The organism is Anabaena sp. WA102 (genome assembly GCF_001277295.1).
Lineage (GTDB): Bacteria > Cyanobacteriota > Cyanobacteriia > Cyanobacteriales > Nostocaceae > Dolichospermum > Dolichospermum heterosporum.
The window spans coordinates 2,938,615-3,045,000 of record NZ_CP011456.1 but is presented as its reverse complement, the minus strand read 5'-3'; the positions used below and the strand labels follow the sequence as shown (position 1 = coordinate 3,045,000).

The 106,386-nt window shown below is 39.5% G+C and carries 87 protein-coding genes, 3 rRNA genes and 3 pseudogenes (1 of these 93 only partly in view); 52 read left to right on the top strand and 41 right to left on the bottom strand.

The window, feature by feature from the left end; all coding sequences use genetic code 11:
- Nucleotides 1-23: 23 nt before the first annotated feature.
- The 4 genes and pseudogenes from folB to AA650_RS26510 all read right to left on the bottom strand — a co-directional run.
- Complete coding sequence (gene folB, locus AA650_RS13125; RefSeq protein ID WP_053541287.1) at nt 24-392, bottom strand: dihydroneopterin aldolase; 369 nt, start codon at nt 390-392, stop codon at nt 24-26.
- A gap of 153 nt (nt 393-545) precedes the next feature.
- On the bottom strand, nt 546-1,370 hold the full coding sequence (gene larE / locus AA650_RS13120; protein ID WP_053539354.1) for an ATP-dependent sacrificial sulfur transferase LarE: 825 nt from the start codon (nt 1,368-1,370) through the stop codon (nt 546-548).
- Between the two features lie 356 nt (nt 1,371-1,726).
- Nucleotides 1,727-2,944, bottom strand: a complete 1,218-nt coding sequence (gene chrA / locus AA650_RS13115; RefSeq protein WP_053539353.1) for a chromate efflux transporter — start codon at nt 2,942-2,944, stop codon at nt 1,727-1,729.
- Between the two features lie 301 nt (nt 2,945-3,245).
- Nucleotides 3,246-3,743, bottom strand: a pseudogene (locus AA650_RS26510) (ISAs1 family transposase); the annotation flags it as partial.
- 255 nt (nt 3,744-3,998) lie between these two features.
- On the opposite strand from AA650_RS26510, the pseudogene iscB reads away from it, so the two are divergent.
- Nucleotides 3,999-4,500: pseudogene (iscB, locus tag AA650_RS27915) on the top strand (RNA-guided endonuclease IscB); the annotation flags it as partial.
- A 394-nt stretch (nt 4,501-4,894) separates the two neighbouring features.
- Here the strand turns inward: iscB and AA650_RS13100 are convergent.
- Both AA650_RS13100 and crtR read right to left on the bottom strand, forming a co-directional pair.
- Nucleotides 4,895-5,764, bottom strand: coding sequence for a fructosamine kinase family protein (locus AA650_RS13100; RefSeq protein ID WP_199924244.1), 870 nt, complete (start codon nt 5,762-5,764; stop codon nt 4,895-4,897).
- 45 nt (nt 5,765-5,809) lie between these two features.
- Nucleotides 5,810-6,691: a beta-carotene hydroxylase gene (crtR, locus tag AA650_RS13095; protein ID WP_053539351.1), complete on the bottom strand. Its 882-nt coding sequence runs from the start codon at nt 6,689-6,691 to the stop codon at nt 5,810-5,812.
- A 425-nt stretch (nt 6,692-7,116) separates the two neighbouring features.
- On the opposite strand from crtR, the gene pyk reads away from it, so the two are divergent.
- Nucleotides 7,117-8,886: a pyruvate kinase gene (pyk, locus tag AA650_RS13090; RefSeq protein ID WP_053539350.1), complete on the top strand. Its 1,770-nt coding sequence runs from the start codon at nt 7,117-7,119 to the stop codon at nt 8,884-8,886.
- A 147-nt stretch (nt 8,887-9,033) separates the two neighbouring features.
- Here the strand turns inward: pyk and AA650_RS13085 are convergent, their stop codons facing one another.
- Nucleotides 9,034-9,357: a type II toxin-antitoxin system PemK/MazF family toxin gene (locus tag AA650_RS13085; protein ID WP_234413180.1), complete on the bottom strand. Its 324-nt coding sequence runs from the start codon at nt 9,355-9,357 to the stop codon at nt 9,034-9,036.
- Nucleotides 9,351-9,611, bottom strand: coding sequence for an AbrB/MazE/SpoVT family DNA-binding domain-containing protein (locus AA650_RS13080; protein ID WP_053539348.1), 261 nt, complete (start codon nt 9,609-9,611; stop codon nt 9,351-9,353). The genes AA650_RS13085 and AA650_RS13080 overlap by 7 nt, the downstream gene beginning before the upstream one ends.
- A 155-nt stretch (nt 9,612-9,766) precedes the next feature.
- Here AA650_RS13080 and AA650_RS13075 point away from each other — a divergent pair, with 155 nt between their 5' ends.
- From AA650_RS13075 to AA650_RS13065, 3 genes are all read left to right on the top strand, one after another.
- Entirely contained in the window at nt 9,767-10,018 is a 252-nt protein-coding gene (locus tag AA650_RS13075) for a UPF0175 family protein (RefSeq protein WP_053539347.1), read from the top strand.
- 5 nt (nt 10,019-10,023) lie between these two features.
- Complete coding sequence (locus AA650_RS13070; RefSeq protein WP_053539346.1) at nt 10,024-10,509, top strand: DUF3368 domain-containing protein; 486 nt, start codon at nt 10,024-10,026, stop codon at nt 10,507-10,509.
- A 100-nt stretch (nt 10,510-10,609) separates the two neighbouring features.
- A complete protein-coding gene (locus tag AA650_RS13065) occupies nt 10,610-12,277 on the top strand; it encodes an HNH endonuclease (protein WP_081424219.1) in 1,668 nt (555 codons plus the stop codon).
- A 115-nt stretch (nt 12,278-12,392) separates the two neighbouring features.
- Here the strand turns inward: AA650_RS13065 and AA650_RS13060 are convergent, their stop codons facing one another.
- Entirely contained in the window at nt 12,393-13,112 is a 720-nt protein-coding gene (locus AA650_RS13060) for an alpha/beta hydrolase (protein WP_234413179.1), read from the bottom strand.
- Between the two features lie 283 nt (nt 13,113-13,395).
- On the opposite strand from AA650_RS13060, the gene AA650_RS26490 reads away from it, so the two are divergent.
- Nucleotides 13,396-14,088 (top strand): DUF3800 domain-containing protein, encoded by a 693-nt coding sequence (locus tag AA650_RS26490; RefSeq protein ID WP_072033569.1) that lies wholly within the window; start codon nt 13,396-13,398, stop codon nt 14,086-14,088.
- A 638-nt stretch (nt 14,089-14,726) separates the two neighbouring features.
- Here the strand turns inward: AA650_RS26490 and AA650_RS13050 are convergent.
- The 6 genes from AA650_RS13050 to AA650_RS13025 all read right to left on the bottom strand — a co-directional run bounded on the left by AA650_RS13050 (nt 14,727) and on the right by AA650_RS13025 (nt 21,485).
- Nucleotides 14,727-15,803 carry a glucose-1-phosphate thymidylyltransferase gene (locus tag AA650_RS13050; RefSeq protein WP_053539344.1) on the bottom strand — a complete coding sequence of 359 codons (1,077 nt, stop codon included), beginning with the start codon at nt 15,801-15,803 and terminating at the stop codon, nt 14,727-14,729.
- Complete coding sequence (gene rfbD, locus AA650_RS13045; protein WP_053539343.1) at nt 15,800-16,687, bottom strand: dTDP-4-dehydrorhamnose reductase; 888 nt, start codon at nt 16,685-16,687, stop codon at nt 15,800-15,802. Before rfbD ends, AA650_RS13050 begins: the two co-directional genes overlap by 4 nt.
- On the bottom strand, nt 16,680-17,225 hold the full coding sequence (gene rfbC, locus AA650_RS13040; protein ID WP_053539342.1) for a dTDP-4-dehydrorhamnose 3,5-epimerase: 546 nt from the start codon (nt 17,223-17,225) through the stop codon (nt 16,680-16,682). The genes rfbD and rfbC overlap by 8 nt, the downstream gene beginning before the upstream one ends.
- A 466-nt stretch (nt 17,226-17,691) precedes the next feature.
- Nucleotides 17,692-18,345 carry a pentapeptide repeat-containing protein gene (locus AA650_RS13035; RefSeq protein WP_053539341.1) on the bottom strand — a complete coding sequence of 218 codons (654 nt, stop codon included), beginning with the start codon at nt 18,343-18,345 and terminating at the stop codon, nt 17,692-17,694.
- Entirely contained in the window at nt 18,342-19,742 is a 1,401-nt protein-coding gene (locus AA650_RS13030; protein ID WP_053539340.1) for a DICT sensory domain-containing protein, read from the bottom strand. The genes AA650_RS13035 and AA650_RS13030 overlap by 4 nt, the downstream gene beginning before the upstream one ends.
- A gap of 168 nt (nt 19,743-19,910) precedes the next feature.
- On the bottom strand, nt 19,911-21,485 hold the full coding sequence (locus AA650_RS13025; protein ID WP_053539339.1) for a photosystem II high light acclimation radical SAM protein: 1,575 nt from the start codon (nt 21,483-21,485) through the stop codon (nt 19,911-19,913).
- A 16-nt stretch (nt 21,486-21,501) separates the two neighbouring features.
- Here AA650_RS13025 and AA650_RS13020 point away from each other — a divergent pair, with 16 nt between their 5' ends.
- On the top strand, nt 21,502-21,711 hold the full coding sequence (locus AA650_RS13020) for a hypothetical protein (RefSeq protein ID WP_053539338.1): 210 nt from the start codon (nt 21,502-21,504) through the stop codon (nt 21,709-21,711).
- Between the two features lie 353 nt (nt 21,712-22,064).
- Nucleotides 22,065-22,460 (top strand): DUF1830 domain-containing protein, encoded by a 396-nt coding sequence (locus AA650_RS13015; RefSeq protein ID WP_053539337.1) that lies wholly within the window; start codon nt 22,065-22,067, stop codon nt 22,458-22,460.
- 235 nt (nt 22,461-22,695) lie between these two features.
- Here the strand turns inward: AA650_RS13015 and AA650_RS13010 are convergent, their stop codons facing one another.
- The gene (locus tag AA650_RS13010; protein ID WP_053539336.1) at nt 22,696-23,106 is read right to left on the bottom strand and encodes an AbrB family transcriptional regulator; all 411 of its coding nucleotides are present in this window, start codon (nt 23,104-23,106) and stop codon (nt 22,696-22,698) included.
- A 409-nt stretch (nt 23,107-23,515) separates the two neighbouring features.
- Between AA650_RS13010 and AA650_RS13005 the strand changes: the two genes are divergently transcribed.
- The 4 genes from AA650_RS13005 to pyrR all read left to right on the top strand — a co-directional run bounded on the left by AA650_RS13005 (nt 23,516) and on the right by pyrR (nt 26,045).
- Complete coding sequence (locus AA650_RS13005) at nt 23,516-23,959, top strand: Rrf2 family transcriptional regulator (protein WP_039200160.1); 444 nt, start codon at nt 23,516-23,518, stop codon at nt 23,957-23,959.
- 150 nt (nt 23,960-24,109) lie between these two features.
- The gene (gene cbiB, locus AA650_RS13000; RefSeq protein WP_053539335.1) at nt 24,110-25,060 is read left to right on the top strand and encodes an adenosylcobinamide-phosphate synthase CbiB; all 951 of its coding nucleotides are present in this window, start codon (nt 24,110-24,112) and stop codon (nt 25,058-25,060) included.
- On the top strand, nt 25,027-25,524 hold the full coding sequence (locus AA650_RS12995; RefSeq protein ID WP_053539334.1) for a hypothetical protein: 498 nt from the start codon (nt 25,027-25,029) through the stop codon (nt 25,522-25,524). The genes cbiB and AA650_RS12995 overlap by 34 nt, the downstream gene beginning before the upstream one ends.
- Entirely contained in the window at nt 25,509-26,045 is a 537-nt protein-coding gene (gene pyrR / locus AA650_RS12990) for a bifunctional pyr operon transcriptional regulator/uracil phosphoribosyltransferase PyrR (RefSeq protein WP_039200174.1), read from the top strand. Before AA650_RS12995 ends, pyrR begins: the two co-directional genes overlap by 16 nt.
- A gap of 169 nt (nt 26,046-26,214) precedes the next feature.
- On the opposite strand, the gene AA650_RS12985 is transcribed toward pyrR, so the two are convergent.
- The 4 genes from AA650_RS12985 to pilM all read right to left on the bottom strand — a co-directional run bounded on the left by AA650_RS12985 (nt 26,215) and on the right by pilM (nt 31,603).
- A complete protein-coding gene (locus tag AA650_RS12985) occupies nt 26,215-28,473 on the bottom strand; it encodes a type IV pilus secretin family protein (protein WP_053539333.1) in 2,259 nt (752 codons plus the stop codon).
- 460 nt (nt 28,474-28,933) lie between these two features.
- A complete protein-coding gene (locus AA650_RS12980) occupies nt 28,934-29,695 on the bottom strand; it encodes a pilus assembly protein PilO (RefSeq protein WP_053539332.1) in 762 nt (253 codons plus the stop codon).
- Nucleotides 29,692-30,492 carry a PilN domain-containing protein gene (locus tag AA650_RS12975; RefSeq protein WP_039201367.1) on the bottom strand — a complete coding sequence of 267 codons (801 nt, stop codon included), beginning with the start codon at nt 30,490-30,492 and terminating at the stop codon, nt 29,692-29,694. Before AA650_RS12975 ends, AA650_RS12980 begins: the two co-directional genes overlap by 4 nt.
- Nucleotides 30,493-30,496: 4 nt before the next feature.
- Entirely contained in the window at nt 30,497-31,603 is a 1,107-nt protein-coding gene (gene pilM, locus AA650_RS12970; protein ID WP_053539331.1) for a type IV pilus assembly protein PilM, read from the bottom strand.
- Nucleotides 31,604-31,794: 191 nt separating this feature from the next.
- Between pilM and AA650_RS26480 the strand changes: the two genes are divergently transcribed.
- Nucleotides 31,795-32,016 carry a hypothetical protein gene (locus AA650_RS26480; RefSeq protein WP_199924243.1) on the top strand — a complete coding sequence of 74 codons (222 nt, stop codon included), beginning with the start codon at nt 31,795-31,797 and terminating at the stop codon, nt 32,014-32,016.
- Between the two features lie 55 nt (nt 32,017-32,071).
- Nucleotides 32,072-33,370 carry an ABC transporter substrate-binding protein gene (locus AA650_RS12965; protein WP_039201368.1) on the top strand — a complete coding sequence of 433 codons (1,299 nt, stop codon included), beginning with the start codon at nt 32,072-32,074 and terminating at the stop codon, nt 33,368-33,370.
- A gap of 225 nt (nt 33,371-33,595) precedes the next feature.
- On the opposite strand, the gene AA650_RS12960 is transcribed toward AA650_RS12965, so the two are convergent.
- The 3 genes from AA650_RS12960 to AA650_RS12950 all read right to left on the bottom strand — a co-directional run bounded on the left by AA650_RS12960 (nt 33,596) and on the right by AA650_RS12950 (nt 35,828).
- Nucleotides 33,596-34,897 (bottom strand): bifunctional folylpolyglutamate synthase/dihydrofolate synthase, encoded by a 1,302-nt coding sequence (locus AA650_RS12960; RefSeq protein WP_053539330.1) that lies wholly within the window; start codon nt 34,895-34,897, stop codon nt 33,596-33,598.
- Between the two features lie 71 nt (nt 34,898-34,968).
- Nucleotides 34,969-35,094 carry a photosystem II protein Y gene (locus AA650_RS12955; RefSeq protein WP_053539329.1) on the bottom strand — a complete coding sequence of 42 codons (126 nt, stop codon included), beginning with the start codon at nt 35,092-35,094 and terminating at the stop codon, nt 34,969-34,971.
- A 230-nt stretch (nt 35,095-35,324) separates the two neighbouring features.
- Nucleotides 35,325-35,828, bottom strand: coding sequence for a gamma carbonic anhydrase family protein (locus AA650_RS12950; RefSeq protein ID WP_053539328.1), 504 nt, complete (start codon nt 35,826-35,828; stop codon nt 35,325-35,327).
- A gap of 239 nt (nt 35,829-36,067) precedes the next feature.
- Between AA650_RS12950 and AA650_RS12945 the strand changes: the two genes are divergently transcribed.
- The 5 genes from AA650_RS12945 to map all read left to right on the top strand — a co-directional run bounded on the left by AA650_RS12945 (nt 36,068) and on the right by map (nt 42,056).
- A complete protein-coding gene (locus AA650_RS12945) occupies nt 36,068-36,583 on the top strand; it encodes a TIGR02652 family protein (RefSeq protein WP_027403906.1) in 516 nt (171 codons plus the stop codon).
- A 129-nt stretch (nt 36,584-36,712) separates the two neighbouring features.
- Complete coding sequence (locus AA650_RS12940) at nt 36,713-37,141, top strand: VOC family protein (RefSeq protein WP_053539327.1); 429 nt, start codon at nt 36,713-36,715, stop codon at nt 37,139-37,141.
- Between the two features lie 400 nt (nt 37,142-37,541).
- Complete coding sequence (locus tag AA650_RS12935) at nt 37,542-40,373, top strand: M16 family metallopeptidase (protein WP_053539326.1); 2,832 nt, start codon at nt 37,542-37,544, stop codon at nt 40,371-40,373.
- 257 nt (nt 40,374-40,630) lie between these two features.
- Nucleotides 40,631-41,110 (top strand): cupredoxin domain-containing protein, encoded by a 480-nt coding sequence (locus AA650_RS12930; protein WP_027403903.1) that lies wholly within the window; start codon nt 40,631-40,633, stop codon nt 41,108-41,110.
- 118 nt (nt 41,111-41,228) lie between these two features.
- Entirely contained in the window at nt 41,229-42,056 is an 828-nt protein-coding gene (gene map / locus AA650_RS12925) for a type I methionyl aminopeptidase (RefSeq protein WP_053539325.1), read from the top strand.
- Nucleotides 42,057-42,100: 44 nt separating this feature from the next.
- On the opposite strand, the gene AA650_RS12920 is transcribed toward map, so the two are convergent.
- Together AA650_RS12920 and cax are read right to left on the bottom strand one after the other, a co-directional pair.
- Complete coding sequence (locus AA650_RS12920; protein WP_233455390.1) at nt 42,101-42,658, bottom strand: peptidoglycan-binding protein; 558 nt, start codon at nt 42,656-42,658, stop codon at nt 42,101-42,103.
- A gap of 824 nt (nt 42,659-43,482) precedes the next feature.
- Nucleotides 43,483-44,574 carry a calcium/proton exchanger gene (gene cax / locus AA650_RS12915; RefSeq protein WP_053539324.1) on the bottom strand — a complete coding sequence of 364 codons (1,092 nt, stop codon included), beginning with the start codon at nt 44,572-44,574 and terminating at the stop codon, nt 43,483-43,485.
- 447 nt (nt 44,575-45,021) lie between these two features.
- Between cax and AA650_RS12910 the strand changes: the two genes are divergently transcribed.
- Nucleotides 45,022-47,673: a DUF3536 domain-containing protein gene (locus AA650_RS12910; protein ID WP_053539323.1), complete on the top strand. Its 2,652-nt coding sequence runs from the start codon at nt 45,022-45,024 to the stop codon at nt 47,671-47,673.
- 286 nt (nt 47,674-47,959) lie between these two features.
- Here AA650_RS12910 and AA650_RS12905 read toward each other — a convergent pair whose 3' ends face one another.
- Nucleotides 47,960-48,760 carry a DUF1868 domain-containing protein gene (locus AA650_RS12905; protein ID WP_199924242.1) on the bottom strand — a complete coding sequence of 267 codons (801 nt, stop codon included), beginning with the start codon at nt 48,758-48,760 and terminating at the stop codon, nt 47,960-47,962.
- A gap of 86 nt (nt 48,761-48,846) precedes the next feature.
- Between AA650_RS12905 and holA the strand changes: the two genes are divergently transcribed.
- The 5 genes from holA (at nt 48,847) to rrf (ending at nt 55,773) form a co-directional block, all read left to right on the top strand.
- Nucleotides 48,847-49,833, top strand: coding sequence for a DNA polymerase III subunit delta (holA, locus tag AA650_RS12900; protein ID WP_053539321.1), 987 nt, complete (start codon nt 48,847-48,849; stop codon nt 49,831-49,833).
- 173 nt (nt 49,834-50,006) lie between these two features.
- Nucleotides 50,007-50,360: a DUF4168 domain-containing protein gene (locus tag AA650_RS12895; protein WP_335337381.1), complete on the top strand. Its 354-nt coding sequence runs from the start codon at nt 50,007-50,009 to the stop codon at nt 50,358-50,360.
- 587 nt (nt 50,361-50,947) lie between these two features.
- Nucleotides 50,948-52,434 (top strand): 16S ribosomal RNA (locus tag AA650_RS12890).
- A gap of 272 nt (nt 52,435-52,706) precedes the next feature.
- Nucleotides 52,707-55,532: ribosomal RNA gene (locus AA650_RS12885) — 23S ribosomal RNA — on the top strand.
- Nucleotides 55,533-55,655: 123 nt separating this feature from the next.
- Nucleotides 55,656-55,773, top strand: a 5S ribosomal RNA gene (gene rrf / locus AA650_RS12880).
- The 16S, 23S and 5S rRNA genes sit together here, the layout of an rRNA operon.
- 635 nt (nt 55,774-56,408) lie before the next feature.
- Here the strand turns inward: rrf and AA650_RS12875 are convergent.
- A complete protein-coding gene (locus AA650_RS12875) occupies nt 56,409-56,876 on the bottom strand; it encodes a cadmium resistance transporter (RefSeq protein WP_325064629.1) in 468 nt (155 codons plus the stop codon).
- A gap of 195 nt (nt 56,877-57,071) precedes the next feature.
- Entirely contained in the window at nt 57,072-58,979 is a 1,908-nt protein-coding gene (shc, locus tag AA650_RS12870; RefSeq protein ID WP_053539320.1) for a squalene--hopene cyclase, read from the bottom strand.
- Nucleotides 58,980-59,132: 153 nt separating this feature from the next.
- On the opposite strand from shc, the gene AA650_RS12865 reads away from it, so the two are divergent.
- Both AA650_RS12865 and AA650_RS12860 read left to right on the top strand, forming a co-directional pair.
- Nucleotides 59,133-60,302 (top strand): glycosyltransferase, encoded by a 1,170-nt coding sequence (locus tag AA650_RS12865; RefSeq protein WP_053539319.1) that lies wholly within the window; start codon nt 59,133-59,135, stop codon nt 60,300-60,302.
- Between the two features lie 1,177 nt (nt 60,303-61,479).
- A complete protein-coding gene (locus AA650_RS12860) occupies nt 61,480-65,013 on the top strand; it encodes a DUF4114 domain-containing protein (RefSeq protein ID WP_053539318.1) in 3,534 nt (1,177 codons plus the stop codon).
- Nucleotides 65,014-65,105: 92 nt separating this feature from the next.
- On the opposite strand, the gene AA650_RS12855 is transcribed toward AA650_RS12860, so the two are convergent.
- Nucleotides 65,106-65,783, bottom strand: a complete 678-nt coding sequence (locus tag AA650_RS12855) for a 5'-methylthioadenosine/S-adenosylhomocysteine nucleosidase family protein (protein ID WP_053539317.1) — start codon at nt 65,781-65,783, stop codon at nt 65,106-65,108.
- A gap of 81 nt (nt 65,784-65,864) precedes the next feature.
- Here AA650_RS12855 and AA650_RS12850 point away from each other — a divergent pair, with 81 nt between their 5' ends.
- From AA650_RS12850 to AA650_RS12795, 12 genes are all read left to right on the top strand, one after another.
- Entirely contained in the window at nt 65,865-66,281 is a 417-nt protein-coding gene (locus AA650_RS12850; RefSeq protein WP_053541284.1) for a XisH family protein, read from the top strand.
- On the top strand, nt 66,269-66,595 hold the full coding sequence (locus tag AA650_RS12845) for a XisI protein (protein WP_053539316.1): 327 nt from the start codon (nt 66,269-66,271) through the stop codon (nt 66,593-66,595). The genes AA650_RS12850 and AA650_RS12845 overlap by 13 nt, the downstream gene beginning before the upstream one ends.
- A gap of 151 nt (nt 66,596-66,746) precedes the next feature.
- On the top strand, nt 66,747-69,533 hold the full coding sequence (locus AA650_RS12840; RefSeq protein WP_053539315.1) for an efflux RND transporter permease subunit: 2,787 nt from the start codon (nt 66,747-66,749) through the stop codon (nt 69,531-69,533).
- Nucleotides 69,534-69,884: 351 nt separating this feature from the next.
- Nucleotides 69,885-70,271, top strand: a complete 387-nt coding sequence (locus AA650_RS12835; RefSeq protein ID WP_027403890.1) for a DUF2267 domain-containing protein — start codon at nt 69,885-69,887, stop codon at nt 70,269-70,271.
- 137 nt (nt 70,272-70,408) lie between these two features.
- Complete coding sequence (gene ureE / locus AA650_RS12830; RefSeq protein WP_053539314.1) at nt 70,409-70,849, top strand: urease accessory protein UreE; 441 nt, start codon at nt 70,409-70,411, stop codon at nt 70,847-70,849.
- A complete protein-coding gene (locus AA650_RS12825) occupies nt 70,827-71,513 on the top strand; it encodes an urease accessory protein UreF (protein WP_053539313.1) in 687 nt (228 codons plus the stop codon). Before ureE ends, AA650_RS12825 begins: the two co-directional genes overlap by 23 nt.
- A gap of 5 nt (nt 71,514-71,518) precedes the next feature.
- Nucleotides 71,519-72,115, top strand: a complete 597-nt coding sequence (gene ureG, locus AA650_RS12820) for an urease accessory protein UreG (RefSeq protein WP_053539312.1) — start codon at nt 71,519-71,521, stop codon at nt 72,113-72,115.
- A gap of 230 nt (nt 72,116-72,345) precedes the next feature.
- Entirely contained in the window at nt 72,346-72,810 is a 465-nt protein-coding gene (locus tag AA650_RS12815; protein ID WP_199924241.1) for a hypothetical protein, read from the top strand.
- 31 nt (nt 72,811-72,841) lie between these two features.
- Complete coding sequence (locus AA650_RS12810; protein ID WP_053541283.1) at nt 72,842-73,261, top strand: thioredoxin family protein; 420 nt, start codon at nt 72,842-72,844, stop codon at nt 73,259-73,261.
- Between the two features lie 469 nt (nt 73,262-73,730).
- A complete protein-coding gene (locus AA650_RS12805) occupies nt 73,731-74,276 on the top strand; it encodes a hypothetical protein (RefSeq protein ID WP_053539311.1) in 546 nt (181 codons plus the stop codon).
- 631 nt (nt 74,277-74,907) lie between these two features.
- Nucleotides 74,908-75,114, top strand: a complete 207-nt coding sequence (locus AA650_RS12800) for a hypothetical protein (protein WP_053539310.1) — start codon at nt 74,908-74,910, stop codon at nt 75,112-75,114.
- A gap of 104 nt (nt 75,115-75,218) precedes the next feature.
- Complete coding sequence (locus AA650_RS12795) at nt 75,219-76,868, top strand: MBL fold metallo-hydrolase (protein WP_199924240.1); 1,650 nt, start codon at nt 75,219-75,221, stop codon at nt 76,866-76,868.
- Nucleotides 76,869-77,006: 138 nt separating this feature from the next.
- Here AA650_RS12795 and AA650_RS12790 read toward each other — a convergent pair whose 3' ends face one another.
- The 6 genes and pseudogenes from AA650_RS12790 to AA650_RS12765 all read right to left on the bottom strand — a co-directional run.
- Nucleotides 77,007-77,318 (bottom strand): DUF6679 family protein, encoded by a 312-nt coding sequence (locus AA650_RS12790; protein ID WP_027403878.1) that lies wholly within the window; start codon nt 77,316-77,318, stop codon nt 77,007-77,009.
- Between the two features lie 748 nt (nt 77,319-78,066).
- On the bottom strand, nt 78,067-78,855 hold the full coding sequence (locus AA650_RS12785; RefSeq protein WP_053539308.1) for a Nif3-like dinuclear metal center hexameric protein: 789 nt from the start codon (nt 78,853-78,855) through the stop codon (nt 78,067-78,069).
- A 36-nt stretch (nt 78,856-78,891) separates the two neighbouring features.
- Nucleotides 78,892-79,968, bottom strand: coding sequence for an ACR3 family arsenite efflux transporter (arsB, locus tag AA650_RS12780; RefSeq protein WP_053539307.1), 1,077 nt, complete (start codon nt 79,966-79,968; stop codon nt 78,892-78,894).
- Between the two features lie 226 nt (nt 79,969-80,194).
- Nucleotides 80,195-81,457 (bottom strand): organoarsenical effux MFS transporter ArsJ, encoded by a 1,263-nt coding sequence (arsJ, locus tag AA650_RS12775; protein WP_053539306.1) that lies wholly within the window; start codon nt 81,455-81,457, stop codon nt 80,195-80,197.
- Between the two features lie 111 nt (nt 81,458-81,568).
- The gene (locus tag AA650_RS12770; protein ID WP_053541282.1) at nt 81,569-82,585 is read right to left on the bottom strand and encodes an ArsJ-associated glyceraldehyde-3-phosphate dehydrogenase; all 1,017 of its coding nucleotides are present in this window, start codon (nt 82,583-82,585) and stop codon (nt 81,569-81,571) included.
- An 816-nt stretch (nt 82,586-83,401) separates the two neighbouring features.
- Nucleotides 83,402-84,088 (bottom strand): annotated as a pseudogene (locus tag AA650_RS12765) (phosphate ABC transporter substrate-binding protein PstS family protein); the annotation flags it as partial.
- Between the two features lie 269 nt (nt 84,089-84,357).
- Between AA650_RS12765 and AA650_RS12760 the strand changes: the two are divergent.
- Complete coding sequence (locus AA650_RS12760; protein WP_081424365.1) at nt 84,358-85,791, top strand: slr1306 family protein; 1,434 nt, start codon at nt 84,358-84,360, stop codon at nt 85,789-85,791.
- 1,130 nt (nt 85,792-86,921) lie between these two features.
- On the opposite strand, the gene AA650_RS12755 is transcribed toward AA650_RS12760, so the two are convergent.
- Nucleotides 86,922-87,554: a Uma2 family endonuclease gene (locus AA650_RS12755; RefSeq protein WP_027403870.1), complete on the bottom strand. Its 633-nt coding sequence runs from the start codon at nt 87,552-87,554 to the stop codon at nt 86,922-86,924.
- Nucleotides 87,555-87,688: 134 nt separating this feature from the next.
- Here AA650_RS12755 and AA650_RS12750 point away from each other — a divergent pair, with 134 nt between their 5' ends.
- The 11 genes from AA650_RS12750 (at nt 87,689) to AA650_RS12700 (ending at nt 100,066) form a co-directional block, all read left to right on the top strand.
- The gene (locus tag AA650_RS12750) at nt 87,689-89,074 is read left to right on the top strand and encodes a serine/threonine-protein kinase (protein ID WP_234413178.1); all 1,386 of its coding nucleotides are present in this window, start codon (nt 87,689-87,691) and stop codon (nt 89,072-89,074) included.
- A 662-nt stretch (nt 89,075-89,736) separates the two neighbouring features.
- On the top strand, nt 89,737-89,964 hold the full coding sequence (locus tag AA650_RS12745; protein ID WP_027403866.1) for a hypothetical protein: 228 nt from the start codon (nt 89,737-89,739) through the stop codon (nt 89,962-89,964).
- Nucleotides 89,939-90,223, top strand: a complete 285-nt coding sequence (locus AA650_RS12740) for a type II toxin-antitoxin system RelE family toxin (RefSeq protein ID WP_053539305.1) — start codon at nt 89,939-89,941, stop codon at nt 90,221-90,223. Before AA650_RS12745 ends, AA650_RS12740 begins: the two co-directional genes overlap by 26 nt.
- 677 nt (nt 90,224-90,900) lie before the next feature.
- A complete protein-coding gene (purT, locus tag AA650_RS12735) occupies nt 90,901-92,070 on the top strand; it encodes a formate-dependent phosphoribosylglycinamide formyltransferase (protein WP_053539304.1) in 1,170 nt (389 codons plus the stop codon).
- Between the two features lie 160 nt (nt 92,071-92,230).
- The gene (locus AA650_RS12730) at nt 92,231-92,527 is read left to right on the top strand and encodes a hypothetical protein (RefSeq protein ID WP_027403863.1); all 297 of its coding nucleotides are present in this window, start codon (nt 92,231-92,233) and stop codon (nt 92,525-92,527) included.
- Between the two features lie 93 nt (nt 92,528-92,620).
- Nucleotides 92,621-93,370, top strand: a complete 750-nt coding sequence (locus AA650_RS12725; RefSeq protein WP_053539303.1) for a M50 family metallopeptidase — start codon at nt 92,621-92,623, stop codon at nt 93,368-93,370.
- A 227-nt stretch (nt 93,371-93,597) separates the two neighbouring features.
- Nucleotides 93,598-94,572: a DUF362 domain-containing protein gene (locus AA650_RS12720; protein WP_053539302.1), complete on the top strand. Its 975-nt coding sequence runs from the start codon at nt 93,598-93,600 to the stop codon at nt 94,570-94,572.
- 416 nt (nt 94,573-94,988) lie between these two features.
- Complete coding sequence (locus tag AA650_RS12715) at nt 94,989-96,041, top strand: permease (protein WP_053539301.1); 1,053 nt, start codon at nt 94,989-94,991, stop codon at nt 96,039-96,041.
- Between the two features lie 183 nt (nt 96,042-96,224).
- Complete coding sequence (locus AA650_RS12710) at nt 96,225-96,989, top strand: TIGR03943 family putative permease subunit (RefSeq protein ID WP_053539300.1); 765 nt, start codon at nt 96,225-96,227, stop codon at nt 96,987-96,989.
- A gap of 48 nt (nt 96,990-97,037) precedes the next feature.
- Nucleotides 97,038-98,537, top strand: a complete 1,500-nt coding sequence (locus tag AA650_RS12705) for an Ig-like domain-containing protein (protein WP_053539299.1) — start codon at nt 97,038-97,040, stop codon at nt 98,535-98,537.
- Nucleotides 98,538-98,644: 107 nt separating this feature from the next.
- On the top strand, nt 98,645-100,066 hold the full coding sequence (locus AA650_RS12700) for a hypothetical protein (protein ID WP_199924239.1): 1,422 nt from the start codon (nt 98,645-98,647) through the stop codon (nt 100,064-100,066).
- A gap of 224 nt (nt 100,067-100,290) precedes the next feature.
- Here AA650_RS12700 and AA650_RS12695 read toward each other — a convergent pair whose 3' ends face one another.
- Complete coding sequence (locus tag AA650_RS12695) at nt 100,291-100,503, bottom strand: hypothetical protein (protein ID WP_053539297.1); 213 nt, start codon at nt 100,501-100,503, stop codon at nt 100,291-100,293.
- Between the two features lie 249 nt (nt 100,504-100,752).
- Between AA650_RS12695 and AA650_RS27910 the strand changes: the two genes are divergently transcribed.
- Complete coding sequence (locus tag AA650_RS27910; RefSeq protein ID WP_199924238.1) at nt 100,753-100,890, top strand: hypothetical protein; 138 nt, start codon at nt 100,753-100,755, stop codon at nt 100,888-100,890.
- Here AA650_RS27910 and AA650_RS12690 read toward each other — a convergent pair.
- From AA650_RS12690 to AA650_RS12680, 4 genes are all read right to left on the bottom strand, one after another.
- Entirely contained in the window at nt 100,887-104,309 is a 3,423-nt protein-coding gene (locus AA650_RS12690) for a serine protease (RefSeq protein ID WP_053539296.1), read from the bottom strand. The two genes, AA650_RS27910 and AA650_RS12690, sit on opposite strands and share 4 nt — an antisense overlap.
- Nucleotides 104,310-104,843: 534 nt before the next feature.
- Entirely contained in the window at nt 104,844-104,972 is a 129-nt protein-coding gene (locus AA650_RS29115; protein WP_257720871.1) for a hypothetical protein, read from the bottom strand.
- A gap of 112 nt (nt 104,973-105,084) precedes the next feature.
- On the bottom strand, nt 105,085-105,621 hold the full coding sequence (locus tag AA650_RS12685) for a COP23 domain-containing protein (RefSeq protein ID WP_081424217.1): 537 nt from the start codon (nt 105,619-105,621) through the stop codon (nt 105,085-105,087).
- Nucleotides 105,622-105,738: 117 nt separating this feature from the next.
- Nucleotides 105,739-106,386: the 3' portion of a S1C family serine protease gene (locus tag AA650_RS12680; protein ID WP_053539294.1), read on the bottom strand. 78 nt of this gene lie beyond the right edge of the window; the window shows 648 of its 726 coding nt (coding positions 79-726); the start codon falls outside the window, past its right edge; the stop codon is at nt 105,739-105,741.

Sequence of the window (106,386 nt, the reverse complement as noted above, 5' to 3'; positions counted from 1 at the left end):
ATTATAAATTTTGTGATTTCCTTCTATAGATTGGATTTACTTCTAGTCAATTCAATGCGAATATTACCATCAAAATCAGGAATTGGTGCAGCAGGTTTAATGAGAATAACTTGTACTTGGGTGGTTAGACTACTTTCTTGAAGAATAGCATTAGCGATCGCACCTGCCAACCTTTCTAATAAATCAAATTTAGATGTTTTTAGCAAGTTCTGGACTAAACTAATAATATTACGATAATCTACAGTATCTTTAATAGCATCAGTCTCCGCAGCTTGAGCAAGATCGACCCATAATTTCAAATCCACCTCAAACCATTGTCCTAATACCTTTTCCTCCGGTAAATACCCAACATAGCTATAACCGCGAATCCCTGTTAAATGAATACAGTCCATAAAACCCTGATTATAAATCATAAACTGACTATTTTAGATTTTAAATTGAATAGCCTACACAAAAATAAAATCGATAGAATTTAACCAAGATGTAAAAAACCGAATATTAAAAACAAACCCTGCCCATCTAGACAAGGTTCTGTTTTAGATTTATTATTTTTGTAAAGCAACTGGTGGTAAAACCTGATTTAATTTACCACTACGATAACCTTCTAAATCCAAAGTTATATAAATAAATCCCCAGTTTTGAAATACAGATACTAGACTTGGTAAATCTGTCATTGTCACAAAATCTTTAATTTTATCTGGTGATAATTCGATTTTAGCTGTATCACCCTCGGAACGGACTCGTAAATTTTGCCACCCTAGAGTTCGTAAATAAATTTCGGCTCTACCTACCCGCTGTAATTTGGCTATGGTAATTTCTTCACCGTAGGGAAAGCGCGAACTTAAACAAGGTTGAGCGGGTTTATCCCACCAAGGTAAACCTAGTTTTTGGGAAATTTGCCTCACTTCGGCTTTAGTCACACCAATTTCTGCTAAAGGCGATCGCGCACCCCTTTCTTTTGCAGCTTGAATTCCGGGACGATAATCATGTAAATCATCGGCATTTACACCATCTACTACATAAGGATAACCCAACTCTAAGGCCAAGGGTTTGAGGGTGTCGTGTAATTCACTTTTGCAAAAATAACAACGATTGACTGGATTAGATGTGTAATTGGGATTGTCCATTTCCTGTGTTTGGACAACTTTATGAGAAATTCCGATGGTTGCGGCTTGAATTTTCGCGTCTTCTAATTCTTCTGGTAATAGAGAAGGAGAAACCGCAGTTACAGCCAATGCGCGATCGCCTAACACATCATAAGCAATCTTAGCCACCAATGTACTGTCAACTCCTCCCGAATAGGCTATTAAAGCCTGATCCATTTCTATAAATAACTCTTTTAACTGCTCTAGTTTTTCTGTCCAACTCATTCTACTAAAACCCCATAACGCCTAATCACTTCTATTTTAGTCATCGATTATTGACTTCATCATTTTCGGTTCTTCCGTACCTGTTATGCCAGATATGAGTTTATTTACCCCATAACCCATATAAATAAAGGGTTTCATGGTTTTTAATACCAAATTTGTAGTTATTCACTCCCCCCCCCTCTAAAATTATCGAAACCCTTGATCTCTCGTTAAAGATAGGGGGGGAGTGTGAACAGTTACCAGAAATTTCTCCCATGAAAATACCATTTTTACCAAAACGCCGTACATTTTTCAACCGATTTGCTCAATATTCATTGCTGGGATTGTTTGCTCTATCTACACCCATAACAGGTATTTTATTTGATATAACCTAAAGCCATAGCACCATAACCAATTAAACTACTACCTAAAACTAGCCAAGCAGCATTGATGCGGTAGCGAGTAATCAAAACTGTGGAGATGAGTGCGATCGCTATCCCCAAAATATCTACATAGGGTGGTTTTGCTATTTTTAAAGTAGCTATTCCCAGTTGCAAGGCAGCTACTACCATCAGTGCTACAGCACTGGCATTCACAGCATCTAAAAATGATCTTGTCCAAGCAGAATTGCGTAAACGGGGAATAACCGGATTTAAGGCAGCAACGAAGAGAAAAGATGGTAGGAAAATGCCAATGGTAGCTACTATCGCACCAGGTACACCAGCTAAGACATAACCGATAAAGGTGGCCGTAGACAGCACTGGACCAGGGGTAAATTGACCAATAGCGATCGCATCTAGTAACTGCTGTTGTGTTAACCAGCCATATTCTTGAACTAATCCCCCTTGCAAAAATGCAATTAACACATAGCCACCACCAAACAAAACACTACCAACTTTCAGAAAAAACCAACCTAATTGCCATAAAGGAATAGATGTACCTGCCATAGCACTAATTGTAGATGTTGTCTGTAAAGTTGCGCCTGTAGTTAAGACAGCAATCAATAAGTTAGGTTTATTTCCTGGTGGTTTGTCTTGATTTCTAGGATGTAACCAAATCATACCTAGTAATCCCCCAAACAATAAGGCAATTACTTCATTCACTTGCCGAATTAATATCAATAGTCCTACAGCTATAGCAATAATCAGTAATTGATGGTTTTTAACCGCTTTTTTTGCTAACCCCCAGAGGGCATTGACAATAACCGCTAAAACAGCAGGTTTGATACCATAAAGTAAAGGTGCAATTTGAGGTAGACTACCATAATTAACATAAATCCAGGCAAATATACCTGTTATTAAAACCGCAGGTAATATAAAACAAACACCTGAGACAATCAACCCTGCCCATCCTGCATAAATATATCCCACATGAATTGCCATTTCAGTGGAATTGGGACCAGGAATCAAATTGGTTGCACCTAATAAATCGAGAAAATGGTCTTGTGTCAACCACCGACGACGCTTCACCACTTCATCTTCAATCATGGCAATATGGGCAACTGGTCCACCAAAGCCAATAACACCTAGTTTAAAAAAGAGTGTAGCTATTTCACCCAACCGACTAAATAATAAGTTGTACTGCCTAACTTGCATAATCTATACTCCGCAAGGGGGTCAGGGGAAACGCATCTAAATTATCTTGATAAAATACTATATTAGTGCATCAATATGGAAAAATATGTCATTTCATTCAAAATCTGATAAATTCCTTTATTAGTATCCTAAAAATTTAATAAATTTAGAGTAATTATTTATTTTTGATGATGGATTTATTTTGTTAAGTTCTATATATTAATAGCTATATTTTTTGACATCAAAAATCTAGATTCTATTGTAGAATCAACAGAAAAATAAATTGTTTATATTTATGTTTGTCTATATTTTATGATTTTTATCAGATACATTCTAAAATCTTTTCTAAATATTCATCATCCCATCCTGCACAAAAACGCTTACTTTTAGTTCCTAGTTTTTGGCTTTTTTCTTTTCCTAAAAGATTAACTGCTATATGACGGAGAACTGCAAAGTTTTGTGGTGCGTTATCCTTTCTTATCCGACAATCATCTTCTCTAAAAGCTACATCCAAAACCCAATGTAATGAGTTTTCTATACCCCAATGACTGTGGACTGATTGTCCTAATAATTCGGCATTATTCGTCAAGCTACTAATATAATAACGGGTTTTAAATTGAGTTTTTCCATTGAGTTGTCGTATATATTCTACCATTCCTACACTTTGAAGATTTAGCCATTTATTGTCTGGATCTATTCTTTATTTTATGTCTGATAGCATGAGATAATGACGGATTTCTTCTCCTCCATGCTCGTCTTCTTTTGTGCTGAATTCACTATATTTGAATCCCTCAAATCCTTTGTTTATAGCCTCTTTGAATGCTCTCAACTCTTGTGTCTTCTAAATCTTTAAAGTGATCTGCGATTGTGATTTTTGGTGGTAACTTCATTTCTAGATTTTCTCTCCTTGTTTTCAACGTTCCATATGGCTAAGCTCTAGAACTTCAAAGTTAAACAGGCTTAAGGGTTAAACCAGTGCTTTTAAGATAGTTACCGGCCTCTAACATTGTTGTTCGCGCCAGCGTGCCGGAGGCATCTAGCTAACATTACCCGCAAGGAGGGACTTTATGTCTTTATGTCCAAAGTATTTGTTTTAGATACCAACTTCATCCCATTAAATCCAATTCATTCTGCACAAGCCAGACAACTATTAAGAAACAAAAAAGCAGCAATATTTAGACAGTTTCCGTTCACAATTATTCTCAAAAAATCCTGTCCTGACTCCCCAGTATCGTCCCTAAGACTAAAGATTGATCCTGGGGCAAAATTCACGGGAATGGCATTAATTAATGATTCAACTGGCGAAGTTGTATTTGCCGCTGAATTAAAACATTTCTGGCTTTGCAATTAGAGATGCTTTAACTTCTAGAAGTCAATTAAGACGTTCTAGACGTGCCAGAAAAACTCGTTACAGACAACCAAGGTTCTTGAATAGAACCCATCCAGAAGGATGGTTAGCACCGAGCTTACAAAGTCGAGTTGAAAATATTGAAACTTGGGTTGAAAGATTGCATAAACTCGCACCAATTAGGGCAATTAGTCAAGAATTAGTCAGGTTTGATATGATTATGCTCCAATGATCCGGTTTGCGCCCAGCATAAACCAGATAATGAGCAAGAGGAGCGTTTTTTACATGGTGCTGCTTGTCATGGGTGTTTACTGATTGCGGAAACATCTTGCGAACGGCGTAATGAATTTCTTGACAGGGCATTGGTAGTTGCTACTGTTGAAGGAACAGGAGCAGAATTCTTTGAGGATAAAGGAGGATGAAGAGTTTTCTTAACCTCAGTCGTCCAGCCCTGGTTAATTTAGCAACGGCTTTGGTGGCGATCGCTCTTCTACTTCCTAACAGCTAATTTAGCAATTTCAGAAAGTGGAGAAAATGGACTACAAAAGTTTTTCTCGGAGCGACACAAAGTAATACGAAAATTGCCAATCACTCAAAATCATCCCCATCAAATTAATAATAGTTCAGACCTTTAAAATTTTCTCAATCATCCGATTAGCTTGGGAACTATAACTACCACCAAACAAATTAAAATGATTTAAAACATGATACAGATTATATAATGTTTTTCTGGTTTCATATCCTGTATGTAAAGGATATATCTCCTCATAACCTTGATAAAAAGTTGGCGGAAAACCTCCAAATAATTCTGTCATAGCGACATCAACTTCTCTATCACCAAAATAAGTTGCAGGATCAAATATTACTGGTTCACCCTCAACCGTAAAACCTGCATTTCCTCCCCATAAATCCCCATGTACTAAAGCCGGTTGAAGTTGATAATTTGCTAATAATTCGGGAATAGCTGCTAATAGTTTTTCTGCTAATGGAAAACTACCGCCGCGTTTTTTTGCTAACTTAAATTGATAACCTAAACGGTGCTGAATATAAAATTCAATCCAAGAGTTAGAAAAATTGTTAATTTGCGGTGTAGAACCAATAGTATTATTAATATCCCAGCCAAAACCTTGATTACTGGTAGTTTTGTGCATTGCTGCCAATTTGCGTCCCATTTCTTGCCAAGACTTATGGTTACCAGTGGTCATCTCTAGCCATTCCAAGACAATATAGCTAGAATTGCCTGTAGTTCCCCAACAGATTGGACCAGGAACGCGGATAGTTCCTGTGGTGGACATTTGCTGTAAACCAAGCATCTCTGCTGCAAACATTGAGACTTGAGAAGCTTGATTTAGTTTAACAAAGTAAGTCAATTGGCGATCGCTAATAGCAAAACCCTGATTAATACACCCACCACTAATGGATAAATGCTGCTGACTAACAAATTTTTCGCCAGTAACTTGGCTAATATGGGTATCAATTTCCGTCCAAATCATAAAACCTGTAGGGGCGGGGTCTCCCCGCCCTCAATATTACTAAATTCAGTGATGAAGATGAATACCTATGAAGATATCATAGACAAATTCCAAAAAGTCCTGCTTCTGCAATAACCCGGAAGTTTGCGGACTGCCTTTTTCGTCTAATAATGGCTTCATCAAATAATAAGCTGGCTGGTAATTATACCAAGGAATCGAAGGCCAAAGATGATGAATTAAGTGGTAATTCTGCCCCAAAATTAGGATATTGAGAACCTTGCCAGGATAGACGCGGGCGTTTTTCCAGCGATTTCTCTCAACAAAAGGACGGTGAGGTAAATAATCAAAAAATAACCCCAAAGTTATTCCTACCAAGAAAGCGGGAATAAACCAAAAGTTAAGAATATAGCCCAAAAAATGATATTGGACAGAAATATAAACAATAGTAATGATAATTAGGCGACTAATAAACCATTCTAGTAGTTCATAATTACGCCATAACCGTCTTTGAAAGAAAAATACTTCATGGTACAAAAATCTCACCGCAATTAAGAACAGGGGACCACCTGTAGAAACATAATGATCTGGATCATCTTGGGGATGATTAACATTACCATGATGCTGTAAATGTACTCGTGTAAATACTGGAAAAGCAAAGGCTAGAATCAAGGCACTACAATGGCCTAACATAGCGTTAACAATTCGATTGCGATGGGCAGATTGGTGACAAGCATCATGAATCACCGTTCCTGAACAATGTAGCGCTAGAGTATTGACACTAAAACACAACCAATGCGGCCATTCCCAAAGCCAATACCCAAAGTTAGACAAAACTAACATCATCACCACAACTAAAAACATTAATAGCGTGGGATTAAAATCACCAGGAGGTGATAAAAGTTCTTTGGGGGGAATTGTCAGTGGCTTTTGTGCCTCCGACGTGATCATTCTTAACTCCTTTCATAATCAATCTTTACGGATCATACTATTAATCTTAGTGAAGAGTAAAGTTATGTAAAGCAAGATTTATCCAGAGTTGTGGTTAAGAATGTGTAAATAAGGCTATGATTCTTGGCTAAAGCAGTGCTTTGAGACAAAAAACTTTCTGAGGAGAAAGTGGCCGATCAGATTAGTGTACGATATCAAAACTATACCATGATTAGCTCTCTAACTGCTTATAACATTGATATAGTAGTGACCCAAAAGAGAGAGTCTGTTTAATTCATAACCATTTGCAAAAAGATGGCGATCAATGGAAAAATGATTTGCTGATACAGTCAGGTTTTCATGATCCAAAATCTCAGATCTTAAATGGTATGAGAAAAGATGACGATAAATTCCCAGGTAGATCCCCAAAATTTTGAACCCAGCCCATGACGCAATTAAGAGATTCTCAGCGCCGAACTAAAATTGTTGCTACTATCGGACCTGCTACCAGCAGTCCAGAAATGCTGAAAGGGATTATTGAAGCGGGTGCAACAACACTACGGCTCAACTTTTCCCACGGAACTCATGCTGACCATCAGCGCAGTATTCGATTAATTCGGCAAACCGCTTTTGAACTGAATAGACCGGTAGCAATTCTGCAAGATTTACAGGGTCCGAAAATTCGCTTGGGGCGGTTTGAAACTGGTTCGATAATTTTAGCAAAAGGCGATCGCTTCACATTGACAAATCGCCTCATAGAAGGAACACAGGAAATAAGCTGTGTTACCTACGATTACTTAGCCGAAGAAGTCCCCGTCGGTTCAAGTATCCTCCTCGATGATGGCAAAGTCGAAATGGTAGTGGAGGAAATTAACCGCGAAAAAGGCGATTTACATTGTCGGGTAACAGTTCCAGGTAAACTTTCCAACAACAAAGGTGTTAACTTTCCGGGAGTTTACTTATCCATCAAAGCCATGACCGACAAAGACCGCGAGGATCTGATGTTTGGTTTAGACCAGGGAGTTGATTGGGTAGCCCTTTCCTTTGTCCGCAACCCCCAGGACATTATCGAAATTAAAGAACTAATTTCCAGCACCGGCAAGAATGTCCCTGTAGTTGCCAAAATCGAAAAACACGAGGCCATTGAACAAATGGAAGCAGTTTTGTCTTTATGTGATGGGGTGATGGTTGCCAGAGGTGACTTAGGGGTGGAACTACCGGCGGAAGACGTACCCGTGCTACAAAAACGGCTCATTGCCACAGCAAACCGCCTGGGAATTCCCATTATTACCGCTACCCAAATGCTAGATAGCATGGTCAGCAACCCCCGTCCTACCCGTGCAGAAGTATCCGATGTTGCCAACGCCATTTTAGACGGCACAGATGCGGTCATGCTGTCCAATGAAACCGCCGTTGGTAGTTTTCCCATAGAAGCTGTAGCCACTATGGCCAGAATAGCCGAACGGATTGAACAAGAGGAAACCCTGAACACCAATTCCCGTCTATCACGAGATAAAAGGCGTTCTATTCCCAATGCGATTAGCCAAGCTGTTGGTCAAATTGCTGAGAATTTGGGCGCAGCGGCAATTATGACTTTGACACAAACCGGGGCTACAGCCCGCAACGTTTCTAAGTTTCGCCCGAAAACGCCAATTTTAGCCATTACACCTCATGTTAATGTAGCCCGACAGTTACAGATGGTCTGGGGAGTTAGACCGCTGTTGGTGTTAGAACTACCTTCTACAGGTCAGACATTCCAAGCCGCTATTAATGTCGCCCAGGAAAAAAACCTCCTCACTGAAGGTGATTTAGTGGTCATGACCGCTGGTACGCTTCAGGGGGTTTCTGGGTCAACGGACTTGATTAAGGTAGAAATAGTCACTGCTGTACTAGGTCAAGGCATTGGACTGGGACAAGGTTCTGTGAGTGGTCGCGCTAGGGTAGTTCATAATGCCATGGATGCCAGTAACTTTAACCCTGGAGATATTTTGGTAGCATCCCGCACTGGTGTTGATTTTGTGGAAGCAATTCGCAAAGCCGGGGGGATTATTACTGAAGAGGAAAGTCTCACCAGTCACGCCGCAGTTATTGGTTTACGTCTCGGTGTACCAGTAATTGTAGGCGTAAATGATGCGACACAAGTAATTAAGGATGGTGCAATTTTGACTTTGGATATACAGCGGGGTTTAATTTACTCTGGTGTGGTAGGAACTTAAACAATTAAAAATTCAAAAAAAATAATTTTGGATTTTTAATTTTTGGGTTTTGAAAACAAGCTACGGTGCAGACTTCTGAGATGGTGTAAAGGGGTTTTTTCACGCAGAGACGCAAAAGGCGCAAAAGGCGTTTTCTGCGTCTTGATTTTATTCAGCGAAAATTTCCGCTAAGATATCCAAAACGGCTTTTTGTTCTTCTGTGGTAATTTGACCTAGAAGTTTGATTAGTCGAGTTTTATCTACTGTGCGAATTTGGTCAAGTACAATTTGCCCTTCTTTTCCTTGAAATTGACAGGTCACTCTTGTGGGGTATGGTTGCCCTTTTGTTGTCATTGGTGCAACTATTACGGTAGAAATATGATGGTTGATTTCGTTGGGTGAGATTATTAAGCAAGGGCGTGTTTTTTTAATTTCACTGCTAATGGTAGGATCAAGATTAACTAGGAAGACATCAAATCTGTTGACTACCATTGCCATTCATCTTTATCCCATTCTGTTGTGTTGATATCATCTAATAAGATATCATCGCCTTTTTCTGCCATTTCTATAAATGCTTTTTCCCAACCTTTTCTGACTTGTTCAACTGGGCGAATAATGAGATGATTTCCTTGAACTTCTATTTCTACTTCTGAGTTAATTCCACTTTGTTCTAATAGGGTTTTGGGGATGCGTAACCCTTGAGAGTTACCGATTTTGACTATTCGGGTTTTGATAGCTGTACCCATTTTGTGTGATTGGGGGTAGGGTGGTGTTTACATTGTAATTACAATGATAAAAATAGTCAAGTAGAGGAAGATATGTTGATTTAGTTTTATTAAGACGAGATATGTAAACAGGTTTTTGAATATAATGAAGTAATGAATAACAAATATTGTTATATATGAGTAAATTTGCGAGTTCGATTAATTTACAATTATCACCTGATTCTTTAAGTCAGGGTGAGTCGGGTATTCGTCAGGAATTAGCTTTACAGTTATACGCACAGAATATTTTTACTTTTGGTCAAGCACGACGTTTGGCTAATTTATCTGTTTGGGAATTTCAGCAGCTTTTAGGAGAAAGGAAAATTGAACGACATTATAATGAAGTTGATTTATTGGAAGATGTAAAGAGTATTCAAGAAGGTTTTTAATAATTGTGACTGTTATTTGTAACGCTACACCTCTAATTAACTTTGCTGCTATCAATCGTCTAGATATTTTGAAGGAGGTGTTTGGACAAGTTATAATTCCCCAAGCTGTTTATGATGAAACAACAGTTTCAGGATTTCTGTGGTCACAATTTATTTTACAAGCTGTTGTTTCTGGATGGCTACAAGTTCGCACTGTCTCAAATATAGACCCTATTATTTCCCCAGAACTAGATGATGGAGAACGAGAAGCTATTGCTTTAGCTCTTGAAACTGGTGTACATAAAATTTTGTTAGATGAACGGGACGCTCGTAAAGTAGCTCAAAGTATAGGATTACGATTAATTGGTACTCTTGGTATTCTTTTATTAGCTAAGGAGAAACATATTATTTCTGAAATCAAACCGTTACTTGATGGGATGATTGATGTGGCTCAATATTGGGTAAATCAGAATCTGTATGAACAAGTTTTAAGGCAAGCAGGAGAGCTATGACAATGCAATTAAAATAATCATTACTAATCTTTTAGTATTGTTAGGAGTTGCTTCAAGTGCAAGACATTAAGTAAAGTTAATTTCATGTGAGGAAAAGAATATGAATTTATGCTATCTGTGTGGCAGAGAAATGTTTGACAAAAAATATTATCTTGAAAATGAAGAGAAATTTACAGAAAACCCTGCTTTAAAACATGATGAACATATTATCCAAAATTCTTTAGCAGGTAAATTAAAATCTAATAATATACTTTGTGAGACTTGTGGTAGTAAGTTAAATGAAAGTGTTGATAAAAATTTTGGAGATTTATTTGCACTAATAATTACAGAACAATTGCGAAAAAAGAATATTCATAAAGAGAGAAGAAATAACAGTCCTACATTAGAAGGTTATTGTTTTGATAAAGAAAAGCAAAAAATAATTAAAGTTCATATAAAAGATTTTAAAGCTAGTCCAATCAAGCCTTTTCCAAAATTTGATGAGGAAAATAAAATCATAAAAATTTATGGTAATTTATCTAGTGTAAAATCTTATAAAGATAAAGTTATTAGTGACCTAAAAAATCAAGGAAAAGATATTAATTCATATAAAATACAATGCATAACAGATATATCCTCAGATAATGATTTTTTTTATTTGCCTTTTCCTGAAGGTAATGATAATTTTAATGAAATATTGGCGTTGCTGAATCATGGGATGATTTCATCCAATTTAGAACGGATTTTCGATGGTTTAAACCGCCAATCCATCCTGTATTTATGCAACTCCGAAATATTCCGTAAAGGTTTAAATAAAATAGCCACTGGATTTGCATATGATCACGGAGTTAAAAGATCAGATTTGGTCAGAACACTTGACATAACAGAAGGAAATGAAAAAATAATTGATTCAGACAATATAATTCCATTTTTTTCTCAAGGGATGTTTGATATTTTTCTAGATTTACATAGATCTGAATTAGAAAATTATTATCCTACCCATACTCTGATTCTATTTACACAGAAATACACTAATAATAAAAAATCACTTTACTGCTATATAGACCTGTTTAGTACATTTCAATATTATGTTATTCTAAATGATAATTATGAAGGTGAAGATATATATGAGGTATATTACCAAACTGTACTGAAGCAGGAAATAACTAAGATAGATATTAGGAAAGTAAGACCAAAACATTTGAATATTATAATTGAAGATTTTGGTATAGATAGGAGTAAATACCAAGGTTCTTCAGTCAATGATTTGTATGATTTTATTGAAGAAGAATATAAAAAGCTAAATCCCGAATATCAAATAAACCTGTATGATGAGTTAGAAAATATTGCTAATAAGTTAATTATCTCATATTCAGTTTCTCAAGAAATTCAGTTACCCATGCCTAATTTACCGCAAGAAAAAGTAATTCAGAGTTTTCGGAACTTTCAAGATTTAGATGTTATATCTTTTTTATCAGAAATAAAGCATTTTTTAGATAAAGATAATTACATATTTAGAAGATGTTTTTATAAAAGTGATGAAAATGATGAAGTAGAAATTCTATCTACACCAGATGAAATGATTGTAACCTTAAATTTACAAAAAAGTCATGCACTGGCTCAAGAGTATGGTAATATGAAGTTTCAACAATTACAAAATTTTGCTAATTCAATACCAAAAGAAGATATTTTACACACTCTACTCTTAAAGATGCTTTACCATCAGCCAATCAGTAAAGTAATTGAAAAAAATCCTGATCAAGTAGATATAGATGTTGATAATTTCTAGGTTAGGTTAAATAATAAAAATCAACATAATTAAGTTGTATTTGAGTTTAGATAAGTTGATTATTGCAAGATTTAATTCTAATTAAAGATAGTGTTAATTATAATTATTTTTACTCTTATTTGGGAGTAATACACCTCTGTAAAAGTTTGTTTGTCTCTCCAAGTAAATTATAACTAATAATACGTGCTGTTATTGCCCCATCTAAATTATCATAAAAATATGAAGAATGGGCATCTTCAGCAGCAATAACCATTGCCATATCTGATTGACCGATGTTTCTTAATGTTAGTTCAGTTCCATTTGCATCTTGCCAAACATACTGGTCACAAAATAGTAAATCAGAACTTATTTCATTTTCTATAGCAGCTTTTAAAGGATAAGCAATTAAATCAGATGAATGGATAATATTTACCCATCTGAGTTTATAACTATTACCAGAATTTTTACTACTAGATTTATCTATAATAGAATTAACAATAGAAAAATCAATATCTAGCATCTCTTTGAGAAATAACAAAGGAGAACCTAACGTAGTAATGCTGACTAAATCTAGTTTGTGTAGTTTATCTCGAAACTGTAAAACGGAGTCATCATGAGAAATAACATCTGAAAAAAGAATATCCCAAAGAATCAAACTACCTAGAGAATGAGCAATAAAATGAATTTGAGTTTCTTTAGGGTGATCTTGGATAAATTGGTTAAATTCCTCAAAAATACGTTTACGAATAAGTTGACCACGTTTAGGATTTTGATAAATTAAGAAATCTCCTAGAAAATTACTAATTAATTCCTTTCTTCTTGACCTATAGCTAATGAATATTATCAAATAATTCAAGATTTTTATGTATGGCTAACTGAGAGACAACATAATATTCATCAACAAGACTTAGAAAATCTTAAAAATATGCAAAAAGACCTCTAATATACAAGATTGGGTTGAGTAACAAAACCTTACATAATTAAGTTTTTGAGCAATTTCCCTAATCTTCTTCTCACGACACCAAAACTAGATTGAGATGCTATAATATAGATAGCAGTCAAGAGGTCTGACTTTTTCGGATCGCGGTAGCAAGGTCTACCCTTGACTGATTTTTATTGTCTAAGGATACATAACAGCCATGTACTTGCTGTATGCAGATGAGTCAGGTACTACCCATGACCAAAACCAGCAATATTTTGTACTGGCTGGATTTTGTATATTTGAACGTCAAGGCTATTGGATTTCTGATCAGCTTGATAAAATTGCTGCTAGATTTGACCCCGCAGATCCTTTATCAGTTGAATTACACGGTAGTCCAATGCTAAGTGGTAGAGGAAAGTGGAGAAGCTATTCTAAAAGTGATAGAGAGAAAGCTATTGAAGATATTTTGCAGGTTTTTTTACAGTCACACCCAAGTAACAGATTATTTGCAAGTGTTATTAAAAAGACTTTAGTATCTCCAAAAGACCCTGTTGAAGTTGCATTTGAACAACTTGCTAGTAGATTTGATAGATATTTGATAAGGCTTCATAAACATGATAATACACAGAGAGGTATTATCATTTTTGATAAATCTACGTATGAAACAACCATTCAATCTTTAGCAACTGATTTTAGAACTATTGGCTACAGTTGGGGTGTAATCAGAAATTTTTCTGAAGTACCATTATTTTTAGACTCAAAAGCTTCGAGATTAATTCAACTTGCTGATATAATTGCTTACGCCATTTTTAGGAATTTTGAAAAGGGAGATAGTAGATTTTTTTCTATCATTCAGCAAAGGTTTGATTCTGAAGGTGGTATAGTTCATGGATTACATATCCTGCAATAAATTTCAAGAAATTGATATGCAAATCCCTGTAATTGAGTAATTAAAGTAGATGCACAATTACAAAAGAAGGGAACAGGGAACACTTCGACAAGCTCAGTGCATCGCAGAGAACACTTCGACCCTTCGACAGGCTCAGGGCATCGCAAGCTCAGTGCATCGCAGGGAACAGGGAGCAAATAAGAAACACTCATTTGCACAAGTTTAAAGCTCAGTCAAAAAAAGGATGTTTTTAAAAGATGCGTAGCACGAAAAAAACAGCACTTCGACACCGCTCAGTGACCGTGTCATTATTTCAATCTCATGTTTTTAAACATGAGTTTTTCCTGCGATGCACTGAGCTTGTCGAAGTGTTGCCCGTTCCCTAGCTAATGAGTGAAGCAATAAAACAAGATTGTGAAAAGGTTGACTTTGATGAATGGTAGATACTTACTCGATCTCAAACTCTCATTCCTCTGTGTTCTCTGTGTTCTCTGTGGTTCGTTTTTAGTAACTTGTGCGTAAGTCCTAAAGATAAAAAGAAATAATCATGACAGAACATATTGAAATAAAAGCCAGTTGTAGCAAGGTATTTATAGTATTGCTAAAACCAGCCTTTTTATTGAATATTGGTACAGTGTCTAGAAGAATACCTCTTGCCTTCAAGTCAGTTCAATTTGCGAATCATCACCAATTAAAAAGCGTAATGCTTTAGGACGACGGGGGGCAATACTTAATTGGGCGCGTTGTCCAATTAGGCTATCAATAATTCGTTGTTGAATTCCAGTGATTTTAGCACCTTCTAATACTACGCTGTGTTCTAAATCTGTTTCTATCAGTGTTGAATTATCGGCAATACTACTATAAGGACCGATAAAACAGTTTTCTAAATAACAGTTATTACCAATGATCACAGGTCCGCGAATTGTACAGTTGGTAATTTTAGATCCAACGCCAATTTCCACTCTTCCAGTAATCTGGGTTGTAGAGTCAATATCACTCAGAATTGATTTTGTTAAATAGGTATCAAGAATGAGACGGTTAGCTTCTAATAAATCATCTTTTTTACCTGTATCTAACCACCAACCGTCAAGATTACAGGCTAAAACTTCTTTTTCTTGATCTATTAAACATTGAATTGCATCAGTAATTTCTAATTCTCCTCTAGCTGAAGGTTTAATCAGAGAAATTGCCTCATGGATAACTGGTGAAAAGAAATAAACCCCTACCAATGCTAAGTTTGAAGGCGGAATTTTCGGCTTTTCAATTAATTGTAATACTCTGCCTTTTTCATCTACCTTTGCCACACCAAAAGCGCTAGGATTTGTGACTTCCCGTAACAGAATTAAAGCATCTGGTTGTTGTTGAGTAAATTTATCTAAAAATGAACTCAAATCACCTTGTTGAATTAGGTTATCACCTAAATACATGGCAAAGGGTGAATCTTTTAAAAAAGGACGGGCAACCTGGACAGCTTGTGCTAATCCTGCCGGTTTTTCTTGTAAAATATAGGTAATATTAACGCCGAACTTTTCACCATTTCCGGTTTTACTCTTGACTTCTTCCCCGGTTTCTGGGCTGATAATAATACCAATATCAGTAATCCCTGATGTAGCCATTTCTTCAATGCCATACCATAAAATTGGTTTGTTGGCAACGGGTACAAGTTGTTTTGCTCCTGTATAAGTTAATGGGCGTAAACGAGTACCTTTTCCACCGGATAAAATTAGGGCTTTCATAGAGATTTTTCTTGTAATTCTTTTAACATTAATCTGAGTCCTTGTCGCCAATGAGGAGAATAAGTTCCCAAGACTTTGGATATTTTCTCACAAGCTAAGACAGAATAAGCAGGACGTTTTGCTGGTGTAGGATATTCGGGAGTGGTAATGGGGATAATATTTTTGATGGTGAGGGGGAAACCGAGTTTTTCTGCTTCTTCAAAGATAGCTATGGCGAAGTCATACCAACTGGCTACACCACTATTTGTATAGTGATAAATTCCCGCAGTTTCTAATGTTAATTGGGGGATAATTTGGGTAATTGCTAAGGCTATATTTCGCGCCCATGTAGGACTACCAATTTGATCGGCAACTACTCTAACTTCCGGTCTTTCAATACCTAGTCGTAACATGGTTTTAACGAAGTTGCTTTTTCCATAAGTTCCATAAACCCAGGCTGTACGGAGAATTATATGTTGAGGGCAAATATTTTGAATTGCTATTTCTCCGGCTAATTTTGTTTGTCCATATACGCTCAATGGATTGGTAATCTTGTTTTCTTGATAGGGATAATTACTGTTACCATCAAATACGTAATCTGTGGAAATATGAATTAAAAAATTTCCTAATTTTTGACTTTCTTCAGCAATAACTTGGGGGGCTATAGTATTAATTATGTGAGCGATTTCTGGTTCACTTTCGGCTTTGTCTACTGCGGTGTAAGCAGCAGCGTTGATAATTATTTCGGGTTGGGTTTCTCTGATAATTTGGCGTAAGTTTTCAGGTTGAGTTAAGTCTATTTGCGGACGCGCAACTGTTATAACTTTGTAGTTGGATGAAAGGGTATGTTGTAGTTCTGTTCCAACTTGTCCGTTACTACCTATTAATAATATTGATTTATTCATAAACTTCGGCGTTTTTGAAAGTTCGAGCGTTGCTATCTTTAGCTGATAAAATTGGGGGTGTTTTTAAAGGCCAATCTATAGCTAAATCTGGATCATTCCAAAGTATAGCGCGATCGCCTGCTGGTGTATAATAATCTGTAGCTTTATACAAAACTTCGGCAGTTTCTGAAAGCACGAGAAACCCGTGAGCAAATCCTGCTGGTATCCACAATTGGCGTTTGTTTTCGGCGCTGAGTTCGTAACCTACCCATTGTCCAAAGGTGGGGGAGTTTTTTCTCATGTCTACTGCGACATCAAAGATTTTACCAACAATGGCGCGAACTAATTTACCTTGAGGTTGGATGATTTGGTAATGTAAGCCTCGTAGCACATTGTATTCAGATTTTGAGTGATTATCCTGGACAAAGTTGGCTGTAATTCCCAGTTTCTCTGTGAATGTTTTCTGATTATAGGATTCTAAGAAAAAGCCCCGTGAGTCTTGGAAAACTTGGGGCTCGAGGAGAAGGATATCAGGAATAGAGGTGGAGATAATATTCATTGAACTGTTAAATCTCGGAAATAACACTCATAACAATATCATTATTTCAGTTAATCCCTGATCCGAGAACCCAGAGGAACTATAAGTAATTGGACAAAGATATTTACAGTCATTGCGAGCGAAGGGAAGCAATCACAACCCTTGGAATTGCTTCATTTCACTTCGTTCCATATGGCTAACGCCAAGCTTCGCTTACGTAATGACATTACGTAATTAATTCTGTCTCACTACTTATAGGGTTTGCTGAATAATTTGTCTGTGAAGGCAGGGAACAGGGAACAGTTTCAACGATCTGGATATCCTCAATTTTCCAAATCCGACAAAGAAAAATGGGCGTTGCTGGTTAAGAGTATGATTTTGTTATGCCTACGGCACGCTGCGCGAACACGCAGAGGCGCTCCAGTCGCAGAGAGTAAGAGTTTGAAATCATTGATTTTTCAATTTCATTCCCTAATTCAGCAACGCCTTAATTTCGTCTTGCGGCGGTACTAGCTTCCAAAACTGTTCCCCGCAAACACACCCGATCTAAATTTGCCCCATTTAACTTCACTGCATCTAATTCAGCACAGAGTAAATTAGCTCCGGTCAAATCAGCCCCTGCTAAATTTGCTGCTCTTAAATCTGCTTCTTCAAGATTCGCTTCAATTAGTACAGCACCTTGCAAATCTGCACCGCTTAAATCTGCACCTTTGAGATTAGCTCCCGTTAAATTTGCACCTCGTAAATCTGCACATCGCAAGTCAACACTCTGCAAATTTACACCATGCAAATTAGCACCACTTAAAAAAGCACCCGCTAAAGAGGCATCGTTGAGGATTGCTCCCATCAAGTTACTACCCCGTAAGTTGCTACCACGTAAATCCGCACTTGTCAAGTTAGCCTGCATCAAGTTTGCACCCATTAAGTTAGCCCGCAAGTCGGTTTCTTGCAGATTAGCCCCCATTAAATTTGCACCTTCAAAATGACCACCCTCTAATTTAGAACCAGTGAAGTCAGTCCCCACCAGTTTAGCCCCTGTTAAATTTATCTTCCTTAAATCTAGGTGAGATAGATCCTCATCTTCTAAATTTACACCGGGGAGTTGTTTGTTTTGCCCTAATCTAATGGTTTCTATATTCATTTGCTGTACACTGAAATCTGCTCACTACTTTTGCTGTCGGCATCCCAACGGGAGTCAAGTAACCATAAACCGCTGCTGACCTTGGGTGTCATTATCGGTAAATCAAGCCCCTGTTGTAAACCCATCACTAATAAACCTAATGTATCTACAAGTTTAGGATCAAAGCGGGTAGATTGTTGTTTTCGACACTGATCTAGGGCTTGAGTAAATATCTCTGCTTCTCCTTTGCTGGAGTATTTATACTGATTGACTTGTAGCTGAAATTCTGCTATCAATGACAAAATTCGTGATTCTAAAGGAATATCATCACCAGCTAAACCGGCAGGTTCGCCTGTACCATTCCACCATTCGCTTTGGTGAGTGATAATTTGGGCGATCGCTCGTAGTCGTGGCATGATTCGTAATGCTTGCGCTCCTGGGACGAGGGGACAAGCCAGAGGACAACTAGGAGATTGTTCTTGATAAGCTGTTGTTATATGAGTGGGACTAATCAGGCTTTCGGCTTTTTGCAGTTGGTCTAAGCGATGCAAGAGAGCAGCTAGGCGTAATCTTTTAATTTGCCATGCGGGTAAATCTAATAATTGCCCCATTGTTTCAACAACAGATGCTACTTCTGATGCGGCTACAGGGTTACGGCTATCTGCTAGATCAATCAACTGTGCCATCCGCAAAAATGCCTGAATTTCGTTAGATACCAAGTTACGATCTAGAAATTTTTGGTGGGATGCGGTGAGCACAGGTAAGTTACCTTGTCCGGTTTTGAGGTAATCAACAACACGAGAGACAACGGTAGCTACTTCTTCCCCCGGACATATAGCTGGGTGAATTGCTTGTTTATATTGACTCAGTTTGAGCGCTAGTTCGGGATGATAGTCTTGAATGTGAGCGATCGCTAACTCTGCGGTTTCCTCCACCAATTCCGGTTCAAATGTCCATAAACCATAGAATTTACGCTCTAAATCGCAAGTTGGCAACCCATCTTTCCCATAGTCAGCTTCAGATAACTCTTGACAAATTACCATAGCCGTGTAATCGGGAGCTAGAATAATCAAGTGCCACTCCTGCGCCACAGGATCATCAGCAGCTAGTCCCACCAAATCAATGTTAGGTAATTGACCGGTCGGATGTTCAGCAAAACCAGAATCAGCCGTTGCCATAATGACAATTTCCCGGCTGTGTTTTGCGATATCTGCGTATCTTTGAGCCTCTTCCAGATACCATTTACCCTGCTGGAAAGCCGTAATCACAAAAGGATCATTATCTTTCGTTAAAATATGATCTTCCAAAGCATGACAGAGAGACACTAAGGTATTTTTATAGTACACGCCAAAATGAATAGGTCTAGCACTATGGCGGTGAGATGCTTCTAACTGTTGGAGAATTGAACCTTGTAACATGGAATTAATTGGGGATTTCCGATAATACGGCTTATAAGCCGCGTCTACACAGGCAAAACCCACCTGTGTGGGTTTTATTTCAAACCCTTAATTTTTAATTAGTCCGCGCAGGCGGACTTTGTTTGTGTAGCCGTGATTTCTAATCACCCGGGCTAATCGCCAGGAGTTTTAAGATACGCTTGCCAACTGTTTCTCTGGTTTTTCTATCGGTGCAGAAAGTGCATCTTCCAAATCAGCACAACCCAATTTGGCTTCTAAAATATTCATCACTTCTCGTCCGAAGTCATTGGGATTTTGTCGCCAAGCTTGTAAGCAAACCTCACCAAAGAAAGAACCTAATGGTTCAGGATTCCAGAGGAGTTTTTTGGCTGTCCAAGGCATTAAACTCATAGGATCATAACCAGGCTTGAGAATACCCTCTTTAAAGGCATATTCTTCTAAATGGGTATGGGGTTGGAGTCCAATGAAGAAAATAGCAGGTTCAACTTTATCAGCCCCAAAAATCCGTTCTAGTTCGCGGTGATAGGCAATAGTTTGACGAATAGTTTCGGGACGTTCATCAATCACATTAAAGGAGTAGTTAACAGAAACTACATCATTGAAACCGGCGGATTTTAAATCACGACAATTTTGTAAAACAGTCCGCAAATTATAACCCATTCGCATTTTGCGAACCAGTTCTTGAGAACCGCTGGTAATCCCGATTTCAAAATAATTCATGCCTGTTTTTACCATTAACTCACACAATTGGGGTGTTAAGTTGTCGGCTCTGATGTATGCTGCCCAATGGATATCCGACATTCCCGAATCAACGATTTTCTGGAGAAGTTCTACAGCATCATCAATGAATTTCCGGGCGGGGATAAATTGAGCATCTGTAAACCAAAAGTTGCGAATACCCCGGTTATATAATTCTCGAATTTCTGCTACAACTTCATCACTAGGGTTAATGCGGACTTGTTTACCTTCAACTACTGTATAAACACAGTAACAGCAATTATGGGGACAACCGCGTTTGGTTTGGACACCAATATAAAAGTCCTGTTCTTGCAGGTAATAATTAAATTCCGGCCAAATAGTTTCGATGTAATCGTAATTACAAACTGTTTTTTCTAGGGGTGTGGGTTGTTCATGAATTAGCCGTTGACGCGGTTTATTTTCTCCCACTACATAACAGCGTTCATCCTGAAAATCTTCACCCTTGAGTAGTTTTGTGAGTAGGGTTTCTCCTTCACCGACGGAAATAATTGTTCCGGGCGGTAAGCTTTTACCCAACTGTTCATAAAATACGCTAACTGCACCACCACCTAAGACTACACGGGCTTGAGATTGATATTTTTGGGCGCGTTTTAAACCCCGTTTAACTAGTCCCAAATTGCGCCATAATTCTACATAATAAGCAATAAAAATTCTCAACCCGCCCAAAGCACCACGCAATTTTATAAACGGGTTTTTTGCGTAGTAGAATTCAAAGGCGTTTTGGAGAGGATTGCCGCCCCGTCCACCCACTGGGGCGTAAATTTGAATATCTCGCCAGGAAAAGACTAGTAGGGTGGGTTGAAACTCATCAATACATCGGTCTAGGGCGGAAGTATAATCTAGGGGGGGGATTGTGCCTAAGTCAAAAATCCGCTGTTCGGCATGGGGAAATAATTTGTGGACATGATCGGAAAGATAGACAACCCCAATAGGAAAGATAGGGTTACAGGGAAGGCGAACGTAGAGGATTTTAGTTGCGTTCATACGTGGTTTAACTGTAATGCTTGCCGTAGTTGAGAAAAAGACTAGAGGAATTGTGAATTTGCTGCTGACTGGACTAGCATTATCTTTGACATTTCAGTTGTTTTGTGCTATGCAAAAACTTTTGCCGTTAGTGATCAAAGTGAATGTGAAAACTGCACTGCATAAAATTTGCTTGTTATATATAGATGGGATTTATGAACGAAATTTTCATATACATTTACCATAACATCGAGTTTATGAATTTAGCGATGATTTTTCGTGGTAACTCCGAAGATAGATGCAAGAAATAATTCAACTTACCAGGGATGATAAATCTTGGCGTAAAGGGGGGAAATTCTTGGCTGTAAAGGATTTACAGAGATTCTAGCGGATATGACAATGGAGATTCTCGTTTATCGTCTTTTTTGTTAAGTAAATACAGATTTATTTACAAAAATTTTATAATCTCTATATATCTTTAGATAGAAATAATGCAGAAACTCGCAGTTGGTAGTGGCGGTTACAGTAACCGGGGATCATCGGGTGTTAGCTTTACTGATGTAATGTAAAATTGTGGAGCAAATAAGCTCTTCAGCAGTTATGGCTCAGATATTAGATCCTCTACCACCGGAGCATTCGGGGAAAATTCTCTGCTGCTACGTCAATGCCACGAGTAAAATCCAGGTGGCGCGTATCTCCAATATTCCTAACTGGTACTTTGAAAGGGTTGTCTTCCCTGGACAAAGGCTGGTGTTTGAAGTGCCTCCAGAAGGACAAATGGAAGTTCATACTGGGATGATGGCAAGTGCGATTATATCAGATACAATTCCGTGCGATCGCCTGATCATCCATGAACCTAGCTATGATGAGAGACAAGACAACTTATCTCCAGAGATAAATTCTAGTAGTAGTAATCCGATTAAGTCGGAAATTAATAAAAAAATTGTAGATACGACAAAATCTTTACAACCGGTTAAATTGGCATCTATTGATTAAAAACACAATGTTGCTCAATATTGGGGTTGCTGAATTCAGCAGCCTTTTTTATGTGGGGTTGGCTGATAGCGTGACATTAGCCATCCAAGTTTTTTGCAAGGCATAGGAATCAGGATTTATCACTATTACCTGTTGCCTGTTCTGCCAATTTTGGTAATCAGTCAGTTATTCAGCAGTCAGGGTTAAAACGCAACCACTGACAACTGACAACCTACAACTAACTAATGAATATTCATTAAGCTGTAGCTTCTACTTCGGCATCTTCTGTGGATTCCAAATCTACTTGCCGCAGTCGAATATGCTTTTTCCCTAAAGTAATGACAAACTCATCCCCAGGCTGAAGATTCATCTGTTTTGTGTAAGCTGCACCGATTAATAAATTGCCATTTTGTTGGACACTAATTCTATAGCTGGCACTGCGTCCACCACGTCCATTAGCACTAGGTGAACTATCCAACTGAATACCCTCCGCATCAATTAGGGCATTCAAGAATTTCATCATATTGACGCGCTCTATACCATTTTTGGTAATGGTATAGTAGCCACACTGTTTAGCTTTGTCGTCTTTGCTGATGGCTTCTAGCTCTTTAACTTTTTTGAGCAGTTCTTCGCCGACGAGGGGTTCAATTTTTTTCTGTTTAGGCATCAACTTAGGTCGAAAATGAATTTTTGAAGTTGTCAAGTGGATTTTATTTTAGCCGACATTGAACTAATAGGAACATAATCCTTTAATTTTGGGATCAGCCTAGCCAAGTATATTACACTCATAGCCAAAATTGTTGCACTATTATCAATTTTGTTAAAAAATTATAGGAAATATAATTACGATGATGTTGATAGCTACTATAGATATAGCAATAGTCAAGAAGATATCAATTTATTGATGTAGGCAGGGAAGGGGGAACAGGAGAAAATAGCTCTTAGATGTGTAATGAATTTTTTCAAGCATCAAATGGGAGTCTTATGTAGTATTGTTATTTGATTTGCCAAATTATCAAATCAGGTAGGGACGAGGAAAGAGAGATTGGGAAAATAAAATTCATGATAACTGCTATATGAAACTAACGACAAGAGGACACTATAGTGTGAAAGCATTGCTAGATTTGAGTTTACGTCCAAAATATGGACCTGAATCTGTCAGAGCGATCGCCAAACGTCAAAATATTCCTGCTCCCTACCTAGAAAAACTACTCATCGAAATGCGTCGAGCAGGATTAGTTACATCAATTCGTGGTAGCGATGGTGGATACAAACTAGCCAAAAAACCGGCACTTATATCTATCGGTCAAATTTTAGAAGCAGTTGGTGAAAATATTACTAACTTACCCTTAAATAATCCCACACCTACTCAAACAGCAGATTGGGTAACATCCAGCCTCTGGAACAGACTCAACCAAAAGCTAAAAGAAGCCTTGTACAATATTACCCTCGCAGACCTTTATTATGATGCCCGTAGTTGGCAAGCATCTCAAGGAGAAGAAACCAATTTTGTAGTTTAGTAGGGGCTGTCCAGAGTCAGCAATGACAGCGATTTCCAATCATATAAGGTACATCTTAGCCCCCTCATCGCTTGCGGGGAGGGGGTTGGGGGAGGGGTTCTTGTTCCGGGTTTGATGACAATTTGCTGTAGGAGTTAGGAAAAAGAATAAATGACATCTGCTGTTTTGGTTTTCGCTGCCTTATTAGATTACTTAATAGGAGATCCTTGGGGTTGGCCTCATCCCGTGCGAGTCATGGGATGGGTAATTTCTCGCTTGAGTAAACTCGCCCTCCAATATTGTCAAAATCCTCTTTCTCAACGTCTCGCCGGCATTTTCTTAGGGATAATTGTGATAATTGGTAGTGGTTTGGTGGGTTGGATAATAGTTCAAGCTGCCAAATGGGTACATCCATTTTTAGGAATTGCCGTAGAAAGTATTCTTATAGCTAGTTGTTTTGCTTTCAAAAGTTTACGAAATGCAGCAATGGAAGTTCTGCAACCTTTAAAAAATGGAGAATTAGAACCAGCGCGACAGGTTTTAAGTAATTACGTCGGCAGAGATACAGCCAATCTTTCCACAGCAGAAATTCTCAGAGCAGTTTTGGAAACCGTCACCGAAAATGCTACCGATGGCGTAATGGCTCCTCTTTTTTATACTATTATTGGTGCGTTCATTCCTGTTATTGGCGCTGTCCCTTTCGCTTTAGCATATAAAGCTAGTAGCACTTTAGATTCAATGGTCGGTTACAAGGAAGCACCTTATACTTATCTTGGTTGGTTTAGTGCGCGGTGGGAAGACGGTTTAACTTGGTTGCCTTGTCGGTTAACAGTGATAACCTTATCATTATTATCCTTGCAACCTGTAAAAGTTTGGCGAATTTGTCGCCGGGATGCCATCAAAGATCCCAGTCCCAATTCTGGTTGGAGTGAATGCGCTTATGCTGCGGTTTTAGGTGTGCAAATGGGAGGCATAAATTGGTATCGTGGAATAGCTAAAGAGAAACCACTTTTAGGAGATCCTATTTATCCCATTACGCCAGATTCTATTGATCAAGCTTTACAACTAACCCGATATGCGTTTTTACTATGGTTAGGACTAGCAATATTTTTAATACCTTAGTTATCTCCTTATCTCGTTCCCAGTCTCTGACTGGGAATGCTATCACAGAGGCTCTGCCTCTACTATTATTGAAGGCAGAGCCTTCTAGCATTCATTCCCATACAGAGTATGGGAACGAGAAAGCTCTGCCTCTGCTGTTATTGAAGGCAGAGTCTTCTGGAATTCATTCCCATACAGAGTATGGGAACGAGAAACGAGAAATCACCAATTTATCTCGTTCCCAGTCTCTGACTGGGAATGCTATCACAGAGGCTCTGCCTCTACTATTATTGAAGGCAGAGCCTTCTAGTATTCATTCCCACACAGAGTATGGGAACGAGAAAGCTCTGCCTCTGCTGTTATTGAAGGCAGAGCCTTCTGGAATTCATTCCCATACAGAGTATGGGAACGAGAAACGAGAAATCACCAATTACCAATTACCTATCACCTATCACCAATTACCAATCTTATGTCTACTAAAGTAGTTGAAATTCTCTCATCAGAAGAACTGCGTCGGACATTAACTCGAATGGCTTCTCAGATTATAGAAAGAACACGAGATTTATCTCAGTTGTTACTTCTGGGTATTCACACTAGAGGAGTACCATTAGCTTATTCATTAGCTCGTCAAATAGAAATTCTCGAAGATGTCAACGTTTCTGTAGGCTCTTTAGATATTACATTTTATCGTGATGATCTTGATAAAATCGGCTTGAGAACTCCAGAAAAAACCGATATTCCCTTTGATTTGACAGGTAAAACCGTGGTACTTGTAGATGATGTCATTTTTAAAGGCAGAACTATTCGGGCTGCTTTAAATGCCGTAAATGAATATGGTAGACCAGAAGTAATTCGCCTAGCCGTATTAGTAGATAGAGGTCATCGGGAGTTACCAATTCATCCAGATTTTGTTGGTAAAAAGTTACCCACAGCGAAGGAAGAAATTGTCAAAGTTTATCTGCAAGATAGTGATGGACGAGACGCTGTGGAGTTAATTAGTAATTGAAATTAACTTTTTTAGACAATTAAATATAAGATGGGCAGGCTAGAAGCCCACCCCACAATTAATATTTTAATCTTGTGGGGTGGGCATCCTGCCTGCCCTAGTCAACAGGGATACCTTATTTACTCTTCTCCCATAAATCGGGTATTTGGAAACAATCACCAAGAACTAACTAGCGAGGCTGAACCTTCAACCCCCGACGTTCTAAGATTTGCCGTACCTGGGGACTGGGTGTGTAATTATAACCGTAAGCAGAACGCTCTGAGTCATCCATAATTTGAGGTGTAAGTAAGACAATTACCTCTCTGCGCTCATTAGTTCTATTGGACTTTCTAAACAGCGAACCTAGTAGAGGAATATCACCTAAGATAGGCAGTTTAGAAATAGTTGTCCGGTCTGAATCTTGAATAATACCTGAAAGAATCAGTGTTTGACCGTCTCGCAAGCGAAGTTGACCAGATGCCAGACTTCTTGAAGCTAACAGGGTAATATCACCATCAGGACTACTTGTTGTCCCAGCCAGAGAAGACACAGTAGGGGCAACAGACAAAGAAACAAAACCATTATCATCTATTCTTTCTACTTTCACTGTCAAGGTTAGCCCTGCGTTCTTGATGATAGGTTCTCTTAGTAGATTAGTTATTTTAATTCCCCCGTATACTTCTGACGTTAAAGCGACTGTTGCGTTCTGTCCCTCTTGAACAATTAGGGTGGGGTCTGTCAAAATCTTGGCATTGCCACTTGTAACTTGTGCTGTCAAACTAGCCAGAAACTTTTTAGGGAACTGGTATAATTTTGGTAGTTCGTATGTCGGAGGGGTTTGATCTGTAACGCTACCGGATACTGTAGGGGTAGAAGTTGCACCTGCTGTAGGATTACCTGTACTGGAATCTCTTTTGTCCAGAAAAATGTTAGCACTGCTAAGTGGATTAGTTGTAATAGGTGTTTCGGTAACACTACTTGCTACTTCACTGCCTGTAGCTGGTCGAGAACCACCAAAATTGAAAGTTGCTGCACCACCATCACTGGTAAAGTAGCTATTACCAAGACCAAAAGAAAAACTAGAGTTAGAGTCTTGAATACCTAAAAGGTTGACATCAATAATTTTGACGTTCACTACCACTTGGCGACGACGGACATCAAGCTGTACTAATTGAGATACTGCCATTTCCACCATCTTAGGATTACCAATCAATGTCACAGAATTGGTGCGCTCATCTCCTGAAGCTTGTAATCCTCTCAATAAAGGTGTTGAATCTTGATAAGTAATCCGTTGAGTTTCGACTTTTGTTTCTGTGGTTGTTTGAGTTTGGGTAATGGGAGCTACTCCAGTCCCAACAGTTACAGCATTGACACTCGTAACCAATCTTTCTCGGCTGACGGCACTTTCTGCACCCAAAGCCACCAAGAAGTTTAAAGCAACTCCCACTGTTACCTGATTTAGTCGTAAACTCCGCATGACAGTATCACGGGTGGAGTTAGGTAATTTAGTCCCGACAAAAATTGTCCGTCCCGTGCGGTTAGCTTCTAAAGCACTCAACCGCAGTACATAGTTAAAGACATCTTGCACAGGTTCGTTTTCTATATCCAGAGAAATTGTTTGAGAAGTCTTTGTTGCATCCGCACCCTGTGTTTTTTCTGCTTCACCACCGATATAAACTACGTTTAAATTAGCAGCCCGCGCTAACAGTGATAAAACTTCTCTCACAGGTGCATCACGTAATACTAAGCGGGGAACTCGTTCTTGAGTACCTAAATCAATCACTGTGGGTGATGTATCAATATTCGATTGAGTAATATCTCCTACTGGTGGGGCGACGGCTCTGGGTAAGAAAGGAGGCGCTTGGTTATAAGGTTGATTTGGTCCTGCGGATTGGGCAATTTTACCGTCAATGGTGACTTGGGGATTAGGGACTAGGACATCTGGAGGTTTACCTGGTTCATCGGGTTTAGATTCAGGTGTGGTAGCTGGGGCTGCTGATACTTTTTCTATGGGCTTAGTGGCGGTTGATGCTGTTGAATTTGTGGTGGTGGTAAAGCCAAGGGTAAGATTATTATCCTTTCGCATGACGGGCTGATTGCTGGGTGCATCATCAACACCTGTGACTATTACCCGAATGCTATTAGCATCTAATTGTTTAACTTCAATAATCTTGATTCCCGGTGCGGGGTTTTCTTGACGGAAGTTATCACCTTTGGGTAGACGCAGTTGGGCATTAATTACATCTGCAATTAAGGATTTATCTTTTTTAGTTGTAAATACTTGGGGACGATTGCCGGCAGCAGTTTTTAAAATGACGCTGATTCCGCCCTCAATGGGATTGAGTTTGACATCAGTAATTTGTGTTAATTGTGCCAGGACTGGTTGGGCGGCTAAGAGTACACAAGCCGCTGCACTTGATACGAAAACACTATTATGAAACTGTTTCACAGTTCATTCCTCACATAAAATAAAAGTCTAAATTGTCACGTATAGCAGGGAACAGAGAATAGAGAACAGGGAACAGGGAACAGGGAACAGGGAACAGGGAACAGGGAACAGGGAATAGGGAACAGGGAACAGGGAACAGGGAACAGGGAGAATATTTCATTTTGCCTCTTGCCTCTTGCCTCTTGCCTTTTGCCTCTTGCCTCTTGCCTTTTGCCTCTTGCCTCTTGCCTTTTGCCTCTTGCCTCTTGCCTCTTGCCTCTTGCCTCTTGCCTCTTGCCTTTGCCTCTTGCCTTTGCCTTTGCCTCTTGCCTCTTGCCTCTTGCCTGTTGCCTCTTGCCTGTTGCCTCTTGCCTTTTGCCTCTTGCCTGTTGCCTCTTGCCTTTTGCCTTTTGCCTCTTGCCTCTTGCCTCTTGCCTCTTGCCTCTTGCCTCTTGCCTCTTGCCTCTTACCTCAAATTTGATTATTTTTTCGGTGTTGCTGCTGTTTTAGCGGCTAAATCGGTTATTTCTTCGGGAGTTAGTGGCATTAAAGCTTCTAGGGCAAAAGTTGTTGTTAGTTTACCGATACCAATTTGCACGGGGTTATCTTTATCCTCTGACATTTCTGGTGTAGATAATCTAGAGTCATAGTTTTTAACTAACAATAAAGGCTGTAATCGCTCAATGTTTCGTATGATTGATTGAGTTTGTTCAAAATCCCCTTCCATGTCCACAGTGATAATACTGTGTTTGAGTTTATTGTTAACTTCTACCCCAAAACTGCCATCTTCTACGAGAACAGGTTTTTCAGAGGTCGGGACAAATCTTTTTAGTTTGGCTCTAATGGCATTACCAAAAGCTTTACTATTACTGGAATCTATTAACCGACTGGTATCTAATAATAGAGTATCCAAACTTTTTTCATCTGCAAATAAAGCTAGAATTTGTTGTTGTTGTTGTTTGGCTTCGACTAAATCGGCTTCTATTTTACCAATTTGTTGAGCTTGGGTTTTCTTTTGATTAACTTCTGTTTGTAGTTGATCTTGTTTGGTTTGCAGTTGTTGATAGGTATCCCAAACGGGAAGGGCAATGTTAAATAGCATATAACCTGCACCAGCTACACCTAAGAAGCCGACTAAACCACCAATAATAGTTGGTGTTAAGGTGACACCAAAAACAACAGGACCAGAATTTTGAATCTCTGTACCTTGATTGGGGAAATTTAAATCATCACTGAATGTCATTGGGCAATGACTCCTACTTTTTTGATATTACGAAGTCTATCTACTAGTCCGACTGTACCTTTTTTCTCTAATTCTTGAATTAAATCAGATGCTGGCACATTACTTAAACCTGTTTTAATAGTGTATTTAACTACTTGAATGGGTTTAATTTTTAGATCAGATTTATCAGTTTTTGGGGGAAGAAATCCTGTTATGGCTGGTGCATCTATTAATTCTGCTGTGATGATTCTGGTTTCTTCTTTATTGAAAAATTTAGATTGTCCTATACTTAGGGCAAAATCGTTAACTAAGGGATAGGAAATGGCAAAACCAGAAATTTCTAAGAATCCAGCGGTGTTGGTGTTGTTGGGGGTGGTAGCAGCTACGGCATCTTTACCAGGGAGAGGGGGGGCAATTTGCTTAATGGTTTCGATTTGCACTTTGTTAGGAATGCGATCGCGCAAATCCTGTAACATTGCTGACCAAGGACGTATTTGATCAAACACTGTTACTAAGGCTTTATTTTGGGTACGAATGCCGGCTGATTCTGCTTTAATTTTGCTAATGTTGGCTATTTTACTATCTAAGCTCTTACCTTCCTCCTCTAACTTGGCGATTTCTTGGGTGACTTCAGCGGTTTTCCCTTCCAGGATGGATAAACCAATAAATATTAAAGCTGGGAATACTAAACCTACTCCCACTCCTATATAAACTGGGATTAAATTCCCTAGTTGAATAGGTGACTTCTCAACTTTCGTTGCTATTTGCTTTTGATATTCTGGGCGATCTTTAAGAAAGTTAATATCTAAACTGTACATTTTATTACACCCCTCGCATTCCTAAACCCAGGATAATACCCAACCCAGGACGTTTAATTAAAGGATATTTTTCAGCATCTACCTCCAAGGACAAAGAAGTAATTGGATCTATTTGGGTAGTTGGTAAACTCAATCTTTGAGTAAAAAACTCGTCAATTTGTGGTAATCCTCCCCCAGGACCTGCTAAAAGAATCTGTGCGACTTCTAGATTTTCACTTTGATTGAGGTAAAAATCAATGGAACGGCGCAGTTCATCGGCTAATTCTCCCAAAATTCTCAACATAGAAACCATTCCAGGATTACTACCTGTTACCCCAGTATTGACTGAATCTGCTGAGGTTGTGGGAATAGTCATGCTCTCTAATATATCCATATCCCGTGATGTGGGTAGGTTCACGGCTCTTGACAGTGCTGCTTGTAGTTGATAAGTTCCTATTGGCACTGTTCGAGAAAATTGTGGCACACCATTGATAATGATGGCAATTTCTGTACTGTCAAATTCAATATCAACTAATACGGCTGCTTCTTCTGGACCAAATAGCCGCAGTTGATCACGGATGGTGCGAATGAGGGCAAAGCTGTTAATTTCTAAGATATCAACGGTTAATCCTGCCTGTTCAAAGGTATTCAAATAGGTTTGAGTGACATTTTTACGAGTCGCCACTAATAATACTTGTACTTTCTCGATGCCGTCTTCGTCTATAAAGTACCCAAGTTTTTGATAATCAACATCAGCTTCTTGGCGGTCATAGGGCAAATATAAGCAGGCTTCATGGTTAAGTACCATTTCTCGCAATTCTTGGTCATCTAATTCCGAGGGGACGGGAATTAAGCGAACGATCGCATCTCTTCCTGGAATACAAGTAGCCACCCGTGTAGCTTTGATTTTGCTTTGGGCGATCGCTTGCTGAATAATTTCGGACATTCCCGGAGAATCAGTAATTTGACCATCAGTAAATATACCCTCTGGCACTGGTACTGTTGTCAAAGATTCAATTTTTAAGTTTTGGCGTTGTTTGCGTAGTTGGACTACGTTCACCCGTTCCGGTGCTAGTTCAATCCCAATACCTCTATTGGATTTACCAAAGAAACTAGTAAAGGCTTTAACCACTGTTTTACCCGTTAGATTACTAAAGAAAAATATTAAGGTTAAGTAGGTTGGCGTTGAAAATTGTCGTTATGGCAAGGCAACAGGCAAGAGGCAACAGGCAAGAGTGAAGAGGGTTTGGGCGATTTTACGTTTATTTACACAGTTTGGTTTTATTGTGTTCACCTACTTAGTTGTCAGTTGTTAGTTGTTAGTTGTCAGTTGTCAGACAAAAATTTTTACCCATTACCCATTACCCATTACCCATTACCCATTACCCATTACCCATTACCCATTACCCATTACCCATTACCCATTACCCATTACCCATTACCCATTACCCATTACCCATTACCCATTACCCATTACCCATTACCCATTACCCATTACCCATTACCCATTACCCATTACCCGTTACCATAATTGATATATCCTAAGTTCTCTATCCTCTTTTTACCCAGATTAATTCTAAAAATACTACCACCTACTACGATGATTCGATTGCAAAAATTTAAACAACTGTTTTGTTTAGCATTACTAGGCTTATTTACTAGCTGGATTGTTAGTTGTAGCACAAGCAATGTTAATAATAATCCCAAACCTGCGGCTGCTGGGGTTGCCACCATTGAGTTTTGGACAATGCAACTCCAACCGCAATTTACCGACTATTTCCAAGGTCTGATTAAGACATTTGAATCACAAAACCCAAGTATCAAAGTTAAATGGGTAGACATACCTTGGTCAGCGATGGAGAACAAGATTCTAACAGCAGTCTCAGCAAAAACGCCACCAGATGTTGTTAACCTTAATCCTGACTTTGCTTCCCAATTAGCAGGTAAAAATGCTTGGTTAGATTTAGATGCTAAAGTTCCTAGTCAAGTCCGTTCTACCTATTTACCAAATATCTGGCAAGCAAGTAGCCTCAATGGTAAGAGTTTTGGGATTCCTTGGTATCTCACCACGCGACTAACTATTTATAACACCGATTTGTTAAAACAAGGGGGTATGACAAAACCTCCTGCCACTTATGCAGAATTAGGGCAAGCAGCACAACAAATTAAGGATAAAACTGGTAAGTATGCAATATTCGCTACTTTTGTCCCCCAGGACTCTGGTGAGGTGCTGGAATCTTTGGTACAAATGGGTGTCACCCTTGTTAATGCTGAAGGTAAAGCCGGTTTTAATACCCCGCAAGGAAAAGCTGCTTTTCAATATTGGGTAGATTTGTATAAAAAAGGTTTGTTGCCCAAGGAGTCTTTAACTCAAGGACATCGTCATGCTATAGATTTATACCAGTCTGGAGAAACAGCTTTTTTAGCATCTGGTCCTGAATTTCTGAAAACTATTGCCAATAATGCTCCCAAGGTTGCCCAAGCTTCGGCAATTGCGCCACAAATTACGGGTGATACGGGTAAGAAAAATGTCGCCGTGATGAATATAGTTATTCCTCGTGATAGTAAATATCCTGATCAGGCTGTTAAGTTTGCTTTATTTGTTACAAATGATGAAAACCAATTAGCCTTTGCTAAAGCTGCTAATGTTCTACCTTCTACAGTTAAGGCATTGTCTGATACTTATTTCCAGGAAGTTCCTGCTAATGCTACATCGGCGGAAAAGGGGCGGGTGATTAGTGCGGCACAATTAAAACAAGCGGAGGTATTAACCCCCAAACTCAAAGATTCTAAACTTTTGCAAAAATCAATTTACGAAAATTTACAAGCGGCAATGTTAGGACAAAAAACAGTAGATAAAGCTGTGGAAGATGCCGCCCAGCAGTGGGATAATCGGTAATTGATTATGGGGGATTAGGTATACTAAACACGGTTCAGACATGGACTTTTACAAAATTACGAAAAACCTCAAGTCGTCTCATTCCTAGTCAGAGACTAGGAACGAGATGTGGTAGGGATTTGAGCTTAAGTTGACACATATCAGCTTTTGCCTTACCCCTACTACACATCTGGGTTCTTTGTCATTTGGCAAAAGTTTAAATCTCACCCGTGTTTAGTATATTTGTCACAAATCGGGATTTTCAGGATGATTTATTTTGTCTGATAGCGCGCTATCAGACAAAGATGCTAAAAAATGACCAATTAAATACAAAGAACCACATAAAACAACTTGATTATCTGTAGCACTAAAAGCAGTCTCTAAAGCTGAAAATACATCTTGATATATATGACAAAATTTCAAATCTGGACAAATTGATGTTGCCAACTTAGTTAATGCTGTTAAATCTGCTGAATTGCTATCAGGTACTGGAACTAAATATAATTTATCTCCTGCTTTGAGAAGTTCCTGAAAAATCTCACCATGATCTTTAGTTGCCAGCATTCCCATTACCCAAGTTATATTTTTGATATTGAGAGTATCTACATAATCACGTAAAACTGTGGCTGAGGCTGGGTTGTGTGCGCCGTCAATGAGGAGTTTATGGCTTTTCCATGTTGTCCATTGCATTCTCCCTGGCCACTTGGTTTTAGCCATACCATTAATCATAGCTTTCTCAGAAATTTGCCAATTTTGTGTTTGCAATATTTCCAAAGCAGCTAAAGCTAAAGCTGAGTTATGTAATTGAATTTTTCCCTGTAATGGTAAGGGATATTTGATTGTTTCTGGACTTGATATTTTTTGATATTCTGCCCAGTTTTGATTAATTTGATCAGATGGTTGTGGGGTAAAAATTGGGCATTCTAACTCTAGAATCCGCGATTTTACAACATTTTCCGCAGCTTCTGGCAATGAACCCACCACCACAGGACATCCCGGTTTAATAATTCCGGCTTTTTCTCTGGCAATATGGGCTACAGTTGGTCCAAGTTGTTGCCAATGTTCTCGACTAATAGAAGTAATGACTGTAACCAAAGGATTATTGCAGACATTAGTAGCATCTAAACGCCCCCCTAATCCTACTTCTATCACGGCAATATCAACTTTTTGCTGGGCAAAATATAACCAAGCCGCAGCGGTAATGACTTCAAATTGAGTAGGTGATTCTTCTTCTGGATTAATGGCTGCTTGAACTTGTAGTATTAATTCACACAGGTTATTACTATCAATTGGATATTCATTAATACAGATTCTTTCTGTCCAATCTATTAAATGGGGAGATGTGTAGCGTCCGGTTTTATAACCAGCCTCAGTAAGTACCGCAGACAGGTAAGCACAAACAGAACCTTTACCGTTAGTTCCAGCTACATGAATAATTGGCACTTGGTGATGGGGATTTCCCAAGGTTGCCAGTAAGTTGACAATCCGAGACAATCCCAAATTCACACCAAAATGCTGAAAGGGTTGAAGCAGGGAATCTACGTTCATGAGAATCGGTAATTGGTAATTAATTGGTAATTGGTAATTTCTTCCCTGTTCCCTGTTCCCTGTTCCCTAAATTACGCTTCTTTGCTCAAAAAGTTTTGTATTTGTCTGATAGCAGCAGCACCGATATTGAAAGCAGCCCAACCAGCAGCGATCGCTACAGGTGCTAAAACAATTAATACACGATTATCAAGGTCCATATCTAGAATCCCTCTGTAAATTAAAAAATCTTAAGTTTTGTCAACAGTTCTCAACTTTTATTTTTATCTAAATTGGGGAATTTTTCCCAGATTCTATGTAAAGTTTGATTAAAAGTCAGGGAAAAGGGAACAGGGAATAGGGAATAGGGAATAGGGAAAAGGGAACAGGGAACAGGGAACAGGGAATAGGGAAGAAAAGAAGAGTTTTATTACCAATTACCAATTACCAATTACCCATTAGCAGCGTGAAGAAGGGCTAATTGGTGGTATTTTTCGGCGTGTTCGATGAGTTCGGTGATTTCAGTGTCTGTGAGTTGACGGACTACTTTACCGGGAATACCCATGACTAGAGAACCGGGGGGTACATTTTTGGTGACTACTGCACCTGCGCCGATAATGCTACCTGTGCCGACTCTTACGCCATTTAAGACTATTGCCCCAATACCAATTAAACAACCACGCTCAATGTGAGCAGAATGTACCACAGCGCGATGACCGACAGTGACATGATCTTCTAAGATTGTGGGGACACCGGGATCACCATGAAGAATTGCCCCGTCTTGAATATTTGTACATTCGCCAATTTCAATGCGTTCTACATCACCTCTCACCACAGATCCATACCAAATGCTGGCTTTGGCTGCTATGGTGACAGAACCAATAATGATGGCATTTGCTGCCACAAAAGCAGCTTGAGAAAATTCTGGAGATTTCCAGACGGAAGAGATAGACACGATAGAATATGGATATGGTACCCAGGAACACTGGAGAAACTCCAACCTTTAGAACTGGTTGCGAAACCAGAATATCACGACATTAACCTTCTATCGTTAGGCGGTTGTGAAACTTCTTCTCAAGCACTATCTTCATTTTATGTAGCATTGAGCAAGTTATCTAAAGTGGTGGAACAGGAGTGTAAAGTTAAACCTACCGGTGCTGGCAAAAAACACAATATTATGTTTATACGCACTTCATGATAAATCCAGGCTTTCAGTACCCGATATTTGGCCCTGAAATACAGTGTCCTCACTGTCGCCAAACGATTTCGGCATTGACATTGACGGATACTTATTTATGTCCTCGTCATGGCGCATTTGAAGCTGAACCCAAAACTGGGGAGTTAGTTCATTTACAGTCTGGTCGTCATTGGCGCAGATGGGATGGAGAATGGTATCGTCAACATACTCATCCTGATGGGATTCGCTTTGAAATTCATGAAGCTTTGGACAAGCTTTATACTCAAGGTTATCGAGCTACGAGGATTATTGTTGCTAACCGTTATCAGGAGTTGATGAGTGGCTATTTAGAACGGAGTACACCTTGGCGTTCTGGACAAGGGGAAGTTGCTACGGGGGCGCGATTATATGGCTTACCTGTAGAGTTTAGCCCCGATTCCGCTGCTGAACCTTGCTGGGAAGTAATTAACTTTGATTTGGATAAAGAACCTGGTGTGCCGGTGCGTTACCCATATTTTCGGTTGTTTGAGTAGGTAATAAGGCAAGAGGTAAGAGAGAAGAAAGTCTAAATAAATATCTTACTGTTCCCTGTTCCCTGTTCCCTGTTCCCCAATTTGGGTTTTAGATTGTAGATTAATCCAAAATCTAAAATCCAAAATTCTATGCACCATGCTTCTATTAGAACGGCAAATATCCATTTAGCGATCGCTTTTTATGAGCAGCTAGGGTTTAAGGTGGGCGATCGCTTCACTACCGGTTATACTCTAGCTTGCTGGATGGAAGGTTTAGGGACTCGAATTGAACTCATCCAAATTCCCCAACCCAAACCAGCCCCAGATGCTTTTAATGATGAGCATTATGTAGGCTATTATCATCTGGCGTTTGATGTGACACAGATTACATCAGATTTACCAACTTGGTTGGAAAGTTTAAGAATACGGTTAGCAACAATAGAATATTTACCACCCCTGAAAATTCTTTTAGAACCTACACAGCAGCAAATTGGCGATAACATTTTAGAAGTTGCGTTTATCGCTGATTTTGACGGGTTGCCTCTGGAATTTTTGCGGTTTTTGCATAAATCAACTTGAAAAGGGAACAGGGAACAGGTAATTGGTAATTGGTGAAAACTATTCTTCTTCCTCCTGATAACGCAGCGTGGCGTTAGCCATACTCCTGAATGGGCGCAAGCCCTGCGCCCCTACCTCTTGATAGCGCAGCGTGGCGTTAGCCATACTCTTGATAGCGCAGCGTGGCGTTAGCCATACTCCTGACTCCTTCCATGAGGTACAGAAACATTTGCCCAATTTTCTCAGTCAATCAATATATGTAACTTAAATTACATATATAGGACTCCTATTTGATTTTTGAACAGAACTCGGTACATACTGAAATCCTTCTTCCCTGTTCCCTGTTCCCTGTTCCCTGTTCCCTAACTCAACGGAAAATTCAGGAATCAAACCGGATTCCTATAGCTATTCGCCAAAGAGTATGTCTTTTTTCTCTATCGCACAACGACATCGCTTTTCCTTATTTATCTTGGGTATCTGGGTAATAGCAGCTTTTATCTTCCATCAAGATGCTGCTTTTAGCGGAGACAAGGCGGATTTTTCTCCCCGTCTCCACAACTTCGACTCAGAAAAATCTCATAAAACACTAGTCGCTAAGGAAACACCAAATCTCGCTATTACAGCAAATGTTCGGAAAACAGTCCTTGATAATGGGTTAACTGTTCTCACTAAAGAGGTTCATAATGCTCCTGTAGTCACAGTGCAGGTATGGTACAAGTTTGGCTCAGGACAAGAAGCATCTGGGGTAAATGGTATTGCCCACCAACTAGAGCATCTTATGTTTAAAGGTACTAGCAATCGTCCCATTCAATTTGGGCGGTTATTTACTGCTTTAGGCAGTGATTCTAATGCTTTTACCAGTTATGACCAAACTGCATATTACAACACGGCAGAACGGGATAAACTCACCGCTCTGTTGACATTAGAAGCTGATAGGATGAAAAACTCACTAATAGATCCTCAACAGTTAGCTAGTGAGAAGCGAGTAGTTATTTCTGAATTACAAGGTTATGAAAATAGCCCAGCATATAGGCTGAATCGCGCTGTGATGATGTCGGTTTTCCCAGATCATCCCTATAGATTACCCATTGGTGGAACTAAGGCGGATGTGGAAAAATTCACAGTTGCTCAAGTGCGGGAATATTACCAAAAATTCTATAGTCCTGACAATGCTGTTTTGGTAATTGCGGGAGATTTTGACACCTCACAAACTTTGAAAAAGGTAGAAACTGTTTTTGGTAAAATCCCTAAACGTCAATATTCACCCCATAAGCTCATAATTCCATCCCCAGCCGCTACTCCTACACCTGTGATTAAGTTACAAGAACCGGGGGGAAATCCATTACTACAAATAATTTACCCACTTCCTCGAATTAATCAACCAGATATCCCCGCACTGGAAGTCATGGATTATATTTTGACTGCGGGTAAAAATTCTTACTTGTATCAGGAGTTAGTTGAATCAGGTTTAGCTCATGATGTTTCGGCAAATGTCGCTAGTTTACGCGCGGGTGGTTGGTATGAAATATTAGTGACATCTGTGGGAACTCAGAATTTAACTAAACTTGATGCGGCGGTAATCAAGGCTCTGGATAAACTTGTTAAAATCAGTGTGACAAAGGAACAAGTAGAACGAGCAAAAACCCAATTAACGGCTTCAGTAATTTTAAATAACCGTGATATTACCAATCAAGCTATGCAGTTGGGTAATGATCAAATCACGACCGATAATTACCAGTATACCGAAAATCACTTAGTAAATATTCGTAAGGTTCAAGTTTCTGATGTGATTAATGTCATCAATAAATACTTGCAACCAGAAGCACGGAAAGTGGGATTTTTTGAACCGACTAAACAAGTAGCAACAATTCAAAGTTCATCTTATTCAACACCAACACAAGAGAATTTTGGTACTGATATAGCTGTAGTTCCTGCGGAGGTTCAGCAGTATTTACCACCTTTAGACATATTAACCAAAGCTGAGAAAAGACAAATACCCCAGCAATTACAATTTGCTAATGGGTTACGCATACTACTGTTACCAGATAAAACTACGCCGACAGTTACTTTAAGCGGCAATATTAAAGCGGGAACAGAATTTGAGTCCGACAATCAGGGAGGATTAGCTTCTTTAGTGGCAGTAAATCTGATGAATGGCACTAAAAATCAAGATATGCGGACTATTGCCAAAGGATTAGAGGCAAAGGGCGCAAATTTGAATTTTGAAGCTTATCGTGAAGGTGTGCAGATTAAAGGTAGTAGTTTAGCGGTGGATTTACCTATTTTGCTGGGGACTTTGACGGATGTAATTAGAAATAGTACATTTCCTGAAAAAGAGTTTGTTCTTGCGCGTCAACAAGCTTTAACTTCCTTAGATTCAGATTTAGATGATGCCGATAAGGTTGCAAATCGGACCTTTGTGCAGTCCATTTATCCGAAAAAACATCCATTACATACCTTTCCGACTGCGGAGAGTATTAGCAAAATTCAACGTCGAGATGTGATAGCTTTTAAAGCGCAACATTATCGTCCTGATACTACAGTTTTAGCAATTGTCGGTGATTTTGATGTTAACAAAGTGCGATCGCTCATTCAAGCAAAATTAGGAGATTGGCAAGTTCAAGGCAAACCACCAACGGTAAAATATCCCAATGTAGGGATGCCGAAAAATATGATTAACGTTAATCCTGTTGTTCCTGGTAAACCCCAAGCGATAACTTACATGGGTTATACTGGCATTAATCGTCAAGATAAACGATTTTATGCAGCGATGATCTTGAATCAAATTCTCGGAGGGGATACATTATCGAGTAGACTAGGGGTAGAAGTGCGCGATCGCCAAGGTTTAACCTACGGAATTTATAGCAATTTCATCACAGGTAAAAATGTTGGTACATTTCTCATTGAAATGCAAACCAGTCCAGAAGACGCACCCAAAGCAATTTCCAGTACCCGCAACCTCCTCAAACAAGTTCATCAACAAGGTGTTACCCCTATTGAAGTAGAAACAGCCAAACGCAATTTAATCAGCAATTATAATATTTCCTTAGCCAATCCCGAACAATTAAGCCAAAAAATGGTAATGAATGAAGTTTACGGCTTAAATCAGGAAGAATTGCGATCATATATCAGCAAAATAGAGCAAGTCAGCCTCAATCAAGTCAATCAAGCTGCTCGTGAATTACTTCATCCTGATAAAATTGTAGTTGTCACAGCAGGTCCACCAATTCTTGCCCATAAAAAGATTAAATAAATCTGGTTCTACCGTTCCCCTTATGATTAAATATCCCTTTTATATGTACAAAACCATTACTGTATATGTGTTTTGCCTAAATTAAGAGCGATAGCGAAGCGCTCCGTAGGAATCGCTTATTTTTGAAGATATTAAACCCTCAAATCCAGTTAGAGCAAGGGTTTCAATGATTTTTTCGTAGAATATCATAAAGGGAGCGGTAGAGCCATAAATCTTAATGATAAGAATAGATGTGATTTGCAAATATCCATTTAGTCATGAGTAACTTCTTAATTCAGGTCTACTACAATCTACCTCGAATCATCTGTATATTTTCCCTGCTAATCAGTCTGGTAATCATGGGTGTATCTCCAGCAACAGCAGAAAACCTATCTAATAATTTACTAAAACAACCAGCTATAGAAATTACAGTTAACTTGGGTAATTCTAGTAATGAATTAAAATTTGAGCCAAATCACTTAGAATTGATCTCAGGTAAACGTTACAATCTCAAATTAAGTAATCCTAGCTCACAAAAACACTATTTTACAGCCAAAGACTTTGCCGATGCAATTTGGACGCAAAAAGTCGAAGCCGGAAATGTAGAAATTAAAGGTAATATTCACGAATTAGAACTTAAACCCGGCGCAGAGGCAGAATGGGTATTTGTACCTATGAAACCAGGTAAATACACTTTACGATGTACTATTGCTGGACACACAGAAGCAGGCATGAAAGGAGAAATTATCATTAAGTAAGTGATAATCTATCCCTAGAGACGCAAAATAAGTTAACTTAAAATATAGATATTTTTGGCAATAAATCTCAACAACTTCAAACCCAATCGGTAAAGCGCCGCTAACTCCTAAACTTCATATGAATATTTTCACCAACCTACTTTCGCAACCAGCACAGCCAAAACCTGAAAAACAACAACGCCGAGGGATTGAAATTAAATCAGCCCGTGAAATCGAAATTATGCGGCAATCGGCGAAGATTGTGGCAACTGTTCTTAAAGAAATTTCTGAGTTAGTGCAACCAGGAATGACAACGGCTGATTTAGATGCTTATGCGGAAAAACGCATCCGCGAAATGGATGCAACTCCTAGCTTTAAAGGATATCATGGGTTTCCCGCTTCCATCTGCTCTAGCATTAATCATGAAGTTGTCCATGGAATTCCTAGCCATAAAAAGGTAATTCGGGCAGGTGATGTATTAAAAGTTGATACAGGTGCTTATTATCAAGGTTTTCATGGTGATTCCTGTATTACTATCGCTGTGGGTAGTGTGACGAGTGAAGCCGCAAGACTGATTAAAATAGCCGAGGAATCTCTATATAAAGGGATTGAACAAGTAAAAGCTGGTGTCCATTTAACGGAGATTGCCGGTGCAATTGAAGATCATGTCAAAGCCAATGGATTTACAGTGGTGGAACAATTTACTGGTCATGGTGTGGGTAGAAATTTACACGAAGAACCAGCGGTTTTTAACTATCGGACTCGTGAGATACCAAATGTGAAATTGCGTTCAGGAATGACTTTAGCAATTGAACCAATTTTAAATGCTGGTTCTAAGAATACCCGAATTTTAGCTGATAGATGGACTGCGGTAACAGTTGATAATGCTTTATCTGCTCAATTTGAGCATACTGTATTAGTTACAGATAGTGGGTATGAAATTTTGACTGATAGAACTCATCTTTAACTATGATTCTTGTGATTTAGATGATTTATATGACCAATTACCAATTACATTGTTAATTCCCACCAAGTTTTTTGACCAACGACACCATCTGTTGATAGACGGCGACGATTTTGAAAAGCTCTGACAGCAGTTTCGGTGACTGGTCCAAAAACTCCATCAATAGGTATTCCATAACCGTTGGCAATTAAAAGTTTTTGTAAAGCTCTCACAGATATACCTGAACTACCAAAACTAATAACCGGCATGGGTTGGTTCTGGGTTCTGGGATATCTTGTGGATACCGGAATACCTCTTTTTTTTGTGATGGGGATATTGCCAGCATCAGCTATTTTAAAAGAACTGAGGGGCATCTGTTTTTGGGTTATTTGCTCAAAGATTTTGTGCCTTCGGAATGAGAGGATTGAAAGATGATTTGGGGAAGTTATACCGATTTGAGTAAATTCTGGCGGTGTAATTTGATGGTAAACAGCTAATTTATTGGATTGATCATTTGTTAAACCCATACCATTCTCTCTGGGAAAGATTTTCTGTGAGAGAAAATGGGGTACATTTAGTGGTTTTGGATTCAATACACCCATCATCAGCAGTCCGATTTCAGTCATTTTATTTTATCGCTGTGCTTATTTATAAAGTAGTAAATAGCAAAAGAAAAGTAGAGGCAATGTAGAATGGTACTGAGTTATTTAGAAAATTAAATATATACTCAAAACGGCTTGATTGTTTGATTCTAAAGGTAGGGGTAAAGCAAGAGCTTCATTGGTGTCAACTTAGGCTACAGATGGCTTATTTGTTGGCTTCAACACCCACTCAGAAATGATAGCGTAGCGTGGCGTAAGCCATATTTCCGGGCTAATAGCGAAAGTAAACTAAAGTTTACTCAAAAATTTCCGGGTTATTTAGTCATCTTCAGATGACTTCTGCTATTAGACTGGGAATTCATTCCCAGGCGGGCTTTACCCCTACACATCTGGGTTCTTTGTCATTTGGCAAAAGTTTAAATCTCACCCGTGTTTAGTATAATACCTGTATACAGGTATCCGAGCAAAATTAATTGAATATCTGGGGAATAAATGGGAACAAATAAAAATCCCTATTCCCCACTCTCTTTTTTGTAAAGATTCTCACAATAAATCTAGTACACTGCGGCTTAAATAACCCAGCCATTCTCACTCGCTAAAAAGCTTATGACCTATTGCTTTTGATTTTTAACTTCCGCCTGGCGGTACTAGCGGTTAATATCGGAAGAATGATCTGATTTGAGACTATAATTATTATGAATTTTATTCATCTATCTTAAGGGAGTTAAAATTATCAAAAAAATATTTAGGTCTTGGTAAAGGATAAAAAATCCCAATTGATTAGATTGGGAATATCAAATCTTGAATAAATTTGTTGGGGTATTTGTCAGCACGGTGGCATGGTGTAATTAACCCATCCCATTAGTAACTGGATGGAAGTAGAAGGCAAAACCCAAGACAGTATAAGCTGCTAGAAGTAATGTTCCTTCTAACCAATTAGATTTACCATCGGAACTAATGCTATTAGCAATTAAAACTGATACAGCAACAGCTACTAATTCAAAGGGGTTAAAATCTAAATCCATTGGTTGTCCAACTATCCAACCGGCAATTACTAAGACTGGGGCAACAAACAGGGCAATTTGCATACTTGAACCTACAGCGACAGACATAGCCAGATCCATTTTATTTTTCATGGCTACGGTGACTGCGGTGGCGTGTTCAGCAGCGTTACCGATAATGGGAACTAAAATTACCCCGGTAAATAGTGCGCTTAGACCTAGTTTAGATGTAGCGACTTCTAAGGAATCAACTAGCAATTCTGACTCCCAGGCAACTAACAGGGTACAAACTAAAAGCACACCACTCCATAACCAGACATTTGGTTTTTCATGGGTAACTTCGTCTTCTTCTATTTCTGCTATACCAACTTCATACAAATAAGCATGAGTTTTCATCGAAAATAGTAGTGTTAAGCCGTAAACCAAAATTAGGACAATGGCTACAGCTAGGGAGAGATTCTGCACGGTTGCTTCGCTAATACCTATGGAGGTATAGTTCATTGCTGTTGGTAGCAAAATAGCAATTACTGCCAAGTTCATGGAGGAAGCATTTACTCGCGCTACAACTGATTCAAATGTTTGCTCTTTGTAGCGAATTCCCCCTAGTAGCATGGATAAGCCCATGACTAAGAGTAAGTTACTGATAATTGAACCTGTGATACTGGCTTTAACGACATCTATTAAACCCGCGTTCAGGGCAACTAAGGCGATAATCAATTCTGTGGCATTGCCAAAAGTCGCGTTTAAAAATCCGCCTATTCCTGGACCGACGACTACGGTGATTTCTTCGGTAGCTGTACCCATCCAAGCTGCTAGGGGGAGAATCGCTAATGCTGCGGTGATGAAAACTATTAAGTCTCCCCATTCTAAAAAGTGGGCTGCTAGAGATATGGGTATAAACAGCAGCAGAATGCTGAAAATAATGTTCTTGATTGACATTTTTACCTTGAGTTTAGGGGATTTTTACACAATGTCTAAAATATCATGTGCATTTGAATACCTATCATATCTGTACATTAGTCATTAGTCATTAGTCATTGGTCATTGGTTAAGTAGGTGAACACAATAAAACCAAACTGTGTAAAGAAACGTAAAATCGCTGAAAACTTCTTTACTTTTGCCTCTTGCCTTGCTATAACGACAATTTTCAACGCCAACCTACTTATTGGTCATTGAGCAAATTCTTCCTCCTGAACTCCTGATAGCGCAGCGTGGCGTTAGCCATACTCCTGAATGGGCGCAGGCCCTGCGCCCCTACCTCATGGTAGCGTAGCGTGGCGTTAGCCATACTTCTGAACTTCTATTCCTCACAGTGACAACAATTGTAAAAAGGTATATATAGTAAGAATATTCTTCAAAATTACACATTTATTTGGATAAAGATATATGACTTTGGCAGCGGAAATACCAAGTAGTTATGACTCAATATTACCATTAGATCAAGAGGCTAAATCCAGTCCTGAACATGATCCCCTGAAAACTGCTCAGGGTGTTTATGTGACGGTTCATGGGCATTTTTATCAACCTCCTAGAGAAAATCCCTATCTTGATGCGATTGAACGTCAACCTAGTGCTAGTCCTTTTCATGACTGGAATGAGCGGATTCATTGGGAATGCTATCGTCCTAATGCTTTTGCTAGGGTCTTCAATGACCGAGGCGAGGTTGTGAAGATTGTGAATAATTATGAATACATGAGTTTTAATATCGGTCCTACGCTGATGTCGTGGTTAGAACGCCACGACATGGAGGTTTATCAGCGGATTTTGGAGGCTGATGCTAAAAGCTGCGATCGCCTCAATGGTCATGGCAATGCGATCGCTCAAGTTTATAATCATATTATCCTGCCTCTAGCCAATGAACGGGATAAACATACACAAATTCGCTGGGGTAAGGAAGATTTCCGTTCTCGCTTTGGTCGTGAACCTGAAGGAATGTGGTTGGCGGAAACAGCCGTAGATTATGCCACTTTAGAAGCCTTGGTAGCGGAAGGCATTAAATTTATCATTTTAGCCCCTTCTCAAGCCCAGCGTTGTCGTCTAATCCCCACAGGAGATGATTCTGGTAGTCAATGGCATGAGGTGGGGGGTAATCAGATTGATCCTACTCGTCCTTATCGCTGTTATTTAGATAGTGACGAGTCTGCAAAAACATCAACTGCCTATATTGATATATTTTTCTACGATGGTCCAATTTCGCGGGATATGGGTTTTAGTGATGTTGTCTACAATTCCCATCATTTTGCAGGACGGATTGGGGCGGCTATTCGCGGGGATCATCGTCAGTCCCAATTGATTTCTGTAGCTACAGATGGGGAAACTTTTGGACATCATAAAAAGGGAACAGAGAAGACTTTAGCCTATGCCTTTATTGGTGAGTTTCCCCGTCATGGTTGGACTGTCACCAATTTTGCCCACTATCTAAGTTTAAATCCTCCCTCTTGGGAAGTAAAATTAAAGTCGGTGACGGCTTGGAGTTGCGCTCACGGTGTGGACAGATGGCAGGATGATTGTGGTTGTGGTGGTGAAGGGGGTGTGTGGCATCAAAAATGGCGACGACCCTTACGTAATGCGTTAAATTGGCTGCGAGATCAGTTAATTGATGTCTATGAGGAATATGGTAATCCCTTATTTCGTGATCCTTGGCAAGCGAGGGACGAATATATTTATGTCATGGGCGATCGCACTCCCGCTAATATTCACCGGTTTCTATCTCACCATCAAACTCGCAAACTCCAAGCGGCTGAACAGGTAGAAGCTTTACGCTTGTTGGAAATGCAGCGTCACTCTTTGCTAATGTTCACCAGTTGCGGCTGGTTTTTTGAGGAAATTTCTCGCCCAGAGGGAACACAGATTTTGCGTTATGCCTCTCGCGCTTTAGAATTAGCAGGAGATGTGGCAGGTGTACAATTAGAAAAAGGCTTTCTTAAACGTTTGGGTTTAGCTCCTAGTAATGTAGAAGAGTTTAAACATGGGGCGGAGATATATCGTCAGTTAGTGCTAACTGCCCAAATTGATTTTAAACAAGTTGCTTCCCATTACGCTATTACTTCCCTTTTTAATCATCACAAAAATACTCTCCCTCAACAACAAACAGATAAACATCACCATATTCCTCATCAGCGTGTTTATTGCTATAATGCCCATGAGCTAGATTATCATAAGCAAAGCTTGGGACCATTAACTATGGCAGTGGGGCATTTGCAGCTAGTGTCAGATATTACTTGGGAAAGTGAAAATTTAGTATTTGCGGTTTTGCATTTGGGTGGTTGGGATTTTCATTGCTGTATTCAGCAGTTTGCAGGACGACGTAACTATAGTCAAATCAAGGAAAAGCTGTTTACGTCCCTACAACAGGCTAGTATCGCTCATGTGATTTTGGTGATGACTCAATTATTTGGGGACGATACCTTTAGTTTACAGACTTTATTTGCGGAAGAACGTCACCGGATTATGCGGTTGTTGAGTCAGGATACACTGGCACGATTAGACCAGTTATATACTCAGGCATATCGTGATAATTACGGTGTGATTATGGCTTTTCATCGGGATGAGTTGGAAGTACCACGAGAATTACAGGTAGCGGCGGAAATTGCTTTGGGGTATCGTTGTCTGACAACGTTGAAATCTCTAGAACAAGATATTACTGAATTGCAATTAAGCTGGAATTTGATTGGAGAGTTGGAAGCGATCGCTACTGAAGCTGAACATCTGCGTTGTCAATTGAATATTCCCGATGGTAATCAAATTTTAGAGCAATTAATAGTCCGGTTATTGTGGCAATTATTATATACTGCCAATAGCAAGATAGATGCAGATATTCAGCGGTTAGAACGATTAATTGATGTTGGTTATAAATTACATCTTGGCATTAATTTAAACCATTCCCAAGAACTCTATTGGAGTTGTTTACACAGTCAAATATTGCCACGAATTACCAGTCTTGATAGTGAAGCAGAAACTATGCAATGTCGTCAATTACTGAAACTAGGACAAAAATTAGCTGTTGATGTCAGTCCTTATTTAGATAAATTGCCATAAACTTGTCCTGTGGGCATTGCCAACACTATAGAACGCAAAAGATAAATTCTCTGATCTTTTTAACCCACCTTTGCCAAAAAGAAACTCTATGCGGTTAAAACCGCACGAGTCGCTTATATCTCAGCGGCTTTAGCCACTGAGCTTTACGCTTACCGGATATTCCTGTAAACTTTGACTATTAGCCATGAAATATGGCTAACGCCACGCTACGCTATCATTTCTGGGTGGGTGTGGAAGCCAAACAAATAAGCCATCTGTAGCTTAAGTTGACACCATTCAGCTTTTGCTAAACCCCCATTGACTTAAAATTTACACTTGGCCAGTCTGGTTGACGATAATAATGGGTCATATTATCAAATTTTCGTAATTCCACCTGATCAATGAGAAAATCTGGCGTATCTAACGGCAATGATTGATTAAACTCACAAAACATGGTAGTCAGGTTTACCCTGTTTAATTCTGGGGGAATTTCGCCAAAGTAACCCAATGTCACATGGGCTGTAAAATGATAATGCTGCTCAATACCCAAACCCATTAATGTGCGATTTTGATAAATTATCCGCCGAAATTGAATAATTTCCTCATAGGAACGTTTATCTTTTGGTACTAAACACATACCCACAGCCCTGGGCATGACAATCAATCCTAACATTTGCCAAGATATAGGTGATCCCTTTGTCATCAATTTTTGATATTCTTGAAACCTCTCAGCTAATTGAGAATTCAAATCTTCAGCAAATTGAGGGTTTTTTGCACAAGCATGATGAAAAGCGCTGTCCCAAATTAAATCTGCCACCGTCACATGAAAACTAGCAGGAGGAACAGGTACAATCAAATCACTAGCAATGGGTAACTTTAATAATTGCTGTTGATAGGCTTGTATTTTGCTGTAAAAAGCAGCGTTATTTGCGTCTTCTTGTGCTGGTGGGGTAATCAGCGTATAGCCTGGAAAGGGTGTAGCCTCTCTGACTCCAGCATGAACTCGAAATTTAGAAGATTCCTGAATATGCTGAATCTGGGTTTTGTAAGCTTCTGGTAGCGTCATGCGTGCTACCCGATTTAAATAAGTTTGGTAGTTGTCGTCCAATCTTGATCACCTTGCGCTCTTTTGATAGATTGTAGGGAGATTTACTCAATTTGACCAAATTAATTTTTAATTTTAATTAAATTACCATGCCAATATATGTTTACTGGGGCGAAGATGATTTTGCGATGGAAAAAGCCGTAGTCACTTTGCGCGATCGCATTCTTGATCCCCTGTGGACTAGTTTTAACTATACCTCATTTCCTCCAGATCAACCCGATCCTATCATCCAAGCTTTAAATCAAGCAATGACACCGCCATTCGGTGCTGGTGGGCGTTTCGTATGGCTCATCAACACCACTCTGGGGCAAAATTGTCCAGACCACATCCTCGCAGAATTACAACGCACTCTTAAGGTCATCCCTCCAGACTCTACCTTACTATTAACCAGTCGCAACAAACCAGATGAACGACTGAAAAGCACAAAACTCCTCAAACAATTTGCAACAATTTCCGAATTTTCCCTCATTCCCCCTTGGAAAACCGAACTTTTAGTCCAATCAGTTCAACAAGTCGCTCAAACCATCGGTCTAAAAATCAGTCCCCTAGTAGCCGAACTATTAGCCGAATCCGTAGGCAATGATACCCGTCTTCTCTACAATGAACTCGAAAAATTACGTCTTTATACAGAAGGTAGTGGCAAACCTTTAGATGTGAATACAGTATCGGAATTAGTCAGAAATACTACTCAAAACACCTTACAACTAGCAACAGCCATCAGAACTGGAGACACCCCAAAAGCCTTAGGCATCTTAGGTGATCTCAGCAATGCAGCCGAACCGGGTTTACGGATAGTTGCCACACTCATTGGTCAATTTCGCACCTGGTTATTAGTAAAAATGATGATGGACAGTGGTGAACGCAACCCCCAAGCGATCGCTCAAGGTGCTGAAATCTCTAACCCCAAACGCATCTACTTCCTACAGCAAGAAGTCAAATCCCTCCCCCTACAGCAACTCATCTCTGCCTTACCACTGCTATTAGAATTAGAAGTCAGCCTCAAGCAAGGTGCATCCGAAACCTCAACACTACAAACTAAAGTCATCGAACTTTGTCAAATATGCCGCCGCACTTAATATCCACATCGAAATATTCAATTTCAATCTTGACTGGAACTTCTAATTCAGAAAATAATTCAAACATATTATGTTATTCCCTATTTTCCCTCTGTGTCACCTGTTGTATGCTCAAAACTTATAGTCTTTATTTAACCAAACGGTTGCAGAGAACCCCCTATCAATCCTTGATCTTGGCAACTATTACCAGTACAAGCCTGATTTCTGGGACTTTTGGTCTCAATTCCAAAGTAACTGCTCAAACTTTAAACCTTAACAGTACAGAAGTAACTAATTACGCAAAAGCTGTATTAGGCATGGAGCCAGCCCGTCAGCAGGCCTTTAAAGAAATTAAAAACCTGATCGGTAGCAAAGACATTCCCCAAGTAATCTGTAATGATTCCAAAAGTTTCATTACACTACCAAACAAAGCCAAAGATATTGCCGTAAATTATTGCAACCATTCTCAAAAGATAGTTGAGGATAGTGGTCTCACCATCGAGCAATTTAACAAAATTACCGTAGAAATCCAAAAAACAGTAATTTAAAACGACAGCTTTATAATACATTACTGCGCTTACAAAAGGATTCCCCCTCAAAAACTTCCCAATAAATAACCTTAAATTACAAGAGGCAAGAGTAAAGAAGTTTTCAGCGATTTTACGTTTCTTTACACAGTTTGGTTTTATTGTGTTCACCTACTTAGGGCTTGCTGATAGCGCAGCGTGGCGTTAGCCATACTTATGTCCCTCACAGATAACTTTTCCAGCAACCCCTACTTACTTACTATATTTCTCTAACCTGCATCAAGCAGAAAATATCACTCTTGTTTTTTCGCCATATCCATAACATTATTGCCGATCCGATAAATCAAAAATACCCTAAATCCCTAATTGCATAGGGCTTTCAGCTATTTCCGACCCACCCCCTAAAAAATATTTCTCAAACCCCTTGACAGAAAAAGGAAGGATTGCTATATTAGATAAGTGCCGAGAGAAAGAAACAACTCCCGGACAACTGAACCGAGAAAAAATAATACTTTGAAAGAATAGATTAAACCAATCCTCGTCGTAAAGATAATTGAAAGAGGATTCGAGATTTTAACTAATTTCGGAGCCAACAAACTCGAAAAAACAAAATGGAGAGTTTGATCCTGGCTCAGGATGAACGCTGGCGGTATGCTTAACACATGCAAGTCGAACGGTCTTTTAGGAGATAGTGGCGGACGGGTGAGTAACGCGTAAGAATCTACCTTCAGGTTGGGGACAACCACTGGAAACGGTGGCTAATACCCAATGTGCCGAGAGGTGAAAGGCTTGCTGCCTGAAGAAGAGCTTGCGTCTGATTAGCTAGTTGGTGGGGTAAGAGCCTACCAAGGCGACGATCAGTAGCTGGTCTGAGAGGATGATCAGCCACACTGGGACTGAGACACGGCCCAGACTCCTACGGGAGGCAGCAGTGGGGAATTTTCCGCAATGGGCGAAAGCCTGACGGAGCAATACCGCGTGAGGGAGGAAGGCTCTTGGGTTGTAAACCTCTTTTCTCAGGGAAGAACAGAATGACGGTACCTGAGGAATAAGCATCGGCTAACTCCGTGCCAGCAGCCGCGGTAATACGGAGGATGCAAGCGTTATCCGGAATGATTGGGCGTAAAGGGTCCGCAGGTGGCATTGTAAGTCTGCTGTTAAAGAGTTTGGCTCAACCAAATAAAAGCAGTGGAAACTACAAAGCTAGAGTGTGGTCGGGGCAGAGGGAATTCCTGGTGTAGCGGTGAAATGCGTAGATATCAGGAAGAACACCGGTGGCGAAGGCGCTCTGCTAGGCCAAGACTGACACTGAGGGACGAAAGCTAGGGGAGCGAATGGGATTAGATACCCCAGTAGTCCTAGCCGTAAACGATGGATACTAGGCGTAGCTCGTATCGACCCGAGCTGTGCCGTAGCTAACGCGTTAAGTATCCCGCCTGGGGAGTACGCAGGCAACTGTGAAACTCAAAGGAATTGACGGGGGCCCGCACAAGCGGTGGAGTATGTGGTTTAATTCGATGCAACGCGAAGAACCTTACCAAGGCTTGACATGTCACGAATTCCGTTGAAAGATGGAAGTGCCTTCGGGAGCGTGAACACAGGTGGTGCATGGCTGTCGTCAGCTCGTGTCGTGAGATGTTGGGTTAAGTCCCGCAACGAGCGCAACCCTCGTTTTTAGTTGCCAGCATTAAGTTGGGCACTCTAGAGAGACTGCCGGTGACAAACCGGAGGAAGGTGGGGATGACGTCAAGTCAGCATGCCCCTTACGTCTTGGGCTACACACGTACTACAATGCTACGGACAAAGGGCAGCTACACAGCGATGTGATGCGAATCTCATAAACCGTAGCTCAGTTCAGATCGAAGGCTGCAACTCGCCTTCGTGAAGGAGGAATCGCTAGTAATTGCAGGTCAGCATACTGCAGTGAATTCGTTCCCGGGCCTTGTACACACCGCCCGTCACACCATGGAAGTTGGTCACGCCCGAAGTCGTTACCCCAACCGCAAGGAGGGGGATGCCTAAGGTAGGACTGATGACTGGGGTGAAGTCGTAACAAGGTAGCCGTACCGGAAGGTGTGGCTGGATCACCTCCTTTTAGGGAGACCTAATCCATTTAGAACTTGAAAGCAATGCAAGTTGTGAATAGAAACTAAATTGGTCTAACCTAGGTCGGTCGAGATTGGTAGATATCTTTCAAAGTATTATTCGGCTTAGTTCAAAAATTGAATCAAAGTCAGCACCTAACAACTATGGTTAGACTGCTGGGTTAAATTCCAGCCAGAACCTTGAAAACTGCATAAGAGAAAGAGAAAAAGCAGGCAGACACAGACATTGAGATGGATGTGAAAGCAAACAAGCAGAAAATGTGGTCAAGCTAATAAGGGCTAATGGTGGATACCTAGGCACACAGAGGCGAAGAAGGACGTGGTTACCGACGAAATGTTCCGGGGAGTTGGAAGCAAACTAAGAGCCGGAAATATCCGAATGGGGCAACCCTATGTACTACCTGTTGAATATATAGACAGGAAAGAGCCAACCCAGCGAACTGAAACATCTTAGTAGCTGGAGGAAGAGAAATCAAACTAGAGATTCCCTAAGTAGTGGTGAGCGAAAGGGGAAGAGCCTAAACCAAGGGATTTATCCTTTGGGGTCGTGGGACAGCGATATCGAATCTAGAGACTAGACGAAACAGCTAAATACTGTACCAGAGGGGGTGAAAGTCCCGTAGTTGAAAGTCAAAGGATAGTAGCTGAATCCCGAGTAGCATGGAGCACGAGGAATTCCATGTGAATCAGCGAGGACCACCTCGTAAGGCTAAATACTACTGTGTGACCGATAGTGAACAAGTACCGCGAGGGAAAGGTGAAAAGAACCCCGGAAGGGGAGTGAAATAGAACATGAAACCATAAGCTTACAAGCAGTGGGAGTCCGATTTAACGGATGACCGCGTGCCTGTTGAAGAATGAGCCGGCGACTTATAGGCACTGGTAGGTTAAAGCGAGAATGCTGGAGCCAAAGGGAAACCGAGTCTGAAGAGGGCGTGATATCAGTGTTTATAGACCCGAACCCTGGTGATCTAACCATGTCCAGGATGAAGCTTGGGTAACACCAAGTGGAGGTCCGAACCGACCGATGTTGAAAAATCGGCGGATGAGGTGTGGTTAGGGGTGAAATACCAATCGAACCAGGAGCTAGCTGGTTCTCCCCGAAATGTGTTGAGGCGCAGCGGTTGTGATTAAATCTGGGGGGTAAAGCACTGTTTCGGTGCGGGCTGGGAGACCGGTACCAAATCGAGACAAACTCAGAATACCCAGAGAACACACAGCCAGTGAGACAGTGGGGGATAAGCTTCATTGTCAAGAGGGAAACAGCCCAGACCACCAGCTAAGGTCCCCAAATCATCACTAAGTGATAAAGGAGGTGAGATTGCCTAGACAACTAGGAGGTTTGCCTAGAAGCAGCCACCCTTGAAAGAGTGCGTAATAGCTCACTAGTCAAGCGATCTTGCGCCGAAAATGAACGGGGCTAAGTGATGTACCGAAGCTGTGGGATTACTAATCATAATCGGTAGGGGAGCGTTCCGTCGTAGGTAGAAGCAGTAGCGGCGAGCAGCTGTGGACGAAACGGAAGTGAGAATGTCGGCTTGAGTAGCGCAAATGTATGTGAGAATCATACACCCCGAAACCCTAAGGGTTCCAGAGCCAGGTTCGTCCACTCTGGGTTAGTCGGGACCTAAGGCGAGGCCGAACGGCGTAGTCGATGGACAAAGTGTCAATAGTCACTTACTGTTCTGTGGGAGCATAGACAGGGACGCATGAAAGATAGCCATACCCTGATTGGTTTGGGAGGGGTTTACGAACTCCGAGTGGTGAAGGAAAGTGCCAAGAAAAGCTGTGTATGTGATGAAGATAGAACACCCGTACCCGAAACCGACACAGGTAGGGAGGTTGAGAATACCAAGGGGCGCGAGATAACTCTCTCTAAGGAACTCGGCAAAATGGCCCCGTAACTTCGGAAGAAGGGGTGCCCACCTAAGAAGTGGGTCGCAGTGAAGAGATCCAAGCGACTGTTTACCAAAAACACAGGTCTCCGCCAACTCGCAAGAGGACGTATGGGGGCTGACGCCTGCCCAGTGCCGGAAGGTTAAGGAAGCTGGTCAGCGAAAGTGAAGCTGGCGACCGAAGCCCCGGTGAACGGCGGCCGTAACTATAACGGTCCTAAGGTAGCGAAATTCCTTGTCGGGTAAGTTCCGACCCGCACGAAAGGCGTAACGATTTGGATGGTGTCTCAGAGAGAGACTCGGCGAAATAGGAATGTCTGTGAAGATACGGACTGCCTGCACCTGGACAGAAAGACCCTATGAAGCTTTACTGTAGCCTGGAATTGTGTTCGGGCTTCGCTTGCGCAGGATAGGTGGGAAGCGGTGAGTTATTCCTTTTGGGGAATAAGGAGCTAACGGTGAGATACCACTCTGGCGAAGCTAGAATTCTAACCCACGACCGTAAGCCGGTCGGGGAACAGTTTCAGGTGGGCAGTTTGACTGGGGCGGTCGCCTCCTAAAAGGTAACGGAGGCGCGCAAAGGTTCCCTCAGCACGCTTGGAAACCGTGCGAAGAGTGTAAAGGCAGAAGGGAGCTTGACTGCAAGACCGACAAGTCGAGCAGGTACGAAAGTAGGCCTTAGTGATCCGACGGCGCAGAGTGGAATGGCCGTCGCTCAACGGATAAAAGTTACTCTAGGGATAACAGGCTGATCTCCCCCAAGAGTCCACATCGACGGGGAGGTTTGGCACCTCGATGTCGGCTCATCGCAACCTGGGGCGGAAGTACGTCCCAAGGGTTGGGCTGTTCGCCCATTAAAGCGGTACGTGAGCTGGGTTCAGAACGTCGTGAGACAGTTCGGTCCATATCCGGTGCAGGCGCAAGAGTATTGAGAGGAGTCCTCCTTAGTACGAGAGGACCGGGAGGAACGCACCGCTGGTGTACCAGTTATTGTACCAACAGTAAACGCTGGGTAGCCAAGTGCGGAGAGGATAACCGCTGAAAGCATCTAAGTGGGAAGCCCACCTCAAGATGAGTACTCTCACTACAAAAAGTAGGTAAGGTCACGGGCAGAACACCCGTTAATAGGCTCTAAGTGGAAGTACAGTAATGTATGAAGCTGAGGGGTACTAATAGACCGAGGGCTTGACCTCTATTCAATTTGTTATTGTGATTTCTCTTTCTCAAATGCAGTCTTCAGGGTTATGAACACCCTCAGTTAGAATCTAAAATTATTCTTTAATTCTAAATTCTCAATTCTCAATTCTAAATTCTTTCCTGGTGTCTATGGCGCGGTGGAACCACACTGATCCCTTCCCGAACTCAGAGGTGAAACGCTGCTGCGGCGACGATAGTTTGGGGGTAGCCCCACGTGAAAATAGCTCGATGCCAGGTTTAATACTTACAATAAGCCCTCTCATTACATAATGAGAGGGTTTGTTTTTAGCTAGACATGATATAGTTACTACAACTGTCGGCGTTGCTGATTAAGAGTATGATTTTATTTCACGCAGAGGCGCAGAGTCGCAGAGAGTAAGAGTTTCATTTTTTTGATTTTTCAATTTCATACCTCAATTCAGCAACGCCCAACTGTCATTATAGTTTTTTATGGCACAAGTTTTTCCTTCACTAGAACAAATTCATCAATTACGCGCGAAACCTACTGATGGTGATTTGCATTTACTTAACTTTTTATCGGAAAATTTAGATAATAATTAGGACTTATGCACTGTACAAATTGATCATCTCTAGACAAAAACAACTAATTATTAGTCAAGCAAAACAACAAAAAATAAAAGGTGCAGCGGGTGCAGGAAAAACTTGCATTAAAGCTATTTCCAAAAATTAGTTATAGTAAAAGTACCGCGTTCATAAATAATAAATAATAAATAACCCTAAACCAATTAACACAAAGGGGACAATAGCCTGACGATAAATATTTAAAATATAACCAATAGTAGTTTAACGACTCAATAAATAAGCAATACCACCGTAAACCCCAACCATGCCAAAAAATATCACGAGAATAATTAAATTACTAAGTTAGCAAAATTTTCTCCTGCAAATAGAGGTATATAAATACTGATATTATCACTACCATTTGCAACCGTAACTGCTGCAACTTTACAAGTATTTGGATGTAGAATATTCGATAACCAAGAAAATACAGATTGAGGATGTAATGGCTTGACGAAATCACTATTAACAGTCTGAATTTCCGTATTTGTCTCTTCTCTATTTAGTAATTGTTTGATAATTATTGGTAATATTCCTAATAATCCAATTAATTCTCTCTTGATAAATAAACCACCAAAAAAACCTGGTAAACTGAGGAGAATAATAACAGCGAAGCCCAGATATTGACCGATAAAAATATGTCTACGGCGGAAATTTTGATCTATTTGCGAAAAAAATAGGAGCAAAATAATAATGTCATCAATATTAGTGACTGTAAAAGCAATGATGCTTTGAGTAAAAGTAGTAATTAGACTATTCATTGCCAATATTTATGTAAAAGTTCAGAGTTTAAAAAGCTGCTACACAAACAAAGTTCACATTTCGACAAGCTCACTGTAACACTTGTCGAACTGCTCAGTGACCACCTGCATAGGCTAACAAAGAATTAAGGGCTGAAACCCATGAAGGTGGTTTTTGTCTGTGTACAGGATGAACCTAGCCTTTTCAAATATCCTCTAACGAATTGCTTGATATCTTCCCAAAGCCATTAAAGGAAAATACTGTTGATAAAGGTGATACTTCAAATAAAAATGACAAGGAAAGCCCGTGCCGGTAAAGTAAATTTCATCCCAAGTACCATCGGATTTTTGCGTTTCTAGCAGGTAATTAATCCCCTTTTCAATACTATCAAGAGCTAATTTTCCCGTAGCTTCACCTGCTGCTATTAACCCAATTAAAGCCCATGCAGTTTGGGATGCTGTACTGTCACCTTTTCCTTTTAAACTAGGATCATTGTAACTAAAACAAGTTTCTCCCCAACCACCATCAGAATTTTGTACTTTTACTAACCAAGCTGCACCTTGATTTATATCTCTAGCATATTTCAAAGGATTAATTAAAGCCAAAGCTGATAAAACGCCGCTAGTTCCATAAATGTAATTTACACCCCAACGTCCAAACCAACAACCTTCTATTTCTTGTTCTTTCAAAAGATAATCTAAAGACTTTTCTAAATTATCTGGTTGAATTGATAAATTACAAGCCCCCAACATTTCCAATACTCTAGCAGTGACATCAGCCGTATTTGGATCAATCATCGCTTTCAAATCACCATAGGGGACAGAATTGAGCCATTCTTGATCATTATTAAGATCAAAAGCCGCCCAACCACCTGGTTTACATTGCATCGTCGCAATCCAATTTAAAGCCCTATCAATAGCTTGTTTTTTTAGTTCCTCATTTGGCAATTTTGCTTGATGTAAAGCCATGACAACCACAGCCGAATCATCCACATCTGGGTAAAAACGATTTTCAAATTCAAACGCCCAAGCACCGGGTTTTCCCTGCTTGTTTTTGACATTCCAATCACCATAATCGAGAATTTGTTTCTCTATTAACCATTCTCCAGCTTTAACAATAGCCGGATCATTTGGGGCAAAACCTGAATCAATCAAAGCCCGAATCGCCCAAGCTGTATCCCATACAGGAGAAACACAAGGTTGGACACAGTAACTATTTTCTGTTTCAATGGCGAAATTATCAACTGCTTTTAAACCCCGTTCGATAACCGGATCATTAGCATCATAATCTAAACACTTTAAAGCTAACAGAGAATTTAACATTGCGGGAATAATCCCCCCCCAATCACCTGTAACTTCTTGACGTTCTAAAATCCATTTTTCTGCGGCTTTAATTCCTTCATTTCTAAAAGGAACAAAGTTAATACTTTCTGCTAATTTAAAGCCATCATCAAGGATATTAAAAATATCTGACCAATCACCATTTTTTGGTAATTGCCAAACCACATTCTCTATACATTCAGCATATAATTCATCTAAATTAATTGGCTGATCAATGTTAAAAATTGGTTTTCGATCAAAGACAATTAATAATGGCACAGTGCTAGAACGCGCCCAACTCGAAAGTTCATAAATATTGAAGAAAAAATTATCGGGTAGCAACATTACCCAAGGTGGTAAAGAAGGCAGTCCGCGCCAATTATAACAGCCAATTAAAGCTAGATGTAACTTTGTAAAAATCCGAGTTTTGCTAATACCACCTTTAGCTAAAATTAGAGATTTCGCTTTCAGCAATGCGGTATCTGTAGCGGGTACACCTAACAATCTTAAAGCCATATAGGCTTCTACAGTTGTGTTTAAATCTCCACCATCACCATAAAACAATTCCCAACCTCCATGTTCTCGTTGTTGAGAACGGAGATAATTTTCAACTTTATGTAAAGGTCTGGTTTTCTCAGTTCCCCAAATCTTATGTAATAAAACAGCTTCCGAAGTGATGGTAACATTAGACTCTAACTCAGCCCACCAATAACCATCGGGATTTTGAATAGAAAGTAGATGTTTTTGACTTGCGGCTATCGCATCAACAACTTGCTTGACTTTTATTCTATCTTGTGTTTGCATCAAATACCTACCTCAGCACCAAACAATATTTAAATAACATAACCGAATTACGAGAAAATTCTTCCGCAAAATCAGCAAACATTGTATTCTATCCAAGTCAGTAAAAGAATTAAATTTGTCTTTTAAATTTTAAATTGGAGTACAGCAACAGTTATGGCAACAATTATATTCAGTTTGACCCTTCTATCCTTAGTCATTTGGATATTTTTACTCTTATTTTGGGGGCAGTTTTGGCGAGTTAATCACCAATTAGAAGCAAATAAAGATAAAGATATTGATAACAACATCTTACCGACCGTGTGCGTAATAATTCCTGCCCGTAATGAAGCCGATGTCATTCCTGTTAGCTTGCGATCGCTCCTCCTGCAAGACTATCCTGGTAAATTCACCATCTTCCTAGTAGACGATCAAAGTAGCGACGGTACAGCCAACTTTGCCCAAGGAGTAGCCCACGCCCTCGACAAAACCCCACAATTGCAGATTATATCCAGCCCCCCATTACCTCCGGGTTGGACAGGCAAATTATGGGCAATGGAACAAGGTGTACAAACAGCCAGCCAATTAAAACCAGACTATTTTTTACTTACAGACGCAGATATAGAACATCATCCCAGTAACCTCCGCCGCCTAGTTGCCAAAGCCGAAGCACAGAAATTAGACCTCGTATCCATCATGGTACGATTACGCTGTCAAAGCTTTTGGGAACAACTATTAATACCCGCATTCGTCTTCTTCTTCCAAAAACTCTATCCCTTTTCCTGGGTAAATAACCCCAAAAAGGCGATCGCCGCCGCCGCCGGAGGTTGTATTCTCATTCAGAAAGAAGCCCTCAATCGAATTGGTGGATTACAAGTTATTCGTCAAGCCCTAATTGATGACTGTTCCCTAGCCAAAGCCGTCAAATCAACCAAGGGAAAAATCTGGTTAGGACTCAGCACTCTCACCCGTAGCTTACGCCCCTACGATTCCCTCAAAACAATTTGGGATATGGTCGCCAGAAGTGCTTATACACAACTGAATTATTCCCCCTTTCTCCTCCTAGGTAGCCTCTTAGGAATGATCTTAGTTTATATAGTCCCCCCAATAGGAATTATTTTAGGACTGGTATTCGGGAATTGGATAATTACCCTCACCTCTGTCATCGGATACCTGCTAATGACTTTTGCTTACTTCCCAATTACTCGCTTTTACAAATGCTCCCCCGCTTTTGCCTTTAGCCTACCCATAATTGCCTTTATGTATACTTGTATGACACTAGATTCAGCATTACAACATTGGCAAGGTCTTGGAGGCGCATGGAAAGGTAGAGTATATGCCAAATAACAAAATAGGAGAAGCAAAAGCAGCAAAGACAGAAATTTCCCTCTTCTTTTGACTTCTGACTTGGCGTAAGCCATAAGTAGTGGGACAGAATTAATTACACAATGTCATTGCGTAAGCGTTGCGTGGCGTTAGCCATATGGAACGAAGTGAAATGAAGCAATCGCAAGGATTGTGATTGCTTCGCTTCGCTCGCAATGACTGTAAATATTTTTGTCCAATTACTTACTTCTGACTCCTGATCCCTAATCAAGCCAGAGTTTACCCCGTTGACAACCAGTAGCAGACATTTTTCCTAAAAATCCCCATTTTTACCCATTAAACACCAGCCCCAGCATTAACCACACATTAGGATTACTGGTAAAGACAGTAGATCAAAAGTAGTCAGAATATTTAAAACAAGTCCGGATTGGACATTAACAATTAGGGATTAAGTTATAGGAATCTGGACTTGAGAACAGGGAAGAGAAATTTTTCCCATTGATATCAAGTATCATAACCGCAGACTAAAACAGATTGTCATGTTTACAGCCAATGATAAAAGCCCAACTCAGGAATTTGCGTGTTATTGACCTCAACTTCACAGAAACTTCACAACTAATAACACAATATCTAGGCTATACTGTTTTCGGACAATCAAAGTAAACTTTCTCATTAGTGAAAAGCTAAGAGTCCTTAAATCAAATCAGGTATAAACTTCAGCATCTTCCCGCGTCTGGGTGTCGTCGGCAAAAACCCCAATTCTTAAATAGACCTGGATTTGATTATATGAGGTGAAAAATTTGGTACACAAATATGGATATAAAGAGAGTTTGATCTGGCATAGAAACTAACCGTATCTGACCATCCGAAAAAATTATCTCCACCAACTCTGGCGACTCAACTGCAAGCCAGGGAAGTCTCATCATACCAGGGTATTAACTACTATTCCCCTATTTCCATCAAAAGTTACTCTAACGACTCAAGCTTAGGGGCAACCACGCATATTTACCCCAGAGGTATGAAATTCTGTCCATACTATCACCAACACTCTAGCCACTCAACTACAGCCTAGAGCTATTTCTCAACGCAGATTTATAGCAAATACTTGTGTAACTAGGGTGGAACTACTTATTACACCAGCTTTGCTGTAACCGAAATTTGTCAACCATTGAAGAAAAACTAATAACACTACATCATTATGGAACCACTCACCACAACTGAAGATAGCAGCAATCCATCAATAGAACCATATCCTATCGCTACCACAACTGAAGATAGCAGCAATCCATCAATAGAACCATATCCTATCGCTACCACAACTGAAGATAGCAGCAATCCATCAATAGAACCATATCCTATCGCCACCACAACTGAAGATAGCAGCAATCCATCAATAGAACCATATCCTATCGCCACCACAACTGAAGATAGCAGCAATCCATCAATAGAACCATATCCTATCGCCACCACAACTGAAGATAGCAGCAATCCATCAATAGAACCAGATCCTATCGCCACCACAACTGGAGTCAGCAGCAATCCATCAACAGAACCAGATCCTAATCCTATCGCCACCACAACTGGAGTCAGCAGCAATCCATCAACAGAACCAGATCCTAATCCTATCGCCACCACAACTGGAGTTAGCAGCAATCCATCGATCATAACAAGTGAAAATAGCCCAGTTGAGGAGATCCCATTTGAAGCAGCCCTACCAGATTCTAATTCCAGCAGTGACAATGAAGAGGTATTTTTGATCGGTATAGATCCTGTAACTGGCGAGACTATTGTTATCGATCCTGTAAGTGGTGAGATTATACCCACTTCCACTCCCATATCCAACAACAACGGCTTTACTATCAAGGGTGTAAGTAGCGATGAGTTCGGCTACTCAGTTGGCGCTGTTGATATTAACGGTGATGGAATTGAAGATATCGTCATTGGTTCACCTTCGAGCGATCCTAATAACAAAAGCAACGCCGGAAAAACCTATGTAGTCTTTGGTGAAAGAGATTCACTTAATCGAACCATAGATGTCTCTAGCCTCGATAACACTAAAGGCTTTGTGATCAATGGGGCTAAAGCAGGCGATAAATCCGGCTATTCTGTTAGGAATATTGGGGATATTAATGGTGATGGTGTTGATGACCTAGCCATTGGAGCACCTGGTGCAAATGGGAATAGTCTCGGCTCTGCTTATGTCATCTTTGGCAGTAACGACCCCAACTATTTTAATAGTCCCATCGAACTTTCCAACCTTGGCAGTAAGGGCTTTAACATTCAAGGCAGTGGATTTAGTAGTAATGCCGGTTGGTCTGTTAGTGCTGCGGGCGATATCAATGGTGATGGCATCAAAGAGCTATTAATTGGCGCAACCAATCCTGGTGACAACGGATCAGGGACTATAGGTGAAAGCTATGCCATCTTTGGGAAAGAGAATTTTGACTCAACCCTAAACCTCGACGACCCAAACTTTGGGCTTGATGACGGTTTGATTATCTACAGCTATAACCCGGATAACCCAAGTGATGACAACAATAGCTTAGGTTATTCTGTCAGTGACGCTGGGGATATCAACGGTGATGGAATTGATGACCTCATCATTGGTGCGCCCTATGCGAATCCCAATGGTAACAATTCTGGCAGCAGTTATGTCATTTATGGGCGTAGCAATGACAACCCCTTTACTGATGATATTAACATTGCCAACCTCAGTAGCAGCGATGGCTTTGTCATCAACGGACAAGATGCTGATCAATCAGGACTCTCTGTTAGCAAAGCTGGGGATATCAACGGTGACCGCATCGGAGACTTGATTATTGGTGCGAAAGGCAAAGGCTATGTGGTCTTTGGCAAACAAGATTTTGGTTCTAGCATCAATCTTTCTGACCTTAATGGTAGCAATGGCTTTACCATCAATGGTATTTCAACCCTTGATAACTCCGATTGGTATGTCAGTGGTGCTGGGAATATTAACGATGATGACATTGATGACATCATCATTGGGGCAAAAAATGCTAATAATAATGTTGGACAAGTCTACGTCATTTATGGCACAGAGGAAGACTTTGCACCTACCTTTGAACTCTCAAGTCTCGAAAGTCCCGACAGTCAAAATGGCTTTATAATTGACGGTGCTTCTATAGGTGATAAGTTAGGTAGCTCGATCAGTAATGGAGATTTTGATGGTGACGGTGTTAACGATTTAATTATTGGCGCACCTGGATCAGGGAAAGTCTATGTGCGGCTTGGCACTGGCACTGATACTGACACGGGAACCGACACGGGAACCGACGCTGGCACTGATACGGGAACTGATACGGGAACCGACACTGGCACTGATACGGGAACCGACACGGGAACTGACACGGGAACCGACACGGGAACTGACACGGGAACCGACACGGGAACTGACGCTGGCACTGATACGGGAACCGACGCTGGCACTGATACGGGAACTGATACGGGAACCGACACTGGCACTGATACGGGAACCGACACTGGCACTGATACGGGAACTGACACGGGAACTGACACTGGCACTGACACGGGAACTGACACTGGCACTGATACGGGAACTGACACTGGCACTGATACGGGAACCGACACGGGAACTGATACGGGAACCGACACTGGCACTGATACCGGAACTGACACTGGCACTGACACTGGCACTGACACGGAAACTGTTAACGTTAACGATTTCCTCTCACTAATTAGTGATAATGTCTTCAATATCAAAGATAACGACGGCAAAGTGACACTAGAAGTAAAATTGACAGGATTCAATTTTAATGGTTTCTATGAAATAGGAGTATTTACTGTTGATGATGCGTCTGGTAAAATAGATGGAATTGTTCCAGGTGAACCTGGTTATGCAGAAAAAGCATTAGCAAAAGGTCAGATAATTTTCTCTACTATTACTAATCTTCCTGCTGGATTTGATCTCACTAGCCTCGGTAGGTTATTAGAGTTTAACTCCAATGACAATTTGAGATTCTATTTAGTAAAAGATGGTTCAACCGATTCTGTACTGAATAAGAACACACCCATTGGCAATGTTCTCTTTGCCAACCCTTCTACTGTAAAAATTACAGACTTGGGGTCTAATAGTTTCTCTCTAAATTGGGAAGATGGTTCTGGTAATCCAAGTGGATTCGACGATTTGCAAGTCCAGATTCAAGCAAATGATAAATCTATGCCTTTGGGTACAGCTTTGCAAAGTAAACCACAAGGCGAATCGCTGGATTTACGGGGTATTACTAGTGCAGTAACCGCTGATTTTACTGTTTACCGAGAAGCAAGTTACAACAATTTCGTTGGTTTCTATCGCGTAACTGATGGGAATGGCGGTATTGATACTAGTGGTGATGGTATCGCTGATATCCTCCCAGGACAGGATGGTTATGTGCAAGCGGCTCTAAATGGTCGTGTTTCTGATGTTAGTTTGAACGTGAATAACGGCGGAACAGCAGGTTTCAATACTACCCTTCAAGGTGGTGCTATGTATGTACCATTTCTTGTGGCTAATGGTACACTTGATGCCCTACTTGATAGAAATCCTAATAATAACCCAGATATTTACTTCGCCTTCTTGGGGGCTAACTCAGATGGTGTAGATCATGTGCGGATGTTAGGTGATAACACCTTTGGTTTTGAGGATTTACGTGGTGGTGGTGATAAAGACTTCAATGATGTGATTGTTAAAGTCAATTTGGCACCAGTAGTTTAGCTTAAAAGATATTTCTCCGGTTTAAATTCTGTTTAGATCCCCGACTTCTTAGAGAAGTCGGGGATCTTATGGGTCTATTGGACATTCTTGCCTTAAGCCGTAAACAATAATTGTGTGACTGTTGTTAAAGCTTTGAGTCCTTTTAATGAACCGGTAATTAATCGAGTTGCTGCTGGGGGTTGACGGATTAATTCCCAAGCTAAGGGTAAAGGTTGTAATGAGCCATCTGCACCAATTGCTGATGTGATATTGGGGATGTCATGGTGAGCATCATCGCTAACTACTCGCAGGATGGCTACTTGTACTGGTGGAGAAACTGCGTCAGATGGTTGCTGGAAAAATTCGAGAAAAGCGTATCCTTCCATATCTACAACGTCAGCACCGGATTGTTCATGTAACTCGCGTTTTTGTGTGGCTTTATATAAGAGGCGATCGCTCGTTAACCCTTTGACTAAAGATACATGATCTCCAAGTTTATTATGTATATCTGCGGTAAAGGAATTATCGCCCTCTTGCAGATTTCCTTGATAAAGACAATTTTGATATAAAACAATATCTCCAATTTGATATTTTTGGCTCAAGCTACCGCATAAACCCATCATCAGCATCCGATTTGCTTGATTATGGGTGAATTGTTGTAAATATTTCCGCACTGGTTCAATTCCCATTGGTATCGCTAATACCTTGGTTTGAGAATTGGGGACGCGCCTTAATCCGCGACAGACGGCTTGATATTCTGCTCCCTGGGGGACTAAGATCAAAGTTGACATGAGAATAAAAAATTTAGAAACTATTTTCCTTTTACTACTAAGAGTGTAAAATACTAAAGATACAACAATTTAATGTTATCCGTGTCTGCCAAAGATATTTTTCATGAATCAGTAAGAAAAGCTTTAGAAAAAGAACAGTGGTTAATTACAGATGATCCACTAAAATTTAAATTTGGTGATGTCAATTTTCAGGTCGATTTAGCTGCCCAGAAATTACTTGGTGCGGAAAAAGCAGGTGAGAAAATAGCTGTAGAAATCAAAAGTTTTCTCAATCCTTCGGCAATTACAGACTTTTACGCTGCGTTAGGTCAGTTTCTCAGTTATCGTCTAGCATTGGAAACTATTGAACCAAATCGTATACTGTACTTAGCGATTCCCTTAGATGCTTATGAAATATTTTTCCAACTTGAATTTACTCAAATTGCACTACAAAGATATCAAGTACCATTAGTAGTCTATGAACCCAGGAAAGAGGTAATTTTTAAATGGATAAAATAGCTAAATATCGAGAATATATTCAAACTTTGTTAACTAATTACGCCAAAGATGATGATGAAGAAGAACTACAACTGATTTTTGATACCCAAAGGGATCATTACCAATGGATGAATGTCGGTTGGCAAGAACTACATCGAGTTTATCGTAGTGTCATGCACTTTGATATTAAAGATGGCAAAATTTGGCTACAACAAAATTTGACAGACCAAAATCCTGCTGAGGAGTTAGTAAAAATGGGTGTTCCCAAAGAAGATATTGTGTTGGGGTTGCATCCACCCTACAAGCGTCCATATACAGATTATGGTGTTGCTTAGAATACTTTGAACAAGGAACGAAAGGATTAAGGATCTACCATGACTAAACATCTACAACCATTTTCACCCTAGAAGTTCTATACTAGCCTGTCAGTTGTCAGTGATCAAAAGACTGACAACTAATGACCAAGGACTCAAATAATTTTATCAGATGGTACAGACCAATACACAATCTACACGCGAAAGCTTCAATATTTCCAAATTAGCGATTAAGTTTTCTTGGTTGACAGTGTGTTTTTGGATAGGTATAGCGGTAGCTGGTATCCTGGCATTCAGTTCCCTCAAATATGCTTTATTTCCAGACATCACCTTTCCGGTAGTGGTGGTAAATGCCCAAGCACCCTTAACATCTGCCCTAGATACGGAAGAACAACTAACTAAACCCCTGGAGGCAAGTCTCAAATCACTGGCAGGTCTTGAGGATATTCGTTCATCAACCTATCCTGGTCAAACTGCCGTAATTTCCTCTTTTGTGGTGGGGACAAATTTAGAAACTGCGACCAAGAAAATTTCTCAAATCGTCAATCAATTAAATCTACCCAAGAATGCCACTAAAAAAATCATCCCTTTGAATCTGAACGAATCAGCGGCTGTTAGCTATGCCATTGAAAGCACTGCTGGGAAGATTGACAATTTACAGCAAATAGCAAAAGCGAAAATTGTCCCAGCGATCGCTAAATTACCAGGAGTTCTCAAAGTCTCCCTCTTAGGAGATGGCAACACAAGGAGTCAGGAGCGTAGGGGCGCAGGGCCTGCGCCCGTAAGTCCCATAAGTCAGGAAGAAGAAAGAAGAAGGAATGTTTTATTACCCTCATCTGGCACTTTAGTAAGATTCAATGGTAAACAGGCTTTAGCCTTTCAGGTAATTAAAAAAGGTAATGCCAACACCCTAGAAGTAGTCAGTCGGGTAGAAAAAGAAGTACAACAGCTAAGGTTGAGCTTAAAAGATGTCACCCTCACCTTAGCTGCTACCCAAGCTGAATATATCCACAACGCCACCCATTCCACCATAGATGCACTGATCGAAGCGATCGTCCTCTCAGTAGTTGTCATCTTTCCCTTTTTATGGAATTGGCAAGCCACCCTAATTTCTGCCTTAGCTATTCCCGTGTCTTTGTTAGGGACATTTATCGTCATGGCGATATATGGCTTTAACCTAGAAACCATCACTCTGTTAGCCTTAGCTTTAGTCATTGGCTCGATAGTAGATGATGCGATCGTTGATGTAGAAAACATCATGCGGCATATAGAAGAAGGAAAAACCCCCCGCGAAGCCGCACTCATAGCCACCAATGAAATTGGTTTAACTGTCACCGCAGCCACTTTAACAGCAGTAGCGGTATTTTTGCCTATCGGTTTAATGGGTGGAGTCATTGGTCAATTTTTCAAACCCTTTGGGATTACAGTTTCCGCTGCGATGCTGACATCTTTATTAGTAGCCCGAACCTTATCACCCGTCTTAGCTATTTACTGGCTCAAAGCTAAATCATCCAGTTCTCCCCAAAAGCAAAGTAAAATTTGGCTAGAATTTGATCAGGCTTACCGTAACTTGTTAGCCTGGTCATTGCAGCACCGCTTAATAGTTGTCGGCTTGGCAGTTGGTAGTTTAATAGCTGGTTTAGCCCTGATTCCCCTAATTCCCAAAGGGTTTATTCCCAAACTTGACCGAGGAGAATTTAATATTGTCTATACTGCTCCCTTACCTAATCTTCCTGGGAATCTTGGACAAGCGGGGCAAGGAGGACGACAACAACCAGGAGGACAACCAGGACAAGCGGGACAAAAAGATAAATTAGAAAATTCGTCTTTGTCTGCTGCGGCTTTAGCTGCTTCATCATCTTCTATTCCCATTCCTAATCCTCTAAACGATTCTTTGGATGTTGCTAAGAAACTGGAAGAAGTAGTGAGGAAGTCCCCCGCAGTAGCAACGGTATTTACTACTGTCGGTTCTCGTGAAGGTGAGCCAAACAAGGGTACGCTGTACATTAAGCTGAAAACAGACTCAGAAGTGAAAACGGCAGAAGTACAAGACCAACTCCGCGCTGCTTTGCCAAAATTGGCGGGTGTAACTACAAGTGTAGAAGATATTCAGTTTGTAGACACAGGTGGACAAAAACCTCTGCAAATAGCCTTACAAGGTAATGATCTTCAAGCCTTAACGACGGCAGCTAAAGCAGTAAAAGCCCGAATTGAGAAAATATCTGGGTTTGCTGATATCACTATCACAGGTGCATCTGATCAACAAGATCCAATTTTACAAATTGAACGTTTGAATAATCAGCGGGTGGCTTATATCGGCGCTAATCTGGGTCAAAATTTAACTTTGGGTGATGCGACGGATAAGGTGGTAGCAGAAGCTAAAGCAGTTATACCTGCGGGTGTTTCTTTGAATTTGGGAGGAGATTCTGCCCGTCAGAATGAGGTTTTTGGGAGTTTTGGCACGACTTTGGGATTATCAGCACTTTGTATTATTGTGGTGTTAATTTGGTTATTTAAAAGTTGGGTAGACCCCATAGTTATTGGTCTTTCTTTACCTTTAGCAATCGTGGGGGCGTTGTTGGCACTGCTATTTACAAAAAGTGATTTTGGGATGATATCTCTAATTGGTTTTGTATTTTTGCTGGGGATTACTAACAAAAATGCCATCTTAATTGTAGATTACATTAACCAGTTAAGAGATTCTGGACTAGAAAGAACTGAGGCAATTCTCAAAGCTGGACCTGTCCGGTTGCGTCCCATTATGATGACAACTGCGGCGACAATTTTGGGGATGGTTCCCATTGCTTTGGGTTTAGGTGCGGGTTCAGAATTGCGATCGCCTATGGCTGTATCTATAGCCGGTGGTTTGGTCAGTTCTACTATTCTCAGCTTGTTTGTTGTCCCCGTATTTTACGCCATTTTAGATGATTGGTTTCCTAGAAAGAAGATAAAACAATAAAAACTCGTAGGGTGCGTCAAAAGTTAATTTAATAATTAGATGATGAATTAACAAGTTTGACGCACCGTTTCAGTAGAAAACTTTTAATTCTTAATATCCCTAACTTCTTGAACAAATTGGGGATATTTCACTAATATATCTATCGTCAGATATAGCTATATCTAACTCTTGGGGATGAAGTTAAGTGAATCGTTAAAGCCTAGAATACACTTACTATTGCCAAAGCCACCTTTAGTTTTAAATATTAAATTATAAGTTGGAGGTAATCAGTCATCATGTTTAGGACTTCTCTCACTCATAATTGTTTGATTGATAAGACAAATTATTGATTTGAATACTGGAGATAAAAAAATGGAATATACCGAGTTTATAACCCATGTTCAAAGTTTAGCTCAATCGGAATTTCGTGAAGAAGCAGAAGTTGCTACTCGTGCTACTTTTGAAAGTATTAAAAAAATTATTCCTAGTGATGAAAGAGAAGAATTAGCAGCACAAATACCCCAGGAATTGAGAGAATATTTGTATGGAGGTGAAACAGAACCTATTCAATCTTTGAATTTACAAGAATTTATTAAATGTATCAGTGACAAAGAAAAGGTAGAACCCACGATAGCTGCTATTCATGTGCGGGCTGTTTTTGCTGTTGTACAACTTGCTGTTTCTCCCGAAAATTTCCGCAAATTTTATAACTATTTCTCTCATGATTATGAGGAATTATTTACCATCTCACTCGCTTAGTTAAAAGAGATTTGTAAAGGGAAAATTTGAAAATACTCGATTTCTCTAAGAAGTCGGGTATATTTTTGTTTACTAAATATTGAAAATGAATTACTATAGATACAGAATCATCAAAATTAAAGTTAATTTCAGGAATTATGCTGACTTTTACTCAACGTCAACCACCTAATGATGATACTATAGTTACTTTCACTCTTTCACTGACTGCGGAAGAACGAACTCGTAGCCGCCATAAATTTACATTAGCAAATGGTAAGGAAGTTTTTTTGCGTTTGGCTAGAGGTACAGTATTAAATGATGGCGATATTCTCATAAATGAAAATGAAAGTATGAATATGAGAATTATTGCTAAACCTGAACCAGTTTTAACTGCATTAGCAGAAATTCCTTTATTATTAAGGGCTGCGTATCATTTAGGAAATCGTCATGTATCTGTGGAAATTACTCCCACTTATTTACGCTTATCTCCAGATACGGTTTTAGCTGCTATGTTGACACAATTGGGATTAGAAATTAAAGAGGAAGTTGTACCTTTTCAACCAGAATTAGGGGCTTATGGAAATCACTCTCACACATAGCCATTTTTTGGCGATTTTACAATTAGCAAGTCCAGCTTTACCTGTTGGTGCTTATGGCTATTCGGAAGGGTTGGAAATGTTAGTAGAAAATGGGACTATTACTAATATTGAAAATCTTCAAGATTGGCTAAAATCTGAGTTAATTTATGGCTCAATTCGCCTAGATGCGGCAGTAATGACGAGGGGTTTTCATGCTATCCAATCAGGTGATAGGTCGGCTTTAAAGCGGTGGAATTTATGGCTATCAGCGGCGAGGGATACGGAGGAATTACGGGCTGCTAGTTGGCAAATGGGACGTTCTCTGATGCAATTATTGGGGAAGCTAGAACCGGATATTTTACCTGTGGTGAATGCTGTGGGTTATCCTAGCAATTATGCGATCGCATTTGCTATAGCTTGCGCTCATTGGGATATAAATATTCAAACTGCTTTATTAGCTTATTTACACAGTTGGGCTAATAATTTAATTACCGCTGGTATCAAACTTATTCCGCTGGGACAAACTGCGGGACAGGAGTTATTACTGGGTTTACAACCTTTATTAATTACTACTGTGGGGGAGATTTTGAGAATGGAGGATGATGATTTGGGATGTTGTAGTTGGGGTTTGTCTTTAGCGAGTATGCAGCACGAAACCCAATATACTAGATTGTTTAGGAGTTAAAAATTATGACGGCTTTAAGAGTAGGAGTTGCAGGTCCTGTGGGTTCGGGAAAAACGGCTTTGGTAGATGCTTTATGTAAGGGTTTACGAGAAAAATATCAGTTAGCAGTGGTGACAAATGATATATATACTCAAGAGGATGCTCAGTTTTTAGTGCGTTCTCAGGCTTTGTCAAGCGATCGCATTTTGGGTGTAGAAACAGGTGGTTGTCCCCATACAGCTATCCGTGAAGATGCTTCTATGAATTTAGCCGCAATTGAACAATTAGAAGAAAAATTTACCAATTTAGATTTAGTCTTTTTAGAAAGTGGTGGAGATAATTTAGCTGCTACTTTTAGTCCTGAATTAGTAGATTTAACAATTTATGTCATTGATGTGGCTGCTGGTGATAAAATCCCCCGTAAAGGTGGTCCAGGTATTACTAAATCTGATTTATTAGTTATTAATAAAACCGATCTTGCTCCCTATGTGGGTGCTGATTTGAATGTCATGGAAAGAGATGCGAAAAAAATGCGTGGTGATAAGCCTTTTATTTTTACAAACCTGAAAACTCAAGCTGGTTTAGGAGATGTGATTCAGTTTGTGAATGCAGCTATTTGTTAATTGTTTGAAGTGGCTAACACCACGCTGCGCTATCAGGATTTATAGGATTAAAAGATTTACAGGATGTTAGCTTGTGATTGATATTATGATGGTACGATGTAACTAATATATAGTAATCATAAGTTATCTTACAAACCATGATTGAATAATTGTCTATCTTAATGTACAATTTATGATATTCAAATTTTCAACAGGTAATAAAAACAAATTGACTACTATCGGATGACTGGTTGAATATATGGAATAACACCAGTTTTTACTGCCAAAATATAGTCAAGCTTGTTTATAAAGGTCAAGTTTGGGGATTGGTGAAATACAGTCTTTATCCATATTTTTATCCTGAAACCGCTCCTCCCATATTTATGGAAATAAACAATATAGAAGCATACCCTACCAGTCGAGGAGATGTTACTTCAAGGTTAATTGAACCTATTGGTAAATGGTTAATTTGGTATGCAATAAAGGTTGCTTTCGAGTTTTGCCAGGTAACACCAGTGGAATCATTCATTTCGCTGGAAGCTTTGGATGAAGCTGTGGCATACTATAGGGATAAGGTACAGATGGAATATCTTGGTTTTTTAGGTAGCACTCCTAGTGGAGAAGACTTATATGTATTCAGATTTTCACGAACCGCAGCAGCAGAATTTTGTCAACGACATGAAACCAGATGGGGAAAACCAAAGTTATATGAATAGTAATGAAATAATGGCAGGATCAAAAGAGATAATGACTCATGCTCAAAGACAGGCTTTTTTGAAAACATCTCGTTTAGGTAAGCTACTTGGAGTTGCACATTTACTTCCTGAATCTGACGTACAACCAACTATATTATCTATCAGTGAAAAAACATTTACCAAAAATGTTTTAGAATCCCCTATCCCTGTTTTAGTAAATTTTACAGCCCCTTGGTCGGAATTCTGTAAAATTATTCATCCTTTGTTGCTACAATTTCAAATTCAATGCAGTGATAGAATAAAACTAGTGGAGATAAATGCCGATCAAAATTTTAAACTATCTAATACTTATAGGCTTAAATCCCTACCAACTTTATTGCTGATTGAAAATGGTATTGTCAAGCAGAGGTTAGAAGAATTTCGTTCACAAGAAGATTTACGTCTAGCATTAAAGAGCATTCAAATCAGCTAAGTAGGTTGGCGTTGAAAATTGTCGTTATGGCAGGGCAAGAGGCAAGAGGCAAAAGGCAAGAGTAAAGAGGTTTTGGGCGATTTTACGTTTCTTTACACAGTTTGGTTTTATTGTGTTCACCTACTTATAACAATAACAATAGTTACGCTGAAAAAATTGATCAGCTAAAATTTACAGGTTAAGATTACAGGCTCTTGCGTCTCTTTTATGGTGATTGAGATTGAGGATTGATGATAACAAAACCCTTACGGGACAAGGGTTATAAACAATTATTTCCATATTTTCAATGAAATGCCTACACAATAGGGCTTTCAATGATTTTGAACCAGGTTTTCCATAAAAATAACCGAAGAACCTTAAATACTGTGACATAAAATAGGATGGTAGGAAAAGTAGTTATCATTGATATTTAGGTTTTTATTTCCTTCCCCTGATGAATTGTCTTGTAAAAATCCAACGGAATTACTATATGTATAATTACAAACAAGCTATTTTATCATTATTTTTAGTTGTATCCTGCACTGTTATTAGTAGTTGTGATTCTAGCAATACTGCTGATAACCCAACTCCAGAAACAATACCAAATAGCAAAATTAACCCCAAGAAACTACAGAAGTCTCCCACTCCCACAGTTGAGCCATATTCTAACAATAAAGCCATTTCTGGGAAAACTACTCACGTCACGGTATACACAAGTGATGCTCAATGTCAAGAGCTAATTCCTCAAAAAGCTGACGTTTCCGCAGCAGAACCCATGAATGAAGCCATAGGTAAAATATTTAAAGAACAAAGTACAGCAGATTTTAGCGTGTCTGGTTATCGCGTCAATGTAAAAAACGGTGTTGCAATTGTTGATATCCGCATCTCACCAGATTCCAAAAGACAAGTATCTTCTCTTTCTAGTTGTGAACAGTTTGCGTTGTTTAGCAGTGTCCGCAAAACATTAATTAGTAATTCTCAGTGGAAAATTAAAGATGTCCGCTTTACTGAACGGGGAGAGGATATTATTCTTTAAAGTTTTTTCAAGATAAAAATTTAACCAGCAAAATTTAGGTGTATTTTAGCGGTAGAGACACCTGTATAGATTCAGATTCATCTAATTTACCCTGTTGTCTACCTGGACGATGAAACGGTATTACCAAAACTTCTTTTGGTTTTATATCGTGTCTCTCAATTAATCCAGCAAAATATTTTTTCAACAACTTTAATAAAGTCTTTAGGGACTTCCAAGAAATAAATTATCCTGATTAACGAACCACAGAGGCGCAGAGGACACAGAGGAATAAGGGTTTGAGAGATTTTTGCGTTAGGTGGTTGAGTATTTTTTTATTTGGAAGTCCCTTAGCTTTGACGCTTGGAAAAATACTCATACTAAAACACTTAATGGCTTAACAATATAATCTTCTTTAGGACTGTTTAACTTTGAAGTTCTAGAGCAGGGAACTAGCTACGCATCCCCTGGTAGGTCTTTAACTCTTACCTCTAACGTAGTTCGGTTAAGAACTGAGTCCAACTAGGCTTTTACAAGCCCTCACTTACCCGAAGGGAAGTGATGGGTGGTTGACCCTCTCATCCTGGACATCTTGATTCTGACAAGTTGCCCCTGCCCATACCATAAAAGTGCTATATTTACTTATAACCCAAGTATGGTAAAGATTTCTAGTGATTTTGCCCAAATGCAAAAACACGATATTAAAATCAAAAAGTCTGAAGTTAAGGGGATAAAATTAATGGACATCAAACTAATTTTAGTGGGTTTAACTGTTATATTTACGGTTTCGTGCTTATTCTTTGGTACGAAAAATGGCTTTTATGATTCCGATAACTATCATGGTAACGGTTCTGCACATTAACAAGAGTGACAACTTAGGTTTCCAACTTTTTTGAACTTTGCAGAGGAATATTGCTAAAAGCCAACTTTCTCAGCCAATAGTTTGATTGAGGGGAGGAGCAAATAATGAATAATATATCAATTGATGCTGGAACAACAGCTAACGAGTTGGAATGCTTTCCCTATAGTGTTCAGCATCAAGATGAAGGGGTGTGTCTACTGGTCAGGATGGGACCACACCGGATCATGTTAGATTTCGGTTTGACAAATATTTCCCCTGTAGCACAGGAAATGACTCAATCGGCACATCATGGGATACCAGCGGATTTAGTCCTAATTAGTCATGCTCATCCAGATCATGCCAGAGGCTTATTAACACTACATCAAGCTTTTCCCCTATTACCTATTTATGCTAGTGAGGTAACAACGAAGTTATTACCGCTAAATTGGCCAGATGAAGAACTACCAGGAATTCTCTCATTTTGTCAGGCATTACCATTGCGATCGCCTGTAGAAATCAGAGAAAATTTAATAGTAGAATTATTTCCCGCAGGTCATTTACCCGGTGCTGTGGCGATTCTCCTCACTTACCACACCCCCAACCGTGATTATAAATTACTTTACACAGGTGATTTTTTCCTATCCAACTCCCGTTTAGTCGAAGGGTTGCGACTAGATGAACTCCGGGGTTTAAATTTAGACGTGCTATTAATTGAAGGTAGTTATGGTACATCCCGTCATACCCATCGTCGTAACCAAGAAAATCAACTAGCAGAAAGGATTCATCGCGCCATTAGTTCTAGTGGCACAGAGAAAAACAATTCAGTAATTTTACCAACCCCAGCATTAGGATTAGGTCAAGAATTACTCATGCTGTTACGTTCCCATCACCACTTTACAGGTCGAGATTTAGATATTTGGGTTGATGGTGCTGTAGCTGCTGGTTGCGATGCCTACTTAGAACTTTTACCCCATCTCCCCGCCGCTGTCCAGAATTTTGCCCGACACCAACCTTTATTTTGGGATGAACGGGTAAAGCCTCGTGTAAGAAGATTAAAGCCGGAAAACCTAGCCACTTTAGGGACATCTCCTTGTATTGTTCTCACGGACTCTTCCGCAGATTTACGTAAATACTGCCAATATAACACAGGCAATTGGTTGATTCTTTTACCGGAAAAAATTGATCTTCCCGTTAACCCAGAATATTTAGCACCAACGAAATTTGAAAGTTATCTTTTAGCGCAACATAGTGATAGACCAGGAACAACCCAGCTAATTCATAATTTACGACCCCAGCACGTTATTTTTGTGCATGGTTCTCCCAGCTATCTAGCAGATTTAACCTGCTTAGAAGAGCTACAAAACCGCTATCATGTCCACTCACCAGCAGCCGGAACTCTAGTAGAATTACCAATTGGGGAAACATTTTTACAACCTGCCGCCCCAGAAACTAATTATGAGGGAGAGTTGACGGAATTAGGTACTGTTATTACCATCACTCTCCCTGATACAGTAACAGCAGACCCCCGCTGGAGACAATTCGCTGACACGGGTTTAATAGAAGCGCGTTGGCAGGGCGAAGACCTTGTATTGCGGGGGTTATCCCCACGAGAACTTGTAAACCCCAATCATCTTCGCCCTAATTCTGGTGATGTTGCGTGCTGTGGTAGCTGCCGACACCAAAGGGGGCAACGGTGTTGGAACCCCGCTGCCCCCTTATATAATTTCAAAGTTACCCTTGACGGATACTGTCCTGCTTTTGAACGCTTGACGTGAATTTAATTTAGGAGCGTTTAATAAGCCATTAGCAATCAGCATTGAGTTAATTTTGGGTTCAATTCCGCCACCTCTACAGGTGGAATGTTGCTGAGGTGGGGTTTAAATCCTCTTGTTAACAACACGCTGACGGCTCTTTCAATCTGGATTTAGGTCAGTATAAGGGTTAGGGATACGCTCTGCTTCTGGACATTCTTCAGTTGTCAGCGGATCTATGTTACCGCGTTGCACTGAAGCTAATTTTTGAGTAACAGATCCGATGCTTTCAAGACGAACCATCTCCTCCCAAGAACAAACTTCATCTTCTTCGTCTGTCTCATAGCGTAAAGTCACTAAATCGCCCTCGATATCAATGATGCGGGCCCGCTCTATCCAGCGTTGCTGATCCCGCAAAAAAACACATACCTCCCGCCCGTCGCAACACAGTTGATAAATTTTGCGGTGTAGCATGTAGTGCTTCTGCCTTTTTATACAACGTAGTTAAACCTGTCAAATTCGGGTTCCACCCCTGGAATATCCGCCTCTAAGAGGTGAATTTCGTAGTCAGAACCCAGTAAGTTTAGTGACTCAATTTTACCACTTATTTTTAGTCATTAGTGTTAGGTGAAATTTTGGGTCTTAAGCTTTAGTTTACCGCATTAGTTGAACGGCTATGGCAACTGTTAACATCTACAGACATTTTTCTCTGATTTGGCGTTTCTAGGGGCAAGGCTAGTTATCCTTATTAGCACGCTTTGTCAATAGAAATATTATGTCTGGGCGCAACATAGCTTTCAGCCCTTTAATGAGACTATCTAGCTAAGTACAGATAACCGATTGGATAGTCTATAGAAGATTCTCCCCAAGGTTAAAATGTGTATTCTATATAAATGATAACATTATTTCTAGTTTCTTAAAGGTAAATAATTTTTTTTGTATAAATTTTTGAATAAGATTAGCCAGGCGTTACGGAAGCAAAATGTAAATTTATATGTGGAGGTATTTTAGTGGCACATCTCTACATCGGGTTTAAGATGGTATAAGTGATTGTATTCATGAAATTAGCAATTTTACATACAGTGTAAAGGTCAGCATGGTACTGGTAGTTCGTCAAATTTATTTTGACGGGTAATGATCGGAAAAAACTTCTGTTCTTCCCTCCCCTGCCTCTGTTCTCCCCCTGCTTTCCTTCACCCGTCATTTTCGGGTTGACAGACTACTAGGTTAGAAACTGGCGAAAATCTTCATCTTTCTGACTCAATTGCACCCAATCTAAGTTAAGAGCTTGAAATTTCTGAACTAGGCGATCGCACGCTGGGCGTTCTGTGGCATAATGTCCAGCATCAATTAATATAATACCACGATCACGGCTTTCTTGGAATTGATGAAATTTACAGTCAGACGTTAAGTAAACCTGAGCATTAGTTTTGACTACTGCTGAAATATAACCTGCACCTGAACCACCTAAAACAGCTACCCGTGAAATTTGCTGTTGTAAATCAGCCATTGGGGAAAAAATCAAATGAGGTGGATTTAATTGAGATTGAATATTATTAATTAATTCTTGCAATGTCAAAGTAGGTTTTATATTTCCTACACGCCCATAACCTAAACCTGCTTGGGTAGGAACAATAGGTGATACTTCTTGAAGTTCCAGAAGTTGCGCTAAAACGTCAGCAGTTCCATCTGCCACTTGGTCAAAATTAGTATGGGCGGTATAAATTCCGATGTTGTGGGTAAAGGCTAACCGCACCATTTCTGTTAAAGCGTCCCCAGTGCGGAAAGATTTGGGGGGATGAAAAATGAGGGGGTGATGGGCAAATATAAGGTTAGCATGGAGAGCGATCGCTTCCTGCATAACGGCTAAAGTCGGAGTTAAACACACCAAAACCCGTGCTTCTGTAGACAAAACACCGGGTTCAACTTGCCAACCGCAATTATCCCAGCTTTCGCACCAAGCGGGATTTGCCCATTCTTCAAACCAAGTAATTAAATCAGTAACTTTCATTAAATTCAAATAAATCAATAGATTAAACGTATTTAATTATAATCCTACTGGTGGAGATAACCTAAAAAAATGTTTCTTAATCCAGAAAGATACATTGACTAAACTAATTAAGACTGGCACTTCTACCAATGGTCCAATGACAGCAGCAAAAGCCACACCAGATTTAATTCCGAATACAGAAATAGCTACAGCTATTGCTAATTCAAAATTATTACCAGCAGCAGTAAATGCCACACTAGCAGCTTTTGCATAGTCGGCTTTGATTTTCCATGCTAGGTAAAAAGCACTCAAAAACATGAATAGGAAATAGATAATTAACGGAATGGCAATGCGGACAACATCCAGAGGAATCTGCACAATTAAATTACCCTTTAAACTAAACATTACCATGATGGTAAATAAGAGAGCAATTAAAGTTATGGGGCTGATTTTTGGAATAAATTCTTGATTATACCACTGCTTACCTTTAGCTTTCACTAAAATAAGGCGAGTCATAAATCCAGCCAGAAAAGGAATACCTAAATAGATAAAAACGCTGTTAGCAATTTCCCTAATACTGATATTTACAATAGTTCCTTGTACGCCAAATAAAGGCGGTAAAATAGTCAGGAAAAACCAAGCATAAACGCTGTAAAAGAGAATTTGAAAAATACTATTAAAAGCAACCAGTCCGGCTGTATATTCAGTATCTCCTTTAGCTAAGTCACTCCAGACAATTACCATAGCAATACAAGGGGCTATTCCCACCATGATTAACCCAGTCATATATTCAGGTTTATCGCGTAAAAAAAGAATAGCAAGTGTAAACATTACAATTGGGGCAATTATCCAAGTTAGCGATAATGATAGTCCGAGAATTTTTTTATTACGAAATACATCTCCTAATTCTTCATATTTTACCTTTGCTAAGGGTGGGTACATCATCAAAATTAAACCAATAGCAATGGGAATGTTGGTTGTTCCTATTTGGAAATGATTGATAAAAACTTCTATTGTGGGGAAAAAATAGCCTAAACCCACTCCAGTTGCCATTGCCAGAAATATCCACAATGTCAAAAAGCGATCCAGAAAAGAAAGGCGTTTTATAGTCGGTTGTTTAGTTACATATTCCACTTAATTAACCTTTATAAATGTTAGTTTCAGATCCCCGACTTCTTAGAGAAGTCGGGGATCTTGTTGTCATTATAAAATCTGTATTTATTACAAATTAGTATTTAGGCAAGAGGCAAAAACTGTCACCAATTGCCTACTACCATATTTAAAATCAAATAAATTTTGGAGTCATCCAACTAGAGTAGGATATACCTGTTTACATAGCATATCTTTAGACTGGGAAATATTATTCTCCGTCTCCAGCTTTCCAAGCTATAGATTTACTAGGTTGAGGATTAGGTAACTTCAGAGAAACTAAACCTGCTGCGAATACGAAAAACATTGATGTCCACAGACAACCAACTAAGCCAAATATTTGATAAACCAAACCGGATAAAACTGTACCCACAAGACGACCACCGGAGTTTGCCATATAGTAAAAACCCACATTTAAAGCGACCTTATCATCATCAGTAAATGCTAAAACCAGATAGGAATGGACAGCGGAATTGAAAGCAAATACGACACCAAAAACGAGAAGTCCAGCAATAATTACGATATTAGCGGGTAAACCTAATTGTAATGCCAGAGCGATCGCACCAGGAACAGCCGTTAATGTAAATGTCCAGAATCGAATAGTTTGAGATTGAGGTGGACGACCAGAACCAAATCGCTGCATGAGTGTTGGTGCTAAAAATTGAATAATCCCATAACCAATCACCCAACAAGCTAAAAATCCCCCCACTTGATAAAAAGACCAGCCCAAAGTCCCACGTAAAAACACTGGTAAAGCCACAACAAACCATACATCTCTAGATCCAAATAAAAAGAATCGCGCCGCCGAGAGAATATTTATTTCTGCGCTTTTAGAGAAAAGTTGGCTAAATTTGACCTTTTTCTTGATTTTACCCATGGCTTTGGGCAGCATTAACCCAGAAAACATAATTAAAGCCAGTCCCCCAGCCATAATCCATAGGGAATTAATAAAACCCACAGAACTGAGAAGGGCGCTACCAAGAAAGAAACCAACACCTTTCAAAGCATTCTTAGAACCTGTGAGTACAGCCACCCACTTAAACAAAGAAGATTGGGCATCTTGAGGCACAACCAAGCGAATGGCGCTTTTAGAACTCATCTTCGTTAAGTCCTTAGCAATTCCCGAAAATGCCTGTGCAACCATCACATAAAGGACTGAAAGCCACTGCGCCCACCCTGGATTCAGAAAAGACAGCATAATTAAAGAAAACACCTGTAATCCAATCCCAGTATAAAGAGTTACTTTTAACCCAAACTGGGAACCAATCCAACCGCCGAGAAAGTTTGTAACAATTCCAAATACCTCGTAAAACAGGAACAGAGAGGCAATTTGAATAGGTGTATAACCAATTTTATTAAAATAGAGCAAAACCAACATTCGCAAAGCCCCATCAGTCAAAGTGAAGCCCCAGTATGCCAGTGTCACCAGAATATAATTCTTGAAATTAGAATTAGAAGCAGTAGTAGAAGCCATGATTAAAAGTTCAAAATCGTAAATACAAACTAAAATTCTCTCTCCGTCTCTGCGCCTCTGCGTGCAAAAATCCTTATGGGGTAGGACAGAAAACCCACCCCTGGAAAACCATTATTTTTGCAAACTTAAAGCCACCTTTCGCGCTAATTCAGTCATGCGGTTAACATAACCCCATTCATTGTCATACCAAGCCAAGATTTTCACCTGAGTTTCGTTGATAACCATTGTCGAAAGGGCATCAATAATTGCAGAACGAGGATCATCTTTATAATCAATAGAAACTAAAGGACGTTCTTCATAACCCAAAATTCCTATTAATGGTTCTTGTGCAGATGCAGTTTTTAATAAATCATTAACTTCGGCTATTGTTGTCGGACGCACAACTTCAAATACACAATCTGTGAGAGAAGCATTTAACAAAGGTACACGCACGGCTAAACCATTTAATTTACCATTCAATTCTGGATAAATTAACCCAATAGCTGTGGCTGAACCTGTGCTAGTGGGAATTAATGACATACTTGTAGCCCTAGCCCGACGCAAATCTTTATGAGGTGCATCTACAATAGTTTGAGTATTAGTATTGTCGTGAATTGTGGTAATTACTCCATGTTTAATTCCTAAACCTTCATGAATTACTTTTACGACTGGGGCTAAACAATTAGTAGTACAAGAAGCTGCTGTTAATAAATGATGCTTATCAGGTTCATAGAGGTGATCATTTACCCCCATGACAATGTTTAAAGCCTCTTGTTTAACAGGTGCAGCCACAATTACCTTCTGCACACCTCTTTTAAAATAAGGGTCAAGAGTAGCGGGAGTTCTAAACTTACCAGAACATTCCAAAACTATATCAACCCCAAAATCTTCCCAAGGAACTTCACCCGGTTGAGAATATTCAGTAAAACTGAGAGATTTACCATCAATAACAACTTGGTTTTCGACCGCTTCTACTTCTGGTGTCCAACGCCCATGTACAGAATCAAATTTGAGTAAATGTGCTGCGGCTTCTGTTCCGCCTTTGGTTTCATTAATGTGAACAAATTCTATTTCTGGCCAATCCCAAGCAGCACGAACGGACAACCTGCCCATGCGTCCGAATCCATTAATTCCTACTTTAATTGTCATTTCAAAAAAAGTTGATATGTTAATATTGACTCTAGCATCAGATGTAAACATTAATCAAGGAAAATTGATGTATTGTTTATACACAGCAGAAAAAACGTTTTTAGCAGCTTGCTAGTTTCCAGCATTAGCAGACGTTTGTTCACCAACCTCAATCCGAGTAACGGGTTTTGGACTAAAGTGAAGTAAAAGCTTTTTCCTGGTTGCAGATAGAACGTTTGTGGAAAGAGCGATCGCCCAAACCAAAGTAACAATTAATCAACTAATCCAAGCTACTTACTTAACCAGAGTAGCCGGATTAAGTTTAGTGCATATTTTGAACAGCAAGGTATAAGGCGGTTGTTACCAGAAGCAAAATCAGCAGAAGTTGTAGTTTAACCTTTCATATCCCCGACTTCTTCAAGAAGTCGGGGATATAACGCAACGCAATGATATATTTAAATTAAGTTCACTATGCATTTAATGATTGGATTTATAATAATGTTGAATTCAATACACCAGATTACTATGCGTTGAGGTACGGATACTTTGGGTGGGAAGAGAGACGGTGTGGGTGGTCTTCGAGTTGTGGGTTTCTTCTCTCGCGTCGAGACTTGTAAACTGTAACATTTAAGGGTTACAGAAAAATATTAAGTCAGAATCAGGATATCCAGGATTAAAGGATTTACAGGATGGTAATTTATAGATGGTTTGTTTGGTGATGAAAATTGCATTTGTCTGAATCAGGATATCCAGGATTAAAGGATGTACAGGATGGTAATTTATAGACGGTTTAAATTATTCAAAAACAATCATTCAAAAACATCCTGAAAAATCCCCATAACCCAAAGCATTAGGATCTTTATTAACACCAGTAACTAAAACTTCATCATTTTCACTGGCTGTGTAATCTTTGCGACTGGCTTTGGCTTTACCGACAATTGCTTCGGTAAAATAATCATAAGTTCCAGACTTACCACCGGGACCATATAATTTAATTGGGCGGTCTGGCCAAGAATCTCGGACTTGATTCCATTTTGTAATTTTTCCTTCAGCCGCAGGTTCCCAGATTTTTTTCAATTCGGCTACTGTAATGTCTTTTGCCCAAGTGTTTTGGGGGTTAACAGCAATGGTTACGGCATCAAAAGCTATGGGTAATTCCATGTAACTTACGCCATTTTTCTTGCAAGCTGCCATTTCTGACTGGTTAATTGGTCGAGAAGCATTACTGATATCTATTTTACGAGTACAAAATTTTTCAAATCCACCGCTAGTACCAGAAATATTTACTTGTATTTGACCATTATTTTTTAGGTTGGCTTGGTATGCTTTAGCTATGGACTGGGTAATGGGATATACGGTACTAGAACCATCTACTTTAATAAGTGCGTCAGTGGCAGAGTTAGTAACTTTTGTCGCTTCATTTGGTTTTTGAATATTTTGGGCAAGACCAAGCGTATTTGTAAAACTGCTTGTCAATGCTAGTATTCCGAAAGTTAAGACTAATTGGCTTGCTGTTTTATTCACTGATTTCACCTGTATAATTAGTGAGCAGACTTTTGATCCTATGTACTTATTATCTCAAAAAAAGTTGATATGTCAATATTTACCTTACCATCAGATATCCAAATTAATCAAGAAAAATTGATGTATTGTTTATACATAGCAGAAACATGATTTTAGCTGCTTGCAAATCTCCAACATCAAAAGATGTTTGTTCACCAACCGCAATCTGAGTAGCAGGTTTTCGACTAAAGTGAAGTAAAAGCTTTTTCCTCGTGTGGAGAATCACAATTGTGAAGTTACAGCGACCAATATTAGTGGGAGGACTAGGACTATCGTTCTCCCTGTGGATGTTAGACAGTTGGCATAATTCAATAGTGCAAGTGGGAGAATTCGGACTCCTGAGTGCTTTAGCCGTCGGTGGGGGTTTGTGGTTATTGAAAAAAAATCAGCCCCAATTAGGTGAACAGCTAAATGATATAGTTGCAGCTAGAACGGTTGTGGAACAAGCGATCGCTCAAACAGAAGTAATAATTAATCAGCTTTCTCAAGAAGCAGCCAATCATCCTCACCTGGCAATTCTCCGCGAAAAACTGGCTAAATTGCCCTTAGAATTGAATAGAAAGGAAATATTCATTGCCGTTACTGGTGGGAAATCCGTAGGTAAAAGTACAGTTATTAAAGTTCTAAAAACTTCCCCAAGTCTTCCGGGACTGTCTTTACATTTTTCGGAAACAGCGCCTTTGTTTTCGGTAGTTGGTGAAAACTCCGATGTTGTTACCTTATCAGAAATGCAGAAATCTGATTTTGTCTTATTTCTGACAAACGGTGATTTAACAGATTCAGAATTTCAGGTTTTACAACAGCTAAAAGCTGTAAAACAACCAAGTTTGCTGGTTTTCAACAAACAGGATCAATATCAACCTGATCAACGCGCTACAGTTTTCCAATCATTAAAGCAGCGCATTGGTGCAAATGTAGTTGGGACTGCGGCTTCTCCCGTACCGGTGAAAGTGCGAAAACATCAAGAAGATGGTTCTTTCCAAGAATGGATGGAACAACCAACGCCAGATATCCAGCAGTTGACACAACAAATAGGGGAAGTTGTGGGACAGCAGAGAGAACAGCTAGTTTGTAATACTACAAATCACAGAGTATTATTACTGAAAGCTGAAGCTAAAAATTGTTTAAATGGTGTGAGAAGAGATCAAGCTACACCCTTTGTAGAACAATATCAGTGGATTGCAGCGGCGGCGGCATTTGCTAACCCTGTACCTGCTTTAGATATTCTCGCAACTGCGGCGATTACGGCTCAAATGGTGATAGATTTAGGTAATATATATCAGCAGAAAATTTCCTTAGAACAAGCGCAACAAGTAGCTGGAACTATGGGAAGTTTGATGTTGAAATTAGGTTTAGTGGAACTTTCCACTAGGGCTGTAACGGGTATTATGAAAACTAATGTTGCTACCTTTGTCGCTGGGGGAATGGTAGAAGGAGTTAGCGCTGCTTACCTAACCAGAGTAGCCGGATTAAGTTTAGTTGAATATTTTGAACAGCAAGAAATTGCTTTAGAATCGGGAAGCGCTTTAAATCTCGACAAACTGCATCAAGTTTTGCAAACTGTATTCCAGCAAAATCAAAAAATGGCTGTTTTGGAAGCTTTTGTCAAGCAAGGTGTAAAGCGGTTGTTACCAGAAGCAAAACCAGTAGAAGTTGTTGCTTAACCTTTCATATCCCCGACTTCTTTAAGAAGTCGGGGATATGAATCTCTCTCTCAATTGTCAGAATCAGGATATCCAGGATTAAAGGATTTTCAGGATATTAGTTCATAGATGGTTTGTTGGTGATGAAACTTGTATTTGTCTGAATCAGGATAACCAGGATTTTAGGATGTACAGGATATTAGTTCATAGATGGTTTGTTGGTGATGAAAGTTGTATTTGTCTGAATCAGGATATCCAGGATTAAAGGATTTTCAGGATATTAGTTTATAGATGGTTTGTTGGTGATGAAAGTTGTATTTGTCTGAATCAGGATAACCAGGATTAAAGGATTAACAGGATAGTAGTTTATAGATGGTTTAAATTATTCGAAAACAATCATTCAAAAACATCCTGAAAAATCATCAACTCCCCACCAAAAATCATCCAACAACATCCTGAAAATCCTCAAATCCTGGACATCCTGATTCAGACAAAAAAATCACCAACTCCCCACCAAAAATCATCCAACAACATCCTGAAAATCCTCAAATCCTGGACATCCTGATTCAGACAAAAAAATCACCAACTCCCCACCAAAAATCATCCAACAACATCCTGAAAATCCTCAAATCCTGGACATCCTGATTCAGACAAAAAAATCATCAACTCCCCACCAAAAATCATCCAACAACATCCTGAAAATCCTCAAATCCTGGACATCCTGATTCAGACAAAAAAACCTCAAACTCCCACCAAAAATCATCCAACAACATCCCGAAAATCCTCAAATCCTGGACATCCTCATTCAGACAAAAAAACCTCAAACTCCCACCAAAAATCATCCAACAACATCCTGAAAATCCTCAAATCCTGGACATCCTGATTCAGACAAAAAAATCATCAACTCCCCACCAAAAATCATCCAACAACATCCTGAAAATCCTCAAATCCTGGACATCCTGATTCAGACAAAAAAACCTCAAACTCCCACCAAAAATCATCCAACAACATCCCGAAAATCCTCAAATCCTGGACATCCTCATTCAGACAAAAAAACCTCAAACTCCCACCAAAAATCATCCAACAACATCCCGAAAATCCTCAAATCCTGGACATCCTGATTCACACAATTAAAATTCCTAGATATATCATCAACTATTCACCCAACTTCTGAAAGCCTTTAATGTTGCATTTCTTCCTATAGTTCGACTTTTTTCTAAATATTGAGGAATGACTTCAATTAAAGGTAAATCAGGAAAATTTAAACTAGATTTCGATTCCACATAAACACCATCTTGTAAAATATTAATTCGCAAAATTCCGTTTTCAAACCGCCATACTTCAGGAACTTTCAAACCTTGATATATGTTCAAATGGGTACGGGAAGTAATATCAATTTCCAAAGCTAAATCTGGAGGAGGGTCAATTGTTAAATCTAATCTTTTTTTACCCCGAATTACAGCTTCATTTTTAATATAAAAACATTGATCAGGTTCTATACCTTGTGCCATAAATTGATTTTTAAAGGTCGTAGAACCAAGACATCTAAACTCAATATTTAGTTCTTCTAATAAAGCCTTAACTAAATCGCTAATAATTTCTTTATCGTCTTCATGTTCTGGTAAAGGACTCATAATTTCTAATCTTCCCCTATCATAAGCAATTCGCGCGGCACGATGTTCTCCCAATTCTTCAATAATTGTTTCTAATTCTTTCCAAGTCACATTTTCTAATATAACTCTTTGTCCTGGTGGTACATGAATGCGCTTTAATTCTAACAACATCATTGCCACTCCTGATGATTTAAATATTTTGATATTATAACATCCAGGACAAGATCCCCGACTTCTTCAAGAAGTCGGGGATCTAACGCAATGATATAATTAGATTCATCTCCACCGTATCTACTATCAAGGGTATGATTATTTGGCAACCAGGGCAGCAAATCAATAACGGTAGATTTATCATTCAGGGTAAACCCTTGGGTAGTGGTGGTTTTGGAACTACCTACAAAGCCTTAGAACCCAGCACGGGTAAATTATATGCCATTAAAACCCTCAATCAGCAAATGCAATTGCGAGAGGACTTTCCAGAACAGCAGGTTAAGTTTATTAACGAAGCCTTGACAATTAAAGGTTTTGATCATAGGCATATTCTCAAAGTCCATGAAGTCATTCAAGCAGGTGAGCTTTTTGGCGTGGTGATGGAATATATTGATGGAGTAACTTTATTTCAACATCTTCGACAAAACGGACAACTTGCCGAAAGCGAAGCACTATTATATATAGATCAAATTGGTCAGGCTTTAGAATATATTCACGCCAAAGGCAGTTTACACCGGGACATTAAACCTGCAAATATTCTTTTACGACAAAATAAACAAGAAGCGGTTTTAATTGATTTTGGTTTAACTCGCAGTATTGCTACTAAAAGCATGACAAATGCTTTAACAGAAGGTTATGCACCTATTGAACAATATCGTCGCAAAGGGAGTTTTGGACCCCATACCGATGTTTACGCTTTAGCTGCTACTTTATATTATCTGCTGACGGCTGATGGACTCAACAAAGAGGGGGAAGTTAGTCCAGTACCCGCGCAAAACCGGAAATATGAGAATGAACCTTTACCAGCGCCAAAACATTATAATTCTCGCATTAGTCAGAGGGTGAATGATGCTATTTTGCAGGGTATGGAAATAGAACCGGAAAACCGGACTCCGACGGTTTTGAAGTTTCGGGAAAATTTGGGTTTGGTTGTTCAACCGAGAAGAACCCCACCCCCTAACCCCCTCCCCGCAAGCGAGGAGGGGGGACTAAAATCATCCTGTGGAATGGACTACAGGAAACTGCGTGACTACCTCGCACAAGGGAAATGGAAGGAAGCAGACGACCAAACAAAACGGGTGATGTTAGCGGTTGCGAAACGGGAAAAGGAAGGTTGGTTAGATGTTGAAAGTATTGATAATTTTCCCTGTGAAGACCTCCGCACCATTGACCAGTTGTGGGTAAAATACAGTGGTGGTAAGTTTGGTTTTTCTGTGCAGAAACGAATTTATCAAAGTTTCGGTGGAAGGAGAGAATATAATGAGGAAATATGGGAGAAGTTCGGGGACAATGTAGGATGCAGAAAAGGAGGCTACTGGTTGTACTCCGAGGATATTACTTTTGACAAGAAAGCACCAGAAGGCCACCTCCCCACTGGGGTGTGTGGTGAATTATTTGCGGCGTGGGCGTGGGGGAATGGTATTCACTTGGGGGAGTTTTTGATGGTTGGACGTGTTCTTCTCTCGCGTCGAGACTTGTAAACTGTAATATTTAAGGGTTACAGAAAATTATTAAGTCTGAATCAGGATAACCAGGATTAAAGGATGTACAGGATGGTAGTTTATAGATGGTTTGTTTGGTGATGAAAGTTGTATTGGTCTGAATCAGGATGTCCAGGATTAAAGGATGTACAGGATGGTAATTTATAGATGGTTTGTTTGGTGATGAAAGTTGTATTTGTCTGAATCAGGATGTCCAGGATTAAAGGATTAACAGGATGGTAATTTATAGATGGTTTGTTTGGTGATGAAAGTTGTATTTGTCTGAATCAGGATAACCAGGATTAAAGGATTAACAGGATGGTAATTTATAGATGGTTTGTTTGGTGATGAAATTTGCATTTGTCAGAATCAGGATAACCGGGATTTAAGGATGTACAGGATGGTAATTTATAGATGGTTTAAATTATTCAAAAACAATCATTCAAAAACATCCTGAAAAAAAACAACTTCCAAAAAACAATCATCCAATCACATCCTGTACATCCTCAAATCCTGGATATCCTGATTCAGACAAAAAAAATCACCAACTCCCACCAAAAATCATCTAATAACATCCTGTAAATCTTTACATCCTGGATATCCTGATTCAGAATATTACAGAATAAGATATGATCAAATTGGGTAAATAATCAAAATAATCTATGAATACACTAGAACTTCGTGAACAAATCCAAGAATATGTTGAACAACTGTCACCTGAAAAATTACTAGTAGCAGTTGATTTTTTAGCATATCTAGCAACAAGAGAAGATGATGCTACTCAAGAGTTATTAGAAATCGTAGGATTTAAAGAAAATTTTGATCATGCTAGAGAAAACGTAAAACAAGGAAAGGTGATTACTGTTGACCAACTTAAACGAAAATATTAATTATACTGTTGTTATTAGTATTGATGCAGGGGAGTTTTTTGAATCTGCTTCTGCCATCTTACAACGGAAGTTAGACAGATGTTTTGATCGTTTAAAAATTAATCCTCGTAATCATCCTAATATAAAATCTCTCAAAGGTGAGTTATCAGGTTATTATCGTTATCGAGTAGGTGACTATAGAGTTATTTATGAAGTTAATGATGATTTAAAAATGGTAACAGTTGTTTTTATTGCCCATAGAAGTAAAGTTTATGAATAGCTTGTAGGGTGCGTTAGGATAACCAAAAGATTATAAAATGTACACATAAATTAACTACGCGACGCAACGCACCATTGATATTGTCTGAATCAGGATAACCAGGATTAAAGGATTAACAGGATGGTAATTTATAGATGGTTTAAATTATTCAAAAACAATCATTCAAAAACATCCTAAAAAAAACCAACTCCCCACCAAAAATCATCCAACAACATCCTGAAAATCCTCAAATCCTGGACATCCTGATTCTGACAAAAAAAATCATCAACTCCCCACCAAAAATCATCCAACAACATCCTGAAAATCCTCAAATCCTGGACATCCTGATTCTGACAAATAAAACCTCAAACTCCCACCAAAAATCATCCAACAACATCCTGAAAATCCTCAAATCCTGGATATCCTGATTCTGACAAAATAAAATCATCCAACAACATCCTGAAAATCCTCAAATCCTGGACATCCTGATTCTGACAAAAATACTTCCGGGACAACAAAACCCTATATATATGGGCGCACAGATTTCCACCATAATTAAACAATAACCGAAACTTGGAAACTTGTCAACAGTATTTTGAATAATTGTCCTGTTTTTTATCCAACCTCCTCGGCAAAAATCCCCAAACTATGTAAAATAATGACAAGATATTTAAATCAACATCTGCGGTATCGAACTTATGATTAAGAAGCTAAAACTACCCCAAAAATTAATGCTGCTTGGTTCAGGAGAACTGGGAAAAGAATTTGTCATTGCTGCTCAACGTCTAGGCAATTATATCATTGCTGTGGACAGATATGCCGATGCACCCGCCATGCAGGTAGCTGATTGTGCAGAAGTTATTTCTATGCTAAGTGCTGATGATTTAGAAGCGGTTGTCAATAAACATCAACCCGATTTTATTATTCCCGAAATTGAAGCAATTAGAACCGAAAAATTACAAGAATTTGAACAAAGAGGAATTACAGTTATTCCCACAGCAGCGGCGACTAATTACACCATGAACCGCGACAGAATTAGGGAATTAGCACATCAAGAATTAGGAATTAGAACTGCTAAATATGGTTATGCTGTCACTTTAGAAGAGCTAATTACTATTTCTGAAAAAATTGGTTTTCCCAATGTTGTCAAACCTGTGATGTCATCTTCTGGAAAAGGTCAATCTGTAGTTAATGATAGAAGTGAAGTAGAAAAAGCTTGGAATTATGCTATTTCTAATTCTCGTGGTGATAGCCAAAAGGTAATTGTTGAAGAATTTATTAATTTTGAAATTGAAATTACTTTACTAACTATTAAACAATGGGACGCACCGACAATTTTCTGTTCCCCCATTGGCCACCGTCAAGAAAGAGGTGATTATCAAGAATCTTGGCAACCCGCAGCTATTTCTGAAGATAAAATTTTAGCATCTCAAGAAATTGCTAAAAAAGTTACTGATGCTTTAGGTGGTGCGGGAATTTTTGGGGTTGAATTTTTCATTACTAAAGATGAAGTCATTTTTTCAGAACTGTCTCCCAGACCCCATGATACAGGGATGGTGACATTAATTTCTCAGAATTTGAATGAATTTGAATTACATCTGCGAGCTATTTTAGGTTTACCAATTCCCCATATTGAACAGTTAGGATTTTCTGCAAGTGCGGTAATTTTAGCTTCGGAAAAATCTGATTCTATTACTTTTACTGGTGTAGCTGAAGCTTTAGCTGAAAAAGATGTAGATATTAAGTTATTTGGTAAACCTACTGCTCATCCTTATCGTCGCATGGGTGTGGCTTTAGCAAAAGGTGGGGATATTCAAGAAGCTAGAGAAAAGGCAGTAAAGGCAGCTAGTCAGGTGAAAATAAATTAAGCATTCAGCTATAGCGGTATGCACTGGCAATGAGATGAAAGGTTTATTATAAAAGTCTATAATAAGGAACTTTTTCTTCTTTCTTGCTATTGAATGGGCGCAGTCCTTGGGTTCAAGGGGCGCAGACCCTGCGCCCCTACAGAATATTTGATTTATGAGTATGAGAGCCAGAATTGAAAATAATGTTTTATTTATTCATCATGAAGATGTACCAGAATTTAAAAAAGGCGGTTCTGTAGTTAGAAATTCTTACTTTTGGGCTTTACGTTCCATTGCTGGACGTGCTAGACGCTATCATGATTGGGAATATGAATCAGAAGTTTGGTTTGCACTGGAACGAATGCTTTTGTCTTTTACTGAATCTGGGTATTTAGGTTATAAAGAAACAATGTTAGAGTTTCCCTTATCGCAAGGTGAAATTCCCAGTGTGTTGCGGAATGCAGCCACTTGGGAATAAATTTCAGGAAATCAACACTTCCTCTTGAAGTAAATTAGGATAGATTCAAGAATACTCAGCTAATTGGTGTAATTACGCGCAGGAGAGTCACTAATGAGAGAACCCAGTAAAAATTCTAAACCTTTATTTACTCAAGAAACACCAACAGAAGTAGAACAAATGGGGCTAACCTGGTTAGTAGCAGCGGCTATAGTCACAGCAATTATGTGGCAAATACCCATAGGTAATTATATTTTGTACCCATTTTCTATCTTAGCTACTTGGTTTCATGAAATGGGTCACGGTTTGATGGCTTTGATGTTGGGGGGACAATTTCAAAAACTAGAAATTTTTGGTAACGGTTCTGGCGTAGCTCATTATACTTTAAGTAACACATGGGGATACCTTGGTATCGGCTTAGTAGCGGCTGCGGGGCCAATGGGTCCACCTATTGCCGGTGCCAGCTTAATTCTCGCTTCTGGGAGTTGGAAAACAACTTCTTTGAGTTTAAAAATTTTAGGTGGATTTTTACTGCTGTCTACATTAATTTGGGTGCGTTCTTGGTTTGGCTTTGTGGCTATTCCCCTGTTAGGTTTGATGATATTGGGAATTGCGTTAAAAACACCTCTTTGGGTACAAGGGTTTGCAATTCAATTTTTAGGTGTGCAGGCTTGTGTCAGTACCTATCACCAACTTGATTATTTATTTAGTTATACTGCAGGTCCATTAAGATTATCGGATACAGGACAAATGCAGAGGTATTTATTTTTACCTTATTGGTTTTGGGGGCTATTAATGGCGATCGCATCTCTCATCATTTTAGTCCAAAGTTTGCGCGTTGTCTATTCAACAAATCAGCAATAGATGATACTTTTCTCAAATAGGTTGCGTAAATATTGTGAGGGTGATTTTAGCTGTTTCATCTACCCTGAGAAATAAAATAAATATTAGCAAAATCACTATTTCATAAAACTTCTTACTTTAACTGTTTTCTAGATTTCATCTTTGTCGAGGCTTCAAGAATTTTTCCACTATAGTTGAATTTTTGATACAGTATTAATGCTGAATGTAATATAACGCCATTATTTTCCATGTCAACACAAAAACCATCTGTGAGTCTAATTCGGGCTAAATCTTACGAACAGGAAGCTTTAAAAGAATCATTGGAAACACTCCTAGAGCCTTTAGGGGGTATGGCTGCTTTTGTGAAACCGGGAAACCGCGTTTTACTCAAACCCAACTTACTCACCGGTTCTCGTCCGACTAAAGAATGTACCACCAGACCAGAATTAGTGCGTGCCGTTGCCGAAATGGTAATTGCCGTTGGTGGCAACCCATTTTTAGGAGATAGTCCCGCTTTTGGTAGTGCTAAGGGTGTGGCTATAGCCAATGGGTTATTACCAATTTTGGAAGAACTGAAGTTACCACTTGTGGAATTTCATGGTAAACGTTATCAAACGGTAAACGATAATTTTAATCACTTGCTTTTATCTAAAGAAGCAATGGAAGCAGATGTGATTATTAATCTTCCTAAAGTGAAATCTCATATGCAATTAACTCTAACTTTAGGAGTAAAAAATCTCTTTGGCTGTGTTCCTGGGAAAATGAAAGCTTGGTGGCACATGGAATCTGGCAAAGATGCTGACAAATTTGGAGAAATGTTAGTAGAAACTGCCAGGGCAATTAATCCAACTTTAACAATTTTAGATGGAATTATTGGTCATGAAGGTAATGGACCAAGTGGGGGAGAACCTCGGAATTTAGAAATTTTAGCAGCATCAAGTAATGTATTTGCCTTAGATAGAGCAATGTTAGAAGTTCTCCAAGTTGCACCTGCACAAGTTCCCACGGTTGCAGCTTCACAACGATTGGGAATATGTCCAGAATTAAGTGATATTCACTTTCCGAATTTATCCCCTGATTTATTACAAATTACAGATTGGCAATTACCGGAAAAGTTAATGCCCATAGATTTTGCTATGCCCCGTGTGATTAAATCTACCTTTAGGCATCTTTACATCCGCTTTATTAAAGAACCCATGAGCGCTTATAGAGTCAGTCGGTAAAAAGAGGCAGGGGAGTAGGGGGAGTAGGGGGAGTTGGGGAGTTGGGGAGTGGGGGAGTTGGGGGAGTTGGGGGAGTTGGGGAGTTGGGGGAGTTGGGGGAGTTGGGGGAGTTGGGGAGTAGGGGGAGTAGGGGAGTAGGGGGAGTAGTAGGGGAAAGATACAAGACAAAGCCTTTACTCCGCCTCAGTTTACCTGAATTCTGGTGTATGTATTTATTGTCTCTAAGTTGTAAATTCACCAAATAAAAGTTAGAAAACAGAGAATTTTTTCACAAATTATTGGGGACTGCTATAATTGCCTGACTATAATGAGATCGACTTTTAGTAGTTTCATCAATGATCCCCGTATAGGTGACTCAAAAATAAGATGACAAAACAAAACCCTAAAACTCAGAACTGCTGTTGAATACAACGCCCATGAATCAACTGAACAATGGTTTTACAATATTTCTCAGTCTACTAGTGGAGGCGATGCCATTTTTACTGCTGGGTGTGTTCTTATCCAGTCTATTACTACTATTTGTTGATGAAAGTAAATTGGTGGAGAAAATGCCCAAAAATCCCCTATTGGGGGCTTTATTTGGCAGTATGATCGGCTTTTTGTTTCCAGTTTGTGAATGTGGTAATGTGCCAGTGGCACGACGGTTATTGATGCAGGGAGTACCCACACCGGTAGCAATTGGCTTTTTATTAGCAGCACCAACAATTAACCCCATTGTAATTTGGTCAACTTGGACGGCATTCCGCGATCAACCAGAAATAGTAGTGTTAAGAGTGGTATTTTCCCTGGCTATTGCGACTATTATTGGTTTTATCTTCAGTTTTCAACCAGATTTAGTTCCTTTTCTCCAGCCAGCGATCGCCCGTTATCTCAAATTTAACCCCCCAGCACCACCGAAAACAACCCGCAGGGGACAACAATCTCAATTACAACCCCAAACTAATACACCGAATTTATTGCAATCAGGAACATATATTCTCGGCGGCAGAACAGGAGCATCACAACGCATAGACAATAATTACAGTGAAGTTGCTGCAATTTCTAACCTCAGTAAACCCTTATCAGAGAAACTCCGCTCCCTCTTAGATAATATTGTCCAAGAACTCCGGGAATTAGGCGGAGTCATGGTATTAGGAAGTGCGATCGCTGCCGCTACCCAAGTTTTAGCACCCCGTGACTTGATTCTTAGTCTTGGGGCTGGGCCAATTAGCTCAATTTTAGCCATGCTAGTATTAGCAGCAGTTGTATCAATATGCTCTACAGTTGATGCCTTCTTTGCCCTATCTTTTGCTTCCACTTTTACTAGCGGGTCATTGTTAGCATTTTTAGTATTTGGACCGATGATTGATATTAAAGGTATTGGTTTGATGCTATCAATTTTTAAGCCAAAAGCCCTGATCTATCTATTTTTCTTAGCTGGACAATTGACGCTCTTATTTACCTTATTTCTGAATCTGCACGTGATCTAATTGGGATTCAGTCCCATTTTCATCAGAATTTTCTCCTTTATCTCGGAAATGTGGGGTGTGAGGTATAGGGTTTAAACTTGGGGAAAGTGAGAATATAGTAACTGAAGATTAAGAAAAAGGTAGTCAATAATTTCTGTTCATCTACTCCCTGCCCCCTGCCTCTATCATCTGTGACACCCAAAAATGCTGAATTCCCAAACTAAAGCCCCAAATAAACTCATCCCTTGGCTAGATGTATTAGCCATTACAGCTTGGGGTATTCTCATGTTGAAATATTGGCTAACAGGCAAACTCTACTTATTAATCCACCCGGACTTCTTTTGGTTAGTAGTTGTAGCTGGAATAGCCTTATTAATCATTGGTTTTTCCAAAGGATTGCAACTGTGGAAAAACCGTCACCGTCCCCAAATATCTAATCCTGGGCATATTAACTTATTTCCCCCTGGTTGGGGCAGTTTTTTACTACTAACAACGGCAATTTTAGGGTTAATGATTACACCCCGTGTCTTTGCCAGTCAAACAGCCCTAGATCGGGGTGTCACTGAATCAACAGGTGCTAGTCGCGCTCAACCTCAAGCATTTCGGGCTACAGTTCGCCCAGAAGAGCGATCGCTCGTAGACTGGGTACGCACACTGAATGTCTATCCTGAACCGGACTCATACACAGGGCAAAAGGCAAAAGTTCAGGGATTTGTGATTCATCAACCTAACGTCAGTGAAGAATATATATTTTTAGCCAGATTTGTTCTCAGTTGTTGTGCCGCAGATGCTTATCCCGTGGGATTACCAGTCCAAATATCTGGAACACGGCAACAGTATCCGCCTGATACATGGTTAGAAATAGAAGGACAAATGACCACACAAACAGTCGCCGAAAAACGTCAATTAACAATCAAAGCCAACTCTATTAAAAAAATTCCCCAACCTCAAAACCCTTACAGTTATTAGTCAGGATCATCAATCTAAAATCTAAAATCCAAAATCCAAAATCGTTAGATGAGCAAATCCTATAAACTTATACAACCATTAGACGGAATTGCGATCGCAGTCATGCTCCTACTGAGTATGCTCATCGGATTGATCATCTGGAAAGGCGATGTAGTCAAACCTAGCGTCCGCAACTTTACCTGGGAAAACCAACAAATCGGCGCGGAGGATCTCTCCTTCTCCCTCACCTTTAGTCGGCCAATGGACTTCAAAAGCATTGAGGAGAACTTAAAAATAGATCCACCCCTAGCCGGGAAAATTAGTTGGACAGGCAGAAGAATGGTCTATACCCTCCTCACCCCAGCCCCTTACGGAACAACGTACCAAGTCAAATTAGAACAAGGCAAAGATAAATACTCTCAAGCCGAAGGGAAAAACCGCGTCATGCAGCCCTTTACAGGGAACTTCACCACCCGCAATCGCGCCATCCTTTATATTGGCTCTGCGCCAGAAATCCAAGGGCAGTTGGTACTTTATAATTTAACCCAAGAACAAAAAAAAGTCCTTACTCCCAAAGACTTAATTGTTATGGATTTTGAGCCATTCCCCAATGGTGAAAAAATCCTCTTCTCCGCCCGTTCCGCCAAAAATCCCGACCTCCTCTCCGCCCAACTTTATACAGTAACCACAGGCATACCTAATCAAATTGGTCAAGAAACAGCAGCCCCAGGTAAGGTTGACCTAATTTTAGATAACAAAGAATATCAAAACCTCAAATTTGACCTCTCCGCAGATGGACAAATCATCGTTATTCAAAGAGGTAAACGAGATAATCCCGGTGACTTTGCCCTCTGGTACTTATCCACCCAAAATGACAATTCCGGCGAAAAACCCACCCCAAAACGATTACAAGGACAACCAGGCGGAGATTTTCTGATCACCCCCGACAGCAAAGCCGTAGCCGTTTCCCAAGGAGAAGGGACAGCAATTGTATCTTTAGAAGGTAACAGCAGTAAACCCCTGGATTTTCTGCCTCAATTTGGCTTAGTACAAGCCTTCTCTAAAGACGGTTCACAGGCAGCAATGGTCAAATTTAACACCGACTATACAAGAGATTTGTTTTTAGTCACCAACCAAGGCGTACAAAAACAACTATTAAAAACAACAGGCTCAATTCTTAGCTGTCAGTTTGACCCAGCCTCCCCTAACCTTTACTGCTTAGTTACACAACTGGTTTCTAAAGAACAATACATAGAACAGCCTTACTTGGTATCCATTAACCTAAAAACAGGAGTACAAAAACCATTGCTACTCTTACCCGCTGCTCAACGCAATGTGCAAACCCATTTAGCCCCCGACGGTTTAGGCTTCTTATTTGACCAAGTAGTTCCCGTGACCAACAACACAGCCCAACTACCCGCTAACACCTTAAAAACAGATGACGGCGAACCCATTGCTAGTAGTAGTCTTTGGTTAATGCCTTTGCTACCCATCCCTGATAATATCAACATAGATATTAAACCAGAACAACTGCCATTAGTGGGCTTTCATCCCCATTGGCTACCTTAAGTAATTGACAATTGCCAACTGATAATTAACAATTGTCGAATATCAAGAGTCAATTTTTCTTTGTGTAAATAACTGATAACGGCTACGTATTTGTGAATCATCACAATATGACCGTGACAAATTTACCTCTAATCAAGCTAACGCCACGCTATCGGCCAACTACAGATTGTCAATGTGAAACCGTAGTTATGGAAAAATTGGAAGACAGCAACCAACAAGACTGGATTGCAGAACCTAATATTGATCAACAAGCACAGATCAACTTAGAATTTCAGCAATTACTGAAGTTAAATACAGAATTAACTACAGCTAATAATCATCTCTATGCTCAGGTAGAGCAGTTAAAAACCGAATTAGCTGAAGCCGAAAAGATTTTGCAATGGCACAAAACCCGGTCTACTGTGACGGAATCTATGTTTAACCAACAAAATCAAGAACTTTCCGCTGGTCAAGAACAAATTCATTCCCTGTATCAGCAGTTAGAAACTGCTGTCCAAACTGTTCAACAACAAGAAATTTGTATTGAAAATTATCAAGCTAATTTGCAAGTTAGCCAACAGCGGTTAGCGCATTTGGAAAGAGAATGTTCTCTTTTGCAAGCTAACTACAGTCAAGAGTCTCAACAGTTATTACACTCGGAAAATACTTGTCGTGAATTGCGGTCTCGGCTAATGCGTCAACAACGACAAACTATGCAGTTTAAATCGGCTTTGGAAAAATGTCTAGATACTCCCATTCCTAGCCATGAAAATTTAGAAGATCATATCCATCATCCCCATGATGTGATTCACAAACAAACGCGATTCTCCAGAAAAGCCCGGTCTTTGTTTCCCAATGCTCAACCTATTCGTCCTTGGACAGGGGAGACAGATTCTCTGAATGAGTCTGTAAATAATTCCTGGGTTAAGCCGACAGCAACAACTTCTGAAAATTATCCCCATGATCCAGAACCAGTAATCTCTCAGCCTACACAAGTTGATGAATCAACAACTCCATCAACAACTGAAGATGATTCTGGGGTATTATCCCTAGACCAGCAATTAGAAGGGATAATTCATCGGTTTTTTATTACACCATCATCTGAAGCAACGGAGGAGGGGACCCAGGCAAAAGTAAATATTCATCAAGGTGATATATCTGTTTTAGAAACTTTAGTATCTACTTCGGAAAATTATGCACAACCAGAAATAATAATTAAACAGGATTTGCAGATGGAAATTGATCCTTATGGTACTACTGAAAATTCTGGAAAGGAAGATTTTCCACTATCACTAATAGAGGAATTTCCAATCATTTCTACCGCTCTTAGCCATCAGATCAATACTGTGGAAATGGAAGATTATTGGTTGGATATTTCCCCGACAACGGAATCAAATTTACCCACTAATGATGTTTTGCCAAAGTTATTGGATGAAAATACATCTGACCATAAATCGCCTTCACCATTGATTTATCCCCAACGACCACCCAAGGGACGCAAATCTTTAGCATCTGTAGAATTGCCGAATTTTCAACCTAAGCACAAGTAGATGATTAAGACTTTATTTCTGGTCACGCATTTGATAAAATTGTTAATAGGCTGAAATAAATATCAAAATGATATTGTTGACTCTTGGCAGGCTAGAAGCCCACCCCACAATAAGTATAATATTATTGTGGGCTGGGCATCCTGCCTGCCCGTATTATGTTTAATTGTAACTATCAAACTCGTTTTGGCTGGGGTTATTTGTTGAATATTTGAACCGCATAAATCTTAATCACTAAAGGTTGATTGATTTAATGTTTCCATCAAAATTTCTCCAGCCCCGAAGTTATCATAAGGCGTTGCTAGGTGATATGTTTTGAAGGGTTCTAGTGGAGGAATATTTTCAGATGAATCTAAATCTTCTGCAAGAATGCGAATTAATTTGAGTTTTTCTGGTGCTGAGAGTTGTTGAATTGATGGGAGTAAATCGGTTAGTGTCATATTTTTCTCTTGATATATCTGAGAGGATGTTTGAAAAGTTTTTAATGTATAAACTGACCCCTCTCCAAACCTCTCCCCTGCAAGGGGAGAGGCTTTAAAACCCCCCTTCCCTACAAGGGAATGGGGGTAGGGGGGTTAGGTTTTTGGAGATTATGGGTTTCATATAATACTTTTCAAACAACCTCTGAGGGATAGAGTCAAAATTACTTTATTCTATTTTATCTCAAAGCGATTTCTAGGTTGTGGTTTGTGATCACTCATTTTATCATGGTGGGATTAAAAAAATCTACAACTGTTTCTGTAGATTTGCCTTCTCGCGGAATCAATGCAGAAAACGCCACAATATTCAGTCATATTGATACTAAGGGTGCGGAAGGTGGGTTCTAAATCAAACCTTTTATCCGAGGATTATTCAAAAACTCCTGACTATCTTTTATCAACTTATCACCCCAATTATTCTCTTTTAGAAACTCTATCTTCCCATAACGTTTATCTAATTTTAATGCCGTTTCTCCCGATTTCAAACCCGCTTCTTTATCGCCTTTAGCATATAAAGCTACACCTAAAGCTAGATGTGCTTCTGCCAAATTGCTATTGATTTTTATCGCATTTCGCCAATAATTAATTGCTGTTTCTACTTCTCCCATTTCATAGTGAACTATGCCTAAGTTCGTGTAAGCTTCGGGATAGTCTGGTTTTAATTTAATGGCTTGATTCCAATCATCAATCGCTTGTTTGTAGTCTTTTAAGAAATAGTGAGCAATACCCCGAACATAGTAGGCTTCGGTAAAGTCTGGTTTTAATTTAATGGCTTGAGTGTAATCATTAATAGCTTGTTTGTAGTCCTTCAATTGAAAGTAAGCAAGACCCCTACCACCATAGTATGTTGCATTTTTAGGATCAAGTTGAATGGCCTGAGTATAATCATTAATTGCTTGTTTGTAGTCCTTCAATTGAAAGTAAGCAAGACCCCTACCACCATAGTATGTTGCATTTTTAGGATCAAGTTGAATGGCCTGAGTATAATCATTAATTGCTTGTTTGTAGTCTTTTAATTGAAAATAGGCAAAACCCCTACGGGCATAGTAATTGGCATTTTTAGTGTCAAGTTTAATAGCTTGAGTGTAATCATCAATTGCCTGTTTATAGTCCTTTAATTGAAGGTAAGTAAGACCCCGACGGGCATAGTAATTGGCATTTTTAGTGTCAAGTTTAATAGCTTGACTGTAATCATCAATTGCCTGCTTGTATTCTTTTAACTGCAAATAAACATTACCCCGACTCCGATATGTATCAGCATATTGAGGATCAATTTTAATGGCTTGAGTGTAATCATTAATCGCCTGTTTGTAGTCTTTTAATTCATAATAATTATCCCCTCTATCACGATAGTATGTTGGATTTTTAGGATCAAGTTGAATGGCTTGAGTGTAATCATCAACCGCCTGTTTGTAGTTTTCTAATTCACCATAAGCAGCACCCCTAACAACATAGTATGCTGCATTTTTAGGGTCAATTTTAATGGCTTGAGTAAAATCAGCCGTGGCTTCTTGAAACTTGTTTAAAAGAGCATAAACAAAACCCCTGAACAAATAGTTGTCGGCATTTTTAGGGTCAAATTGAATGGCTACATTCATTAAACTAATTATTTCATTGGGGGCAATGCGAATAGCTTCAGTAAAGTCAGCTATACCTTGTTTTTGTTCTTTCAAGTTAAAATATTGAGAACCACGCTCACCTAGCAAAAGGTAGGCAAAAGCTCGTATCCCATAGGCAGAAAAATGAGGGTAAATTTTAATAGATTGATTTGCACTATCAATCGCTTCAGGAAAGCGCTGTAAGAAAAACAACACACGACCTCGCCAAGCGTAAAGATCAAATTGATTAGGACTCAGAGCAATGGCTTTGTCTAGAGATACCAATGCTTCTGAAGATTTATCTGATTGCAATAGTGAGTGACTTCGCTCTTTCCAAGCTTGAGCAAAGTTGGGATTAATTTTAAGAGCTTTATCATAAGCAGCAATTGATTCTGGGTATTTTTTCTCACTACTAAATATCATCCCCTTGAAATACCAAGCTTGATAAAAATTCGGTTTTTTGCTAATCGCTTTATCAACGGCTTTTATTGCTTCTGCATATTTCTGAGAACGCCATAGTTGATTAGCATAATTTAGCCATAATATTTCATCATCGCTATTTTTAGGAACTTGATTCAATGGTAATAAATATTCACTAATTACATCCTCTTCCGATTTTTTTAGTGTAGCTGGTGTAGTAGTTTCGACTTTTAAATCTGAATCTATTCCTACCTGTTGAACTAAATTTAAAAATGTCCTAATGGGAACACCAGAACTACTACCTAAATTGATTTCACCATCAAAATCGAGTGATATTTCACCTTCCACTCTGCCATGAATACCAATTAATCTTCCTTGGGTATCTAAAACCGCACCGCCACTCATTCCGCCTTTAGTAATATTACTATAAAGTAGATCATAACCATCACTTAAAACAGTTTGTATTCGCGCAGGTATCCGAGAACTTTGATTATTGAAACTTACATAAGTATTCAACTTGATTAATTCTGGTTGGCTCAAAACTCCCGCTGTTAAAATCCGGTGAGGTTTGTTTTTGTTTTGTTGTTTATTACCAGGAAAACCAGAAACAAACACTTTTTGATCTTTAGTATTTAAACTATAATTTGCTAAAGTTGCAACTTGATATTTTTGATTACTGGTAAATTGAACAACGGCTAAATCAACTCCAGGCATTCTTTTCGCATTGTTGACATTTAGAGCATATCTTTGATTATCCGGTGCGACTATTTCTAACTTATCTTTTAATTTTTTTTCATCACGATTCCAGATAACATGATCTGCGGTCAACACATAATAAATATTACCTTTCTGGGCAATAATTACCCCAGAACCGATATCTGTGGGGTTAGCATTAGGAATTAACACCGTAATTTCTTGGGCAATTTTATCAATATTTTGGATTAAACCTTTTTTCGCTATCAAAGCAGAATCATCACCCTTTCTAGGCGATTTAGCCACAAATTCCGGGACTATCTTAGCGACGGCGTAAATCGGTAAACCCCAACTATATTGACGCATTTGCTGACGTTCGGCTGCACTGGGTTTACTATTGTCAATATAAGTATATATTTTATCAGAAATAGGATAAGCATGAACGGCATTAATACCAATAACTTCACCTTGATAATTTAATATGGGTCCGCCACTCATTCCTGGTTGAACTTTATTGCTGTAACCTATGCGATAACCTCTTTGAAAACTTTTATCTGGTAATAGAGAAATTTGTCCTTCGGTGAAAACTAATTGAGCATTATCACTCACAAATCCAGCCGCGACAATTTTTTGTTCTACTGCTATAGGTGCAGAAATTCCTAAAGTAGCTATAGTATATTCTGCTGTTGATTGAAACTGGAATAAAGCCACATCTTGATTTTTTAAAGATGCTGGTTTTTCTTTAATGACATTAGCAGGATATATTTTTCCATCTGGTGTTTGAATGCGATAGGATTCACCTGGATTCATCACATGATCATTGGTTAAAATAGTGTAACTATTACCATTTTTAGCAATTAAAGTTCCTGAAGCACTGCCATTTTTAGTTAATATTTTCACAGTGATAGATTTGGCTAAAGCTTGTAATTGTGCTGAGGTTAATAGTTTTTTTGTAGGTTCTTGTGCGGTAACTAGTTGAGGAGAAATCAATAACAATTGCTGAGGAATAGTTAATAAAGCAGTTGTGCAAATGAGGGTAAAAAATAGGTGTTTCATGATCTTTTTTTGTTTGAGTAAATTAGGAGATGAATATAAGTAGGTTGGGTTGAGGAACGAAACCCAACATTTCTTGATAACTTCTTTAAGTAGGTTGGGTTGAGGAAAGAAACCCAACACTTCTTGACAACTTCTTTAAATTAGTTGGGTTGAGGAAAGAAACCCAACACTTCTTGACAACTTCTTTAAATTAGTTGGGTTTCACTTCGTTCTACCCAACCTACAATCTTTGAGAATCTGGTGCTTGAATGCGATAAGATTCACCTGGATTGATTACATGATCATTAGTTAAATAAGTAGGTTGGGTTGAGGAACGAAACCCAACACTTCTTGACAACTTCTTTAAATTAGTTGGGTTTCACTTCGTTCTACCCAACCTACAATCTTTGAGAATCTGGTGCTTGAATGCGATAAGATTCACCTGGATTGATTACATGATCATTAGTTAAATAAGTAGGTTGGGTTGAGGAACGAAACCCAACATTTCTTGATAACTTCTTTAAATTAGTTGGGTTTCACTTCGTTCTACCCAACCTACAATCTTTGAGAATCTGGTGCTTGAATGCGATAAGATTCACCTGGATTGATTACATGATCATTAGTTAAATAAGTAGTTAAATAAGTAGGTTGGGTTGAGGAACGAAACCCAACACTTCTTGACAACTTCTTTAAGTAGGTTGGGTTGAGGAAAGAAACCCAACACTTCTTGATAACTTCCTTAAATTAGTTGGGTTTCACTTCGTTCTACCCAACCTACAATTTTTGAGAATCTTCTTTATTGCATTTTATTCGCTGGTGGTGTATTTAGAAATTGGCGAATATCAATGTAAAATTTAAATTTATCTCCTCCAGAACTTTGTGCAATAGGTACTGTCTTAGCACTGCCAAACCAGAGTTTGTTTAACTGTTTGAGAACATCCCTAGACTTGTCCTGAGGTCGCAATGTAAATAATACAGTATCACAACCACCATCAATTGAACTCACAGAACAAATTACTTTGCTCCCATTTTGAACACCATTGGTAACGTAATTAAGACTGCCGTTATTAAAAGCTGTTTGGAAGTTATCAGAAACTTTTTGACAACGTTGTTGTGGTTTAACTCCTCCTAAAACAGATGTCCAAGTCACCATTGCTTTTTGGAAATTTGGTGTCCAAAGAAAAGTGGTAGGAACAGACTTTCCATTTTCGGAGTAACGACTTGTAGAACAGATAAAGCGAATTTGATTATTAGCGTCTTCTTGAGCAAAAACCGGAGTAGATGCTAATGTGGTGGTTAAGAACAGTGTGGTTAATAATGTTAATTTCATCATTTCTTAAATCTCCTAATTTGGGAAAGGGACATTTAATTTCTGTGGGGTGGGCATCCTGCCTGTTCAGATAGACAAACTAGCTAGAAGCCTATACCAAGCTAAATTCTCAACAGACTATTAGCGCCGTAAACGGGAAATATTTCCCTGACGAATTGCCGTTAAGAAAGGTTGTATTTTATTTACCAGGATGGCAATACTAATACCACTATTGCTGCCATTTCTATCAAGTTGAATAGCAGTATTTACGCCAATAACTTGGGCTTGGGAATTGAGAAGTGGACCACCAGAATTACCGGGATTAATTCTAGCATCATGTTTAATTATACCATCTTGCTCGTCAATATTGCTCAAAACACCGACAGTAAAATTATTTAGATTGCCATAGCCAAAGGGACTACCAATAGCATATACAGACTGTCCCACTTGGGCTGATTTTGCTAAAGATAATGTGGGTAAATTCTTCTGGTTACGAATTTTAATGGCTGCTAAATCTATTCCATTTTTAGCAAAGCCAATCACGTTAGCAGGAAGTCGTTTCCCGTCTTCTAAAACTACAGTAACGGTTGCGGGTGCATCTTGCAAAACGTGAGCATTGGTAATAATTAACCCGTCAGAACTAACAATAAAGCCACTGCCGCTTGATTTACCTGTGTTGATATAAACTACGGCTGGACTGGCTTTTTGATTCACTCGAATGCGCGTTTGTTCTTCCGAGTTTTGGGCTATGACAGAGTTGGAATGGTGATTTGGTTGGGGAAATGCCAA

Bases quoted from the DNA above. Each gene is read 5' to 3' on its own strand.
- AA650_RS12705 (WP_053539299.1), top strand. From the start codon at position 97,038: ATGAGCAAATCCTATAAACTTATACAACCATTAGACGGAATTGCGATC.
- folB (WP_053541287.1), bottom strand. From the start codon at position 392: ATGGACTGTATTCATTTAACAGGGATTCGCGGTTATAGCTATGTTGGG.
- AA650_RS12720 (WP_053539302.1), top strand. From the start codon at position 93,598: ATGTCAACACAAAAACCATCTGTGAGTCTAATTCGGGCTAAATCTTAC.
- AA650_RS13065 (WP_081424219.1), top strand. From the start codon at position 10,610: ATGAATTTATGCTATCTGTGTGGCAGAGAAATGTTTGACAAAAAATAT.
- AA650_RS26490 (WP_072033569.1), top strand. From the start codon at position 13,396: ATGTACTTGCTGTATGCAGATGAGTCAGGTACTACCCATGACCAAAAC.
- AA650_RS12995 (WP_053539334.1), top strand. From the start codon at position 25,027: ATGGTTAGGACTAGCAATATTTTTAATACCTTAGTTATCTCCTTATCT.
- AA650_RS12930 (WP_027403903.1), top strand. From the start codon at position 40,631: ATGAGTAACTTCTTAATTCAGGTCTACTACAATCTACCTCGAATCATC.
- AA650_RS13085 (WP_234413180.1), bottom strand. From the start codon at position 9,357: ATGGTAGTCAACAGATTTGATGTCTTCCTAGTTAATCTTGATCCTACC.
- AA650_RS13075 (WP_053539347.1), top strand. From the start codon at position 9,767: ATGAGTAAATTTGCGAGTTCGATTAATTTACAATTATCACCTGATTCT.
- cbiB (WP_053539335.1), top strand. From the start codon at position 24,110: ATGACATCTGCTGTTTTGGTTTTCGCTGCCTTATTAGATTACTTAATA.
- AA650_RS13080 (WP_053539348.1), bottom strand. From the start codon at position 9,611: ATGGGTACAGCTATCAAAACCCGAATAGTCAAAATCGGTAACTCTCAA.
- AA650_RS12745 (WP_027403866.1), top strand. From the start codon at position 89,737: ATGAATACACTAGAACTTCGTGAACAAATCCAAGAATATGTTGAACAA.
- pyk (WP_053539350.1), top strand. From the start codon at position 7,117: ATGACGCAATTAAGAGATTCTCAGCGCCGAACTAAAATTGTTGCTACT.
- AA650_RS12960 (WP_053539330.1), bottom strand. From the start codon at position 34,897: ATGAACGTAGATTCCCTGCTTCAACCCTTTCAGCATTTTGGTGTGAAT.
- AA650_RS12935 (WP_053539326.1), top strand. From the start codon at position 37,542: ATGTCTTTTTTCTCTATCGCACAACGACATCGCTTTTCCTTATTTATC.
- ureE (WP_053539314.1), top strand. From the start codon at position 70,409: ATGCTGACTTTTACTCAACGTCAACCACCTAATGATGATACTATAGTT.
- AA650_RS12855 (WP_053539317.1), bottom strand. From the start codon at position 65,783: ATGTCAACTTTGATCTTAGTCCCCCAGGGAGCAGAATATCAAGCCGTC.
- AA650_RS12685 (WP_081424217.1), bottom strand. From the start codon at position 105,621: ATGATGAAATTAACATTATTAACCACACTGTTCTTAACCACCACATTA.
- AA650_RS13020 (WP_053539338.1), top strand. From the start codon at position 21,502: ATGCTTGCCGTAGTTGAGAAAAAGACTAGAGGAATTGTGAATTTGCTG.
- AA650_RS12750 (WP_234413178.1), top strand. From the start codon at position 87,689: ATGATTATTTGGCAACCAGGGCAGCAAATCAATAACGGTAGATTTATC.
- AA650_RS13025 (WP_053539339.1), bottom strand. From the start codon at position 21,485: ATGAACGCAACTAAAATCCTCTACGTTCGCCTTCCCTGTAACCCTATC.
- AA650_RS12945 (WP_027403906.1), top strand. From the start codon at position 36,068: ATGATAAATCCAGGCTTTCAGTACCCGATATTTGGCCCTGAAATACAG.
- rfbD (WP_053539343.1), bottom strand. From the start codon at position 16,687: ATGAATAAATCAATATTATTAATAGGTAGTAACGGACAAGTTGGAACA.
- AA650_RS12800 (WP_053539310.1), top strand. From the start codon at position 74,908: ATGGTAAAGATTTCTAGTGATTTTGCCCAAATGCAAAAACACGATATT.
- AA650_RS12770 (WP_053541282.1), bottom strand. From the start codon at position 82,585: ATGACAATTAAAGTAGGAATTAATGGATTCGGACGCATGGGCAGGTTG.
- ureG (WP_053539312.1), top strand. From the start codon at position 71,519: ATGACGGCTTTAAGAGTAGGAGTTGCAGGTCCTGTGGGTTCGGGAAAA.
- shc (WP_053539320.1), bottom strand. From the start codon at position 58,979: ATGCAAACACAAGATAGAATAAAAGTCAAGCAAGTTGTTGATGCGATA.
- AA650_RS12860 (WP_053539318.1), top strand. From the start codon at position 61,480: ATGGAACCACTCACCACAACTGAAGATAGCAGCAATCCATCAATAGAA.
- AA650_RS13010 (WP_053539336.1), bottom strand. From the start codon at position 23,106: ATGCCTAAACAGAAAAAAATTGAACCCCTCGTCGGCGAAGAACTGCTC.
- AA650_RS12845 (WP_053539316.1), top strand. From the start codon at position 66,269: ATGGATAAAATAGCTAAATATCGAGAATATATTCAAACTTTGTTAACT.
- chrA (WP_053539353.1), bottom strand. From the start codon at position 2,944: ATGCAAGTTAGGCAGTACAACTTATTATTTAGTCGGTTGGGTGAAATA.
- AA650_RS13030 (WP_053539340.1), bottom strand. From the start codon at position 19,742: ATGTTACAAGGTTCAATTCTCCAACAGTTAGAAGCATCTCACCGCCAT.
- AA650_RS12955 (WP_053539329.1), bottom strand. From the start codon at position 35,094: ATGGACCTTGATAATCGTGTATTAATTGTTTTAGCACCTGTAGCGATC.
- AA650_RS13050 (WP_053539344.1), bottom strand. From the start codon at position 15,803: ATGAAAGCCCTAATTTTATCCGGTGGAAAAGGTACTCGTTTACGCCCA.
- AA650_RS12940 (WP_053539327.1), top strand. From the start codon at position 36,713: ATGCACCATGCTTCTATTAGAACGGCAAATATCCATTTAGCGATCGCT.
- larE (WP_053539354.1), bottom strand. From the start codon at position 1,370: ATGAGTTGGACAGAAAAACTAGAGCAGTTAAAAGAGTTATTTATAGAA.
- AA650_RS12730 (WP_027403863.1), top strand. From the start codon at position 92,231: ATGAGAGCCAGAATTGAAAATAATGTTTTATTTATTCATCATGAAGAT.
- AA650_RS12810 (WP_053541283.1), top strand. From the start codon at position 72,842: ATGACTCATGCTCAAAGACAGGCTTTTTTGAAAACATCTCGTTTAGGT.
- map (WP_053539325.1), top strand. From the start codon at position 41,229: ATGAATATTTTCACCAACCTACTTTCGCAACCAGCACAGCCAAAACCT.
- AA650_RS13035 (WP_053539341.1), bottom strand. From the start codon at position 18,345: ATGAATATAGAAACCATTAGATTAGGGCAAAACAAACAACTCCCCGGT.
- AA650_RS12875 (WP_325064629.1), bottom strand. From the start codon at position 56,876: ATGAATAGTCTAATTACTACTTTTACTCAAAGCATCATTGCTTTTACA.
- arsJ (WP_053539306.1), bottom strand. From the start codon at position 81,457: ATGGCTTCTACTACTGCTTCTAATTCTAATTTCAAGAATTATATTCTG.
- purT (WP_053539304.1), top strand. From the start codon at position 90,901: ATGATTAAGAAGCTAAAACTACCCCAAAAATTAATGCTGCTTGGTTCA.
- AA650_RS12755 (WP_027403870.1), bottom strand. From the start codon at position 87,554: ATGTTGTTAGAATTAAAGCGCATTCATGTACCACCAGGACAAAGAGTT.
- crtR (WP_053539351.1), bottom strand. From the start codon at position 6,691: ATGATCACGTCGGAGGCACAAAAGCCACTGACAATTCCCCCCAAAGAA.
- AA650_RS12975 (WP_039201367.1), bottom strand. From the start codon at position 30,492: ATGTACAGTTTAGATATTAACTTTCTTAAAGATCGCCCAGAATATCAA.
- AA650_RS12690 (WP_053539296.1), bottom strand. From the start codon at position 104,309: ATGAAACACCTATTTTTTACCCTCATTTGCACAACTGCTTTATTAACT.
- AA650_RS12700 (WP_199924239.1), top strand. From the start codon at position 98,645: ATGACCGTGACAAATTTACCTCTAATCAAGCTAACGCCACGCTATCGG.
- AA650_RS12825 (WP_053539313.1), top strand. From the start codon at position 70,827: ATGGAAATCACTCTCACACATAGCCATTTTTTGGCGATTTTACAATTA.
- AA650_RS12965 (WP_039201368.1), top strand. From the start codon at position 32,072: ATGATTCGATTGCAAAAATTTAAACAACTGTTTTGTTTAGCATTACTA.
- AA650_RS12840 (WP_053539315.1), top strand. From the start codon at position 66,747: ATGGTACAGACCAATACACAATCTACACGCGAAAGCTTCAATATTTCC.
- AA650_RS12695 (WP_053539297.1), bottom strand. From the start codon at position 100,503: ATGACACTAACCGATTTACTCCCATCAATTCAACAACTCTCAGCACCA.
- AA650_RS12725 (WP_053539303.1), top strand. From the start codon at position 92,621: ATGAGAGAACCCAGTAAAAATTCTAAACCTTTATTTACTCAAGAAACA.
- cax (WP_053539324.1), bottom strand. From the start codon at position 44,574: ATGTCAATCAAGAACATTATTTTCAGCATTCTGCTGCTGTTTATACCC.
- AA650_RS12865 (WP_053539319.1), top strand. From the start codon at position 59,133: ATGGCAACAATTATATTCAGTTTGACCCTTCTATCCTTAGTCATTTGG.
- pyrR (WP_039200174.1), top strand. From the start codon at position 25,509: ATGTCTACTAAAGTAGTTGAAATTCTCTCATCAGAAGAACTGCGTCGG.
- AA650_RS12710 (WP_053539300.1), top strand. From the start codon at position 96,225: ATGCTGAATTCCCAAACTAAAGCCCCAAATAAACTCATCCCTTGGCTA.
- AA650_RS12920 (WP_233455390.1), bottom strand. From the start codon at position 42,658: ATGACTGAAATCGGACTGCTGATGATGGGTGTATTGAATCCAAAACCA.
- AA650_RS12910 (WP_053539323.1), top strand. From the start codon at position 45,022: ATGACTTTGGCAGCGGAAATACCAAGTAGTTATGACTCAATATTACCA.
- AA650_RS13005 (WP_039200160.1), top strand. From the start codon at position 23,516: ATGAAACTAACGACAAGAGGACACTATAGTGTGAAAGCATTGCTAGAT.
- AA650_RS12785 (WP_053539308.1), bottom strand. From the start codon at position 78,855: ATGAAAGTTACTGATTTAATTACTTGGTTTGAAGAATGGGCAAATCCC.
- AA650_RS12835 (WP_027403890.1), top strand. From the start codon at position 69,885: ATGGAATATACCGAGTTTATAACCCATGTTCAAAGTTTAGCTCAATCG.
- AA650_RS13100 (WP_199924244.1), bottom strand. From the start codon at position 5,764: ATGATTTGGACGGAAATTGATACCCATATTAGCCAAGTTACTGGCGAA.
- AA650_RS12980 (WP_053539332.1), bottom strand. From the start codon at position 29,695: ATGACATTCAGTGATGATTTAAATTTCCCCAATCAAGGTACAGAGATT.
- rfbC (WP_053539342.1), bottom strand. From the start codon at position 17,225: ATGAATATTATCTCCACCTCTATTCCTGATATCCTTCTCCTCGAGCCC.
- AA650_RS12715 (WP_053539301.1), top strand. From the start codon at position 94,989: ATGAATCAACTGAACAATGGTTTTACAATATTTCTCAGTCTACTAGTG.
- AA650_RS12805 (WP_053539311.1), top strand. From the start codon at position 73,731: ATGTATAATTACAAACAAGCTATTTTATCATTATTTTTAGTTGTATCC.
- AA650_RS12790 (WP_027403878.1), bottom strand. From the start codon at position 77,318: ATGCTACACCGCAAAATTTATCAACTGTGTTGCGACGGGCGGGAGGTA.
- AA650_RS13015 (WP_053539337.1), top strand. From the start codon at position 22,065: ATGGCTCAGATATTAGATCCTCTACCACCGGAGCATTCGGGGAAAATT.
- holA (WP_053539321.1), top strand. From the start codon at position 48,847: ATGCCAATATATGTTTACTGGGGCGAAGATGATTTTGCGATGGAAAAA.
- AA650_RS12795 (WP_199924240.1), top strand. From the start codon at position 75,219: ATGAATAATATATCAATTGATGCTGGAACAACAGCTAACGAGTTGGAA.